This is a genomic window from Prochlorococcus marinus str. MIT 9313, assembly GCF_000011485.1.
Taxonomy (GTDB): Bacteria; Cyanobacteriota; Cyanobacteriia; order PCC-6307; family Cyanobiaceae; genus Prochlorococcus; species Prochlorococcus marinus_D.
In genome coordinates this window covers 2,254,075-2,368,492 of record NC_005071.1, presented here as the reverse complement: position 1 = coordinate 2,368,492, position 114,418 = coordinate 2,254,075, and the positions used below count along the sequence as shown (strand labels likewise).

The window sequence follows — 114,418 nt, the reverse complement described above, 5'->3', positions numbered from 1 at the left end:
TTCTTGCCACTTCGGCAATGCGGTTGCTGATGTCGACACCATCGCGTCGTTGCAGAATTCGAATGGTGCTTAACACCACTGGATCGCGTATGTCGTTGAGGAGGTCGTCAAGGAGGTTCAGCAGCTCGTCATCGCTGAGTTGGTATGCCTTGAAGTTCAACAACTCCAGACCAGCCATGCGCATTGCTTGGGAAGGTTCTCTGAAAATCCTTTTTATCAGCAAAGTTGGCACGATTGCTCCCCAGCAAGCCATTGCTTGTAGTACCTCGAGCTCCAGTTCTTCTTGATCACCAAGTTGTTGGATGAGCCAGTCTCGAGCCTCAGGTTGATGGCAGAGGCCCGCTGCATGGATGAGTTCAGACTGCTTACCATGTTGCTTAAGCAGGGTTTTTAATATTCCCCAGCCATCATTACCAAGCAAGCCCAGTCTTTCGGCTAAGGCTTTACGTAGATCAGCAGAAAGGCTGGGGCAGTAAACATTCCCCAGCCAGTCTGGTTCTAGAGGAGCCTTGCCTACTTTATTGAGACGTTCCCAGAGAACGGCTTCATCGAAGCTCATGAATGTTCTAGATCAGCGTGCGCCTAGTTCGGCGGCGAGTTCACGTTCCAGCTTCTCATCGTGAACCGTCGGCAGTACGTTGCTCATTTGGGTGCGATGGGTGCTGTAGAAGAGCATGCCGATAAACACCATCCCGCCAATGATGTTGCCGAGGGTGACTGGAATGAAGTTCCAAACGATTACCTGGCCAAAAGAAACTCCTGAACCAAGCATGGGTCCGGCGGTGTGCAGGAACATGTTCACCACGATGTGCTCCATTCCCATGGTTTGGAATGCTGTGATCGGCAGCCAGCAGGCCAGGATCTTTCCTGGAACGCTCTTGCTTACCAAGGCCATCGTGACCCCAAGACAAACCAGCCAGTTGGCAATCATGCCGCGTAGGAACGCGAGGAAGAAACCAGTGCTGCCTAGGTCTTGATATTTGGCCACGACATTGGCCTTATTGAGTGCCATGATCTTGGCGGCAATCACGGCCCAACCTTTGCCCCCATCGGCTGCCGCAAGTGGCTCAACTGTGCCTGCGCTGGTCAGGCTTGTGGCGAGTAATAGAGCCACCAATGCACAGCCGATGAAATTGCCAATCCAAACCCATATCCAGTTGCGGAAGGTTGCTTGCCATGTGCTTTTCCCTGCCCAGGTTGCCATTGGCAATAAGGCGAAGTTGCCTGTGACTAGCTCCATGCCGAAGAGCACGATGCTGGCAAACCCAAAGGGGAAGAGAACGGAGCCTAGAAATGGCATTCCAGACTGGACTCCTACGGTGATGGCTAAGCAGGTGGCTAGGCCAAGAATCGCTCCTGAATAGAAACCACGTACCAGCAGATTTTTAATGCTGACACTGGATTTTTTTCCGCCGGCAGTAATCATGCCGTCGACGAGTTCATTGGGCAGGACGTAGTCCATTTGGGATGTGTTCACATCCATGGCAGTTCTCGTTGGGGTGGGGTGTTGAAGGAAGGAATTAAGGGTTTCAGCCGCTGATTCGGTTCATCAGGCGTGAGAAGACATCTTGGCCACCTTCTTTTTGATTGATTGCAGGCTTGTCGTGACCGCTGTTGCTTAACCAGTTGACAAAGCGAGAGAAAAGATCACGTGCTTGGGAAGTCGATTGCATGGTGTGGCTTGATAGGTGATTGATCTAAGAACGGTGGTTTAGCGATCGCAGCTCAAGGGGATGGGCTGCTGTTTTCGCCTAAATTGCTGAACCAGTTCATGAAGTTTGAGAAAGGGTCGCTGTTTTGCTTCGGTTGGCTACGAGGTTGAGCACCGAAGCGTTCGATCAGTAATTCCCGCAGAACGTCTTTCAGTTCGCTGCCAGGAATGCCTTTGCGATGCAGTGTTCCGATTTGGGCATCCGGCCCTTGCCTGCCTTCAAGGCTGAGGTCATAGGCCTCAACCATGCCTTGGCCCCCGTTCGGTGCACGGGCTTTGGTTCCTGTGAGGCCGATTGCGCCCATGTAGGCCTGGCCACAGCTGTTGGGACAGCCAGTCCAATGGACTTTTATTTCCTCAGGGAGGATGAGTTCTGCATCCAGTTCATGTGCCATTGCCATGGCCTGATCTTTGGTGTTTGTAAGGGCGAAGCTGCAGTACGTATTTCCTGTGCAGGAGACAGTGCCGGCGGCAATGGAACCGGGCTCAAGTGGAAAACGCTGTAGCAGTGGATCAGCTTGAAATTTGTCGAGGTTGGTAGTTGATAGCCCCACCAAAATGATGTTCTGGTCTTCTGTAAGACGAATTTCACCACTGCCATAGTTAAGACTGGCGCTAGCAAGATCCTGAAGATCTTCTGCGTTTAATCGTCCAACCGGTACATGCATGCCGGCGTAGTGAAGCCCTGTTTGTTTCTGAGGGTGGATTCCGTAAAAAGAGCGTGGCTTGTCTTCAAATACAGAACCGGGATCAGGTGTTAGCGGTCCAAATTTTTCCACCACCATGGTGCGAAACGCTTCGATGCCCACGCTGTCGAGGTACATGCGAAACCTGCCCTTAGGGCGATTGTTGCGCTCACCGTTATCTCGCCATAACGTTAGAATAGTGCCGGTGAGCCGACAGATTTCATTGGGTTTAACCCAGGCATTTAAAGGCAGCGCATAGTCATTCATCTGCGAGGAGAGGATCCCTCCGAGCCAGACGCCGAAACCCATCACCCCATCGTGTTCCACTGGATGGAAGATGATGTCGTTATGGAGCAGGAAATTATCGCGGGCCCCTGCAACTGCCGTATTCCATTTGCGGGGAAGGTTGGAGAATTCATGGTTTCCCTTTCCTTGATTCGTCAGGAAATTTTGTAGTTCAGTTGTGTATGGGCGAGTATCAACAATTTCAAGAGGGTCAATCCCAGCCAGTGGATTTCCTGTGACATTGCGTGGGTTATCAAAACCTGATTGGATTGTGTTGAGACCTGCCTCTTCAAGACGTTTGAGGATTTCGGGAAGATCACTCAGTAAAACACCACGAAGCTGTAGGTTTTGGCGTGTTGTGATGTCGCAACTGCCGTCTTCTCCGTAGCGACCCACGATTGAGGCCACTACTTTTATTTGGTGGCTATTGAGAACACCATTGGGTATCCTTAGCCGTAGCATGAACTTGCCAGGGGTTTTGGGTCGCCAGAACATTCCATACCATTTCAGGCGCAGTTCGAGGTCTGTTTTATCGACCTGTTCCCAACCGAGCTGAGCAAAGTTTTCAAGTTCATCACCAACATCTAAGCCATCTTTAAAAGCTTTATTTTGCTCAATTTTGTTGAGCTTCTTTCCTTGTAGAAATTGTTTCGCAGGAGAGCTAATAACCATGAAATTTTGTTGAAATTAAACTTGAAAAGAAGTGATCATGTTGTTTAAATTTTATTCGCGCATTCGATAGCCATGGTTTTTAGGCCCTGCCATTATTGAAGCAAGGGTAAGTTGCGAATGGAGTCATTAAGCCTGATGGAAGAGGGTATTGGCGGTATCAGATTGAACAAAACTGAGCATTTGTGTGAAATTCAAGAATTGGTGTCTTTGTGTACATTCTGAACCCGGCTGATGTTGGCAACTAGAGGTGTTGAGGAGTGAGGCCAGGCTGCGAATGGAGTCATTAAGCCTGATGGAAGAGGGTATTGGCGGTATCAGATTGAACAAAACTGAGCATTTGTGTGAAATTCAAGAATTGGTGTCTTTGTGTACATTCTGAACCCGGCTGATGTTGGCAACTAGAGGTGTTGAGGAGTGAGGCCAGGCTGCGAATGGAGTCATTAAGCCTGATGGAAGAGGGTATTGGCGGTATCAGATTGAACAAAACTGAGCATTTGTGTGAAATTCAAAATTTGGTGTTTATCGATACATCTAGGTGCACAAGTTTTTTTCTTTATGGCTGCTGTGTATAAATTTTAAGTGATTTCAGTATTGGCGGCCTATCTCTCCCAACCAGCGGATTGTGCCTTGTCTGAGCATTTTCCACACACGGTTCATGGCAGCTAAATCCCTTTCGAAGTCACTGTTAAAGCGTTTTGAGCGGGTTGCACCCTGTCTGCCTTGGCGACCACTCGTCCTCAACCGAGTTTGCGACTGTGTTCGATAGCGACGGGATGTCATGGTTGCAGTCGACTATTAAGACTGGAATGACTTCACCAGTTTCGGATGTCTTAGATCCGTGGCCGTTGTTACGAAAGCATGAGGAGGTTGGTTGTAAGCGCGCTTTGCGTTTGATCGTGCATGGCCGTGCTGGTGGATATGTTCCTTCTTGTGTGCGTTCTTTTGCTCTGCAGGTCGCGCAACTTCGTGGCACACCTGTGCTGGTAGAGGCCTTAACGGCTACTGATCGCCATGAGCAGAGTGCAGATCCTATTTGGCTGGTTCCTTTGTTGCTGCTGCCTGGTTCTCATGTTCGAGAGGATGTGCCGTTGATTCGTCAGCGACTTCAGCAACAGGGTGTGAACACCAGGTTGGTGCCTTTCTTGGGTGCCTGGCCCTCTTGGTGGCGATTGTTACAGGAGTGGGTGCAGCATCATGATTGTCGTGATGGCTCTCTTGTTTTGGTTCACCATCCCCTTCGCCAGGGTGTTGCTCATCGCTATTTAAGTTTGCTGCAGCAGCGGCTGGCGTTGCCCATGTTGTCCTGGGACGATTGGCATGCTGATGTCGCTTCAGCGAAGGAGGCATCCACGCCTCTTTTTCTCGCCTTGGCGCCAATCCAGATTACGCAGACGCTGCGCGATTGTGGGGTGATGACTTCCCTACTTGAGATTGAGTTATTTCGATTGGGTTTGATTGATTTGCTGGCTGCATTGCCATGAGCTCTTTGGACTTTGGCACTGTGTATTTGGTGGGTGCAGGCCCTGGTGATCCTGATTTGCTCACACTGAAGGCTTATCGTCTGCTTCGCCAGTGCGGAGCCTTGGTTCACGATGCTCTGGTGCCTAAGGAAGTACTCGAGTTAGTGCCCGAGTCTTGTGAACGGCATTTTGTTGGTAAACGTCGAGAACGTCATTGGGTTCCACAGTCCAAGACAAATGAGTTGCTTGTTGAATTGGCTCAGAGTCATTCCTGTGTAGTACGCCTAAAAGGTGGTGATCCTTTTTTGTTTGGGCGGGGTGGTGAGGAGGCCGCCTATTTGCAGAGTCATGGGGTATCGGTGGAGGTGGTCCCTGGGATTACAGCGGGGATGGCTGCGCCGGCCTATGTGGGTATTCCTCTGACCCATCGTTGTGGTGGTAGTTCTGTCACCTTTGTGACAGGTCACGAGAAGATCGACAAACAGCGCCCTTCTGTGAATTGGAAGGATCTTGCTAGCGCAAGTGACAGCCTGGTGATTTATATGGGTTTGCATAACCTTGCTTATATCGTCGAAGAGTTGATTGCCGGTGGACTCGATCCAGCTACGTCCGCAGCAATCATTCAACAGGGCACTGTCGTAGGTCAGCGCTACCTCAAAGCTCCCTTGGAACAGTTGGTTCAAAGGGTGCAGAGCGAAGGGTTTGCAGCGCCGTCGATTGTGATTGTGGGTGCAGTAGTTGATGAACAGGTTGCAGAGTGTGCTCCTCAGCCGGCTGAGGTTGTGATGCCGATCAAGTCTTGATCTATTACTTAGCAACCTAAAGGTAGATGTTGAATTTAGCGTTTAAAGTAGGAGATATCGCTGGGCCATTGGCAGTTCTTCTGCGGGGTCGCATGTGAGTAAATCGCCGTCGGCGAACACCTCGTAAGTTTGTGGATCTACCTCTACTTTTGGTAGTGAATTGTTGTTGTGCATTTCTGCTTTGCCGATCGTGCGGGTGTTCAGAACGGGAATGCAGGCACGTTGCAGCCCCAGCTTGTTGGGAAGATCTGTTTCGATGGCCGCTTGGCTCAGGAAGGTGAGGCAGCTGGGGGCAAGGGCTTTGCCGAATGCTGCAAACATTGGTCTGCCATGGACTGGTCCAGGTGTTGGAATCGAGGCATTAGCATCGCCCATTTGCGCCCAGATGATTGACCCGCCCTTGATGACAAGTTCTGGCCGCACGCCGAAGAAGCCTGGCTTCCAGAGCACCAGGTCTGCCAGTTTGCCTACCTCTACTGAGCCAACATGGTTGTCAATGCCGTGGGCAATGGCGGGGTTGATCGTTACTTTGGCGATGTAGCGCTTTATGCGGTTGTTGTCGTTACGACTGCCACGTGGATTGGCAGCATCTTCTGGCAGAGGGCCTCTCTGAACTTTCATCTTGTGAGCGGTCTGGAATGTTCTGGTAATCACCTCTCCGACTCGTCCCATCGCTTGGGAATCACTGGCAATGATGCTGAAGGCACCGAGGTCGTGGAGAATATCTTCCGCAGCGATCGTTTCGCGACGGATGCGCGATTCGGCAAAGGCCACATCTTCAGGAATCGCTGGATCTAGGTGGTGGCAAACCATGAGCATGTCGAGGTGCTCTTCCAGGGTGTTGCGGGTGTAAGGCCGGGTTGGATTTGTGGAGCTGGGCAGCACGTTGCTTTCACCACAGATACGGATGATGTCTGGTGCATGGCCTCCACCGGCCCCTTCGGTATGGAAGGTGTGGATGGTGCGTCCGCCGATGGCTCGGATTGTGTCTTCTACAAAACCTGCTTCATTGAGCGTGTCTGTGTGGATGCAGACCTGGACATCAAAGCGATCGGCTACCGAAAGACAGCAGTCAATAGCTGCTGGAGTGGTACCCCAGTCTTCGTGGAGTTTGAGGCCGCAGGCACCGGCTAGTACTTGCTCCTCGAGAGCTTCAGCTGTACTGGCATTGCCTTTACCAAAGAAGCCAAGATTCATCGGCAAGCCTTCGGCTGCTTGCAGCATGCGGCTGATGTGAAAGGCGCCAGGTGTACAGGTAGTGGCATTGGTGCCTGTTGCCGGACCTGTACCACCACCGAGCATGGTGGTAACGCCGCTAGCCAGGGCAGTCTCGATTTGCTGTGGGCAAATGAAATGGATGTGGCTATCGATGGCGCCGGCGGTCACGATGTGACCCTCTCCAGCAATGGCTTCAGTGCCTGGGCCGATCACAATGTCAATCCCGTCAGTGATGTCGGGATTGCCAGCCTTGCCGATGGCAACGATCCGTCCGTCTCTTAGGCCGATATCTGCTTTGACGATCCCCCACCAGTCGAGGATCAGGGCATTGGTGATCACGGTGTCAACAGCACCATTGGCGCGGGATTGCTGGGATTGCCCCATGCCGTCGCGGATCACTTTCCCTCCACCGAATTTGACTTCTTCGCCGTAGGTGGTGAAATCGCGTTCCACCTCCAGGATCAACTCGGTGTCTGCTAGGCGTATGCGGTCACCTGTGGTGGGGCCGTAGGTTTCGGCGTAGGCCTGGCGATCGATCCGGTAGGCCATAGCAATGCAGCGAAAGGGACGAGGTGTAGAAGCAGTTCAGTCGAGGGGTCCGTTGACCAGACCGTTGAAACCAAAAACCTTGCGGTGACCAGCAAGGGCAACCAGGCGCACGTCACGTTCGTCGCCGGGTTCGAAGCGGATCGCTGTTCCAGCAGGGATGTCCAATCGGTGCCCCCGTGCAGCATCACGATCGAAGTGCAGAGCTGTATTGGTCTCGAAAAAGTGAAAGTGGGAGCCAACTTGGATCGGTCGATCGCCACTATTGGCCACGCGCAGGGTGAGGGTTGGCCGGTTGCTGTTGAGTTCAAGCGTGCCCGGTTCAGGAATCAGTTCACCGGGGATTAGCGGAGGCATGGGGATTTTTTAGCGGATGGGGTCGTGGAGGGTGACCAATTTGGTGCCGTCCTTAAAGACGGCTTCGATTTGCACCTCCGGGATCAGTTCGGGAACACCATCCATCACCTGATCGCGACGCAGCCAGGTGCTGCCTTCGGCCATCAGCTCCGCGACGGATTGGCCGTCACGAGCGCCTTCGATGACAAGGAAGCTGAGCCAGGCCACGGCTTCGGGGTGGTTGAGCCGCAGGCCGCGGTTGAGGCGTCGTTCTGCAAGCAGGGCAGCGGTGACGATCAGGAGTTTGTCTTTTTCCTGGGGGCTGAGGTGCATGGAAGCCAGGATTTCATTTCAGTGTGGCGAGGCAGAAGGCGATTGATGGTCCTTTGTGAACCTTTCGTTTGAGAACGTTCCCTCTTCTTGCAGGGGCCATTCTCGTGGAGGTTGAGGAGTGCTTAGCCGCCGTAGCTGGCGTGTGCGGGCCCAGAGGCGGGAAAACCATTGGCGCGCGGCTTGGCTTGATGGCCCTATATATCGGGCCACTAAGCCTTGATCGAGACCACCACAAGCCATGGACCCTTCTAGGTTTGCGCGATCTGTTCGACAGTTCCGCAGAAGTATCTCCATCACGTCGGCAGTCAGAGGATGCGGTGCGGCCCAAACAAAAGATCCGAACACGGGCTGTGTCCCCATGCCGTGCAAACTCTGCAGCACTTCGCTGTTGAGCTCGAGTTGATCGACTAGTTCCCATTGACGACCAATCGGGGTTTGTCGGCAGATCTCCAGGCTTGACCTCCAGGCGCCTTCGTTCAGTGTTTCTCCAGCAGCTGTGCGACCTAGGCGCACCACTTCGGCGCAGAGAAAACTGGCTTTTGGTTGCAGTTCGACTTGCATCCGTTGCTTGTAGAGGCCTCCTTGAAAAACCACGAGCTCTTGGGGTAACCATTCCAGATCAGCATTGGTTTCTAGTTCGAAGTGACACTCTTGACTTGCCCAGCGGCCTTTGGGGTGTTGTTTGGAGCGGCCTACGGAGCCATAGACCTTCTGGGCAGCCACACTCGTGACCAGGCCGCGGCTGTCTGCTCCAGCTTTGACATTCACACTGAGCTGATCTCCTCCGACCAAACCCCCTGCGGTGTGAAGTAAGGGCAGTTGACAGCGGCCGTCGTGATCAAGATTGGCACGCTGAATCTTGAATGGAGCCGTGCATTGGCTCTGATGCACGGTGAGCTGGGATTGAAGATCGTCTGTCGCAGTTTTGCTGATCAGTTGCAAGGAACATTGGCCGTGCCAGGGTCTATCGCCAGTCATCGGAGCACGCTGTGATCGAGCACGGTTTAACTCTTTAGCAATACTCACGGATGGAGCAGTTGCCGTTTGGCAGGCTTATGGTCATGAGCTTGGTCGATTTTCCTTCTCTCGATACTGTTCCGGTGCTCACCCGCAGGCTTGATGCTGTTGGGGTTGAGGCTTGTATGGAATTGCCTCTCACTGCTGAAGAACGCACACGTTTGCGAGGGCTGCGATGCACGGCTTGTGGTCAGTCCGTCTTATTGCTTATTGCAATTGCCGCGGCAGGGCCCATTGCAGCCTGGAGAAAGTTTGGCTGCGGCGGAAGGGCCTGTTTTGGTGAGGGTGGTCGCTGCTCCTGAGAAACTGTTGGTGGTTAGGGCTCCTTCAGAACTGGCTCTGCTTGAGGCGGCTTATCACTTGGGTAATCGTCACGTGGCACTAGAGCTACGCACGCAGCAGCTGCGTTTGCTAGATGATCCTGTCTTAGCCGATCTGCTGCGGGTGCGTGGCTTGGCTTTGGAGTCTCTGATGGAGCCATTTTATCCGGAGCCTGGGGCCTATCAAGGCGTCCATAGCCATGATCACCAGCCCATTGATGGGCAGCAACAACGTCATCACTAATGAGCAGTCTCGCTTTGCTTCAGCTTGTTAGCCCGGCTTTGCCGGTGGGTGCGTTCAGTTATTCGGAGGGTTTGGAACTGCTGGTGCAGCGAGATCAGCTTCAGGATCGAGCAACTTTGGCAAGTTGGTTGGAGGCGGAGCTCAGTCGCGGGCAGGTCATGATCGAAGCTGCTGCTTTGCGCCCGCTGCGTCATTCCCTCAGCCAATGGCAGGTGAGTGCTGAGCAGGGCAAAGTTGACCATGGCACTGACGTGCGCGATTGGGCTCAATGGTTGATTGCACTGCGAGATGCGGCTGAAGTAAGAGCGCAGCAACAGCAGATGGGTCGCTCTCTTTTGCAGTTATTAGCTGACCTGGGTTATCCTCTCCCTGATGGAGGAGTGGATTTTGGTTGGCCAGTGGCGTGGGCTTGGGCTGGTTTGTCTTGGGAGATAACGCCTTTGGAGGTTGTGCAGGGTTACTTGTTTGGCTGGGTGGCTAATCAGCTCAGTGCGGCCGTGCGTCTTGTTCCGCTTGGGCCAACTGAGGCACAACGGTTGCAGCGTCAGCTTCAGCCGCTGATTGAAATGCAGGCCCGTAGCTTGCTTGATGTGGATCCAAAGCAGCTTTGGTGCGGAGGAGTGGGTTCTGCTATTGCACAGCTCTCCCATGCTGAGCTGTATTCCCGATTATTCCGGAGCTGATGAGTAGCAAACTGCGTTTAGGTGTGGCTGGCCCGGTGGGTTCCGGTAAGACAGCACTAGTGGAGGCAATGTGTCGCCGTCTACGAGATCAGTTGCAATTGGCAGTTGTCACCAACGACATCTATACCCAGGAAGATGCAGAGTTCTTGACGCGTGTTGGAGCTCTTGAGCCAGAGCGTATTCGCGGAGTAGAAACAGGCGGTTGTCCTCATACTGCTATTCGTGAGGATTGTTCGATTAATCGCGCGGCCGTAGAAGATCTGGAGCGAAATTTTCCAGATCTTGATGTTGTGCTTGTTGAGAGTGGTGGCGATAATCTTGCCGCCAGCTTCAGTCCAGAATTGGTGGACCTTTGCATCTATGTGATTGATGTGGCGGCTGGCGACAAGATCCCTCGCAAGGGTGGCCCTGGGATTACACGCTCGGATTTATTGGTGATCAACAAGATTGATCTCGCTGTCCATGTCGGGGCCGATTTGGAAGTGATGAAGCGCGATACGACGCGGATGCGGGGAGAGCGCCCTTGGTGTTTCACCAACTTGCGGAGCGGCGATGGCTTGGAGAGCGTGCTGCACTTTTTGTTGCAACAGCTACCAAATCGCCCTTAGCAATGATCAGCGCAAAGGGCTTTGTATCATTCACTACAGAATCATGCCTGGCTGATCTTTACGTTCCCCAGGCCGCCCGAATAGGCGTGCTCCATATTCTGCCTATCTACGGTTTCAATGAACGTTTCATTCTCCAAGCGCCTTGTGGCTGGCTTCGCCGCAACCGCCGTTGGTGTCAGCATTACGGCTTGCGGTGGTGGTAGTGATAAAACCGCTAATACCGATTTCGACGACACGGTCACGGTTGGTATCCTCCATTCCTTAAGTGGCACCATGGCCATCTCGGAGTCCACCCTTGTGGACACAGAGAAAATGGCGATTGAAGAGATCAACGCTGCCGGTGGTGTTGAAGTTGATGGCAAGAAATACAAGATCGACTACATCGTTGAAGATGGCGCTTCTGATTGGCCAACCTTCGCTGAGAAGTCCAAGAAGTTGATCGATCAAGATAGTGTTCCTGTTGTCTTTGGTGGTTGGACTTCCGCAAGCCGTAAGGCGATGCTGCCGGTTTACGAATCGAAGAATGCATTCCTCTATTACCCGATTCAGTACGAAGGCCAGGAGTGTTCCAATAACATCTTCTACACAGGTGCGACTCCGAATCAGCAGTCGGAGCCTGCAACCAAGTTCATGTTCGAGAAGTCGCCCGCTGCTGGCAAGCCCTTCTTCCTTGTAGGTTCTGATTACGTTTTCCCTCGCACCTCCAATACCATCACTAAGGAGCAGGTCAAAGCTCTAGGTGGCAAAGTGGTTGGAGAGGATTATTTGCCCCTCGGCAACACTGAAGTGGCGCCGATCATTGCCAAGATCAAGAAGGCATTACCTGATGGTGGTGTGATCATCAACACCCTCAATGGTGACCAGAACGTTGCTTTCTTTAAGCAGATTCAGGATGCCGGACTTACTCCTGAAAATGGCTACTACGTGATGAGCTATTCCATCGCGGAAGAAGAGATCAGCACGATCGGGCCTGAGTTCCTTGAGGGACACTATGGGGCTTGGAATTACATGATGTCGATTGATACGCCTGCTTCGAAGAAGTTTGCATCTGACTTCAAGGCCAAATATGGCAATGACCGTCAGGTTGCTGACCCTCAGGAGTCGGCTTACAACATGGTGTATCTGTGGAAAGCTGCGGTCGAGAAGGCCAATAGCTTTGATGACGACAAGGTACGTGAAGCTTTGATCGGAATTGAGTTTGATGCGCCTCAGGGTCCTGTGAAAGTGATGCCAAACCATCACCTGTCCCAGACCGTACGTATCGGCAAGATCACCAAAGATGGTCAGTTCGAGATTCTCGAAGAGACCGATGGCCCTGTGGCTCCACAGGCTTGGAACCAGTTCGAGCCCAGTTCTAAGGGCTATGCTTGCGACTGGACTGATGCCAACAAAGGCGAAAAGTACAAGCTTTGATTGCCTCGCCAAGGCGTTTTTCCGCTTTGGCATTGTTTGGGAGGAGTCCGGAAACGGGCTCCTCCTTTCGTCGTTTTTCCGGTCTCTGATCTTCGCCCGTGCAACTGCTTCTTGAAAGTCTTTTCAATGGTGTGGCCATCGGCTCGGTGCTGCTGGTTGCTGCCCTCGGACTGGCGATAGTCTTCGGCCTGATGGGTGTCATTAACCTCGCCCATGGCGAGTTGATCATGCTCGGGGCCTACACCACTTATGTGGTACAGCTGATCTTCAAGCTGCCTGCTCTGCAGCCTTTCTACAACGCTTATGTGTTGGTGGCGATTCCTCTGGCCTTCATCGTTAGTGGTGTGGTTGGTATCTTGCTAGAACGCACCGTGATTCGTCGTCTCTACGGCAACCCGTTGGAGACATTGTTGGCGACATGGGGCGTTAGCCTGATTCTGCAGCAGTTTGTGCGCAGTTTTCCATTGGCTTATGCGGCTGGCTTGGTGCTGGCGTTAGTGCTTGGTTTCAGTCTGCCGATCATTCTTCCTGACAAGCTTTTGCAGGGGCCTCGGGCCCGCTTGGTGCGTGCTGGAAGCTGGCTTGTGTCGGCTCTGGCTGGGGTGTTACTGGCGGGTGGTTTGGCCTCTCAGATCAGTCGTATCGCTCGTGCGACCTCTCGCAATGTCGATGTCACGGCACCTAAGTGGATGCGTGGGGGGATTGAACTGTCGGGCATGACCTTCCCTGTACCACGCTTGGTGATCATTGTGATCACGATCCTCGCTGTACTCGGTATCACCTGGTTTTTGAATCGCAGTGTGTGGGGGATGCGCATCAGGGCAGTGACTCAGAATCGTTCCATGAGTGATTGCCTTGGAATCTCAACCGATACTGTGGATGTGCTTACCTTTGGTATCGGCTCCGGTTTGGCTGGCATCGCTGGGGTCGCGGTGTCTTTGTTGGGCTCCGTGGGACCCAACGTCGGCACTTCTTATATCGTTGGTTGCTTCATGGTGGTGGTGCTTGGAGGTGTGGGAAATCTGTTCGGTACCGTGTTGGCCTCCTTTGCTATTGGGGTGCTAACAGACCTGATCGGTGCTGGCCGTTTGCTCAGTATCTGGCCTTCGATGCCTGCGCCTTTGGCGAGTGTGGTTGATTTTTTTGCTACCACGAGCATGGCCCAGGTAATGGTGTTTGCGCTGATTGTGGTGTTCCTGCAGTTCCGACCTGCTGGTCTGTTTCCCCAGAGGGGACGCATGGTGGAGGCTTAAATCGATGTTGCAAGCGTTTCAACAACGCCGTTGGCCCCTGGTGATTGTCTGGGTCTTGATCATTGCTGCGATTGTGGCGGCGCCTGCAGTGGTGTCGGTATTTGGGCTCAACCTGCTCGGTCGTTTTCTCTCTCTCTCAATCGTGGCCCTCGGCATCGATTTGATTTGGGGTTTTACAGGCTTATTGAGCCTGGGTCAGGGCATCTTCTTTGCGCTCGGTGGTTACGCAGCCGCAATGTACCTTCAGCTCAACAGCTCGAGCGAACAACCCAACGGGATTCCAGAGTTCTTTGGCCTTTATGGGGTGGATCAACTGCCTGGATTTTGGCAGCCGTTTCATTCGCCTTGGTTCACGCTGATTGCCATCTGGTTGATCCCTGCACTGCTTGCCGCGCTGTTAGGCAACTTGGTGTTCCGCAACCGGATCAAGGGAGTTTATTTTTCGATTCTTACCCAGGCCGCCTTGCTGGTTTTCTTTAATTTCTTCAACGGACAGCAGAAACTGATCAATGGCACCAACGGTCTTAAGACCGATGTCACAGAGCTTTTTGGCCAGCAGGTGGGCTCTGCATTCATGCAGCGAGGCTTCTTCTGGTTAACGGCCGTGATGGTGATCCTGGCCTGGTTGGCTGTGCGCTGGGTGGTGCGTGGCCGTTTTGGGGAAGTGTTGATCGCCATTCGCGATGATGAGCCGCGTTTGCGTTTTGCTGGTTACAACCCCACCTTGTTTAAAACCATCGTGTTTGCGATGGCTGGTGGCTTGGCCGGCATCGGTGGTGCTCTTTACACCGTGCAGTCCGGCATCGTCTCGCCTCAATACATGACTGTTCCCTTCTCAATCGACATGGTGATTTGGGTGGCAGTGGGTGGACGCGGAACTTTGATTGGTGCCATTCTTGGCGCTCTAGTCATTAATTTGGCGAGGAGCCAAATCAGCACGGTTTGGCCAGAAGGCTGGCTATTTATCCTGGGAGGCTTGTTTATTCTCGTCGTTACGGCACTACCAGAAGGTGTTGTGGGCTGGTGGCAGGCGGGTGGGCCACGAAACCTGCTTACTCGCTTGGGTGTCGCGCGCAGGATCGGCACCTATCCACGCTTGGAAATGGATGGCAAGGAGGAGGTGAAGTCATGACAACCGCTTTGCTTGAGTTGAGTCAAATCAGTGTCAGCTTTGATGGCTTTATGGCACTGCGTGATCTCAATCTCAGCCTGCAGCCAGGAGAACTGCGTGCCGTGATTGGTCCCAACGGTGCAGGCAAGACCACCTTCCTTGACGTGATTACTGGCAAGCTTCGACCAACGGCAGGTGATGTTTTGTTTAAGGGCCAATCTCTTTTAAACAAGCCGGAACACAGGATTGCCCGGCTTGGGATTGGTAGGAAGTTTCAGAGCCCGAGAGTCTTCGAAAACCTCACTGTTGAGGAAAACCTCGCCTTGGCGGTCAGTCATCCAAAGCGCCCTTGGCCACTTTTAAGCTCAGGTCTTAATGCTGTTGAGCGCGATCGCATAGCCCATTTGATGGGTATCGTTTCCCTGCAGACACGTGCGCATCAAGTTGCTGGATCGTTGTCTCATGGGCAGAAGCAGTGGTTGGAGATCGCCATGCTTGTGGGTCAGTCACCCGACCTGTTATTGGTTGATGAGCCAGTTGCTGGTTTGACGGATGAGGAAACAGATCTCACCGCGGATCTGCTCAAGTCTCTCGTTGGTGATCACACTGTTTTGGTGATTGACCATGACATGGAGTTCATCCGGCGCCTGGAGAGTCAGGTTTCTGTTCTTCATCAGGGCCACGTTCTCTGCGAGGGCTCGATGGATCAGATTCAGTGTGATCCACGCGTGATCGAGGTGTATTTAGGTCGTAATGAGGAGGTTGCCTGATGCAGCGCTTTCTACCTATGCAGTTCATGATTCTCTGCAACCGATGACCATTCTTGAGATCCGTGGTCTAAACACCTACTACGGTGAGAGCCATATCCTTAGGGATGTCGACCTCACTGTGAAAGCTGGTGAGATGGTCTGCTTGATTGGCCGCAACGGTGTGGGCAAGACCACCTTGTTGAAATCATTGATCGGTCTGTTGCGTCCTCGTAGTGGAGAGATTCTGTTTAATGGTGAAGGCTTGGATCGCCATCCTCCGCATCAGCGGGCACGTGCTGGCATTGGTTATGTGCCTCAGGGGCGAGAAATTATTCCCCATCTGACGGTGGAGGAGAACCTGATGCTAGGGATGGAGGCATTGCCCGGCGGCTTGGCGCGAAACCACAGCATTGACCCGCTTGTTTATGAGTTGTTCCCGATCCTGCAGGAGTTTTTGCCGCGTAAGGGCGGAGACCTCAGTGGTGGGCAACAGCAGCAGCTTGCGATTGCTCGGGCTCTGCTTGGTAAGCCGAAATTGCTCCTGCTAGATGAACCGACAGAGGGTATTCAGCCCAATATCGTTCAAGACATTGAAAGGGCTGTTCGACGCATCATTGCCGAGACAGGGATTGGCGTTCTTTTGGTAGAGCAGCATCTGCACTTTGTTCGTCAAGCTGATCGCTACTACGCCATGCAACGAGGTGGCATTGTGGCCAGTGGTCCGACCAGCGATCTTAGTCAGGCAGTGGTGGATCAATTCCTCAGTGTATGAGTGCGTATGGAGATGTTTAGGGCTGGGGCATTAATCTGTATGTCTGGGAGAAGTGTCAGTGTTGTTGGCTTTTAAGAGGGAGTACCAAAGGCCTTCAGGATCCGACCATGCTCTGAGCAGATGATCATCGAGCTTCACGATGGGTTGGCAGCTGAGGCTATTAATCAGTAGCCATTGATCATCTTTTTCTGGTGTGGCTTCTAGTTGAGTTTCTTGCAGCCATCCTTGTTCGAGGCCCTGTTGTCGCATGACACCTGGTAGACAGCCACTAGCAAGCCGAGGTGTGAGCCAATGATTGTTTCGTCGCACGATGAGGTTGGCGGTACTGCCACAACAAAGTTCACCGCTTGTGCTTAGCAGGATGGCCTCATCGCAATTCGCTTTTTGTGCTTCGTGGCGGGCCTGTATCGCTTGACCGTAGGCGAAGGTTTTGCAACGACTCAAGCGACTATTGGCGTTGCGACGCTCATGGCAACTGATGATCGTGGTAAGTGGAGTAAAGCAGGGCTCCACTGCATTCAGCTCTAGCCAGAAGCGATGGGTTGTTGAACTCGGGTTGCTCTGGGGCAGGCTGATGCCTCGGCTTGACCTATCGCCACGGCTCCAGTTGAGGCGCAGGGCCCCATTGCCATTGTCCAAGTTGCATTGTTTCAGGCCCTCTTTGATCAGAGGTGTCAACCATTTCGCTGTAGGCGGGGGGGCCATCTCTAGTAGGCATGCGCTGGTCTGCCAGCGGCTGAGATGAGCATTGAGGAGTTGTGGATGTCCATCAAGGATCAGAATTGTCTCAAAGATGCCATCGGCAAGCTGCAGGCCTCGATCTCCTAGAGGAAGAGCGAGCTCCGCAGTGCTACCCCAGCTGCCATCGATCCAGGCAATCTGGTTTTTCATTGCAGTGCCTCCAGTAGTGGCAGCAGTTTCCAGTTCAGCTCATCAGCTTCGCAATAGGGGTCGGAACCGGTCACGATGCCGCAGCCGGCATGGGCTCGTAACGTGTTCCCCTCGAGCAACATCGAGCGAATCAGAATGCTGCTGTCGAGCTGCCCATCCCAGTTGAGATGCAACAACGATCCGCAATAGGGCCCGCGTGCTGTTGGTTCCAGTTCGTTCAGCCGCTGACAGGCGCGCAGCTTGGGGGCACCGCTGATGGAGCCTCCCGGCCAACAGGCTTGTAGTAGGTCTACCCAAGATTGGTCTGATCGAAGCCGTCCTTGCACTATTGAGGTGAGGTGATGCACATGGGGATAGCTCTCAAGGCCTACCAATTGAGGCACTGTGATGGAGCCGGGTTGACAGACTCGCCCTAGATCGTTGCGCAATAGATCGACGATCATCACGTTTTCAGCTCGGTCTTTGCTGCTGCAAACAAGATCAGCTGCCAGATCAGAGTCTTGGCTTTGATTGGGGTGGCGTGGTCGGGTCCCTTTGATTGGTCGAGTTTCAATTTCTCCTGTGGGGAGTGCTTTTAGGAAACGCTCTGGAGAGGCGGAGATCACGGCTTCACCGTTTGCAAGGCCTGCAGCTATCACTAGGCCGGCAAATGGAGCTGGGTTGTGGTGACGAAGTTTTAGGAAAAGGTCTACGGCGAAGCTTCCGGAAGGGATCGTGGTGGTACAGCAAGCGCTGAGATTGGCTTGGAAAATATCGCCGTTGGCAATCCAATGTCTGATCTGCTGCACATCACGTGCATAGTCAGCTCTAGTGGTGAGCCATTGCCATGCATTGACGGGAATATTGAGGTCTGTTGTTGCAAGTAACGACTCATCTTTGCTCCTTTTAGGTGCATCTTCAGGTGGGTTGGCTTCTAGCCAGCTTGCCAATTCTTGCAGTCGTTTGGGATGACATCCTTCAATCCAGAGTTGATGCTTTTGAAGGTCAAATCGCAGTACTGGGTCATGTTGCGCCATCCACAGAGTCGCCATGCAATCTGCTTTCCAGGGATTTTTGGGTTCTATCCATGCTGCTGCTTCGTAGCTAAGCCAGCCTGTCCAGTGTCCTGGTTCTAGATCACGTAGGGCTTCGAATGGGTTGCTGGCGCCTTTTTCGCCAGGGATGCCTCGGCAACAAATCTGATTAATGGGATCGACTGCCAGGGTCGCCCAACGACCTAGACCACTGCCGTCTCCATCCAGCCAGACAAGCCCAGCTTCTCCCCAAGTTTTGGTGAGTTGTTTTGCCAACTTCGCTGGTTCTTGCCAGCGGCAAAGTCGCCGCTCTAGAGAAGTCATGGTGTTGACTTGCTGCAGAGATCTGATCTGCCAGCCTCGCTCAAAGCTGCATCGCGGATGCGGCAGCTGTCGCATATACCGCAGGCATGATCGCCTCCGCTATAGCAGCTCCAGGTTTTATCGATCGGTACTCCGAGTCGAAGTGCTTCTTGCACAATTTGTTTCTTGTTCCAATCAATTAAAGGAGCCCAGAGTTTGATTCCATGTCCTTCACGGCCAGCTTTATTCGCCAGATCAGCCAAGCTCTGATAGGCCCTGAGATAGTCAGGTCTGCAGTCTGGATAGCCGGAGTAGTCCATTGCATTTATCCCTAACACCAGCTGATTGGCATTACGTGCTTCGGCAAGACTGAGGCCAATGGCAATGAAGACCGTGTTGCGTCCAGGTACGTAAGTGTTGGGGATCACTCCGTCAACGACTCCTTCACTGGGTACTGTTTGCGTTAGATCGGTGAGGGAGGAGCCTCCCCAACTGCCAAGGTTGACACTGATTACATGGTGTTCGCTTAGACCCATGTGGGCCGCCAGCGCGTCAGCGGCTTGCAGTTCTTTGCGATGTCGTTGCCCGTAATCGAACGAAAGTCCGATGACCTTTTGACCTGCTTCCACTGCCAAGGCAGCGGCAGTGGCGGAATCAAGACCTCCTGATAGCAGGGCAATGGTTGTTGAGTGGATCATGCTGGACATTCTCTAGCGCTTGTTGGTATGCAGGCATCAATTCAGAACAGAATCTTTTTCGGGCTGGTTGTTTTGTGGTCGACGACAGTGTTGGAACCCCTGCGGGCAATACCTCGAATGGATTTGAATGATTACCCGCAGCCGATTGCTGGACATCAACGCTGGGTGATTCAGCTCCCAGGGTTGCTAGCAAAAAGTTCTGATCCTGGCCTGTCCACTAATGCTGTGGATTGGCGGGTCCAGTTGATTGTGGGTCGAACGATCCAATTGGTCTGCAATCAGTATCACTTGGCTGGTCAAGGGCTGAGGATGGAGCGGTTTCAAGGAGCTGAGCAGCGGATGCTCTATAGCGTTGCAGGTGCAGTCAAGGTGATGTCCACCCGCATGGTTTGTCCTCCTGATGAGCCGAAGCGTGAGAGCTTTCTTGTTCTTGGCAGTAAGCCTTATTTGGTGCCCTATAACGCCTCCTTTCCGATAGTGGTTGATGTACCTGACGGCTTAGAGGTGCGTTGGCGGTTGTGGAAGGCTGAGATCACTCAGCGGGAGGCAATCAAGCTTTGAGGTTCAACGTATACCAAGCCACTTGTGGGTTTGCATGCTGAGCCTCCAGTGGGGATGACTTTGTACGTGCTCGAAAGCTAGTTGTTGACCTCTTGTTGTTTTCCAGCCAGGTTGCAGAAAGAGAAGTGGTTCCTTTGATGTGTTGCTGAGGCGTGATTGTGAGGCGTTGTCGTTCTTTCTCGCTTCTAAGGCAGCTTTGGCCATGTCTTCGGCGAAGTTCAGATCGTCTGTTTCATGAACTACAACTTTAAGCTCATGACAAGCTGCTAATAAGTCTGTGCGAGGTGGCGCATGGCGCTTTGGGGAGAGGGTGATCCATGTGGGAACACCGCTGAGCTGATTCACTCCGCTGGTTTCAAGATGGATTGCTAATGGCCCGCCGTGGTTTGTTTCTGTGGCCCTGTGTAGGGCTTCACATAGGGGAGCGATGTTGTGTTGCAATGGCTCACCCCCGGTCAACACCACAAAGGCCGCGCCATCTTTTGCTGCTGTTGCTGTTTCCTCTGCTAGTTGTTCAAGCGTGATTTGCGGATGGTTTCTCGAGTTCCAAGAGTGCTTGGTGTCGCACCATGAACAGCCGACATCACAGCCGGCGAGCCTGATGAAGAAGGCGCTGCGACCGACATGGGCTCCTTCTCCTTGTAGGGAATGGAAGGTTTCTACTACCGGCAGATTGCCGGTCATCCAATCCGGCTGGGTTGCTCCTGAGCGGAGATGTTGGTCTGGCTTTGTCGGCGTAGGGCTTCGTCAGGTGAGGCTGGTAGCCGTAGTTGAGCTGCCTCAATCAATCCCCGGAAGAGGGGATGGGGTTTTCCGGGTCGGGAGAGAAATTCAGGGTGGTATTGGCAGGCTGTGAAGAAGGGATGACCTTTCAGCTCGATCAGTTCTACGAGGCGTCCATCGGGTGAGCTACCGCTGATGGTGTAGCCGGATTCAATAAATAGGTTGCGGTAGGAGTTGTTGAATTCATAGCGATGGCGGTGGCGCTCGTAGACAACCTGTTCGCCATAAAGCTTCTGTGCCAACGTGTCTGGTGCGATGCGGCATGGATAGACACCAAGCCTCATTGTGCCGCCTAGATCGACTACGTCTTGTTGCTCTGGCAGGAGGTGGATAACAGGATGGTTGGTGTCGGGCTCCAGCTCGGAACTACTGGCTCCAGTGAGTCCTGCCTGGTTGCGTGCCCACTCGATCACAGCGCATTGCATGCCTAGACAAAGCCCTAGGAATGGCACTCGTTGTTCTCTCGCCCAGCGAATGGCAGCAACTTTGCCATCTACGCCGCGGTTACCGAAGCCTCCAGGAACTACAACAGCATCCATTCCTTTGAGTAGGTTTTCTGGACCATGCGTTTCGATCTGCTCGGCGCAGACCCAAGACAGCTCGAGGGAGGCGTCTTGGGTGAGGCAGGCATGGCGCAGGGCTTCTACTACTGAAAGGTAGGCGTCGTTGAGTTGCACATATTTTCCGACTAGGGCCACCTTCACAGCGGGACCTGGGTTGCGCAGCTTATGAACCAGCTCAACCCAGCTTTTCATGTCGCTGTCATGGTCAGTCAGGTTGAGTACATCCAGCATTTCTAGACAGAGGCCCTCTTCCTCTAGTGAGATGGGTACGGCATAAATGCTGTCGGCATCAAGAGCAGTGATGACAGCCCGGTTTGGTACCCCGCAGAAGCCTCCAATTTTGCTCTTTAGGTCTTCATTGATTGGGCGGTCGCTGCGGCAAACCAGTACATCTGGTTGTATGCCAATTGCGCGCAGTTCCTTGACGGAGTGCTGTGTGGGCTTGGTTTTGAGTTCACCGGATGTGCCGATGAACGGGAGTAGGGTCACATGGATGTAGGCGAGGTCGTTGCGTCCTACGTCACCACGGAATTCACGGATTGCTTCGAGGAAGGGCAGAGATTCGATGTCTCCGACAGTGCCGCCGATTTCTGTGATCACGACATCTGCGCCACTATTGGCTGCTACTCGGTGGATGCGTTCGCGAATCTCACCAGTGATGTGGGGGATCACTTGCACAGTGCCGCCGTTGTAGTCGCCGCGCCGTTCCTTATTGATGACTGCTTGATAGATTGAGCCAGTGGTTACGCTATTGAGGCGTGACATGGCTGTGTCAGTAAAGCGCTCGTAGTGGCCAAGATCCAAGTCGGTTTCGGCGCCGTCTTCGGTAACGAACACTTCACCATGTTGAAATGGACTCATGGTGCCTGGGTCCACATTGAGGTAGGGATCCAGCTTCAGGATCGAGACGCTGTAGCCACGCGATTTGAGTAGGCGACCAAGGCTCGCGGCCACAATTCCCTTGCCGATGCTTGATACGACTCCACCGGTAACAAAGACGAACTTGGCCATGAATTTCAGGCTGATTCTTTAAGTTAGCTCGGCTTTCTTATGCTTCCAGCAGGCTGCGCAGCATCCAGGCGGTTTTTTCGTGAATCTCAAGCCGCTGGGTTAATAGATCGGCGCTGGGTTGGTCATTGGCGGCTTCAGCCAGTTTGAAAATTTCCCGAGCGGTGCGTGCCACTTCTTCATGACCATCGACCAGCTCGCACAGCATCTCGAGGGTGGCGGGATGTTGCTCCGCTTCCTTGATCGAAGCGAGTTGTCCGAGGGTATTGCCGCCGAAGGGTGCCAGAAAACCAAGGGCACGAATGCGTTCGGCGATCACATCGAGGGCATTCCAGCGCTCGGTGTATTGATCCATAAACATCAGGTGGAGCGTGTGGAACATCGGGCTGGTTACGTTCCAGTGGAATCCGTGGGTTTTGCCGTAGAGCACATAGGTATTGGCGAGAACCCTTCCAAGGCCATCAGAGATTGCCTTTCGTTTGTCTGCTGGGATGCCGATTTCAATGAAGGAGGTCTGAGGTATTGAAATTCAGTGCGTTTGTGAAGTGTTAATCAGGAATCGAGATTTTGAATGTAGTCCCGTACCTTGCAGCGACGTTGCGGTTGACGCAATTTCAAGAGGGCATGGGTTTCAATCTGACGCACTCGTTCTCGCGATAGATGCATTGCCTCGCCGATTTGCGTCAGGGTTTGCGGAGTGTCGTCTTCAAGTCCAAAACGTCGTCTGATGACTGTCGCTTCGCGGTTGCTTAGTTCATCCAGCAAGATTTCAAGGTCGTTGTGCAATTGATTGCGGGTGAGTTTCTCCTCTGGGGTCGCGTTGCTGTCTTCCAGCAGATCGCCGAGTTGGGTGTCTTGTTCTTGGCCTATTCGAGTTTCCAGGGAGATCGAACGTGGAACCCTCATTAGGGTTAGGCGCACTGTTTCTTCACTAAGGCCAAGTGCCTTGGCGAGATCGGCAATCGAAGCTAATCGTCCTTGGCTGCTAGCAATCTCCTGTTGAACCCGTTTGATGCGGTTTAGTTTTTCGGTGATGTGCATCGGCAGTCGGATCGTCCGACTTTGCGTCGCAATGGCCCTGGTGATGCCCTGACGGATCCACCAGTAGGCGTAGGTGCTGAAGCGGAAACCTCTGGTGGGGTCGAACTTCTCTACTGCGCGTTCCAAGCCCAGGGTGCCTTCTTGCACCAGATCCAGCAGCTCTATGCCCCGTTGTTGATATTTCTTGGCTACAGCCACCACAAGTCGAAGATTGGCCTGGATCATCTGATCCTTGGCACGCCGACCAGCTCGCAAACTTCGCTTGAGTTCCAAAGGATCAAGACCAGTCAGGGCTCCCCAGGTTTTGTAACCAGTCTCGATTTTCTCTTGCAGCTCGGCCAGGGTGAGCCCAGCAGCCATCGCCCATTCCTGTTTGGTGGGCCAGTGGCATGAATGGTTCGCTTCTCGTTGCTGCAGCTCCTCCAGTCTTTGTAATTCTTTGATCGCTTCTTGGTTGGAGGCCAGCTTCCTTTCCTGTTTGAGTAGGGCTTCCCTGCGCTGCACAAGTCTCGCCAGGGTCACTTCCTCTTCATTGGTTAGTAGCTCTACGCGTCCAATGTCCTGCAAGTAGAGACGCACAGGATCTGTGCTGCCGCTTCTGCGGACTCGGGAAGTCTTGGTTTGCTGGGGGCTGCTCTTCAAGGGTTGCCCGCGAAGATATGCCTTCAGGGTTAATGAAGACGCCCCTTGTTGTCTGGAATGCGCTGAATCTATTCGGGATCGACCCAGGTGCTTTCTACATGCAGTTCCTCTAATTGATGGTTGGAGACACCTGCGGGGGCTTGGGTCATCAGGCAGCGAGCTTGTTGGGTTTTTGGGAAGGCAATCGTGTCGCGGATCGAGTCTTCTCCTGTGAGCAGCATGACGATCCGATCCATCCCGAATGCCAAGCCGCCATGGGGTGGGGCTCCCATCTCAAGGGCATCGATGAGGAAGCCGAATTGTTGCTTTGCTTCTTCTAGGGGCAGACCGATGGTTTGCAGCACTTGTCGTTGCAGTTCGGCATTGTGGATGCGTAGTGATCCGCCGCCAAGCTCCAGCCCATTCAAGACAAGGTCATAGGCCTGAGCACGGGCTTGAGGTAGGCGCTCCATCCAGGCGTCGGGATCGTCGCCTAGATCGTCTTTATTTGGTGCACAGAAGGGGTGATGGAGAGCCTCAAGGCGGTTTTCTTCTGCGTTCAACTCGAACATCGGGAAGTCCACGACCCAGAGGAACTGCCATAGCTTGTTGTCTTGGTCTGTGGGGATCAGGCCCAACTCGCGGCCCAGGAATTGCCGCACCCGGTCAAGGGCGCTGTTGACGGTGGCGGTCTTGCCTGCTCCGAACAAAATCAAGTCACCCGCTTTGGCTCCAGTCTGTTTCAGCAGGGCTGCCTTTTGTTTGCTGTTGAGGTTGTCTTTGATCGCACCGATGCTGTCGATCTCATCGGAATCGCGTACACGGATGAAAGCCAGGCCACCGGCCCCAGCTTTTTGGGCTTCGTTGAAAATGTCTCCACCGGGTTTGATGCGCACGTTGCTGATCAGGTCATTCCCGTTTGGCACAGTGATGCACTTCACAGAGCCTCCAGCGGCTATGGCCCCGGAGAAGACTTTGAAGCCCATGTCTTTGAGGATGTCGCTGACATCATTGAGCTCCATTCCATAGCGGGTATCGGGTCGGTCGGTGCCGTATCGGTCCATGGCCTCATGCCAGGTCAATCTTGGGAAGGGAAGTGGTAGGTCGATGCCCTTCACTGCTTTCCAGATGGCGGCGATCAGTCGTTCATTGAGCTTGAGGATCTGTTCTTGATCCATGAAACTCATTTCGATGTCCAGCTGGGTGAATTCCGGCTGCCTGTCGGCGCGTAGGTCTTCATCGCGGAAGCAGCGAGCGACTTGGTAGTAGCGCTCCAATCCGCCCACCATGAGTAATTGTTTGAACAGCTGGGGGGATTGAGGCAGAGCAAACCATTCACCGCTGCATACCCTTGAAGGCACTAGGTAGTCGCGGGCTCCTTCGGGAGTGGAGCGTGTGAGAACAGGAGTTTCCACTTCGATGAATCCTTCGTCTTCCAAAAAATGACGAGCCGTTTTAATGGTTGTGTGGCGTAGCTGGAGATTGCGGCTCATTCGTTCCCGGCGCAGATCCAGGTGGCGGTGACGCAGACGTAGCTCTTCTTTGACGGGTTCTTCGTCGTGGATCGAGACCGTAAAGGGCAGGTTGCCTGTGACGGGGTTGAGTACCTCGAGACCATTGGCTAGCACCTCAATCTCGCCGGTGCTGAGTTTGCTGTTGATTGCATCGGCCGGCCTGGGTCTGACCAGACCCGTGATTTGCAGGACGGTTTCATTACGCAGGCTCTCTGCGCTTGCGAAGAGCTCAGTACCTTGATCGGGATCCACGGTGATTTGTATGGTTCCACTGCGGTCTCGTAGATCGATGAAGATCACTCCGCCATGGTCTCGACAGCGATCAACCCAGCCACACAGTTTCACGTTGGAGGCGATGTGCTTACTGCGCAGTTCGCCGCAACCGTTGCTGCGCATGGGGAAGGCTTCAGGATGAAAAGCGAGTTTCCCACAGGGGCTTGTTGCCGCTTATTAGAACGACCGGTTTTGGCGATGGCCTTCAGCTAAGGGAAGGACGGCGATAAAAGGGGCGCTTCACCACCGTTGCCCGGTGGTGCTTGCCGCGGATCTCTACCTCCACTTCGTTACCGATGCGGGCTAGAGCTGTGGGTAGATAGCCCAGGGCTATCGCTTCTTCCAGACTGGGTGACCAGGTGCCGCTTGTGATTTCTCCCACTTTGTTGTTGTTGTGAAGCAGTGGGTATCCATGACGGGCTATGGCTCGTCCAGACAGCTTTAGACCGACCAAGCGGCGAATGGGGCCTTGCTCTGCTTGTTGCTCTAAGGCAGTTCGACCCATGAATGGAGCAGGCATTTCCAGGTGTACCAACCAGCCGAGACCAGCCTCGAAGGGTGTTGTATTGATGTCCATGTCCTGTCCATAGAGGTGCATTGCTGCCTCTAGACGCAGGGTGTCACGGGAACCGAGTCCGCATGGGATGACTCCTTCTGCGAGCAATTTGAGCCAGAGGGCTCGGCCGGCTTCTGCCTTCAGGAGCAGTTCAAATCCGTCTTCGCCGGTGTAGCCAGTTCGTGCAACGAAGACTGAAGAGGGATCTTTCGCTCCCAGGCCGTAAAACTGGACTTGGCGATGGCCGAAGCGGGGAAGGCTCGCTAGTGATTCGCCACTTAAGCGTTCCAACACCTTGGTCGCTTGGGGTCCTTGTAGTGCCAGTAAGACGCCATTGTTCTTGGCATCCGAGAGTGCGATGCCTGCGGGCTGCAAATGTTGCTTTAACCAGATGGTGTCGGTTTTGCTGCAGGCTGCATTAATCACAATCAGCAGGCTTTGGCTGTCTTGCTTATTGGTGCCAAGGTCATAAATGACTAGGTCATCGAGAATTCCGCCTGTTTCGTTGAGCAGCACCGTGTAGCAAGCCTCACCTGGACCGATGCGATTGAGGTCGGTTGGCACTAGTGCTTGCAAGTGGTCTTTGGGGTTGGTTCCTTCGAGACGCAGCACTCCCATATGAGAGATATCGAACATTCCCACCTGCTGACGCACTGCCTGATGTTCTTGGAGTAGGCCAGAGAACTGCACTGGCATGTCCCAGCCGGCAAAGGGCACCATCCGGCCGCCTGCATCTCGGCAGAGGTCATGGAGGGGTGTGTGTTGCAGATTCACGGGCTGGACGTTGCAGTGCCGAAATCCTATGGAGGGTGCTATTGGGTTTGCAGAAGCGGAAGGAAAGTCGCAGATTTGACGATTTCAGTCGTCCAATCCGTTAACAGTCCTTACCCTGAGCGTCATTCGGGGATTGAAAAATGTCCACGAGAGCCAGCTGCAAAACCTGTGAACACTGTGGTACCAGTCAGTTGGCGGATGCAGGTTGGTGTCGTCTTAGGCAAATCAGCGTGCATCCTGAGTTGGCGCACGTTGCTCTGTGTCATCACTGGACAGAACAAGCCCCATCACTGCCATTGTTGAAGGAGAAAGCGACTGAAACTCAGATGGATCGGCAGCTTGAGCTTGGTCGTACTTTGGTTGGTTGTCTGAGTGAGGATCTTTAATCAGGGGATACAGGAGCTGTTTTCAGACCTGGATGTTTTTCGAGCTGCTTTGAGTGTTCGAAGATCTAGCGTGAAACTCTGCTGAAGCAATGGAGTGATGCTGCTCACTTTTGCTCAGATCTTGTAGACAGGCTGAGCAGCATGAGCAGGCTGCGGGTCACCTTGGCACCGAGCACACTACTCATCCCTGAAGGATCAAGTTGGGGGGCGAGTTCCACCACGTCAGCGCCTACCAGTTGATGGTGTCGTAGTACATCCACGACGACGGCAAAATCGCGCCATAGAAAGCCGCCTGGTTCAGGTGTGCCCGTCCCCGGCAGTACGGATGGGTCGAACCAATCCAAATCCACGGTGAGATAGAGAGGTTTGCCTTGATGGGGTGCAAGGGCTTTAGCGAGCTCAGTCGCTGCTTGGCCGGGGTTGTGGTTCACCAGCCGTTGCTGATCGTGTAGTTCTTGAAATTCTGCGCGTGTGCCACTGCGGATTGCGAATTGCAGCAGCTGAGCGCTTGGCAGGACCTCGAGGCAACGGCGCATGGCACAGGCATGGCTGTGTCGCGCACCTAGATACTCTTGGCGGAGGTCTGCATGGGCATCCAGTTGCAACAGCACGAGATCTGAATGCAATTCAGTGATTGCAGCCACTGCTCCGGAGCTGATCGAGTGCTCGCCGCCTAGCATCAGCGGTCTGAGACCCATCTTCAGCACGTTTTGGGTGGCTTTTTTGACTGCTTCTACAACGGGCTTGGGGTCGCCGCAGGGAATTTCAAGGGCGCCAAGGTCAGTGAAGGCAAGATCTTCTAGATCCAGATCAAGCTGAGGGCAGTAGGTTTCTAGGCCATTGCTGACGTCGCGGATGGCTGTCGGACCGAAGCGGCTGCCTGGGCGGAATGAAGAGGTGCCGTCGTAAGGCACGCCAAAAAGTCCGACGTTGCATCCGGTAGGGTCGCGTCTTGCAGCCATGAAGATGGCACCTTCGCTGTCGAATCTTGTTGCAGTGGTTGTTGTGTTTTGGGGCATCAAGTCAGCTCCCTTTCAATAAAAGCTGGGATGGCTTCAAAGGCACCCTGTTGCCAGCGTGGGCTCCAGATTTCACAGCCTGCGGAGATGGCGGCTGCTCTTGCTGGGAGTGGGTTGCGATAACGAGGACCATCGATGGCGGCGAAGGTCCAGCTCCACCAGCCGCTTGGATACATCGGCACCCAGCCGTAGAGGGGATCTGCGTAGCCGAAAACTTGACGGATCAGGCGAACAGTGTCGATGTGAACCTGACGGAATGCTTCTGGTGACTCGCTTTGAGTAGCAAAAACTCCTCCGGGCCGCAGGATGCGTCGGCAATGCTCAAAGAAGGTTTGATTGAAGAGACCTTCTGCAGGCCCTGCAGGATCTGATCCGTCGATAAGAATCACGTCGTAGGAGGATTCAGTTGCATTGGCTACCCAGGCAATGCCGTTTTCCAGGTTGAGCTGTAAGCGCGGATCGCTCCAAGCATGGCTTCCAAGGCTGGGCAGATGCTTTTGGCTCAGTTCCACGACTCGGCGATCAATTTCCACCATGTCGAGGTGTTTGACGTCTTGGTAGCGCAGGCACTCCCTGGCTGTGCCGCCATCGCCGCCCCCAATCACCAACACCCGTTCAAGTTGGGCCGCGCTACACAGAGCTGGGTGGACCAAGGATTCGTGATAGTGGCGTTCCTGGTGTTCTGCGGTCATCCAGCAGCCGTCGAGCAACAGCCCTTTTCCGTAGCGGCTGCTATCGATCACCGTGATTCGCTGGTATGGGCTTGTTTCATCAACCAGCACACGGCCTTGCAGGCCATAGCGAACACCCTGGTGGTGTTCATCGATCCAGCCATTTGCTGTTGTTGAAGGGCTGTCCATGGCAAGGAGGCCTAAAACTTTCTTCCAGCTAAGCCCTCCATAGGGCTTTGATGCCAGCGTGGGTCTATGGTGCAAGACCTTTTGATTACGAATCGCTTGCAGATTCCTGCTGCTGAAATGCAGTGGCGATTTTCAAGGGCTTCTGGGCCTGGAGGGCAGGCGAGCAAAGGAATAGACCGAATTCAATTTTTTGAGCCCTTTTTGGTTGTTCTGTCCGAAGGATATTGTTTTGTACTTAGAAGTGCATCTTTCCATGAATAATTAACGCAATTCATGCTGACTGAATGCTAATTAGGCATTGAGTGAAGGTTTGGATTGTCGGGTGCGTTTTAATTCGCCGCGTAGTTTTTTGGCTTGAAGACGACGTTTCTTTGCTGCTTGACTGGGTTTGGTTGGTTTGCGTGTCTTGGGAACTGCTTCTAAGCCCATTCGTAAAAAATAAGCCAGTCTCGAAAGGGCTAACTGACGGTTTTGATATTGCGAACGTTCTTCCGCTGCAACCACACGTATACAACCAGCCACCAAGCGATGTTGAAGTTGACTTAATAAGCGTTTTTTTCGAAAAGGTCCTAGTGCAGAGGTTGCGTTGAGATCAAAGATCAGTTCAACTCGACTATTGGTCTTATTGACGTTTTGCCCACCAGGACCTGAAGCCCTTGAAAATCGCCATTGTAATTCAGCTGATGGGATGACTAATTGCGAATTAACTCTTAGATCGTCCATTGACTTTAGTCGCAGATCTTGGAAGTATTTTTTAGGAGTGTGACTCTATTAAAGTGGGCTTAGTGGCATGGCGCATGTTAATGATTAAAATACATGATTGTTGCAGGTCAAGATTTGACTAGGCCAGATTTAACTGGCCATGGCATTGGCGCTAACCCTTCTTTCTTGAAGGTTGAGATTGTTCATGCTTCTGCTTATGGAAACTTCGCAAGGCAAACTTAGAATCTTCTCCTAAGCTAATGACTGGATTTTGAGGTCGCATCGCTTTTTGGATGCTTTCAAAGCCAAACACTCCCAATGATCCATTCAATGAATAATTGGCGTCTAAGGGCTAAATTAATCAGCAGGTGATCATTCTTCTTTTTTTTGATTATTACGATTTCGGAATGCCCTCTCGCCTGTCCAAAATGCGATTGCAATTAATACGGCTGTAATCGTTAGGGGGAAATCGGTAATTGATACAGCGAACATTGGATAAATCATCTCTGGCTTTACCTGAAGTAGATGGCTTGAGTTTGAGGTTGTAAATTTAGGCTATAGAACTTGTTCTCATAAGCCTTCAATGTGTGTTAATTCGATATCTTTTTGTCGTCAGCCTCGTCTCGAATTGCTGCTTTGGCTTCTTGCCAAAGTTGTTCTAGTTTCGTCAGTGCTTGGCTGCTTAGTTGGCCCTCGAGTGCTGCTTCAACGCGAGAAAAGCGATCAAGAAAGCGTTGGTTTGTACCTGCAAGGCCTTCTTCTGGGTTTAGGCCGCACCAGCGAGCAACATTCACAAGAGTGAACAGCACATCACCAAGTTCTGTTTGTGCATGGGCTTGGTCTTCATGCTCTACCGCCTCTTTGAGTTCCTCGAACTCTTCTTGCACTTTTCCCCATACTCCATCGATGGTGTTCCATTCGAAGCCAACGTTTGCGACCTTTTTGGAGATGGCCATCGCTCCAGCCAGAGCTGGCTGACCCCTCACCTTGCTACGTAGACGATCGCTTAGTGAACTGTTCGAGGTTGGGCCGGGCTGCTCACTGGCTTTAATCGATTCCCAACTTTGCCGCACTGCTTCGCTGTCGATTGCGACTGCCTCTGCGAACACATGTGGGTGTCGGCGAATGAGCTTTTTGCTGATGCCTCGGGCGATGTCTTCGAGATTGAAGCGTCCTTCTTCTTTAGCGATCTGAGCATGTAGCACGACCTGCAGCAGAAGATCCCCTAGTTCTTCGCTGAGGTGGTTGTCATCGCCGTTGCGGATGGCGTCGGCCACTTCGTGGGCTTCTTCCAACATGCATGGAATCAAGGAGGCATGGGTCTGCTCCAGATCCCAAGGGCAACCTCCCTTTGGATCCCTGAGCTGGGCCACGATGCTGACCAGCTCCGCGATGGCTTCTGTTGGAGCCAGATGTTGTTCGGCGTCCATGGCCATTGGTTTGTATTGGCCTACCTTCTCATCGATGACGCCAGCGATGCCATTCGGCGGGTAGGGGATCGCCATCGAGAATCAGGTGTAGCCAAACACTGGCTTCCAGCCCGAGCAGCACTGCAAGGATTGGCTGGGGATTAAGTCTTAGCTGCTCATTCAATGCTTTGGCAAGGCTGAGCGGTGCAGGACATCCCAGCGGCTGTAAGAGCATCAGTAGTAGGCCAGTCCAACTCATCAGGTAGGCGAGCCTTAGACCGGTACCAATTAGTGGGCCGTGGGAGAAGAGGGAGCGATGGGGAATCAGTTTGCGGTAGGGCCACCAAAGACCTTGCAAGAGCCCCCAGCGCTTCAATGGCTTTGAATAAGTGTCGAGGTCTGGAGACAGCCACAGTCCGCCGACGACAAAGGCCAGCCCACCAATCAGACCACTGGGCAAGCCCATCACAAAGCTCAGGCCGAAGCCAAATGGCAGGCTCCAGAAGCAGGTAGCTTTGTCGTGGTCCTCGCCTGAGGCCATTGCTCTTCTATGGTGATCAAGTCCACCTTGACCTCTTGGGGCACAATTGTCTCTAGGGGCGATTAGCTCAGCGGTAGAGCGCCTGCCTTACAAGCAGGATGTCGCTGGTTCGATCCCAGCATCGCCCATTCATTGGCCTCAATGAATTTTTGGTTTGCCTAAAACTCATAAAAGCTGTTCACTCAATTCAATGAGCCTAAAATGAGATTGCTAACTGATGGTATTGGCAAGCCAATAAGCTGAATTCTGCACCTTGTCTTGTGTCAAGACATGCACCTGAAAAATGTTTCATTGTATCTTTAATTATGAATGCCTTTGAATCTGACTTTTGAGGCCATGAGTTAAGCCTTCGCGAACGGAAATCTTTAGTTGAGCATGCTTTTAATGTGCTCATCGGCTTATGGTCTTTGCAAAGCATATTGCTTGATGATGAGTGGTGATTAGGGCAACAAAGTCATGCTCCAATTTTTCCTGAGCCAGGTCGAGAGGAGTTGCTGGTAGGCAGTCGATGTTTCAATTGAGTAGCAATATAAATATTGCCCCAGTTCATCCATTCTCTCAAATCAATCTGCTTGCACTGTTTAGAACCCTCTGCTTGTTCTGCCCATTTAGGCAGGGCTTCATCATGATCCTTATCAATTCAGCATGAGGCGAGCGTCTGATGACAACTCCCTTCAGACCTATGAAGGCTGACCCGCATGATCAAGGCAGGATTTCAAAGTCCCAGGCCTGAAAGGGACCACTGCAGAGCTAGATTTCTTGAGAATGAAGAATTTCGCTAGGGATGCAATAGTGATGCATCGTTAATTCTTCGAGATGGAAAATGGTCCGCGCCTAGGGATTACGCCAACCGCCGCAGCTGAGTTGGTTCGACAGGCTGCTTTGGCCGGCAAGCCAGGCTTGATGCACCTTGATTTGATTAAGGCCACCTACGATGAGGGTTGGCTGTACATTCGACTCCAGCCTGGTGAATGTGGTGGTGTGCCTGTCGCTCGAGCAGATGGCATCACTCTTTTTGCACCGGTTGGCCAGTTTCATTTACTTTCCGGTCTCACCCTCAATTATTATGGAGATTTGAGTGGTGGCGGTTTCTTGATTAGTTTGCCTGAGGGAGCTGAAGCATCTGCTTGTGGTGGAGGTTTTCGTTTTATAGAAAAAGAACAGTAGTTATTTGTAGCAAGTGCTCTGGTCTATTTAACATGCCATGTGAATCGTGGCATGGCTAAATTGTTCAACTGTGATTTGATTTGCTGGTGATAGCTTTTTTTGTTGATCATTTTTATTGCTTTGATGTATGAGCTTTGCAGGAGGTTGGGCCGCTGCCTAAGCGTTTCTTCAGTGAGATTTCAGGTCAGGGTTTGATCCTTTTGGCAGCTCTCACAGTGACCAAAGAACTCAAGTGTGTGGAAGATCAGCTGAAAATTATGACTTTGCTCTTGCGGGATGTTGAGGTTGTGCAAAGGGCAATGCTCGATCGGCAGCGTTTTGCCGCAGTCCACGCATGTGAGGTGATGAAGGTCCCTTTCCACTGGCGCATAGAGGGTTTCACCTGTAGGTAGGTGTCGGCATCTCACCAGTCCTCGTTGTTGAAGCTGGCGTAAGTTTCTGTATACGGTCGCAAGTCCCATGGCATAGGGGCTGTCCTGCAAGGCGCGATACAGCTGCTGACCGCTCATTTCATCGCAACAGCAACGTAGTTCTTTCAAAAGTTGGTTCTGCCGCAGTGTGGGCTGACTTTGATCGACAGGCATGGATGAGCTCGTTCACTTGCTCTTTTAGCTCAGAGGAGCTGGCAAGAGGATTGCTTTTGACAAATTTTTTGAATAAATGATTCTAGAGAATCAACGAGCAAGACCATTGCACGAATTCAATTTCATGCAAACAGCAGATGTTTAAGCTGATCTCAAGAGAATATAGAATCTTTGATTGACAAACTCTTTGCCTCATTTTGAAATGACATTCGTCAGAGCTTTTGTTTGTGATTCAGTGTCAGCAGTTAACTCACTGATATGTCATTCATCGCGATTATTCAGAATCAATGGCTAGTTTTTATATTTTTATTGAAAATCAAGCCAGCCCTGCAAGATATTTAAGGTCGTTATTCTCAAGTGGTAGTAAATTCAGTGACCCTTACGTCGATCGCTAATCAAGTCAGCACCCTTTAAGGGTTGGAGGTGGCAACAAACGCGTGATTGTTCAAACTGTCACTGATTAATCAGAGCATACAATATTTATCAGACCAGGGAAGTTCTTTTGTTTTTTGCATGACAATAGGATCTGGAAGCGTCTTGATTAGAGTTCTCGCGCTTGCTTTTGCAGCACTCCCATGATAATCAAGTGGAAGAATATCCGCCAAGCTTTTGAACTCAAAAGGGCAATTAGCTTAGTCTGATTCTTAACGCGAGTCAGCCTCTGCTGTGGGTTATAAGTAGTTTTTAAGGTTGTTTTGGGTGCTCATGTCATTACATGATGAGCAGCGATCACTGGGCACAAGTGTTCAATCTGATCCATTCAATATCATGAAAAATTCTGCAAAAGAATTCCATTGCTGCAGAATCAGCCACATGCACAGTTGAGCTAGATGGATAGGCTCGCCACTGCCTGGGCGATATTTCAGGGCCTTCTGCTTGAAGCGATTCCCTTCCTGTTGCTGGGTGTCACCATTGCTGGCCTGGCCCGCTGGCTTGTACCCCAGAGTGCCTGGATCGGACGTCTCCCCCGGCATCCACTGCTAGCGCCGATCACGGGTGCCTTAATGGGTTTTGCCCTACCTGCTTGTGAATGTGGCAATGTTCCTGTCGCCCGCCGCTTGCTGGCCAGCGGTGCTCCTTTGGGCACAGCCTTTGGCTTTTTGTTTGCAGCGCCAGTCCTGAATCCGATTGTTCTCGCCAGCACCTGGGCCGCTTTCCCTGATCAGTCTTGGTTGCTGATTGCTAGACCACTGGGAGCCTTTCTCATCGCTTTGTTACTCAGTGCTCTTTTGGTGCAGCTACCAGAAGCGCAATTGATTGAATCGTCCCTACTGGCAGAACGGCGTCTTAGCCAGCCCTTGAGCAGCATCGGCCTATTAGAAAGAGGCGCTGGGCTGATCGGAGCCGCGCTACCCGATCCACAACCAACGAGAATCAAGCGACCTCAACTCAGTGAGGTGCTGGAACAAAGCAGCCGGGAATTTCTTGACCTGCTTGCTCTACTCGTACTCGGTTGTGTGATCGCCGCCCTTGTGCAGAGCTGGCTGCCACGCAGTTGGCTATTGGCGGTAGGCAGCGCGCCGACACTCTCGATTGTGGCGTTAATGCTGCTGGCGATTGTGGTCTCGGTGTGCTCAAGCGTGGATGCTTTTCTGGCCCTTGGCTTTGCTGCCCAGGTGACACCAGGAGCCCTGCTGGCGTTCCTGTTATTGGGTCCGGTTGTGGATCTGAAACTTGCAGGTTTGTTCACGGTGTTGCTCAGGCCAAAAGCGATTGGCATCACGGCAATCGTGGCCTGTTTAGGCGTGCTGCTCATCGGCCAGTGGGTCAATTTATGGCAACTTTGAACAGGAGAAAACGATGATGCGTGCCCTGCTTCTGCAGCTGTGGGGATGGATGGTGGTCTGGAGTGTTCATTCAGGTCGCCTCGACCTCCTTCTCGCTGGTGGCTTCCACAAACTTGTCAGTGCTTCAGGAGTGGCGCTGCTGATTGCGGGTGTGATGGTGGGACTTAAAAGCCGCAAGCGGAAAGAATCAGTCTCATGGCCCTGGCTGGCCAGTGCTGGGATGGCAGTCCTTGTATTAGCAGTGCCTCCTCAACCTTCCTTCAGCGATCTGGCAGCCTCGCGCCCGCAAGGCCTACTTGAACCGCCGGATCTTGCTTTCGTGCTGCCGCCTCAACAGCGCACGCTTACGGACTGGGTAAGGCTATTGCGCAGCCAGCCTGACCCGGATCTGGTGGATGGCAATCCTGTCAACATCAGTGGATTTGTGCTCAATAGAGGCGACCAGCCAGCCCAGATCGCACGCCTTACGGTGCGCTGCTGTCTGGCGGATGCCACCCCTCGCAGGTCTACCGGTGTCCTGGCCAGTGGACGCTAAACCCAAGGTCAATCAGTGGCTCAAGATTGAAGGGCATATGAAGGTGGAAACACGTCAGGGCCAGAGAGTCGCCGTTGTGGTTCCCGAGACAATCACCCCGATTCCAAGGCCGGAACGACCACTGGAACCATGAAGCAAAAGATGTGGGTGCTGCTAACAAGTTTCGCGGCTCTGGTACTGGTGCAACAGCAATTGCTGCTGAGCCGTCCACCCCGATTGCTGTCACGCACACCGCAGCCCCTTCAGTCAGGTAGTGCTGCCCTTGACCTTCGCTTCAGTCGGCCGATGCAACTGGGGAGCGTGGCGGCAGATAGTCAACTACAACCGGACCTAGTTCACCGTTGGCAGGGGGAGAACAATCTTCTGCGTTTGTTGATTGATGCCAATCAGAGAATCAAGGCTTCAATTCAGCTGACGGTTGCTGGACAGGATCATCGAGCCCAGGCTCTACCTCCCCAACACTGGTGGTGGGATCCGAGACCCTGGCTGTTAGTGAATCGCCAGGTGGATGGCGGAGACCAACTGCAAGTCCAGAGCCGCGATGGGCGTTGGATACCCCTGAGCCCCACGCTGAATCAGATTCAGAGAGTTGTTCCCCTTGGCAATGGCAAGGGAGCCGCCTTGATCGAAAGGGATAAGGACTGGAAGCAACGACTCTTTTTGCTGCCTTTGTTGCCACGCAATATCACGGCTCATCGCGATCAGCTCGCTGCTCCAAAGGCAGGGAAATTGATGCCATTAGTGCCAGGGCAATATCTTTTTGCTGATCTCAGCAGCAACCTGAACGGTGACCTGCTTGCGCAAACAGGAGGATTCACTCCAGGAAGTGGACGCACTGAACTGATCAAAGCGGATGGCCAGAGAAGAACCCTTGAGATCAAAGCCTCCGGTCCGATCCAGCTGCTGCCGGCCGGTGGTGGAGCGGTTGTGCCCACCTTCAACGGGCTGACACTGCGTCCATTGATTGAAAACTACAAGACCCCCCAACTCCTCCCCGGGGCAAGGGATCTCGGAGATTTCTGCCAAGCCACGGGCAGGGCAGTGCTCATCCGCCATTGGCCGGACTATCGCCGTTCCATTGAGTTGGTGATTCCAGGATTGTCCCCTAAGCAGCTCTGGCTTGGCGAAGAGTCAGTGCTGGCCTTGAGTTGTGATAACAGGGGCGAACGTGTTTGGGCGGTTCTTGGTCGCAGGCAGGATCGCCGCATGCAACATGAGCTTGTTCTACTGGATGGCGACGGCTTGGTACTGGGCCGCCGCCAACTAGCACCATGGACTTTTAAGCCACGTTCAATGCTGCAGTTTGACCCTGTGGGCGAACAGTTGTTGATGACCGTCACCAAGCCAGGATGGGATGCAGGTCGAGCGGCTCTGATGGATGCCACCACGCTTGAATGGCTCAAGGTATTGCCAATACGAATTAAGGAGGCACTTTGGTTGTCCGCAGGGTGATCTATCGCTGTTGGCTTAGAAGCTGAATGTGACGCCGGTGCCGATGTGGTGCTGCCAGCCTTCACCCCAGCCTGAGCCTCCTTCTGAACTGTAGGTGGGCTGCCAGTGGGCGAACAGAACAGTGTTGTTGCCCACTGGATATGCAACTTCCAGTTCGCCTGCGAAATCGGTGCGCTGTTCGAGTCCGGAGTAGATGCCCGGTACGTAGAAACGTGGTCCAGCGTTGAGGCTGATGTTCAATAGGTCGACATTGAAACCGACTCCAAGACGGGGATCGGTGTAGTTGCCCATCCATGTGCCATCCGATTCCCATCCCTGCCGATGCTCGATAGAGAGATAAACGCCATCGATCAGGTCTTCGAGGCGATCGCCGAGAGCAAAATTGACATCTCCATCACCCAGTGCCCAAACTAGTTTCGCTCCTAGTTCATTCTTCAGACCCTTAATGTCTTCGCCTTGATCCTTGGTGACGTAGTAGGGATTCCAAGAGACCGACAGGCTTAGGCGATCGTTAGGGGCATAGCGCGCCTGTAGGAAACCGCGGACATCGGAGCGCTTGTAGTCGGTGTCATGGGACCCATGGCCAGCATGCTCATCGTCATCGTCATGCTCGGCATGGTCGTCGTCATGCTCCTCGCCATGGTCGTCATGGTCATCGTCATGCTCGGCATGGTCGTCGTCATGCTCCTCGCCATGGTCGTCATGGTCATCGTCATGCTCGGCATGGTCATCGTCGCTATGGCTATCCGTCTCTTCGTCATGCTCATCAACATGAACCTTGCCGTAAAAGTGCTCTGCTTCACCCCACACCAGGGCTGGACCAATGGCGGCTTCAATCGCGAAGCTACCGTTATTGCCAAGACCCCACTCCATCACTACGCCAAACAAACCATCGATGGCGTAGTGCTCCGGGCTGCCATCGAGGTTGGTTTCGAACCCTCCATGGCCTTCGATGGTGAGAACGGGTGATGTACGAAATTCACCTGCCTCTAGCGCTTCTGCGCCACCGCCGCCATGGTTGCCACCTGCAAAGCTGGGGCGGCAGAAGGTGGCATCAAGCGTTGTTGGAGCAAGTAGGAGCGCTAGAAGTAAAAACTTGGGCCGATTGAAGAGACGATGAGACATTGGTTTGTGTAGGAATGAATTGAAAGGGATCCAACAAAGGTGAAATTGATTGTTCAACGAATCGCGGACCAACGCGCCATCAGTTCATCGGCAGCGGCCTGATCACACTGGCCTCCTTGGCCTTGGACCACAGTGCAAATGTTTAGCGTTGCCGTGCCAACTGTGGAGCGATCGGGAGCGAGGCCATCTGCGAACAGAGGTGAGCTATAAACGGGTAGTCCAGTGCTGCGGTTGATGCGGCGCAGGGTCTTGCTGACAGGTAGAGATTCAGGAAAAAGGGTTTGGGCGCCTGACCCCTCCACTTCAGCTGTGATCGTTCGAAGGCTAGAGGGGCGCAAAACGCCTCCGGTGGTAAAGGAATCGAGCATGGTGATTTGTCTCAGCCCATAGCGATTCGTGAGGTGGCTATAAGCCTTGTGTTCACTCACGAGAACGCGCTGATTCTCAGGAATCGTTGCGAACTGCTTGCCGCCCCAATCACCAACTGCATTGAGCACGTTAATCGCTTCTGCAGCCCGAGCAGCCAATGCAGACTGTTGCGTTGCAGGCAGGATAGGAGCCAGACGCTCAGCAATAACGGTCACCATCGCGGCCGAGTTGGCGGGATCGTGCCAGACATGGGGGTCTGAGCCGTCGTGGTCATGAGCACCATGCTCCGCATGGCCGTTGTCGTGGTTTGCGTGGTCCGTAGTGGGTATTGCTTTCTCCGCCACGGCAACAACCTTGGCTGAACCGCTGATTTTGTTTGCACTCGGGGTGAGGTTGTAGCCGTTGTGCAACACCAAACTTGCACTGCTCAGAGCTTGTCGATCACTGGGCTTGAGCCGGTAGTTGTGGGGATCGCTACCCGGTTGAATCAGGCAAACCACCTTGGCATCTGAGGCCACAAGCGTGCGAGTGAGATCACAGAGCACACCATCAATGGCGACCACGGTTGGCTGACTTGCCTGTGCAGAAACTGGATTAGCAGAGACTGTGGCTAGAACAAGTAGAGCGTGTATTGCTGAAGGTGTGATACGGCGCGCTGAAGCCAAAATGCTCTAAAATGAGAATGATTCCCATTTTTATGACTAGGCGGGGTTCTGTGCGTTCTCTTGTTTCAGTTCCAAGACAGGACCAAGCTCTTCATCAGTTGGATGTTGGCATTGCCTCGGCGATGCCAAGCCTCAGTGTGCGAGGGGTCTCCTATGACTATGACAACTGCCCTGCCATCAAGAGTGTTGATCTTGACCTTCACTCTGGGACGCTCACAGCCCTCGTCGGTCCTAATGGTGCTGGTAAGTCCACCCTGCTTCATTTGATTCAGGGTTGCCTTAGAGCGAATCAGGGCACGATTGAAAGCAACGGCAGTATTGCTTTGATGCCACAACGGGCGTCAATCGACTGGTCGTTTCCGATCACGGTGACGCAGATGGTGGAGTTGGGAAGACTGCGTACGCGCAATCGAGGGCAGCAGCTTTCTGCGCAGCAGCTACTCAATCAGGTTGGGCTGAATGGGCTCGGTGCTCGACGGCTCGACCGGCTTTCAGGAGGCCAGCAGCAGCGGGTGCTGCTGGCACGGGCACTGATGCAGCAGACCAGCATCTTGCTGCTCGATGAACCTTGCAGCGCCATCGACCCGCCGACGCGTGAACATCTACTCACAGTGATGCGCCAGCAAGCAGAATCGGGACAAACCCTACTCGTGAGTAGCCATGATTGGGGCAGTGCCCTCGACAGTTATGACCGAGTGGTGGTGCTCGACGGCACGGTCCTTGCCTGTGGCACACCCGACGAAGTTCGCCAGAACCTCACCGACATGACTTGCATGATGGGCAGTCACTGCTGTGGATGACTTTGGCGTTTGGTGGTTAACGCCACTGATCCTGGCTCTGATGGTTGGGGTGATCTGCCCGACGGCTGGTGCTCTGCTGATTACTCAGCGACGCATCCTTTTAGCCAATCTGATGGCCCATTCGGTCTTGCCAGGGCTGGTGCTTGCGCTGGCATTCGAGCTGGATCCCCTAATCGGTGGTTTGTTGAGCGGTCTGCTGGGTGCGTTGCTGGCAGAACAGCTCAACCATCGTTTCAAAGGCCGGGAGGAGGGCGCAATGAACACCGTGCTGGCGGGTTTCACTGCCCTGGGGGTGCTGCTGGTGCCCCTGCTGCAAGCGCGAATCGATCTGGAAGCCCTTCTTTTTGGAGACATGCTTGCTGGCAACGGTAGCGATGTGATCCGGACGATGATCGCTGCCGCTGCCTTGCTGCTGCTGTTGCTCAGTCGTTATCAGGATCTTGTGTTTCTCGGTGTGGATCAGGAGGGAGCGATCGCGGCGCGACGACCGGTCATGCAGATCCGTTTCATCACGATTCTGATCACCGCTTTGGTCGTGATCAGCGCAATCACTGCCGTTGGTGTTGTGCTTGTGATTGCCCTGCTTTGCGCTCCTGTGCTGGTGAATCTTGATCGCAGCGAGAGTCTGCGCGTCTTGATGCTGCGCTCTGCTGGCACTGGTGTGCTGCTGAGCAGTGGCGGATTAATGCTGGCGATTTTGCTGGATCTGCCGCCGGGGCCTTTGATTGGGGTGCTTTGTCTGGTGTTGTTGCTTTTTTGGCGCCGTTGACCAAGGTTCAGATTGACATCGCTACTGACGGCAAAAGTTGTTCGGAGCTGCCATCTCCTCGCTAATCGGGATTCTCCTTTTTAGATGTGCACTACCCAGCGGCTAGCCAGCGCCAAGACCAACAATGCTCCGCTAGCTGTTAACCAGGGTTGTCGCTGGCGGCTGATTAGACGCCGAAGTAACACCACACAACCAAGCCAACCAACCGCAATGGCCAAGCTCTGGCAGAAGCCAATCACTTTGGGATTGGCGCTCCATTGAGGCCAACCAATCGGCAACACAGTGCCGGCCTCTGCCATGCCAATCGGTAGATGACGCGCCAAGAGCACGCTCCATAACAGTGGTAAGGCGGTGTACAGCCAGCGACGCTCCACCCACAGACCTGCAGCTGCTGGCAGGCTTAGCGCTAGTGCAGCAAACACCAGCCGCGCAAAAAGGGGCCCCTCCTGGAGAGACTCTGGAGCCAGGGGCAACCAGCCCAGTAGTCGTTGCCAATGATGCAGGGTGATTCCACCGGCCAACACCAAGATCAATCCCTTCTCGCCTTTTGGACCATGCATGCTGCGTTGCAGATCTGCGGCTGGAGGCCGCAGTCGCAATTGCACGGAGTGGTGCGGGCATGCTTGTGCGCAGGTCAGACAAAGGACACAGTTGCGGTTGTCGCTGAGATGGGCTGGATGGGTGCCCAGGGGGCAACCTTCGCTAGCCATACCTTCGCCTTCAGCAGGACCTCCTTTGAAACAGGCGTAGGACGTGCAACTCCCTGAGCAAGTGCCCGATTGCGCACGTAATTCGAGGATCGAAAGCTTTGCGAATAGGCCATTCATGCCGCCAACTGGGCAGAGATAGCGGCACCAGAATCGCTTTTCGAAGACCAGTGAACACAGCACAGCTCCTGAGGTAATCAGTAGCAAGAGGTAACTGCTGAGTCGGGCTGTGTCTTCTAGGTTCCAGACCTCTTCCCAGATCAGGATCGCTGCGAACCCTATCGCCAAAACTGGTGCGCCCCAACTGTCGTGATCGCCATGGGGCCAGAGCCTTGGTTGCAACCAACCAGTAGGTAAACCCAAGGTTGAGATCAATTTTGCGAGAGCCTTTTTGCTGTTCTGAGCAATTTCGCCCCAGACCATGAATGGACAGACTGCACACCAAAGTCGCCCAACTAGCGGGTAAGTCAGCAGGATCAGAGGCCACCACCAGGCCCAGAAAAATTTGAGCATGCTGTTATGTGCCCTGTCTTGTGGGCCAAACCACAGCCACAGGTTCACTAGCACGAAGACCCAGCTCACCAGCCCAAAAAGCAAGCCGTTCCAGAGTTGGGGTGAGCGCATCAACTGACGTAGTTGAGGCTTCCAGCGCCAGATCTCAAAGCGCAGGTTGGGTTCCCGGCTGTTCACCCAGAACACGTCTTCCGGCAAAGCTGCGGGTAGGACCATGGTGATTGCAGCGCTTGCTTGCTCAGCCGCGGCCTGGCTGCGGGCTTGTTGCAGGGCCCGTTCCACCACGCTGTCCAATTCGCGGATGTTGTTCGGGAAATCGTGGCTTTGCAGTCGCCTGACAATTGCTTCGGGCAACTCGGGAGGGCGACTCCAGCCCAGACTGGGGCTGCGCTGGCGCAGGCTGTAACGGAGCCAATCGCCCAGATCGGATCGTCGCACTCTTAAGGGTGGCACTCTGATCTGAGTTGCTATCCCCTCTAGCTCTTTGAGGCTTGATTCGGCAGTCAACAAGATCCGCCCCGAGAAGGCAGGGTGGCCTTCAGTGGCAAGGGCAATCAGACGTGCTTGCAGTTGAGGCTCTGCAAGATCAATGCAGTCGATCAGAAGGTTGCCATTCCCTAGGCAATCGAGCAGAGACAGTTCATGAGAGCCTTCTCTGCCAAAAAGTTCAACGCCTTGGCCTCGTATGTTGCTGGCATCGAAGCGCATCAAAAGAAGGCGTCGATCGGCAGAGCCGAAATGCACCAGTCTGGCGATGTTGTCTTTTTCTAAGCCTGGTTCACCACTGATTAAGACTGGCTTGCGCTCTGGATCATTGGCTGCTTGGCGAATGGATTCCCGTAACTTGCAGGCATAACGGCTGCCTCCCACCACGCCGCGGCGTGGGCGACCGATTAGGTAGGGAGCCATCCGCATCATGCATTGATGGCTGGGGGTGGTGGACTCCATACCGATCAGACACGACGGACATCCAACTCATCCAAGCTGACAGCAAGCCATTGCGGCTCAAGCTCATCTTGACCAATTAATTCATGGGGCCAAGCGCTCGATGCGCCAGGTTTGCGCATGGTTGCTGTCTTGTTGGGGTCGGTAGCGAAATCGATCGTTTAGCCGGTTCTCGCGTCCCTGCCAGAATTCGAATTCAGTCGGAGCCACCCGAAAGCCACCCCAGAACTCAGGGAGGGGTACTTCACCATTGGCGAAGCGACGATTCATTTCTTGCCATTTCATTTCCAGGATCTGGCGCGAGCTGATTACTTGGCTTTGCTGCGATACCCAGACCCCAAGGCGACTCCCGAAGGGTCTTGAGCTGAAATAGGCCTGAGATTCAGCTCTGCTGATGCGCTCAGCAGGGCCCATGATTGCGACTTGCCGCTCAAGGTCATACCAGGGAAATAGCAGGCTCACATTCGGATGCGCAGAAATGTCTTCGGCTTTTCGGCTGCCGTAATTGGTGAAGAACACAAATCCGCGCTTGTCAAAGGCTTTGAGCAGCACTGTGCGGCTACTGGGGCGCTTGCCATCAAAGGTGCTGAGCACCATGGCTGTGGACTCTTGCAGATCAGCTGCGATGGCTTGCTGAAGCCAGCGACGGAATTGCTCCACTGGATCGGCCTCTAGGTCGACACTGCGCAGGCTTGCTCTTTGGTAATTCCGCCTAATCGCTGCTATGTCTTGATCAGGGGAGGGTGCACCCATGGGAGCGATGGGGTTAAGAGGATTCTTAGCCAATGCCGCTTGGGCCCGCTGCTTGATGTTCTATCTGTTTAGCAGGGTGTCTTACTGCTGAGGCTTAATCCTTTCAGTAGCGGTTTTGAAAGATCTGCATTGGCAGGGCTAATGAAGATCAGCATCAGCGCCTTGCCATGGGCTTAGCAATGGATTGATTGGTTTTGAGTTTTAAGGTTTTAGGCCTTTGGGTAGCAGGGCTCCTTCAAGGCGGGCGCCCTCCAGCTGGGCTCCTTCTAGCTTGCTGTTTCTCAGATCGCATCCACGTAGGTCCGCTTTGCGTAGATCGGCTTCGCTAAAGGATGTGCCGTAGAGGCAGCAGCCAAGCAGGTTGGCTCCGTGCAGATTGGCTCTCTGTAGCAGGGCATAACTAAGGTCTGCGTTGTTGAAATCTGCTTTGCCTAGGTCAGTGAGTTGATCGAGTCCTGAACGGAAATCTGCCTCGACTAGCCGGGTGTGATGCCATCTGCTGCTGGCAGCAATCACGCCTCTTAAGCAACAGCGATGCATGACAGCCTCGCTGAAGTCTGCTTTTTGCATACGGGATCCGGAGAGGTCAGCTTCGTGCCAAAACGATTGCTGAGCTTGAAGATTGGAAAGATCTGCCCCCCATAGCAAGGCTTCTTGAAAACAGCAGCCCTGGACGTTGGCATTACTTAGCTGGGCATGACCAAAGCGGGCTTCCTTGAAACAGCTGTCGGTGAGTTCGCAGCTTGATAGATCAAGACCATCGACTTGAATGAGGTGAAGGCCTGGAAAACAACGCTTGCCATCAGCAAGGGCTTGTCGTAATTGGTCGAGGTTTTGTGGGCTAAGGGAAGGGATCTCCTCCATCAAATGATGGAGGAGAGTTCGTCGAGCTGTTGGCGGCGGGCGGTCATGATCAGTTTTTGCGCCTGGCTAATCAGTTTGAAGACAGCCTTGTCCATCACCTCGTAGTACACGAGGGACCCTTCGGGGCGGCGATGCACCACTCCAGCGATGGTCAGCAGCTTCAGGTGTTTCGATACCAGGGCCTGGCTTAGGTCAGTTTTTTCAACAACGGCGGTTACGTTGAGAGGCCCGCTCCTGAGTGCTTCAAGAACTGCCAGGCGATTGGGCTCTGAGAACACTTTGAAGTACTCGGCGAGGAGCTCCATATCAACAACTTGTATAAAACAGAATAAACTTAGCGTGACCTGCTGAGACTTGATGAGGTATATTAACGCAATAGCGTTATATTAGCTTTAGCGTCCTTGCTGGATTGCTGTCTGGGCCGAAGCCCCTGCAGGCTTGTAGTTACAGGATTGCTGATCAGTCTTGAGGCCTCTAGATCTTGCGGGTTCTTGGGCGCGATTGGCTGTATCCAGGCTGCTTATGTTCCTGCGTTGTGATTTGGATACTCGGTGTATTTTGCGATTGCCTAAGGAAAAGGACGATTTTTAAAGCAAAGGCCTTATGATCACTTGCCAGTTAGAGCAAGGTGATGACGGCCACTACTGCTACTGCCCCTACCATGAGAGGAGGAGGGAGGAATGAACTACCACCACACCTTGATGACAACCTCCTGACTCCGCGTTTTTACACCACAGAATTCGATAAGGCAGCCAAAACTGATCTTGACATCGCCCGCAAAGATTTTGAGGCGATGTTTAAAGAGATGGAAGCAGACTACAATCTGAAACATTTTGATCGCAAGGCTTCTCTAGAGCGCCTTTCTGAACTCTCTCCTGAGGACAAGGCTATTTATGAGAGCTATTTGGTTCGCTCTGTTGTCTCAGAGTTTTCTGGATTTTTACTCTTTAAGGAGATCTCAAATAGATTCAAGAAAGCAGGTCGTCAGGAATTGGGGCAGTTTTTTACATTTTTAGCAAGGGATGAAGCTCGTCATGCAGGTTTTCTTGGTAGGGCATTAAAGGCAGAAGGAATTAATGTTGACTTGCCAAACTTAGGTAACAAAAGAGCGGCCACATTTTTTCCGCTCAGCTGGGTACTCTACTCCTTATATCTTTCTGAGAAGATTGGCTATTGGCGTTATATCTTGATTAACCGTCACTTGAATGATAATCCAGAGAAGGTATGTGCGCCTTTATTTGACTTTTTTGAGCCATGGTGTCAGGACGAAAATCGTCATGGTGATTGCATCAATCTGATGATGCGTTGCTGGCCAGGAATGACCAAAGGTTTCCGAGGCAAACTGCTAAGCCGCTTTTTCCTTTGGAGTGTTTTCCTTACTCACACACTCACTGTTTGCGAGCGGGGTGATTTCTACGGTCTTTTGGGTATCGACCCTGTCCTTTTTGATGAGGAGGTGATCATTCAAACCAATAACACTTCTCGCAATGCATTCCCTTGGGTTTACAACTTCGATGATGGCAAATTCCTTGAGATGCGTGTGCAGATCTTGAAGGCATTTCGTAATTGGAGGGAAAGCTCTGGCTTGGCTAAGCCGGTAGCTCTTAGTAAGTTTGTTTCACTGATTCTTAGGCAGTTCGCATTGCCAATGCAGAAAACAAATGCAGTTCGCTATGGATAAATTCGTCTGCTGAAGAAGACTTGATGAAATCCTTAGAGTTTTCGTCAGCGTACAGCACAAGTTATATTTCTGTAGGCTTTTTTGTTTTGCTTGAGTGTGTTTATAGATCAAAAGGGCTGCCTGCTTTAGATTTAATGCTCCCCAAATCTTTGCCGAACTGCATTTCGTAGACCTCATCCTCATCCTGAGTCTCAACTTCTAGATCTCCAGTTGCTCTTGCCACGCAAAGCAGCCCATATCCTTTGTCGCGCATTTCTTTTGAAAGGCCAATACCAGCCGTTTGATCCATCTCGCCAGATAAAATTCTTACGGCGCATGTTGTGCAACAGCCATTTCTGCATGAAAAAGGCAGCTGCTCTCCACGTGACTCGAAAGAGCGCAGAATATATTCCCCATCTGGCACATCAAAAGTAATTGTGCGGCCTGCTTGGCGGTGGTGGATTGTGATCTTGTGAAGGGATGTCATATGAGTAGCAAGAATGTGAAAGTGTTTTTTCAATGTAGTAAGGATAGGTATTTTTTTAATTCTTCGCTAGCAGATGTGTTTGTAGTGTTGGCTTGGTGTTGATTGATCACCCGTATCAACTGCCAGTGCAATTATTTATTGAACACTAAGATCCCTATTTGTTGGTGCCGGTGGTAATGAACTTGCATGTTCATGTAATTGATCAACATCTAGTTGAATGCTGCAACTCTCACCACCAAAGCGCATTTTCAGCCAATTGATTGCTGTGAGTTCGTTGGCAACCACTGCTTCCACCCCTGTTCCAGGCAGATTGAATTTCTGAACCAGTTCAGGAGAAAGATACCAAAAAGCTACATCGTCGCCATTGCGCTTCCGACGTTCGCGAATTGTTTCTCGTAATTGCCCATTGCCGGTCAGTTGGCCGGTAGGGGCCAATAGTACGTAGAGAGCTTGGGTCTCTGACATGGCGAAAAGTGCTTAGAGAAATCCTTTAAATCAATCTTATACGCCAAGTTGTTTTGTCTTTGCAGGATGGAGCTCAGCCTTTAGTGGCAATGCCAGGGCGGTGCTTTGATTGTTTTATAGGTTTTCGCCTTTGCCTTCTTCAGTTTGGTTGTGTGCTCTTCGTGGCTGATTGTTCAAGACGATTGCACTGATATTGCGCTTGAACGGAATCTGAAGCCATCAATCACACTGTTTTCAGCTTGTTAGTCGATCCTGTTAGCTCTACTTGCTAAGAGCAGCACCGCCAGGCAATGTCTTCATGTTGCCTACTTTTTCGCGCCAAATATTGAGGATTGATGCGGTTTGTTGTTGGGCCATTGTTCCTTTTTGCAAGAGTTGCCTTGGTTCTTGCCTAAACGTGGGTGATTGTGGCGGGTTTGCCAATCTTGGAAATCGCTCTGAGTTTTGTAGATGAGCTGTGATCACTGAGCGAACACCTCCCAACGATCCTTGCGATTGCTTGCGACCAGGCCGTTGTATCAGTCTTGATTTGTCCTGATTCGTTGCTGGACACTATTCCTAGAGCTCAAGTTTTGAGATCTGGTTTTTGAAAAGCTTCTCCTGAGATGTCCCCTTTGCTCTCAAGCGAGTGCGTCCAGTGTGTTCAGCCAGCCGATGCTGCCATACCTGAATGGTCCTGATCGAATGTGCTGACCTTGCCAGCTTCGTTGCCTTAACTTTGCCCATCTCATCATCTGCTCTATGGAGGTGCCAGCAAGTGCTATGTCTGCTTGGGGGATCTGGCATCCAGAGGAACCATGCCTCATCGATCAGTGAAGAAGATCTAAGGAATGCTTCCTAGGCAGCTCATGAGCAGCTCAGGGGATCAGCGATCAAGTTCAGTCTTCTGGGAAAAGCAGGTTGGCGAGTTCTTCTGCATCAACGTCATAGACGCGCGCCAGGCTGGTTTCAATGGCGCTGGTCACGTCTCCTGGAAGAAAGCGCATCGCATTGAGTGCATCTTCAGAGATCTCATCAGTGAGCAGCTGATCCTCAGAGTCGAGCTTTTCATCATTGATCACGGCCAATACCCACGTGATGTAGGCATCCACCAAATTCGAAAATTCGAGTTCGGGATCGTTCAGATCCAGGGTCATGGGCCCTGCCGGATTAGACACCTCATCAGTCTGCCTGCTGGAGGAGAGGATGTCTGCCATGGACGATTCCCAAGCAATTCTGTTTCAGGGCAAATTGGTTGATTTTGCTTTGGCTGAGCTGGTGCGGCAGCACCGGGATAGCTTTCAGCCCCTCTGGACGGTGGATAGTTGGGCCAAGTTGCTGATCTGGATGGCGCTCAACTGTGGGTTGTCGGGAGAGCGCGAGAGCCTTGAGTTATTTGCCGAGGCTCTGGGCCCAAGGTTGACGGGTCGCTTGCGCGGGTTGTTTTACGAACGAACCTTGGAGGATCTCGAATTGCAGCTGATGGCTGATCCAGCTGAGCCCCAAGTGCTGGTGATGCCTATAGCACCTGGGGCCGTAGTGACACCCCAGCAGGCTTCCAGGGCATTGGATCAGGTGGGGTTGCTGGAAAGGGTTGATTCCGACCGCAGTCGCTGGCAAAGGCTTGATGCGCTAGTCGCTATTCCTTGGAAAGTTTCTCAGTGATGCGGGTGATGGTTTCGAGCCGTTATGGATGCGCCGCGGCCTTTTGCGAGCATGGTTCGAATGCCGTCCACTTTCATCGTGACTGAGCTGAGCGCCGCAGACCCAGCCTTTGTTCAGGCGGCTGATGCCCTTGCTAAGACCTATGACCCAGCTGGTACGGAGAGTCGCTGGCAGTGCGCATGGGAGGAGAGTGGTGTTTTTCACCCTGACCCACAGGCTGCAGGCGAGCCTTTTTCGGTGGTGATCCCCCCCCCAAACGTGACCGGCAGTTTGCATATGGGGCATGCCTTCAATACGGCTCTGATCGACACAATCGTGCGTTTTCAGCGCTTGCAAGGAAAAAATGTGCTCTGTCTGCCTGGGACCGATCACGCATCGATTGCTGTGCAGACCATTCTTGAAAAGCAGCTAAAAGCTGAAGCGATCAGTCGTTATGACTTAGGCCGGGAGGCCTTTCTTGAACGTGCCTGGGCCTGGAAGGAGGAAAGCGGTGGGCGGATTGTTGATCAGCTTCGCCGCTTGGGTTACTCGGTTGACTGGCAGCGTCAGCGCTTCACTTTGGATGAAGGTCTCAGTGCGGCTGTTCGTGAAGCTTTTGTTCGCTTACATGAGCAGGGCTTGATCTATCGAGGTGAGTACCTCGTGAATTGGTGCCCGGCTTCCGGATCGGCAGTGAGCGATTTGGAGGTTGAGATGAAGGAAGTCGATGGTCATTTGTGGCACTTGCGCTATCCCCTAACGGGTGGCCCAGCCGCTGATGGCACTACGCATCTTGAAGTGGCCACAACTCGCCCTGAAACCATGCTTGGCGATGTGGCTGTTGCGGTGAATCCGGCCGACGAGCGTTATCGCCATTTGGTGGGTCAAACCCTCATATTGCCCCTGCTGGGGCGAGAGATTCCCGTGATTGCTGATGATCATGTGGATCAGGATTTTGGGACTGGTTGCGTCAAGGTGACACCCGCCCATGACCCCAACGATTTTGCGATTGGACGGCGGCACGACTTGCCTCAGATCACGGTGATGAACAAAAACGGAAGCATGAATGGTCATGCCGGTCGTTTTGAGGGGCTGGATCGCTTTGAGGCCCGCAAGGCAGTGGTGGCGGCCTTGCAGGAGGAGGGCCTATTGGTGAAAGTGGAGCCCCATCGCCATAGCGTTCCTTATTCCGACCGGGGCAAGGTGCCGGTGGAGCCTTTGCTTTCCACTCAGTGGTTTGTGCGTATGGAACCTCTAGCGGCCCGTTGCCATGAGTGTCTGGATCATGGAGCACCCCGCTTCGTACCCAATCGTTGGCAAAAGGTCTATCGCGATTGGCTCACTGAGATTCGTGATTGGTGCATCAGCCGGCAGCTGTGGTGGGGCCATCGCATTCCTGCCTGGTTTGTTGTCAGTGAGACTGACGATCAGTTGACCGATGCCACTCCTTATCTGGTGGCTCGCTCGGAGGAGGAGGCATGGCAGCAAGCTCGTGATCAGTTTGGAGAGGCTGTGGTCATCCAGCAGGATGAAGATGTTCTTGATACCTGGTTTTCCAGTGGTCTTTGGCCCTTCTCCACCATGGGCTGGCCTGATCAAGAGAGTGCAGACCTTGAATGTTGGTATCCCACCAGCACTTTGGTCACAGGCTTCGACATCATCTTTTTCTGGGTGGCGAGGATGACGATGATGGCTGGTGCTTTTACCGGTCGCATGCCGTTCGCAGACGTCTATATCCATGGCTTGGTGCGGGATGAGCAGAATCGCAAGATGAGCAAAAGCGCCGGCAATGGTATTGATCCGTTGTTGCTAATCGAGCGTTATGGCACCGATGCTTTGCGCTTTGCTCTGGTGCGTGAAGTTGCCGGAGCTGGTCAAGACATCCGCTTGGATTACGACCGTAAGAGCGACACCTCCGCGACAGTGGAGGCGGCCCGGAACTTCGCTAATAAGCTCTGGAATGCCACTCGTTTTGCCCTGATGAATCTGGGTGGAGAGACGCCGGCGTCGCTTGGTGAGCCTGATCCCGCGAGCTTGCAACTTGCGGATCGTTGGATTCTTTCTCGCCTAGCTCGCATGAATCGCGATGTTGTTGAGCGCTACGACAGTTATCGCCTTGGTGAGGCGGCTAAATGCCTTTATGAGTTCGCTTGGAACGATATTTGCGACTGGTATTTAGAGCTGAGTAAACGACGGCTACATCCGGGTGAAGATGCCAGTGGTGAAGTTCTGGCGGATCAGTGCACAGCTCGTCAGGTGTTGGCCAAGGTGCTTGCTGATCTATTGGTGATGCTTCACCCATTAATGCCTCATTTGAGCGAGGAACTTTGGCATGGGTTAACTGGTGCGCCCAAAGATACTTTTCTGGCTTTGCAAAGCTGGCCAGCAAGCAATAAATCATTTCTTGATGACGCTCTTGAGCTGTCGTTTACTGAGCTGATTGAGGCCATCCGGGTGGTGCGTAACTTGCGTGCAGTTGCTGGTCTGAAGCCAGCTCAAACGGTGCCGGTTCAATTCATTACAGGCCGCCCTGAGCTGGCGGCTTTGTTAGAGCAGGCGACTGCGGATATCACAGCTCTCACGCGTGCTGAGAGCGTGGTGGTGGCGACCAGTGCTGATCTGACGCAGCGCTGCTTAGCCGGTGTTAGTGGGGAGTTGCAAGTGCTGCTGCCCATCGATGGATTGGTGGATCTGGATGCTCTTAGGGGTCGCTTGGAGAAGGATTTAGCTAAGGCAGAGAAAGAGATTGCTGGTCTGGCGGGTCGCTTGGCCAATCCGAATTTCGCAATCAAAGCTCCGCCGAACGTCGTTGAGGAATGCCAATCCAACCTTGCTGAGGCTGAGGCTCAGGCTGAGCTTGCGCGTCAGCGGTTGTCCGATTTGGGCTGAGGTGGTGATTGAGGTAGAGCAGCTCAGTAAGACCTATCAAGTCGCGGATAAAAGTCCTGGTTTTGTTGGCACGCTCAACCATTTTTTTCGCCGCAAGACTCATGATGTTCAAGCGGTTCGTGATGTGAGCTTCAGCATCCAGCCAGGGGAAATGGTGGGCTTCCTTGGTGCCAACGGTGCGGGAAAAACCACCACCTTGAAAATGCTTTGCGGCTTAATTCATCCCAGCGCAGGAAGGGTGCATGTCGCTGGTTATGTGCCTCAGCGACGTCAGGCTGCTTTTCTCAAGCAGATCACTTTGGTGATGGGTCAGAAGCAGCAGCTGATCTGGGACTTGCCGCCACTCGATTCGCTCTCGGTCAATGCTGCGGTCTATGGCATTGGAGAGAAGGAGGCCCGATCCCGCATTAATGAGTTGGCGGAGATGTTGGAGATCGCAGAAGAGCTCACCCGCCCGGTGCGTAAGTTGTCCCTTGGACAGCGCATGAAGGCTGAGTTATTAGCGGCCCTATTGCATCGTCCCTCGGTGCTTTTTCTTGATGAACCGACCCTTGGCTTGGATGTGAATGCTCAGGCGAGGGTGCGTAGTTTCCTGGCCGAGTACAACCGTCAAACGGGCGCAACGGTGTTGCTGACAAGTCACTACATGGCCGACATCACTGCTTTGTGTTCGAGGGTGTTATTGATTCATCAAGGAGAGCTCATTCACGATGGTGGCCTTGATGCATTAGCCACGAGCCTGTCTCCCTTCCGTCAGGTTCGTCTTGAGCTCAATCGGTCAGCTTCCCCGGAAGACTTCGTCGGTTATGGCGAGTTGGAAGCACTGGATGATCGAGCCGTGCGTCTTCTGGTTTCACGCAGTGAGCTCACTGAGGTTGTGGCACGTCTGCTGGCCAATTTTGATGTTTTAGATCTTGAAGTTAATGATCCACCGATCGATGAATTGATTGGCAGCCTGTTCCGTAAGGGGAGGGTTGTATGAAGATTGCTGGCCTGTCTTGGCCGGTGGTGAGGGCCTTGTTGGCTTCTCAGCACGCCAACATGGTTCAGTATCGCGCTGAGATTGCTCTTTGGGCTCTCTCGGGTGTGCTGCCTTTCATCATGTTGAGCCTTTGGAGTCAAAGTGACGCTGGAGCGGCATTTGGCTTCAAGGGGGTGGGCTTGGCCCGTTATTACCTCAGCGTCTTCATGGTGCGTCAGTTTTCAGTGGTTTGGGTGGTTTTTGCCTTTGAGGAGGATGCCTTGCTCGGGCGTTTATCTCCCTTTTTGCTCCAGCCTCTGCATCCACTTTGGCGTTATGTGGCTGCTCATGTGGCTGAACGAGTCACTCGTTTTCCTTTTTCTATTGGCATTGCAGCCATTTTTTTCTTGCTTTATCCAACGTCTTTTTGGTTACCGTCGCTTGGCCAGTTCTTGTTGACTTGTCTGGCCATCTTGCTGGCTTTTAGTATCAATTTTTTGCTACAGAGTTTGATTGCCGCACTCTGTTTTTGGAGTGAGAAGGCTAGTGCTTTAGAGCGCTTGCTGTTGATTCCATATCTCTATTGCTCTGGTTGGTTGGTCCCTATTGCTGCCTTCCCAGATGTGGCGCGAACGGTTTGTTTCTGGACACCGTTTCCCTATCTGATTGATTTTCCGGCACGGGTTCTGGCGGGTTTGCCTGTTGATTTTGTTGCTGGCTTTGCGGCTCAGTTGTTTTGGTTGATGCTGTTGCTGCCGTTGGTGGTAATTGTTTGGCGCGCTGGGGTGCGTCGCTATACAGCGATGGGTGCTTGAGATGGGGCGCTACTTGCTCAGCTTGAAGCGTTTTTGGGGCACGGCATTGGCTGGGCAGTTGGAGTATCAGGCCAACATGCTGATCGATTTGCTGGCCATGGTCGGCAGTTTGGCTGGCAGCATCTTTGTGCTGTCTGTGTTCTTTGGACAGGGGCGAGATCTGGGTGGTTGGAGTTGGGAAGCTGCCCTTGTGGTTCAGGGCATTTACACCTTTTTGGATGGTGTTTCCAGCACCTGGCTACGACCAAACCTCGGTGCGATTGTCACCCACGTGCGTGAGGGCACTTTGGATTTTGTGCTGTTGAAGCCGATCGACAGCCAGTTTTGGGTCTCGCTACGCATCATGGCGCCGGCGGGCCTTCCGGAAATGGGGTTGGGGTTGGTTTTGATCGTCTGGGCTGCATCCCGGGCAGGCGCATCTTTCAGCCTTGGCACAGTATTGGTCGCTGTTTTGATGCTTTGTGTAGGCGGTGTGATTCTCTATGCCCTGTGGTTTGTGATTGCTGCCACGAGCATCTGGTTCGTGAAGACCTGGAATGCCACTGAAGTGCTACGGGCCGTGCTGGCTTCCGGTCGGTTCCCAGTGAGTGCTTATCCACCGACTCTGCGCTTGGTGTTCACGTTGGTGTTACCGGTTGCTTTTTTGACCACGGTTCCAGCAGAGGTCATTCTTGGTCGTGCGGCCATGCCGATGTTGGCTTTGGGAATGTTTTTGGCTGTGATTTTTTTTGTTGGAAGCCGGGCTTTTTGGTTGTTCGCTTTGCGCTATTACACATCAGCTTCGAGTTGATGTGTCTTGCTGGTGGGCATTGGTTTGAGGCTTGGATTTAGGTGTCGCTTCCGACCCCATGGTGTACTCGGAAAAGATTGGTTGGGTCGTAACGTCGCTTGATACCCAGAAGGCGCTCGTAGTTCGGGCCCCAGAACTCCTGCTTCCAGTTTGGTTCGAAGAAATTCCCTTCATTCACATAGGAGCTGCCGCCAGGGGTGGCGGCGCGAATGAAGGCCATGGCACGATCCACATCCTGTTGTTGCTTGAGGCTTTCTCTTGGGTTTGGCTGATGGCCGCTGATGCCCGGGTAGCGGTATTGCGTCCAATTTGCGAGTGTGACGTAGCCGGCATCATTGAGTACAGCCGGGTTCATTGACGTTTGTCGCTGACGGGATTCAGCTTCCGGAGAGATTCCAGCGAGGCCTTTGCTGGTCTGGAACAGTAAGAAACTGGTGCGGCTTGCGCTTACGAATGCTTTCGCTAATCGGTGTAGTGATTCGCCTTCTAGAGCACTCATGGGTACACCTCGGCCCTGGTAGCCACCCCAGTAAGCACCTACTTCATTTTGGTTTCCTTTCCACCAGAATTGTCCTGATGGTGCCCCATCTCGGCGATCCCAATGCACAGCATCTGCTTGAGGTCGCCATTTGTTCTCAAACGGCACGGCATGGAAATGGACTTGAACGTCGAAGGCATGTGGCTTGCTTTTCAATTGCTTTAGTAAGGGTGTCCAGATGGCTTCAGCTTCGTTGGCCTCGAGGTCGATAAATGACGTCATCATCTGTAGACGTCTTTGGCCTGGCTCAATCACGACACCTTCTCCCCAGTTGGGATTGATCAGGGACTTTTGAACCAGTTCTAGGTAATTCGTCAGTAACTCTTCAAGGGCGCCATCGTCGCTTGCTTCTATCCAGCCGGAGATCCAGCCATCGAGTCGAGGTATCGGATGGGCGAGCAAAGTTTGGCTGACTACGACTCCGTAGGTGCCACCACCTCCACCTTTTAGGGCCCAGCAGAGGTCTGGTTCTTGGAAGGCGTTGACGGTACGCAACTGACCATCGGCGGTCACGACCTCCATTTGCAGCACACCGGCAGCTCCACTGCCGAAGCGTTTGGAGTAGCTACCAAAGCCACCTCCTTGGCTAAAGCCTCCACATGCTCCTACGGTTGTGCACCCTCCGCCCTGCACATAGAGCCCGGCGGCAGTTGCTGCTTGATAGGCGTGGAGCCAGGCATTGCCAGCGCTGACGGTGAGGGCAGTGACTGGTGGCTGAGAAGCAGGAGCACCTTCTGGGGTGAAGCTTTGATGTGTTGTGATTGCGTTGAGGTCATGGGTCCAGATCAGCAGGGAGTTTGGCGGTCCGCTCGAGCGTCCGAAGTAATCGCCACCCATGCCTTTGATCACTAAGCGCAAGTTGTGGAGTCGGGCCACATCTACAGCAGTGGCAACGTCTGCTTTGCTGCCAACACGCACAGCGTTATGACTGGCTTGGGCGGTCCAGGCGCCCACCATGCCGGTTGATTGAGTGCCACCAGCTTGGCTGCTCAGTGCCCAGGGATTTTTGAGTTCCACGGGGACTGGGGTTTTCGCTAGTAGGTTTGCCCAGGGAAGTTTGGGCCTGATCAGTCGAGTGCCGAGGCGTCGTTGTAACTCCTTGATGGCTGCTGTTGTGTTTTTAGCTTTGGCTTGTCGCCAAAGTGCTGGTAGGCCTAGGGCGGAGAGAGTGGCCAACGAGGCTTGCTGCAGAAGTTTGCGCCGACGCATCGCCAACTCAGCATGAATCTTGAGTATGAGAGGTATTGGTGTTGCATGCAGATTGCTTGTGTTGATTGATCCAGGGACTTGGTTGGAGTCTTGGCTGCCTTTCTTGCAGACACCTATTGGTGCAGTTCTATTTGTGCCTCTCTATGCAGTTTGGGTCACCTTGTTGCTGCCAGGGGTCTGGGCCTCGATGCTTGCAGGTGCGCTCTTCGGGACTGGGTTAGGAAGTTTGCTGGTGTTTGTCGGAGCCTGCCTGGGTGCAGAGGTATCCTTTCTGCTTGGACGTTACTGGCTAAGGAATTGGGCTCGACGTCGCTTGGCAGTTGTGCCAAAACTGCAGGCTGTTGAGAAGGCCGTGAGTCGTGAGGGGCTCAAGTTGGTGCTCTTAACGCGCCTGTCTCCGGCGTTCCCTTTTAGTGTGCTCAACCTTGCATATGGCCTCAGTGAGGTGAGCCTGCGGGACTATTCGATCGGTTTGATCGGCATTCTTCCCGGCACTGTTTTGTTTTGTGGTTTTGGTGCACTGGCTGGAGATGTGGCGCGATTTGGCGATGTCCTCTCTGGCCAGGCTGACCCGGCCACCTGGACTCTCAGGATTGTTGGGGTGTTGGCCACGGTTGTGGTGGTATGGCTGGTAGGCCTTGCAGCCAAGCGAGCTCTTCAGGATTCAGAGCCATCCAGTTGATCTGGGTTGTCTAGCTGCCAGTCTTTGAGGGCGGCAAAGAACACGAACCAGCTCAGCCGGAGGCGTGCAAGCACCCCAGTGCGTTGAGCCAGATCTGCATATTTGGCACGTCCGCAGGCTGTTTTGATCCAGGTGTTGATGTTGGCTTGGCTCATGCTCTTATGCAGTGATTCAAAGCCTAGGGATGGAGAACTTCAGCTGGCCAAAAGTTTGAGCAGCTCCTCCTGGTTAAGGACCGTGACTTCAAGTTTTTCGGCCTTGTTCAGTTTGCTGCCCGCTGCAACTCCAGCCACCACATAACTGGTGTTTTTGCTGACAGAGTTATTGACTTTGCCACCGGAGGCTTCGATCAGGGCTTGGGCTTCGCTGCGGCTCAGGGTTGGCAGAGTGCCTGTTAATACAAAGGTTTGGCCCTCCAAGCTGACCGTTCTTTGGTTTTGATCTGTGTCGTGAGCGAGCTCGTCTTCATTGGCTTCCAGGGAGATACCTAGCTGTTTCAACTTGGCCAGAAGCTGTTGATTGGCGGGGGTGGCAAACCATTGTTGGAGTGACTGCGCAATTTCGTTGCCGACTCCGAACACTGACGTGATTTGTTCGGGTGCCTTGCAGGCGGCGGTGGCCAGTGTGGCGGCGCTGGGGAACTTTTTAGCTAGGGCTTTAGCATTGACTTCGCCGACATGGTGGATTCCTAGGCCGTAGAGCTGCTTATGCCAGGGTTTGCTTTTGGAGGCTTGCAGGGCGGTTATCAGGTTTGCTGTTGATTTACTGCCCATACGATCCATGCTTGCCAGAAGGCTTGCCTCGAGGGCATAGAGGTCAGCAATCGATTGCACTAGACCGCGGTTTACCAGCTGTTCGATCAGCTTGCTGCCGAGGCCATCTACATCCAGAGCTCCTTTACTGACCCAGTGACGTAATGTTCCGCGCAGGATCGCTGGGCAGCTGCTGTTGACACAGCGTGTTGCTGCTTCGTCTTCTTCCCGCACTAGGTCTGATCGGCATTCCGGACAGATATGAGGCAGCTTGAGTGTCTGTGCTCCTGCAGGTCGTAGTTCTCTCAACACACCTATCACTTCCGGGATGATTTCGCCGGCCTTGCGCACCACGATGGTGTCGCCGCTATGGAGATCGAGCTCGCTGACCCGATTGGCGTTGTGCAGTGTGGCGCGGCTCACACTTGTACCTGCTAGTGGTATCGCTTCGAATTCAGCCACAGGTGTTACGGCGCCTGTGCGTCCCACCTGGCAGGTGAGTCTTAGCAATTTGCTTGGGGCTTCTTCAGCGGCGTATTTGAGTGCAATCGCCCAACGTGGGGCCTTTTGAGTAAAGCCTGCAGTTTCTTGTAGTTGTAAGTCGTTGAGCTTTACGACTACTCCGTCGGTGGCGTATGGAAGTTGATGGCGATCCTCATCCCAGAGCTTGAAGAAGTTTTCTACCGCAGTTAAATCCGCAAGCAACGCGGTGTTTGGATTCACTTTGAAGCCGATGGCCTGGAGCCATTGCAATGCTGCCCATTGGTTCATGGGTCTGGCTGGATCATGAGCTTTCGCTTGCCAGTTGTCTGGTAGATGCAGGGTGTAGGCAAAGAAGTCCAGCTGACGTGAGGCCACCACCTTGGGATCTAGTTGACGCAACGTGCCGGCACAGGCATTGCGGGGGTTGGCAAAGGCTACGTCGCCCCGTTTTCCTCGGGCAGTGTTGATGTCTGCAAAGGTGCTATTCGGGATAAACGCTTCTCCTCGCACTTCCAGCCAGGCTGGAGGATGCACGAGTTGTAATCGCAGCGGAATGGAGGCAATGGTGCGGACGTTGGCTGTGATCTCCTCTCCATTAGCGCCATCACCGCGGGTGGCTGCGCGTATGAGTACGCCGTGTTCGTAGCTGAGGGCTAGCGCGTTGCCATCGATCTTCAGTTCGCCCACCATCGATAGATCAGGTTGAGGCGTTTTAGGGTTGGTTTGATGACCAAGCAGCTTGGCGAGTCGGACGTACCAGCCCGTTAGTTCGTCAACATTGAAAGCATTGTCGAGGCTGAGTAATGGGATGCGATGCTGAACACTTGCAAAGCCTTGAGCAGGGGCTCCACCAATCCTTTGGGTGGGGCTGTCTGGGGTGAGTAGCGATGAATCTTTAGCTTCTAGGTTCAGTAGCTCGCGATAGAGGCGGTCGTAGACGGCATCCTCCATCGTTGGTGTATCAAGTACGTAGTAAGAGTGGGCGGCCTGATTGAGTAGTTGGCGTAGTTCGGCTGCCCGCTTTGGGGGTGTTATCGACGTCGGGGTCACCGCAGCTGTCTTAAGAACGATTGGTCATCAATTGAGGGGCACAATGCGATCGACTCGCCATGAATCGTCAATCTTGCTGAATGTGAAATCCATTTTTAATTCATCTTTGCCATCAGATTTGAGTTTGATGGTGAGGATGACCTGACCTTCTTGGAGCCTAGGTCGACCGGATTTGAGGTTGCGATATCGGTTGAGTTTCAGACTGGCCAGGAAGCGGATGAATTGTTGTCTGTTGACGTGCTGCCGATAGGTCTTGGTGGTGAGTAGGTAGGCAGCATCAATCCGACCTGCAGCGACCTGAGTGAAGAACTGCTTGACCAAGGGGTTGATGCCCCTTGCACTGAAGACCAGCCTGACGGCCGTGATGGTCCAGTAGAGCAGTAGGGCTCCAGCGCCAGCTAGTAGGGCTTTGGTCCCAATGTCCCGTGCCAGGGCTAGATCCATCATCTTGATGCAATTGACAAGAGAGTCTGACTGACCGACTTCAGAAATATGGCTCTTCAGCGATTGTGTGAAGTGGGCAGACTGTCAAAGCTTGATTTAAGGGCCTACCCCACGCGCATTAATGCCTCTGGTGCCTCTGCTGCCGCTGTTTCATCGCTTCAATAGGGAATATTTCAATGGCGCCCTAGCGATTGGATCTCAGCCTCTTCTGTCTGTGCGGTGGAGTGATGGTCGATTGCGCAAGACAGCAGGTTTTTATCGTCGTGGCTTAAGGGTTGACGGCCGCAACAGCTGCGAGATTGTTCTTTCTCGTCCGTTGCTGGAGCTTCTGCCTCAGACCGCTACTGAAAGCACTCTTTGCCACGAAATGATCCATGCCTGGATTGATCTTGTACTGCAGGTTAAGGAGAGTCATGGCCCCAACTTTCATGCCCGGATGGCCGCCATTAACGCTGCCCAGAACCAGTTTCAGGTGAGTGTGCGCCATCAGTTTCCCGTGCCTCAAACGCCGCCGCGGTGGTGGGCGGTTTGCCCTCGCTGTGGTCTTCGTTCTCCTTATCAGCGACGTGTTCATCGCGCTGCTTGTCGGCAATGTTGCGACCGTCACTATGGGGGTAGCTGGCATGCCAGCTGTGTGTTCGTCTATGAACCTGCGTTACCGGAGGCCTGAGTGGACATGTTTTTCTGGGTGCTTCAGGTCAGTGGGGTCTCGATTGCCCTAATCGGTTGGCAACGGGAGCAGTGGTTGCACCGGCGGCGCCGGTAACGTCGATGCATGGATACACGTCGTCAACGTCGCCAAAGGTCCAGGGATCCCTTGGATCGTCGTTTGGATCAGTGGCTTGAGACAGGTCGTCAGTTGGTTGATGGTGTGGCCGGCACCCGCCCTGGACAGCGTGGATCTGGTCGTACAGACCGTCGTTCCGCTGCGAGCTTGGGAACGGTTGGTCGCTGGGTGGGTGACAAGCTTGAATGGTTGTTGGAAGAGGACGAGGACGATGGTTGGCTGGAGCCTTGGCAGTCTGAGCCTCAGTCCACTGAAATGCGAGTGAAGCGACCACTGGAAGCGATCTCTCGCCGTGTTCCCCCTTTGATTCAACCTGCGTCTTCTCGCAGTGAGGTTGTGCCTCATGAGGATGATTGGCCCGATGAGTCCACCTTCCAGGTTGATCGTTGGCAGCGTCGCCCATCAGAGCGGCTTAATCCTGAGGCCGCTTCAAACCGAAGCGCATCAGAATCATTGAAGCGACCGCTGGAGCGGAGACCTTTGCCGCGTTCCAGTCGTCGGCGAGATTGAGCCTGCGCGATTCAATCAGGCTGCAGCGCTCAAAGATGCTTGATGTGGTTTGTGCGCTACGCGAAAATGGCAGCCTCGCAGTGCGAGTTGATCATTGACGTCACCTACCAGTTCTTCAGGTAGATCTTCAGCCATTTGCTCTGCTGTTGCATTGATGGAGGGCGATCCCTCTTCAAGGGCCTCAAGTAGTTCGGCCCATTGCTCCACCTGAAGTGTTCGGTTGATGGGTTGGTAGCCGCTTTTCTCAAGCAAGCCTTTGCAGATTTTGGCGTTCCAGAGAGCTGTGCGTGGAGGGGTTTGTGGACCGTGCTTATGGGCTGCACCAGTCTCAAGGGCTCCTGGAGTTGGTCGTCCATGTCGATCGCGCAAGCCTTGCAGTTGTAGTGCTCGGCCGCAATTGATTGCTGAGATGCCGTAGATGCGTCCCAGATCAGTGAGGCTCAGCCAGCTTGGGGAGGGTGCCATGGAGAGGGGAACCGCTTGAATAATCTTCCCGAAAGCACAAGAGTTGGCAAGTTGTCAAGTTAAAAATCGACAAATCGAGAGCTCTGGTCATGAACAGAGTTGAAGCTCTTGTCGTGGAGTGGGTCCGAGCCATTTCTCGAGCTCAGGGCTGAAAACTTCTCGGATCACTGTTAGTTCACGCTCTTGGCGAAAGAAGCGATAATGACGGCTCCAAAATGGCCCTGTTTGGCCGAATGCGGATTCGAGCCAATCGGCAGCGACAAGGCCCAGTCCGTCGACTTCACGAAACAGTTCGGAACGGCCTTTTGTGAGACTGTCCCAGATGGGTTGATTGCGATTGTGGAGATGCTTTTCGGCTTCATCGAAATTCCACCAGCTTTCTGCCCAGGCCAGGGTATGGGAGTCGCAGATCAACCACACCTGGCGCCTTAGTAAAGGTGGTTTGAGTTCGCGAACTTCCTGCGGGGCTGTTGCATCAGGATTGGGTTCCGGTTGCATGGCAATGAGGTTGACTTGCACTTCATGGCCTGTGAGCAGTCTCAGGTGGCGGGTTGGGCTGCCATCCCCAAGCAGCATCAATCGCCAGGGTCCGGGAAGTTGCCAGGGGCCTTCACCAGAGAGCACTGCCTTGCTAGGGGCGTCCCAGACCCGTGCTGGTGAGATCAGTCCTGAGGGTGTCTGGTTCAGAAGGCGCCTCCAATGTTGAGCTGACGTTGCTGACCTTGATTTTTGATGACGGCACCATTGGCGTTGACAGAGTCCAAGCGCCAGTTACTGCTACCGATGTTTTCTCCGGGTTTTGCGGAGGCGGAGGTTTGCTTCAGCTGAAAGATTGCTGAGCTGCTGCCTTTAGGGCCATGTACGACACCTACAAGTACGGGGACTTCGCTTGCATTGTCCTGCAAGTGACTTGAGTGGCTGGAGAACGTTTCTTCGCGGATGGGAACGATGACAGGCTCCAAGCTTTGGACCCAATCAGGATCAAGCGGGGTTTGGGGAAGGACTGCCAGCTCAGAGTTTGTGTTTTGGGCGCTAATGCTTGAGCTGATGCTGGGTTCTTCGCTGGTCGTTCGAGATGCGGCGGGTAACTTTCTGAGCCGCTCCATGACTAGCAAATTTCGTTCTCGGTCAAGCTGGGCTTGGGAGGCTTGCCAATTGTGAGCTAGCCAGACACTGCTGATTAGCCCCGCAGTGGCAAGACCAGTAAGAGACAGAGTAAGAGTTTGCCACTGAGGTGGCTTCGCCTTGAGTGATTCGTGGACATGCACCCTGGCAGAGGTCAGATGATTGTCTTGCTCGTGGAAGACGCGGTCCATCACCTTTTCAGCTCGTAGGTTCCAGTAGGCCCGCGAGGTGGTGAGCTGAGAGGGCACCGTTCGTTTCCAATGACATCCAACGTTATCGATCGTGACCAGAGGCGGCGAGGGTTCGACGCTTCTGCAGTTCCAGCCAGACCAACAGGGCGGTGAGATCTGCCTTGCTAACACCGGGGATCTGGCTGGCCTGAGCGAAATTGAGTGGCCCTACAGCGGTTAGTTTTTCGCGGGCTTCCTTAGAGAGGGTGCTGATGTTGGCGTAGTCGAGATTTGCAGGTAGGCGTCTTTGGCTCTGCCGCTTCAATTGATCAATTTGTTGTTGCTGCCGTTGTAGGTAACCGCTGTACTTGATATCAATTTCTGCTCCTTCTCTTACGCCTAGGGCAAGCTCTGGATCGACTAGGCCATGCTCGATCAGATCAGCACTACGCACGCCAGGACGTCGGAGCAGATCGGCCAGAGTTATGGATCCTTTGATTGTTGCGCCTGTTTTGGCCTCGAGGGCCGGTGCGGCTGGATCGCTAGCTTTGAGTCGCTGCTTTTCGAGTCGTTGTTTTTCATCCTCTAGAGCGGTTTGTTTGCGTTGAAACAGCTGCCAACGGCGTGCATCAATCAGGCCTAGCTGATAGCCCAGAGGCGTGAGGCGTCGGTCTGCGTTGTCGCCCCGCAAAATCAGGCGGTATTCGCTTCGACTGGTGAGCACCCGGTACGGCTCGTGTAGATCCTTGCTGACAAGATCGTCAATCATTGTGCCGATATAGCTGCCCTCGCGCGGAAATTGCACTTGCTCTTGGCCTTGGACGAGACGGGCTGCATTGAGACCGGCAACCAGCCCTTGGGCGGCGGCTTCTTCATAGCCGGTTGTGCCATTCAGTTGCCCAGCAGTGAAAAGCCCTTTGACGCGTTTGGTTTGCAATGAAGGACTGAGCTGTGTGGCGGGAAGGTAGTCGTAATCGACTGCATAGGCAGGCCGCAGCATGACGCATTGTTCAAGCCCTGGCAGGGTGCGTAGCAAGTCGAGTTGCAACCGCTCAGGTAGTCCGGTGGAGAATCCCTGCACATAAATTTCTGGCGTGTCGCGACCTTCCGGTTCGAGAAAAATCTGGTGAGAGTCTTTGTCAGCAAAACGGACGATCTTGTCTTCGATTGATGGGCAGTAACGCGGCCCTTTGCTGTCGAGAAAGCCTCCATAGATAGGCGTTAGTTCGAGGTTCTCTTTGATCAGTTGATGGGTTGATGCGGTGGTGCGGGTGATGTGGCAGCTCATCTGTTCACCGCTAACCCAGGCGGTTGGGTCGAAGGAGAAGAAGCGATCAGCGGCATCGCTGGGTTGCTCTTCCAGTTGATCGAGAGCAATGCTGCGTCGATCGACTCTGGCCGGAGTGCCTGTCTTGAGGCGATTGGTTTGGAAGCCAAGTGACTCGAGGGCTTCGGTGAGCCCTTCTGCGGCTTGCTCGCCGGCACGACCTGCCGGCATGGATTGATTGCCAACCCAGATCTGACCACCAAGGAACGTGCCGGTGGTTAGCACGACGGCTTGGGCCCGATAAATACTGCCGAAATAGGTCCGTACGCCTGTGATTTGTGCTGCATGTCCTTGAGCTGGCTCCCAGTGCTCCCCGCCACCCGATGGATCACCTTTGACTTCGAGGCCAGTCACCATCGCTTCTCTTAGAGAGAGGTTGGCTGTTTGTTGAAGCAACTGCAGCATTTGGCGTGAATAGAGGCGTTTGTCGGTCTGGGCGCGTAAGGCCCAGACCGCAGGGCCGCGGCTTGCATTCAGCACACGTTTTTGCAGCGCCGTCGCATCGGCCAGGCGTCCGATGACCCCCCCAAGGGCATCGACTTCATGCACGAGTTGACTCTTGGCTGGCCCTCCCACTGCGGGATTACACGGTTGCCAGGCAATCCGATCGAGGTTGAGGGTGAATAAAGCTGTACTTAGGCCTAAGCGCGCTGCCGTAATCGCGGCTTCACAACCGGCGTGCCCACCGCCGACGATGATGACGTCGAAGTGTTCGGTTGGGGGAGCACTGAAGGGCATGGGGCCCGTGACGTTCTAGAGAACAGTAGAAATCATCAATGTATTGCTGCTTTAGGCCGCCAGGTTGCGGAACCGTGTGAATTGAGGCTCGAACAGTAGTTTTACTGTGCCGACAGGGCCGTTGCGGTGCTTGGTCACGATGACTTCGGTGATGCCGCGGTCGGGGGTTTCTGGGTTGTAGTACTCGTCGCGGTAGATCATCAGCACCAGGTCAGCGTCCTGTTCGATTGAGCCTGACTCGCGCAGGTCGCTGAGCATTGGGCGTTTGTTGGTGCGGGATTCCACCCCACGGCTGAGCTGTGATAAGGCAATCACAGGTACGTTCAGTTCCCTGGCCATGCCCTTAAGGCCGCGGGTAATCCGGGAGAGTTCCTGAACACGGTTATCAGGCGTGGAGCCCTCCATCAGTTGTAGGTAGTCGATCACGATGAGTCCGAGTTCTTTGCCTTGTTCGGCCATGAGCCGCCTGGAGAGAGAACGCATCTCCAGGACGCCTGAATTGGGTTTGTCATCGATGTAGATCGGTAGCTGGCCAAGGGTGTTGATGCCCTGGCCCAGAAGAGGCCACTCTTCCTGCCGTAAACGGCCTGTTCTCAGTCGACTGCTCTCAATGCCAACCTCCATTGAAAGGAGGCGATAGGTGAGTTGTTCCTTGCTCATCTCCAGGCTGAACAAGCACACAGGCAGGTTGTGGAGTTGAGCAACGTTTTTGGTCAGATTGAGCACCATGGAGGTTTTGCCCATGGCTGGGCGGCCAGCCACGATGATCAGGTCACTGCGCTGCAGACCCTGGGTCATGGCATCGAGGTCGTAGAAGTTCACAGGGATGCCTGCGACGGACGTACCTAGTGAGCGGCTTTCGATCTCGTTGAAGGTGCTGGTAAGGATTTCTGCTGTGGGGGTGAGACCTTTGGATGGCTTTTCCTGGCTGATCGCAAAAATTGTTTGTTCTGCTTTGTCGAGAACCTGTTCCATCGGTAGGCCCTGGTCAAAGCCGAGTTGAATCACTTCGTTGCCTGAGCGAATCAACTGTCGCCGTAGGAATTTGTCCATCACCAAACGGGCCACTTGCTCGATTGATGCAGTGGAGGCAACGCGCTCTACAAGTTCGATCAGACGGTTGCTGCCACCTACCTTCTCCAGGGACCCTGTGTCGGCCAACCAGGCGCTCATTGCTGTGAGGTCGGTGGGTTTGCCCTGGCTGTGAAGCATCAGGGCTGTGCGGAAGATCTCTCGATGGGCGTTGAGATAAAAAGCCTCAGGTTGGAGCACATCGACCACTCTGCCGATGGCATCAGGATCAAGAAGGATGCCTCCTAGAACAGCTTCCTCTGCCTCCAGATTTTGAGGAGGCACGGAGTCTGGCAGGGCTTCAAAGCTCGGTTCTCGAGATGTAGAAGAGGCTTTCCTGAAGGGACGGGACCCCTCTGCGGCGGTATCGCCGTTGTTTGGCAGGGGGGCGCTCACCATGGATGAGGAGCTGACGTTATAAGGAGACCTACTTTGGCTTGTTTTGTAAGCCTTGCCAGCAATCAGTAGCTGACGACTTCGAGGTTGATTTCGGCGTTGACTTCATTGTGCAGTTTCACTTGCACCTTGTAGCTACCGGTTCGGTGAATTTCCGGAACGATGATATTGCGTCGGTCGATCTCCTTCTTTGTGGCTGTTTCGATTGCTTCAGCGACATCACCATTGGTGACTGTGCCGAACAAGACGTCGTCTTCGCCGGTTTGCTTTTTAACGGTGAAACGCCCGATTGTGACCAGTGCGGTTTGGAAGTCCAGGGCTTCCTGCTTGATTGCCGCCTGATGCTCGGCCTGCTTGGCACGTCTGTGACCGACCTGTTTCATCACGGCTGGGGTCACAGGGACAGCCTTGCCGAAGGGAAGCAGGAAGTTGCGGGCATAACCAGGAGCAACCTCAACTAGGTCGCCGTCCTTGCCGAGGCTGAGGACGTCTTCGTTCAGGACGACTTGTACGCGCTTGGCCATGGCGATAAGAAGACGGACGACGACTGTTTAGCGATCGACAACCTTACGATGTGATCGGTAGCCGGATCTTGCGAGCCAAGCCTAGGGCTCGCATGAGGCGGATGTGCTGCCAGGTGAGGTCGATCTGACCGCGCTGGAGTCCATGAATGGCGGAGTGCGGGAAGGCGTGGTGGTTGTTGTGCCAACCTTCGCCAAAAGTAAGAGCTGCTACCCAAGGGTTGTTGCGGGAGTTGTCACCGCTGTCGAAGGCCACAGTCCCCCAGCAGTGACTGGCGGAATTGACCAGCCAGGTGATGTGATACACGATCGTTAGGCGCAAGGGGATACCCCACAGCACGAGGGCCAAACCACCGGCTCCACTGACGCTGCCGATCCAGAAGAGCAAACCGGCTAGCGGGAGCTGCAACAGTAGAAAGTACTTGTTAAGCCAGCGGTAATAGGGATCCGCTGCCAGGTCAACAGTGAGGCGTGGCACGACCCGCATGGCTGGAATGGGTTCAAACATCCAGCCCATGTGGCTCCACCAGAAGCCCTTATGACTGTTGTGGTGGTCGGGGTCAGTATCGGAAAACTTGTGATGGTGGCGATGGAGTCCTACCCAGTCGATTGGACCGTGTTGGCAGCTCAAGGTTCCGCAGGTGGCAAAGAAGCGCTCCAGCCAGTGGGGTACTCGGAAAGACCGGTGTGAGAGCAGACGGTGGTAGCCGATCGTCACGCCGAGGCAGGCCGTGACCCAGTAGAGGACGAGAAGGGTTGTGATCGCTTGCCAGCTCCAGAAACGGGGCAACAGGGCCAGGATGGATAGGGCATGAATGGCGATCATGAATCCGATCGTTCCCCAGCGTCTTGATTCTTTAGGTGGGCAAATGGCCTGGCTTGTGTAGGAGCGCTGAAGATTTGTAGAAAGGCTTGAGGCCTTATGCGAAGCTGCAGGCCTGCTTATCGTTGAAGGCGTAGGTATCACTCTGGAGGCCATGAGCGATCTATCGAATGTGCATAAACTATACACGATACGGATCCTTATCCAGTGACTAAGCCTGATGTTGAATCTGATTCGGCGACCAGGGGCTATCGCGAGCGCTTGGATGATGGGCGGCGGGCCATGGCTCATCTCATTCATGTCTGGCATGAGCGCAATGGTTGGTCACATAAGGTCTTGCCGGCTCTGGCTGAATGCCTTGATCTCGGCCGGGTGCACAATTCGCAGATCTCTAATCTGCGCAACGGCAAACTCGCTTCACCAGGCCCCGAAGTGTTTCTGGCATTGGGTCAAGCCAACGCCATCCTTCATGCCGGTCTAGAGCCGATTCGTGATCGCTTGGTTGAGGGTCATCCCGACTTACTCAAGGTGCTTTCGGAAAGTTCTCTTCCTCTGGAAGGAGCAGATGGTGAGCCACTCGGCGCTGGCGCTCTGTTTGAGATTTTTGTGGGTCTTGCTGCCTTACCTGCTGGCTTTGATTGGCGAATTGAAGAAGATGAGGCCGCAGCTCTTAGTGCTGCTTTGGCTGATTGTCTATGCAATGGAAAATCGTGGCGTCAATGCCGGGACAAGGTGATGGAGGCTTATCCAGTCACTAAGGCGCAGCGCAGAGAACGTTTTGCGGAGGTGATGGCTGGTTTGAGGGATTACAACTCTGAGGAGCTCGATGGCGAATTGCTTGATCTGCACGCAACTCAGGTGGCCTTGGGTGGAGTGAACAGACAGGGAGCAGAGGGGTTTTTGGATGATCTCAGGGCCCGCTCAGAGTTGTTGGTTGATCAGGAAGCCCCGGAAACATAGCGGGCTTGCTGGACTCGACGAGCCAGGCCAAGACGACGCAACGCCTTCACGTGTTGCCAGGTGATGTCGAATTCAAACCATCGCAGGCCATGACGGGCGCTGGAGGGATAAGCATGGTGATTGTTGTGCCAACCCTCGCCGAAGGACAGCACCGCCACCCACCAGCAGTTGCGAGAGAGGTCTGGGCTGTCGAAGTTGCGGTAGCCAAATGCATGGGTCGCCGAGTTCACAAACCAGGTCACGTGGTACACAACCACCAGTCGCAGGGGGATGGCCCAGAGCACCAGGCCAAGTCCTCCACCGTGCACCTGGGCGACTTCTCCGTACCAGTAGAGCCCAAGACCGAGAGGGATCTGTAGCAGCAGGAACCAGCGATCAAGCCATCGGAAGAAAGGGTCGGCTAGCAGATCTCCTGCAAAGCGGTCCATGTGATCCAGCGCTGGAATCTCATGCAGCATCCATTCACTGTGGGCCCACCAGAGGCCACGGCCGGCGTCGTGGTGGTCATTGGTTTGGTCGGAGTAGCGGTGATGGTGGCGATGCAGAGCCACCCATTCGATGGGGCCACTCTGGCAGGCAAGCGTGGCCATGATCACCAGAATCCTCTCCAGCCAAACGGGTACGACAAAGCTGCGATGAGCGACCAGTCGATGTAATCCCAAGGTCACCCCGAGCACCGTGGTCCAATAAAGAACGGCAAAAGCGACCAACCCTTGCCAGCTCCAAAAGCGTGGTAGCAGTGCGAAGGTTGCTGCTACATGCATGGCCAGCATGAAACTGGTGGTGCCCCATTTGAATCGACGTTGTTTTGCTGGTAGTGGCTCACGATGAGCCTTTACAGCAGCCCACAAACGTTGCTGACGGTTTGTGGCTGAAGAGACCGGAAGAGGGGAAACCAAGAGGTACTCCTTTGGATGGGTCGGCCGCTTGGCTTGTAAGGCGAGTGGAGCGGAAAGGGCCGAGACATGTTCAAATCTAAAGGAACTATGGAACCGTTTCCAGGGGCCATAGCTCAGCTGTGCATCTTCTTGATGCGTGCTGAGCTATGGCAGTTTTGCCAATGATTTGCGCTGACTTGGTTCGGTGAACTGTGATTTTGGCAATGTTGTGCTCTTGATCTTCACTTTCGATTTCGTTTGACGTTCAACGAGGATTCAGCATGGGGATGATTGATTCTGACCCCGGGTTGTTTTGAAGACATTCCCTGCAGCTGGCTTTGATGAACTGCTGGTGCAGGCGTGGGCCAGGCGGCACGTCGGTTTTGTCTCTAAGCGCCTTGAGGGGATCGCATGCGAGCGGACGGCTGCCGTGGCGGTTCGCCTTGCGAAGGTGTTGGAGGCTTTCAGCAGCGAACGAGTCGCCACGCAACACTTTGCTTCCATCACCGGTTATGGCCATGGAGATCAGGCTCGGGAGGTGGTTGATCGTGTATTTGCAAGGGTGCTTGGTGCTGAGAAAGCAGCTGTTCGACTCCAGTTTGTGAGTGGTACCCATGCAATTGCGACTGCGTTGTTTGGCGTTCTTCGGCCTGGTGACCGACTCGTGTCAGTGACCGGAGAGCCTTACGACACCCTTGAAGAAGTGATTGGTCTGCGTGGATCCGGCCAGGGGTCTTTAATCGAATTAGGGATCTCTTATGACCAGCTGCCCCTCACGGCCGAGGGATGTGTGGATGTTTCAGCCTTGGAACGCGCCTTGGAGGTGCCAACAAGGATGGTGTTGATACAGCGCAGCTGTGGCTACAGCTCGCGGTCATCTCTTTCGATCAAAGCCATTGGCGATTTGTGTCATCGCATCCATAACTCTCAGCCTGGATGTGTCTGTTTTGTCGACAATTGCTATGGCGAGCTTGTTGAGGATTTGGAGCCCCCAGCAGTTGGTGCTGATCTGATTGCGGGCTCTTTGATCAAAAATCTCGGTGGCACGATTGCTCCAACTGGTGGATATGTCGCCGGTCGGGCTGATTTGGTCGAGCAGGCTTGCTGTCGGCTCACTGCTCCAGGAATTGGTAGTCAGGGGGGCACTGGCTTTGATCTTTATCGGTTGGTGTTGCAGGGGCTGTTCTTGGCTCCACAAATGGTGGCAGAGGCATTGATCGGAGCTGATTTGGTCGCGGGTGTGTTCGACACTTTGGGCTTTGCAGTGAAGCCCTCGATGGGAGCCTTTCGTAGCGATTTAATTCAGGCGGTGCAGCTTGGAGACCCTGAGGTTTTGAAAGTTGTTTGCAGGGCCTTTCAGGCATGTTCACCTATTGGGGCCTATCTCGATCCTGTGCCGGCAGCGATGCCTGGGTATGCAAGCGATTTGGTGATGGCGGGCGGAACATTTATTGACGGCAGCACCAGTGAGTTTTCTGCAGATGCTCCCTTGCGCCCCCCTTACAACCTCTATGTGCAGGGAGGTACCCATCGCACTCATGTGGAATTGGCACTGATCCGAGCTTTGGTGGCTTTGGTTCGCGCCGGTTTGCTGGATGTACCCCAGACTGGGTGAGCTTTGCCTCGCCAGGCTCGATGGCTTTCCAATTCCCCGACCACTTTCGGTTTGCCGATACCCATGAATACGCCAGTTTGGATGGTGAATTGGTGCGGATAGGCATCAGTGCCTTTGCTGTTGATCAGTTGGGTGACATTGTGTTTGTGGATTTGCCGGAGGTGGGCGATCGGCTGAATCGGGGCACCACTTTCGGGTCCGTTGAGTCGGTGAAAGCTGTCGAGGATTTGCATGCTCCGATCAGCGGTGAGCTGGTGCGGATTAATGAGTCGGTGCTTTCCAGCCCGGATGAACTTCAAAATGATCCTCATGGTGAGGGGTGGTTGCTCGTCGTTCGCCCGGCGGACCCAGCTCAATTGCAGGATCTGATGGACGCAGCCACCTATGCCAACAAGGTGGCTATCGAATCAAGCAACTAAGCAGCTGATGAAGTGCGATGGTTCTGGGCCAAATTTTCTAAACTTCTGTCCATCTTGTTGATGAATGTCCCTTGACCCTGCTTGAACAGCGTGCAGTTGAGGCTTCAAGCATTCAGTCTTCACCTTTTTTGGTGAGGCACATTGGGCCCAGCTTGGAAGACCAGCAGCAAATGCTGCTGGAGCTTGGTCATCGTGATCTTCAGAGCTTTGTTGCTGCTGTAGTTCCTCCAGACATTCTCGAGACAACGGCACCCAGCAGTTCCCTTCCTGAGGGCTGTGGTGAAGTTCAGGCTATGGAGGAACTGCGTCTCATCGCGGCGGCGAATCGGGTGAGGCGTTCTTTAATTGGGCTTGGCTATTACGGCACAGCAACGCCTGCGTTGATTCAGCGACAGGTGCTTGAAAATCCTGCTTGGTATACCGCTTACACCCCTTATCAGGCTGAGATCTCTCAAGGACGGCTTGAGGCTCTGTTCAACTTTCAGACGCTGATCAGTGAGCTCACGGGGTTGCCGATCGCCAATGCTTCCTTGCTTGATGAGGGAACGGCAGCTGCTGAGGCGATGAGCCTCAGCTTTGCGATTTGCAAGCGCCCTGCGGCCCATCGTTTTCTCGTGGATGCGGAGGTTCTTCCCCAGACTCTTGCCGTGTTGAGAACTCGGGCTGAACCTCTGGGCATTGATCTCGAGGTGGCCGAGCCGATGACCTTTCAGTTTGATGCTGAGGTCTTTGGTGTTTTGCTTCAGTTGCCTGGACGTAGCGGCAGGCTCTGGGACCCCACGACCTCCATTCAGGCTGCTCATGAGGTAGGGGCCCTGGCAACTGTTGCCATTGATCCTCTTGCTCAGGTTTTGCTTGCTCCAGTGGCTGAATTTGGAGCTGATATTGCTGTTGGCAGTGTTCAACGGTTTGGGGTGCCAATGGGCTTTGGGGGACCTCACGCCGCCTTTTTTGCCACCCTTGAGATCTTCAAGCGCCAGGTCCCTGGACGTCTAGTCGGCCAGTCTGTGGATGCGGAGGGGCAACCGGCTTTGCGATTGGCGTTGCAGACCCGGGAGCAACACATCCGCCGAGACAAGGCCACCAGCAATATCTGCACGGCGCAGGTCTTATTGGCTGTGATGGCGTCGTTCTATGCAGTGCACCATGGACCCGATGGGCTCGCTGCAATCGCTAGACGAGTCCTGCGTTTACGGGCTCAACTGGAGAGGGGATTGCACCAGTTGGGCTATCCAGTCCAGTCGATAGCTCGCTTTGACACGATTGAGGTGATCTGTCGTGAAGCCCCTGCTGTTCATCAGGCAGCCGCTTTGGCGGGATTTAACCTACGGGTGTTGCCTTTGGGTGTTGCTCCAGAGGCAGCCCATGGATTTGGCATTAGTTTTGATGAGCTCAGCACCGATCAGGAGCTGAAGTCGATCCTCCAGATTTTGGCTGAGGCTGCAGGTCAGCCTGTGCCAGTTCTCGAAGACCCTGGAAACCCTCACCTTGAGGAGCTTGTTGGCTTGCCGTTGCGCCAGCGACCTTGGTTGCAGCAGCAGGTGTTCCATCGCTATCGCAGCGAAACCGAGCTGCTTCGTTACCTCCAGCGATTGGTGGGCCGCGATCTTTCATTGGTGCACGGGATGATCCCCCTGGGTAGTTGCACGATGAAGCTCAATGCTGCAGCTGAACTGATCCCCATTAGTTGGAGGGAGTTTGCGGCGCTGCATCCTTTTGCTCCTCAGGATCAGTGCCAGGGGTATCAGAGATTGGTTCAGGACCTGGAACATTGGTTTGCAGACATTACTGGCTTTGCCGGGGTGTCTTTGCAGCCGAATGCCGGCTCTCAGGGGGAATTAGCTGGCTTGTTAGTGATTCGCGCTTGGCATCATTCCCGCGGAGAGCAGCAGAGAGATGTTTGTCTGATTCCCACCAGTGCCCATGGCACCAATCCAGCCACATGCGTGATGGCGGGTTTGCGGGTGGTGCCTGTGGCTTGTGATGCAGACGGGAACGTGGATCTCAATGATTTGGCCAGCAAGGCAGAGGCCCATGCTCCTCAGCTGGCAGCCCTGATGGTCACCTATCCCTCAACCCATGGTGTCTTTGAACCGCAGATTCGTGAAATCTGTGAGCTCGTTCATGGTCACGGTGGTCAGGTGTATCTCGATGGCGCCAATCTCAATGCGCAGATCGGTTTTTGTCGTCCTGGGACTTATGGCGCTGATGTTTGTCATATCAATCTGCACAAAACATTTTGTATCCCCCATGGCGGTGGTGGACCAGGGGTTGGTCCGATCGCGGTGTCTGCTCATTTGATGCCCTTCCTTCCAGGTCATCCCCTCGCTGCCTGCGGCGGCGAGCAGGGAATCGGCGCAATTTCGGCTGCGCCATGGGGCAGTGCAGGCATCCTGCCGATCAGCTGGATGTACCTGCGCATGATGGGTGCGGAGGGATTACGGCAGGCCAGTGCTGTTGCACTGTTATCTGCTAATTACCTAGCCCATCGGTTGCATCCTCATTACCCGGTGCTGTTTCGGGGTCAAGCAGGGTTGGTTGCCCATGAATGCATCCTCGACCTGCGCCCCCTTAAGCGAAGTGCAGGCTTGGAGGTGGATGACATTGCAAAGCGGTTGATGGACTACGGCTTTCATGCCCCAACCGTGAGCTGGCCGGTGGCAGGGACTGTGATGGTGGAACCCACTGAGAGCGAGAGCTTGGAGGAGCTCAACCGCTTCTGCGACGCCATGATTGCCATACGGGAAGAAACGGCAGCGATTGAGTCAGGCCAGATCGATCCTCAGAACAACCCGCTGCGACGGGCGCCTCATACCTTGGCGGCCGTCACAGCAGAGGTTTGGGATCGTCCATACTCCCGCGCCGAAGCTGCTTTCCCATTGGCTGAGCAGCGCCAAAGCAAGTTTTGGCCTGCGGTTTCGCGAATTGATAATGCCTATGGCGATCGCAATTTGCTGTGTAGCTGCCCATCGGTTGAGGAGCTTGCTGATAACGCTGTTCTTAAACCTCCCCTGGTGTGAACAGATTAAAGGCAGTAACTTTTCACTGAAAACCGAATTTTTGGTTTTTAATTCAGCACATGTGGCAGTGTTTTGACCATACTGTCCCGCATCTGCACCATCGCTGGGGGGACAGCATGGATAGCGACACTTCATTGAACCAAGGAGATCAGTCCTCTAGGGGGGCTGGGGTAACTCTTCCTACCCTTCCAGATGGATTGGAATCAGCTCTGCTGCAGGGACATACCTTGGCGGTTGATGGAACCAATGTGGTGCGTGTCCCTTTTGGTGTCCGTCAGCCACGCCGTCAACGACCTGAGCGTCCAGAGCGATGGGCAACATTGGTGCTGCCATTTCAATCTCAAGGACACCCCACACCTCCTCCTCATGCTGCCTAATTGATCAGGCAGCATCAAGCAACTTTGATTGTTGAGAGAGACGCCAATCCAGCATCGACTTGACATCTGTCAAGGAACAGATTGGGGTGCGGAACGGCAACAAAAGCATTGGACTGCGTTCAGGCCTAACTAACCATGTTTGGTTGCTCTGTGGCAGGAGCAGAAAACCGCGGTATCGAACAGCAGCGTTTTGGCCAGGCTGAGATCCCATCGCGCCGAGGGCTGAATGCAATGACTTGTGCATTTCAAGCCACAATATCTAGCGTGCCAATCTTTTTTAGATTGTCTTTATGATTGGGATTGTGTCTGGCTTTTGTTGTTTCTAGACAGGGCAAGGCTTCTGGTAGATCAGGCTTTTGCTCTCATTCTTAAGTTAGCAAAACCAGATTTTTTGCGTTTAAAGCTGTAGAGAGTTTCTTTTGTAAGAATCCATATCTAGTGTTCACTAGATTTAGTTTGTTTCGCAGTTCTAGGCCTTCGAGCGGTCGGCGAGAAGATCCTGATCGAGGCTTGTGCAACAAGGTGATTGGTTCGGATGGATCAAAGCTTGAGAGGTTGCATCTGCATCAGCAGGTGAACTAAGTCTCGAATGGATTCGTCTTTGGCGGGTTTGGCGTGGTTACTCATCAGCTGCCGTCCAAGCACTTGAGCGCCGAGGTGGCTGAGTTGACTGCGCAGGCTCATCGACATGCCCATGCCGCCCCCGCCGGAAAAGCTTGCCATTGCGATTGGCCTGCCGTTGAACAAACTGCGGAAGTCATCTCCTTGTACGGAGAGCCAGGCGACGGCACTTGTGAATGCAGGTGGAATCGAGCCGTTGTATTCAGGCGCGCAGATCACCCAGTGCGAGGCCGCCATCAGCTGTTGATGGAGTGGGGTGACACCGTTTGGCATTCCAGCTTCCTTTGCCACAGGCGTGAACAGTGGCAGGCCCAAGCTTGTGAGATCGAGAATCTTGGCTCTGTGTCCCTGGTGTTCAGCTTGAGCGGCGATGCGACGAGCTAGCTTTAGGTTCTCGCCATTGCTAGCGGCGATGACAAGCAGATCGGGGGGGGGTGATAAAGCCATAAACCTGGTCTAACTCAAGAGATGCTTTGCTCACGCAACAAATTTGTACACGGTTTTGCAGCACCTCAGCCAATCTCAGGCCGCTTCTTTGAGTTCGGCTTCTCGGTAAGGCACGAAGTTGGCTTTTCGGGTGCCGCAGATGGGGCAGACCCAATCTTCTGGGATTGCTTCAAATGCGGTTCCTGCTGAGATGCCTGACTCGGGATCGCCGATGGCCGGGTCATAGATCATCGAGCACACTTTGCAGATCCATTTACCAGTTACGGGTTGATCCGCTTCGCTTACGACGCCCTTGCCTTCCAGTGCTTTGAGGGCAACGCCGTAACGCTCAGCATGATGTTGCTCGATTGGCACTAAAAAGCCGAAGTTGCTGGCTGCACGACGAAAAAGGTTCGCGTGTTGCTGAGACTCTTCGATCTGTTCGTTGAATTCTGCTTCTGCAGTGCTGTCTCTGTCCTGGCGGGCCTGAGTAGCGAACTCTGGGTACATGGTGGTGTATTCATAGGTTTCACCTTCAATGGCCAGCTCGAGGCAGCGGGTGAGCATCTTCTGCTTGTCAGCAGCGTTGAGTGCGGCAGGATCTTCGATTAATAGCTCAGGATGGAGCAAGCGGAAGTGAGCGAAGGCGTGTTCGGTTTCCTGCGCCGCAGTGTCGCGGAAAAGCTTTGCTAATTCATTGTTGCCAAGTGTCTGGGCAACGTCGGCAAAGAAGAGGTATTTACGGTTGGCCATGCTCTCGCCGCCAAAGGCCGCTTCAAGATTGGCGTTGGTGGTGAGATTCATGAATGGAGGGATGCGCAACAATTGGCAGCCTAACTCATAATCAGTATGAGTTAGGAGGAGTGTATGGGGCCTGTCTGCGCGAGTTTCTCGCAAGGCTGCTTCTTCAGTAGTTCGCCCCGCTGCGGCGCTGATGCACAGCCGTCGTGCCTTCTCGCTCAAGTAGGGCACCATGGCTGATCTCGGCATATAGCAGCCAGTGGTCTCCACATTCCATGCGTTGCTGTACGCATCCTTCAAGCCATGCCAGAGCATTTTTAAGCAGCGGTTGACCTGCGGGACTGGCGTCAAGGTCTAGCCCTGCGAACCGGTCTGAACCAGCTGGGAATGGTTGCAGGAAATGTTTCATCAGTTCGTGTTGCCTTCCTGCTGCCAACACATTGAGAGCGAAGTGGTCGCCCCGATGCAGCAACGCTTCAACGGCTCGGTCTTTGGCGACGGCCACGCTCAGCCCTGGCGGTGAAAAGCTGGCTTGGCTAACCCAGCTTGCGACCATTGCGCCGCTAAGCGCTGTATTCCCTTCCCCTTTACGAGCCGTCAAGATGCATAGTGAGCCCACTACCCGACCAAGGGCAAGCACGGCTGGATCGCTACGGCTTGCACTCATGCCACTGCTTGCTCGTGGTTGCTGACGCCGCTGTTTTTTGAGCAGGTTTCGCCCAAACAGTGTTCCTGTCTCTTCCAGGGTTTTCACCATGGCAGCATCGGGACTGAACTTCACTTTGATTGGCTCGAATCCAAAGGAGAAACCACCATCACGTAGCTTCTTTTCGAGAAGTTCCAATGCCTCTCCACTCCAGCCATAGCTGCCGAATATGCCTACCTTTTTGTTGCGGTCACCTTCGGCCAGCAAGGTTCCTAGGGCCGATACGATTGGTGTTGGTGCATGCCCTCCAAGGGTTGGCGATCCAATCAAGTAGGCATCGGCTTGTTGGATTGCATTCACCAATTCATTCGCAGGTGTGAATTCGCAGTTGAGGCTTTCTACTTGAATACCAGTACTGGAGACTCCTTTTGCGAGTGCGTCAGCAATCGCCGCTGTGTTGCCGTAGGCGCTGGCGAAAAGAAGAACGACCTTTAAAGGGGCTTGTTGTTGGCTTTCACCCCAGCGGCGGTAGTCATTCAAGAGGCTCCGCCAGCTCGTTTCTATGGCTGGCCCATGGCATGGGGCGATCGTGCGGATGTCTAGCTCTTCAAGCCGCTCTACTAAGGTATCTACCTGGCTGGCCATGGGAGCCATCAGGCAGTCGTAGAAATGCCTACGCTCCTCTTCGGTGCTGATGCGATTGGCTTCTGCCCATTCGCTTGTGCAGAGGTGGGCGGCGAATAGTTTGTCGCTCATCAACAAGCCAAGGCTTTCTTCGAAGGCCAGTAGGCCGCCTGGCCAGCGAGCTGTTGGCGCTGGTAGCAGCCACAATGCGTGTTCGTTGCTGAGGGAGAGCTTCTGTTCTTGTCGAACAATCTCAATGGATGGAAGAGACGGAAGGGATGACTCTTCTTGTTCATTGTTGTTGGGTGTTGCTGGTTTGCGTTGCTCCCAAAGCTCTCTGAGCAATTTGGCGCCGGGATTGGAACTGATTAATTTCAGCTTGGGGTAGGTGCTGGCTAGCTTTTTGAGTAGCGCAACTCGGTTGGGGTTGATGTGACCAACGACCACCTTCAACGTCGTGGTATCTGAAGGTAGAGCCTTGGCGAGTGCCGGCATGAAAACCTCCGCATAGGCGTCGCCAGGGGGGTGTACCAGGACAGCCGCTTGAGGTTGCCCATATGAGTCGTCCCCGGCAGAGAAAAGAAAGCTATTGGCGGTACTGCCTCGCTCCAGGGCATATTCCAGCTCAAAGCGCAGACGTTGTGGACTAAGGCCGCGCAAGCTGATCAGGCCCTTTTCGATTGGGAGTGTGATCACCGTTCGCTGCGCTGCTGCAGCAGGCTCGTGGATGGAGGACATCGACATCAGTAGTGGTTCCCTACTTTGCGGTGATGTACTGCTGTTTTAGCTTCAGCATCCGCCACATTGCCTTGTTCCACCAGGGCGTAGATGATCCAGTGATCGGGGGTTTCTAGTCGCTGTTTGACGAGGCAATCCAAGAAGGCCAGCGCATCCACGAGGACGGGGCCTCCTTTAGCAACATTGTTGAGTACATTCACTCCTTCGAAACGATCGGCTCCGGGGGGGAAGCGTTTGAGGAATTGCCTTAGTAAGGGTTGATAGTTGTCTTCTCTTAATACGTTGATCACGAAACGATCCCCTACTTGCATCAGGGTTTCTATGGCTCTGTCTTTGGCTACTGCGACGGTTAGCCCTGGCGGTGTGAAACTTGCTTGACTTACCCAGCTTGCGATCATGGCGCCACGTCGTTGGCTGGACTCTTCATCTTGGCTGGCGGTGACGACATAAAGGCCGCCACTAAGGGTACCCATGGCCTTGTCAAGTTCAGTATCTAGGCTTTTCATTGCCGCAATATTTTGCTTTTGGTTGAGCAGTTGTCCAAGGTCGGTACCAGCTTCTTCGAAGCGTTGGTAGACATTCCCGTCAGGAGCTTGCCGCACCCTTAAAGGTTCGAAAGCTTCTTTTTGCCCAAGGCTACGCAGCTGCGCTGCTACTGCATCAATTGGCTCATCATTGCCGCCATAGGCATCGTAAACGGCAACCCATTGCTTTTGATTCAAAGCTGCCAATAGGGTGCCAATTGAACTCTGCAGTTCTGCATCTGGTTGGGATGGCCAGGTTGGTACTACTACAGCCTTTGCTTCACCAATTAATGCGCTCAGTTCTTGCGCATCAGTGGCGCGAAGATCGACTAGTTGTACCTCGCCTTTGGCTTTGCCGATGCCGTGGGCAATGGCTTGGCTGAGCCGGTCGCAAAAGCCGTAATAACTGAGATAACAGATGGCTGCATAGCTTTCTCCTTGGTTTCGTTGGCTGCTCCAGTCGCGATAGTCTTCGACCCAAAGCTTGAGATGGTGGCGGAGTAGCGGGCCGTGACCAACGGCAATTGTGGTGATCTCTGGCAGCTGATCCATGCGCTTCAAAGCCTGGACAACACTGCGCGCATTGGGCCCCATCAAGCAGTCGTAATAGAAGCGGAAGTCTGGGGCCAGTGCGGAGGGGTCCTGGTCGAAGAGTTCTTCTGAGCAATAGTGCAGACCAAATGCATCACAGGTGTAAAGAATCCCTGTGGCGTGGTCGAAAGAGAAGATTGTGTCTGGCCAGTGCAGGTTGGGCGCACTCAGAAATTCGAAGCGGTGAGCGATACCGCTTGTTGAGTTAGTGCCTAGATCCAGTTCTTCGCCGCTTTTGACTTCTCGCGAGCGGAAGGGGCGATGCACCTGATCTTCTAGGAACTTGATGGCGACCTTCGAAGCAACGATTTCGATCTCGGGATTGAGATCGATGATCTGGCCCACTAGCCCGGAATGGTCGGGTTCGGTGTGGCTGATGATGAGATAGTCGATCGCTTTTGGATCGATTTGCTGCTTAAGCATCGGTAGCCAGGTGTCCTCAAACTTGAGGTGGTTGGTATCGATCAGTGCTGTCTTGGCACCTCTCACCAGGAAGCTGTTGTAGGTGGTGCCGTTACGGAGGCCGAACTCGATATCAAAGCGGCTGCGGTCCCAATCGAGGGCACGGATCGTGGTGGTGTCGCTAGCGATAGCTGCGCATTGCAGTGACAACCTTGGAGCAGTGCTGGCCGTTGTCACCGTGGTGTCTTTGCTCGCAACGTTCATGGACCCTTTACACCAATGCCAAAACTCTACGGAGGGTGTTCGGAGAACTGTGCTTTCTTTCAGGAGGCGGCAAGGTTGGGCAGCCAATCCACTAGGGGTGGGGCTGCAATGATCAGCACCAAGACAGCGATTTGCAGGCCCACGAAGGGCAGTGCACCCTTATAGATTTCTTGTGTGGTAATGGTTTTAGGGGCTACTCCGCGTAGATAAAAGAGTGCGAAGCCGAAAGGTGGAGTGAGGAAGGAGGTTTGCAAATTGGCGCCGATGACCACACCTAGCCAGATCAAGGCCTCGGGTCCAAGGATTTGGCGAGCTGCGGGCAGTAAGAGCGGAACGGCAATAAAGGCGATTTCAAAGAAGTCGATGAAAAAGCCGAGGCCGAAGATCGTGAGCATGCTCACGGCCATAAAACCAACCTTGCCGCCGGGCAGGTTCAGCAAAAGATCGGCAATGAGTTGATCGCCGCCTACTCCGCGAAAGACAAGGCTAAAAGCTGTTGAGCCCAGTAAAATCGCCATCACCATGGCGGTGGTTCGTAGGGTTTCATCGCATACTTTTGAGAGGCTGCTACGGCTGAACCCTCCATTGAGCGCTGCTAGGACCATGGCGCCAGTGGCACCAAGAACGCCAGCTTCGGTGGGTGTTGCGATTCCAAAGAAGATGCTGCCTAGCACTAAGAGGATCAGGCCTAGGGGCGGGATGATCACACGCAGCAGTTGGCCAGGTTGCATGGGGATCAGGTCTGCTGGATTCAGTTGGGGGGCGAGATGAGGTTTGAGGTGGCTGATCACGAGCACATAAGTGGCAAATGCACCAGCCATGAGCACCCCTGGAATCAGTGAGCCAAGGAACAGATCTCCTACTGAGACACCCAACTGGTCGCCGAGAACCACCAAGACAATGCTGGGTGGGATGATCTGGCCAAGGGTTCCTGAGGCAGCAATGACCCCCGTGGCAAGTGAGCGGTCGTAGCCCGCTCTCAGCATGGCCGGTAGAGAGATCAGCCCCATAGTGGTGACTGTCGCTGCTACGACTCCGGTGGTGGCAGCGAGCAGTGAGCCGACTAGCACGACCGCCAGGGCTAGGCCACCGCGCAGTTTGCCGAGTAGACGTCCCATGCTCTCGAGCAGTCGCTCTGCAATACCTGATGTCTCGAGCATGGCGCCCATGAACACAAACGCCGGAATGGCCAACAAGGTGAAGTTGGCCATGATCCCCAGGATTCGCTGCGGCAGAGCGGTAACGAACAGTGGATCGATCACACCAAGAGCCATGCCCAGCAACGCGAAGATCACGGCAATGCCACCGAGGCAGAAGGCAACTGGATAGCCGCTCAATAGGGCGAAGACCAGGGCTATAAACATCCCAGGCCCAAGTGTGGTGGCGGGATCGAAACTGATCACATGGTCGAGTAGTTCAATCTCAATCAAGGCGATCTCCGCCCTGTTCCGCTTCAGGGTTGAATGGCATCAATGTTTGGGCTTTTAGCTTTGCCCAGGCTCGAATGGCTTCGGCGACGCCTTGTAGGGCCAAGAGTAGGAAGCCCAAGGGGATGAGGGATTTAACCCAGTAGCGCGGCAGGCCGTTGGGGTCGGGTGAGGCTTCGCCGATTCTCCAAGACTGCAGGGCGGGTTCGAGCGAGATCAGCATTACTCCCAGGGCAAATGGCAACAGGAAGACCAGGGTGCCAAGCAGCTCCATACGTGTTTGGTGCTTTTCTCCCCAGCGGCTTTGAAGTACATCAACCCGCACATGCCCATGGCGTTGGAGGGTCCAGCCCAGTCCCAGTAGGAACACCAGATCAAAGAGGTACCACTGCCCTTCGATGAGACCGTTGGAGCTGAGATTGTGGCCGATGGACACACCCAGATAGCGCCCCACAACGTTCCAGAGCCCTAATCCCAACATCATCAACACCGACCAGCGTGCAATGACTGCAAAGGCCTTGTTTAAGGCGTCAAGGCGTTCTGCTAGGTCTAGCCAGCGTCTCATCAAGTTCCTTGCAGCTGGTCGTAACTGAAGCGAGCGAATGAGAACTCATTGACGTTGTTCCAGGCGTAAACCTGCTTACGGAAGCCTTGCCATTGCTGAAGCAGGCTGCGGAAGCTGGCATCTTTTGCGGCGGTATCGCTATAGAGCTGGAAGGCTGCTTCCTGGGCAGCTTTAAGGATGCTTTGGTCATAGGGAACCAGCTCGGTGTTGCCCTTTAAAAGCCTTTGCAGAGCAGCCCCGTTGAGGTTGTCGTATCGGCTGAGCATGGTGAGGTTGGCTTCGTAACAGGCGGTGTTGAACATCGCTTGATATTCGCTCGGCAGCTTGCTCCAGGCTTGTTGGTTGACCAGAGCGGCAAGGGTGGGGCCGGGTTCCCACCAACCTGGGTAGTAGTAGAAGCGTGCGGCTTTGGCTAGGCCAAGCTTTTCGTCATCGTATGGGCCGGTCCATTCAGCGGCGTCGATCGCGCCACGCTCTAGAGCCAGGTAGATCTCTCCACCAGGCAAAACCTGGACGTTCACACCCAGCTGGGCAAGCACCTTGCCGCCCAGGCCAGGGATACGCATTTTGAGTCCCTGTAGAGAACTCAGACCCTCGAGTTTGCGCTTGAACCATCCGCCCATTTGTGCACCGGTGTTGCCAGCGGGGAAGCTGATCACTCCGAAATCGGCATAGAGGTTGTTGATGGCGTCGTTACCGCCTGCTTCGTAGAGCCAAGCGTTCTGTTGTTGTGCGGTAAGGCCAAACGGTACGGAAGTGCCGAAGGCAAAGCCGGGATTTTTGCCAATGTAGTAGTAACTGGCGGTATGACCGCACTCGACGGAGCCCGCCTGAACCGCATCAAGGACTTCTAGGCCTGGTACGAGCTCGCCGGCCGCATAGGGCTTGATTTGGAAGTTGCCTCCGCTTAGTTCATTCACCCTTCTGCTGATTGTTTCGGCCCCGCCGTAAATCGTGTCTAGTGAGGGGGGCCAGCTGGTGGCCATTCGCCAGCGGATCTTGGGCTGGCTGCTGTTACTGCCGCTTTCTTCCTCTCTACGGATTGTGCAGGCACTGAGAATGCCTGCGCCGACGGCTGCTGAGACAGCCGTAGCACCAGACCCGAGTAGTTTTCGACGTTGCATACAGTTCTCTGGGTCGCTGCGATTTTACGGCGCCTCTACAAGTTCAGAGCAACGATGTCAGTTGAAGAATGAAGCTTGGAGTTGCTTTTCGGGCTAGGGCTGTTCTCAAAGAGTACGCCTCCACAACATTGAGCCATGCTTAAAGGGTCTTGTTGGTATCTCACGTCGTTCTTCAGCTGAACCGTGTTGGCGATGTGATGCTTGGTTTTTGGCGACGCTGATCTCGAGAATCGCACTGCGCTAGGCCACTTTTGTCTGTTCGCGCTCTCGCCCTTAGGGCCAGTGGCAGTGATGATGCAAGACCACATAGCAGAATGTTTTGAGCCGTTCATGGTTCAAAACTTTGACAGCAGGATCAGAGACTCTTTGTTGTTATTGGTCAGCGAAGTGTTTTTATCTTTGTTGCGCCCTTAAGCATTGAATATCAGGGTCAGCTTGGTAGTTTTTTAAACTTATGGCGGCTTGGCCTAAATCCGACCGGTTAACTGAAATTGTGTAACTTTCATTTCTGTTTGCACAATATCAGTTGTGGTAATGGGCTGGGATGTGTCGAGTGGTTGTTTCAGGCGTTTGAATAACGCAAAGGAAGATTGGCTTTTGATCAGAATTCTTGGATTCTCAAAATAGAAAATATTCAAGGCTTAAGTGATTAAGCCAAAGTTGACATGCGTATTTTGCCTAAATTTCATGTATCAAAATTCATGTATCAAAAAAATGGACTATGCCTATCGGCTGATGATCTCCTTAATTTTTTGCATGAACTTGGTTGCAAGGTAGCGTCAATTTTTGATTGTTAATGGGCTGGTGTGCACTCATAACCAATACCAGCTGCCGATTGCAGCAGCTTGGCCGATGCGTAGACCTTCTTGATTCCATAGGGTCCATATGCGTGCGTTCTTGATTAGAAACCTTCGCCCTTCATGGTTAATACGGATCCCTTGATAGTCCTTGATTGCATCCTGTTGGAGCGCTTTGTCTAAGGCATTGGCGCGTGCATCTTGTTCGCTGGTTGGTGCTGTCAAGCGGGAAGGCATGCCGACCATCTCTGCCCAGCGCCGTCCCCACAGCTGAAGTGCTGCAGCATTGGCATAGTTGAGATTTGGATCGTGCCCGTCACTATGGGCCAGTACGGGCTGTCTTGATGCAAACAGTTCCTGGCTGGCAAGACGTTGTGAAGGCTGCCGCCGCTCACATGCCAGAAGTGGGTAATTGAAAGCTTGTTGGTGAGAGATTAAAAGCAGGTTGACTAGCTCCTGCTTCTCAGAAGATAGCCAGGGGGCTTCAGCCACCGGTCGCCATTGCCTGAAGCATGGCTTGCTGGGATAGGGCTTGTCCCTGCTCCCTGAGATGATTCAGAAAAGTCTGACGGGCTTTTGGGAAGCGGGGTTCTTCGGCCAGGGGTAGATCTCCTGCTGCATCGAGCCCTGTGTCGCCTTCCAGGGCTGGAGTAATCACCACCAGATCGGCATCGAGGCTGGAGTCGTAGCGCCACCATAAGCTCGGGTCCACAACGGCGGGATGGGGTGGTACAGGCAGGTCGTCGCTGCTGGATGGCTCAGCAGGAACCTCATTCTTTGCGGCAGCTGTTTCTGCCAGTTTTGCGAGTGCATCGCGCCGTTGTTCGGCTAGATCCGCAAGCAATTTGTTGCGGGTGCGACCGCGTAGCTGAAACAGTACAAAGGGATCTTCGCTGAAGCGATCCCCCATCAGGAAATAGATGGCGCTGATGTGTTTGCAGGGATTGGCTTTATCTGGGCAGCTGCATTCACTGCGGACTTCCTGCAGCTTGAAGGGAAAAAGACGTCGACCACTGGCTGCAAATGCCCGCTCGATGTCTGCCGGCATGATCCCTGCTAGCAACTGGGCAGACCAGCGCGCTTTCTGGGTAAGGGCTTCAAGTACATACCCCCAGTCTTCGTCGTTGAGGACATCAAGCCAGAGTTTCACCTTGTAGGGGTCTTCACCGGTGCCCTGGACGCGGGCGTGTACTCGGCGACCCTCGAAGCGTATTGAGGTGACATTGCCTTCTCTGGCGTAGGTCCAGGCACGCTCAAGTCGCTTTTTGAAGCGGTAGGAATTAATCAATTCCATCCATTGCTCCACCCACCAAGGCTGTTGCCCTAGCCCCTCTTCCCCTAGGGCGGTTGTGATGCTGGTGTTGTTGGTGCTGCTTGTCATGACGTCATCTTTGAATCAGCTGTCTTCTAGGGCCACTAGTTCGCGCAATTGACTGACGCCTAAGCCACCTAACCAGTCTTCTCCAGAGCCAATGATGTCTTCGGCAAGTCGAGATTTTTCACGAATCATGCGATCAATTTTCTCTTCAACTGAGCCGCTGGTGATGAATTTGTGCACCATCACCCGACTGGTTTGCCCGATCCTGTAAGCGCGATCAGTGGCCTGGTTTTCTACGGCAGGATTCCACCAGCGATCAACATGAAACACATGGCTAGCCCGCGTCAGGTTGAGGCCTACACCACCGGCTTTGAGTGACAGCAGGAACAGTTGGGGTCCACGTGGATCCTCCTGGAAGCGATCAACCATGGCCTGACGTTCAGTTTTGCTTGTGCTGCCGTGCAGGAAGGGAACTTCAAAGCGCCAGCGTTGTTGCAGGTAGGCCTTAAGGAGATGACCCCATTCTGCGAATTGGGTGAATAACAGAGCGCGATCTCCTGCCTCGATTACTTCTTCGAGAATTTCTTCCAAACGCAGCAGCTTGGCGGAGCGGTCCATGAACCCTTTTGCAACGGTTTGTTCTTTGAGGGCTAGGGCGGGATGGTTGCAGATTTGCTTCAGTCTGGTAAGCAATCCGAGCACCTTGCCATGGCGTTGACCCCTGGGTGCGCGGGCAATGGCCTCCAGTGTTTCATCCACTGTGTTGCGATAGAGGGCTGCCTGTTCTTTGCTCAGCCCCACCCATTCGCTCAGCTCTACTTTTTCGGGTAGGTCGGAGATGATTGCCTTGTCGGTTTTGAGTCGTCTCAGGATGAAGGGACCAACACGGCCCTTGAGGTCTCGCAGGGAAGACATGTCGCCATAGCGCTCAATCGGCAGCCGGTAGCGCTGGCGGAAGAAGTCTTCTTCACCGAGAACCCTTGGGTTAAGGAAGTCCATTAGTGCCCAAAGTTCACTTACTCGGTTTTCGACGGGTGTGCCGGTAAGAGCAATCCTGAAGCGATTGTTTTTGTCTGGGCGGCCCATATCGCGTGCTGCTTGGCTCTGTTTGGCGTTGGGGTTCTTAATGGCTTGGGCTTCATCGATGACCACGCCTTGCCAGTCGACCGTTTCCAGGAGCTCACTATCTCGCTGCAGGAGCCCATAACTGGTGAGAACGAGGTCTAAGCCTTTGAGTGCTTTCTTTAAGGCGGCGGGGGTAGAGGGCCGACGCGGCCCATAGTGTTCGCGGACGTTTAACTCTGGTGTGAAGGCCAACGCCTCTCTCTTCCAGTTGGTGAGTACGGACGTGGGAGCGATAAGCAATACCGGCCGTTTGAGTTCCTGTTCCGCCTTGAGATGTTGCAGGAATGCCAGTAGCTGGATCGTTTTGCCAAGGCCCATGTCGTCGGCCAGGCATGCCCCTTGATCGAAGCGATGCAGGAAGGCCAGCCAACCCAGACCCCTTTCCTGATAAGGCCTTAGCTGACCGCAGAAGCCTTCGGGAGCAGGTAGGGGGTCTGGTGCTTTTTGCTGGTGGTACTGCTCCAACACCGCCTGTAGTCGTGGACCGGCCTCAAAGCGGTGAACGGGCAGTCTCATCAGCGTGTCGCCATCTGTTGCGGTAAGGCGCAAGGCATCGTCGAGGCTGATGCCTGGATTGACGCTGCAGAAGTGTTCCGCATGTTTGAGATCGTTGGGGCGTAATTCGATCCAGGCGCCCTTGTGGTTGACAAGCGGGCTGCGCTTGCTTGCTAGTCGCTCCAGTTCGCGAAGCGTCAGGGTGACGCCACCGATCATGAGCTCCCAACTCCAGTCGAGGGTTTCGCCCAGAGTGAAACCTCTAGATCTCTCCGATAGCTCCGCCTTGATCGCTAGGCCTAGGCGACTGGCCAGCCCTCCCGAGAGGCTGGCAGGCAATTCCACGCCAACGCCAACATCACGCAGTTGGGTCGCTGCAGTGCGCACCAATACAAAGGCTTCAGCAGGGGTGAGCTGCATTGCTTCTGGTGTGGCGCTGTCGAGGCCTCGTTCGATCGGTGCAAACACCGTGAGGGCTCGCCCCATGCCTTCCAGTAGCACCTCGCCTGGATGTTCCACACGGATTTCGCCTAGTTGCAACACCTTGGGACCAGCTGCCCAGGCTGCTGCGGCCGGTACTTTGATTGTGGGATCAGCCTCAGCCTGTAAGGAGAAGCGCAGCTCCCAGAGGTCTTCCCCTTCTCCGGGAGTGAAGAGTTCTAAGCAGGCTCTGGCTGGTGCGACGTTGCCAGCCACGCCTTCACGCCAATGGTTGCTTGCTGTAGCTAGACGTTCGGCTTCCTCATCGGGGAGGTTGATCACGCCGCTGTCGGACCCCAGTGCTTCCTGCCAGGCTGTGAGCAATGGGTCTAGGCCTTGCTCACTCGCTTCAAATCCGGTGCGCAGTTGGGCATCCAAGAGTTCTTCCAGCAAGCTGGCTACGCGAAGGCGACCGCTGCGGGGTCGGCATGAAGCCACAGGGTTAGCGGCTCGCATCGCCTCTGGTCTTAGGCGGGTCATTCGGTTGCTACGCCTTCCGGTGGGCTCCCGCCAGGGGAGGGCGCAGGTGGCCACTAAGGGAAGCTGAGCGGCAAGGTCTTCGAGGCGGCGGCGATCATCTTCACGGTTGAGTAGCGGTGTCCAGCGTGCTCGGTGGGGATAGCCCTCTCCCTTGCTGAGTTCCACCTGGGGTAGCCAACGTCCGCGAGCAATCATGCTCAGGGCCCAGCGCTGTAGATGGCTCCACCAGCGCAATTCATCGGCCAGATCAGGATGATTTCCTGAAAGAGGCAGTTTCGAAAGCCAGGCCGTTGCGGCAGCAGGTTCCACTGCCAGGCCTTGCACCTGCCAGGGCCACCATTCTGTTTGTTTGGGAATGGGTTCGCCTGCTTGTAAGGGCAGTCCTGTCCAACTTGTTTTGTTGTCTTTGGCTTCGTCGGATTCAGTGGATACGTTCTTGGTTTTGTTGCGCGGTTTGACTGTTCGGCTAGGCAGGGTCAGACATGCTGTGGCGTCGATGATTTCATCAGGCAGTAGATCGCGCTCAATGAGCCAGGCACGTAGATCGTCTGGGCTGAGGGTGAAGGGGTGGAGTGCGGGAGTTGCTGCTGGTCCTGCTGGGGTAGCGACTCGCCAGGTATCTGCCCACACAAGGAGCGCAGGGCGACCGGAGCTGGTCGGAGTACGGATGGCTGGAAGCCAGGTGGCGTGCAGCAGGCTCATGGCCGCGACGCAAAAAGTATGTGTTGGGTTTCTTGGAGCAGGAGTGCACTGCCGATCAACGGCAACCATCCACGCAGGAGTTCCACAACCAATCATGCCAGGGTGCCGGTCCCCTAGCTATGGCCAGCTGCTTTCGAGGGGGTGCGGCTGTGGATTGCGCAAGCTAAAGCTGCCATAGAGCAAGCCCAAGCCTTAGGAGCGCAAGTCCATTGCCAGTTTGAAGGCCAGGTTTAACAGGGCTGCATGCATGCCTGAAGTTGGCATTGCCCAAGCGAATGCAAATAAATCTGGGCCCTAACCATTGGGTTGGTTGCGGTGGCGGGCAACGTCATAGGGAGGTCCAAAGGCGATCATGGCTGGTGGATCCTTGTTCCACGTCCGAATTCTTCATGGCCGTTGCAAGATCATTGCGTTCTGGTGATTCGCGACCTCGCACTGGGTCAGAGATCCGCACTGCTTTTCTGACATTTTTTGCTGAGCGTGCGCATCAGGTGATTCCTAGTGCTTCGTTGGTTCCTGAAGATCCCACGGTGCTACTAACCATTGCTGGCATGCTGCCGTTTAAGCCCGTTTTCATGGGTCAGGCTGAACGCCCTGCGCCGCGGGCCACCAGTAGCCAGAAATGTATTCGCACGAATGACATCGAGAACGTGGGTCGCACAGCGCGGCATCACACGTTTTTTGAGATGCTTGGCAACTTCTCTTTTGGCGATTACTTCAAGCAACAAGCGATTGAGTGGGCCTGGGAGCTCACGACAGAGGTGTTTGGACTTGATCCGAAGAATTTGGTGGTGAGCGTCTTTCGTGAGGACGATGAGGCTGAGACCATCTGGCGAGATGTGGTGGGGGTGAATCCCAAGCGCATCATGCGTATGGATGAGGCTGATAATTTTTGGGCTTCAGGGCCGACTGGCCCCTGTGGACCTTGTTCGGAGATCTATTACGACTTCAAGCCGGATCTGGGCAACGACGACATTGATCTGGAAGACGACGGTCGTTTTGTTGAGTTCTACAACCTGGTTTTTATGCAATACAACCGAGATGGGGAGGGCAATCTCACCCCACTCGCGAACCGCAATATTGATACCGGCATGGGCTTGGAGCGGATGGCTCAGATTTTGCAGGGCGTCCCTAATAACTATGAAACTGACATTATTTACCCATTGATCGAGACGGCTGCTGGGCTCGCGGGTCTCGATTATCAAAAGCTTGATGAGAAGGGGAAGACCAGCTTCAAGGTGATCGGCGATCACTGCCGCGCGATTACGCATTTGATCTGTGATGGGGTTACTGCTAGCAACCTTGGTCGCGGCTACATCATGCGGCGTTTGCTTCGCAGGGTGGTGCGTCATGGGCGACTGGTCGGGATCGAGAAGCCTTTCTTGCAGGCCATGGGGGAAGCGGCGATTGCCTTAATGGTGGAGGCTTACCCCCAGCTTGAGGAGCGCCGAAAGCTGATTTTGGCGGAACTCAATCGCGAGGAGGCCCGCTTCTTGGAAACGTTGGAGCGTGGTGAGAAGGTGCTGGCTGATGTGTTGGTTGCTAATCCCCAGATGATTTCAGGGGGCCAGGCCTTTGAGTTGTACGACACCTATGGCTTTCCTTTGGAACTCACCCAGGAGATTGCTGAAGAGCATGGTTTGACTGTGGATCTCCAAGGATTTGAGCAAGCGATGGATCAGCAACGTCAGCGGGCCAAGGCCGCTGCAGTGAGCATTGATCTCACGCTGCAAGGGGCTATCGAGCAAATGGCAGCTGAGTTGGAGGCCACTCGCTTCCAGGGTTATGAGGTCTTGGAGCAGCCTTGCTGTGTCTTGGCCCTAGTCGTGAATGGGGAGTCGGCCGAACGAGCCAGCGCTGGTGACAGTGTGCAGATCGTGCTCGATACCACGCCCTTCTACGGTGAAAGTGGCGGCCAGGTGGGTGATCACGGTGTGCTTTCGGGTGAAGGCTCCGGCGGCAATGGTGTGATCGTGACTGTTGACGATGTGAGTCGTCATCGAAACGTATTTGTGCATTTTGGTCGTATTGAGCGCGGCACGTTGGCTCTGGGCGACCTGGTTAACGCTCAGGTTGATCGAGCCTGTCGGCGCCGTGCCCAGGCCAATCACACTGCAACTCACCTCTTGCAGGCGGCGCTCAAGCAGGTCGTTGATTCGGGGATCGGTCAGGCAGGTTCTCTGGTGGACTTCGATCGCTTGCGCTTCGACTTCCACTGTGCGCGAGCTGTTACGGCCAAGGAACTTGAGCAGATTGAGGCTTTGATTAACGGTTGGATCATGGAATCCCATGATCTGATTGTTGAGGAGATGTCGATCCAAGAGGCCAAGGCTGCCGGCGCTGTAGCGATGTTCGGAGAGAAGTACGCCGATGTGGTGCGCGTGGTGGATGTGCCAGGTGTGTCGATGGAACTTTGCGGCGGAACCCATGTGGCCAATACAGCTGAGATTGGCTTGTTCAAGATCGTTGCTGAGAGCAGTGTTGCTGCAGGAATTCGGCGGATTGAGGCGGTGGCTGGTCCGGCGGTGCTGGCGTATCTCAATGAGCGCGATGAGGTGGTGAAGAAACTTTTGGAGCGCTTGAAGGTGCAGCCCAGCGAAATCGTCGAACGGGTGACATCGCTGCAGGAGGAGCTAAAGAGCAGCCAAAAAGCGTTGACTGCAGCACGGGCTGAATTAGCGGTCGCGAAGTCAGCGGCCTTGGCAACCCAGGCAGTAGCTGTTGGTGAGTACCAGTTGTTGGTGGCCCGTCTTGATGGTGTGGAGGGTGCGGGCTTACAAAACGCAGCTCAGGGTTTATTGGATCAATTGGGGGATGGTGCTGCTGTTGTGTTGGGAGGTTTGCCTGATCCGAGCGACGAAGGCAAGGTGATTTTGGTAGCGGCCTTTGGCAAGCAGTTGATCGCTCAGGGTCAGCAAGCGGGTAAGTTCATTGGCTCGATCGCTAAGCGTTGCGGCGGCGGCGGCGGCGGTCGCCCCAATCTGGCTCAGGCGGGCGGACGCGATGGCGCGGCTTTGGATGGAGCATTGGAAGCGGCAAAGGTTGATCTGCAGCAAGCCTTGGGCTGAGTTTTTAATTGCAGGGAGACGTCTTAACTAAGAGCTTGAGTGTTGAGATATCAAGTAATTGTATGAGCTTGCCGTATTAGTTTTCTTATTGAGTTCATTCAACGATATTTGCTACGACTTTAGGGCAGGAGTTTTGAAAGATATGCTTCTAGGCGCTTGCTTATGGCTAATCATTTCAGCTAGGATTTACAGCATGTGCAGCAAAATCAGATGATATTTATTGGGCCAATATATTCTAATAGCTTAGGTTGAATCAAAAAAGAAATTTCACAAGGCTCTGGATTGCAATCACCGCCTAAGCTTGTTGATTCAATCAGCTTAGTAGTTAATTAATGGTAGGCCTGCAGGTGGCGGATTTAGAGCTCTTTTGACTTCCTGCTGCACTGATAATTTAAATTTTGACCACTGGGGACTGCGGATAATCTGTTGAGCAGCGGCCTTGCCGAGTCGGTGACCTGCTTCTACGTCGCTGGGGTAGTGCAAGCCGCAAAACGGACGGGCATAGATCCCCTGGCGCCCTGTTAGCAAGAGGGGCTCACGCCGTTGCGGGAACAGATCGGCTAGCAGGTAACTCGCTGTGGTGTACCAGCTTGCATGGCCACTGGGATAACTCTTGCTATCTTCCAATGGTAGGCAGGGTTTGATGGTGGAATAGGCGACGAAGGGGCGATCACGACTGATTTCTTTCTTGAAAGTGTCTTTCACGTTGTTGACTAGCTTGATGAATTGCGGAAGCTTTTTTTGATCTTTGGAGCTGTTTTGGAGAAATCAGAACCCAAGGCAGGTTCGAAAACTGTCAAAACTTTGTCCAGATAGGTCCAAGCATTCCTAACTCCGCTAGGGCTTCTGCTGTTTTGAAGCCAGAAGAGAATATCGAGATCACGTTGTAATGACTTGCTACCTATTTCTGGAGGATCACCGATTACTTTGCGCAGGGCAGGGATATCTAGAACGAATCCCTTCGCTGGATTGCTTGATTCGGCATAAACAGATGGTGACACTAAGCCAGTGAAAGCAAAACTTAGAAGAAGACTGCGGACTGAAATGTTTTTCATGGAAATTACTTGTAGCTGATTGATGATTGCTAGTGGCAATAAGTAAAGGAATATTGCTTGGATAGGTTTCTTTAGGGCTGGACTGTCATCGATCGGTTAACAGGTAAACATTGATCGATCCGTCTGATGGCTCTAGCTTTGCTGGATAGGATTAATGTCTTGATAATGGTTCTCTAGTCCGTTGATGAGGATTTCTCTAGCCTAACCTAGAAAATCTTTTTCTTTGGGAGTCAAGTTGCTATTTATCAAGATGGGTTCTCTTTGGTTGATTTTGAGTAGACCTGACGAGCTGCTCTATTAATACTTGAAAGCCATTATGAACAAGATGCCATTTGTTAATGACTGATTTCTTTGGTTATTCATTTTTCCTATAGTGGTGTTTCAGTTGTTCGGCAGTTTGTGAAACGAACTGGTTCAGACTTTTTAAGTCTTGGAGTGCTTTGTCCAACAAGATATCATCTCTTTTGCAGGCTCCGTTAATTCCATCAAGTAGCAATGTGATTATCTTATTGGTATTGCGGACACGCTCACTCATCAGAGCAAGCAGTTCGATCAGCAGTTCGGAGTCATAGATCAGTGCTTTGAGTAGATCGTTACCGTTGATTTGGAGTAGTTCCGCAGGTCCATCAACCACCCGGACATCAGCAGAGTGGGTGCCATCGCCGAATAGGCCCATCTCCCCCAATAATGCTTCGGCTTCTATCACTGTCAGCGTGTGAGGAGATTGACCTTGTTGTTGGATCTCAATCGCCACCTTTCCTTGAGTCAGTAGAAGCAGGTGCTTGGCTGGCGCGTCTTGCTTGAGGAGCAGCTCTCCTGGCTTGGCATACAAGGTTTTGGGATGGAGTGCATTGGCGTGGGTCGACAGCAGTAACTTCAGTCGCTCGCGGACTCGCTGAAGTTGAGGCTCTTGTCCCCACATGGCTGCTGTGGATGGCTTTCATTATCTTGGTATGACTGGCAACATCGTGCAGAACCAATGCAAACGGTTGCTTGATGGGGGGAAACTTTTTTTACCTTTATGGGGACGGTCTGATGTTGTTGTTGTTGTTGTTGTTGTTGTTCCTATTTCCACCTGTGCCTGTATTTGTGGCTTGATTGTGAGTATCATCACTTGATGTACTGGATGTGGAGCTATTGCCCGAATCATTACTAGAAGTATCTGTAGATGTTTCACCTGAGTTATTCGCAGAGCTATCGTCTGCATTATTGGTAGAGGTATCGTCTGAGTCATTCGTAGAACTATCTGTTGAAGTATTGTCTGAATCATCGCTAGAATTATTTGTAGATGCTTGATCTGAATCTTCATTTTCGTTGCTTTCGCTAGACTGATCCTTATTGGTGTTCTTGTTTTCTTTGGACTCATTCAACTCAGTTTGTATTGTGTTGCTCGTTTCAATGAGTTGATTTATATCACCAAATGGTTGTTCGTCTTTAGAGCCTAAAACACTATTACCATTGATAATGGGTGTGCCGTTTTCGTTGGTTCCCAGCGTTAAGTAGATACCTCTATCATATTGATGGCTTCCTTTGTTTTGGTCTGAATCGTTATCGCCGGGTTCACCTTCTAGTGAGGCTATGGGGTTCATCGAAAGTTTTCTAGTAGGAGCAGGAGTTGGTGTATTGCTCAGTAGCTTATTAAATGTTTTTGCTATGACAGTGCTTTCTGGGGGGGGGGTTTGCCCTTTGAGATGTTTAATGACGAGCTGGCTGTAATACTTAGGAGTCATTTTCGTGCGACTTAGGATATTTCCGTCTGGGTCTATTCTCACTTGCTCACCAGCTTTGATGATATAAGCATCATTTTGGTCACTTGTAGCATTAGAGCCAAAGCCCTTGTCTAAAGTGTATGTTTGGATTTTCTTCTCGAGGTATTCAAGCGCTTTCTTTTCAACTAGATTATTATCCTTCATCCACATTCCTCGTGCTGGAACTGAATCTTGGATGGCAGATGATTCGTATGCTTGGACATTATCAACAGCTTGTTCGACAATCAGCGACTTGACGGGTTCTGATTCGTGCGGGGGCGCAATTTGTCCGATGGATGCAAATCGCAATTTTGTATTTTTAGATTGCTTACTTTGGGAGACTTCAGTACTTAAGACTTCATCATCTTTAGAAATGGCTGGGGCTTCTACAAAGCTTCCGCCAGTGGGGAATCGATAGGATATCTTGCCTCCTATGGTTGTCTCCGCAATACCATCGTAGGAACCATAGGTAAATAAATTAAATCTTGGACCGATGGGTATATTCAATCCTATGCGCCCACCAGCATAGTTTTTGCCGATCCCTGCAAGTAGATATGGCGATAAAGATAGGGTGATGGGCTCTTGATCAATTTCAGCCATAGGCATTCCTACCGTTGCACTGGCAAAGGAGAATTGGCTCTCGCAGTTGTCTACTGGAACACCACCAGCAGCTGCAAACTTCCAACGATTTCTTGCTGTCTCTACTCCTAAGGAAAGCTGTGAGCGAGAACAACTATCTTTAATTTGACCCTGCCAATGGGTGTACCCCGCCATGACTCCATTGCTTCTTTGGTTATTGGGATCAAACCAGCGATATCCGAATTCTTGGCTTACTCCCCATGCCTTGTCGAAGTTAGAGGATGAGGATGTAAGGCTATAGAGAACTGAACTCCCGCTGTTTTGACTGAGAGGTTGAAAGTATGCTAAGTCACCTAAAATAAGCCCCTCAAAATCACTGTTATTGGAATTATTTCCCCAGATGGTTCCACCGATTCCAATCACTGGATTGAGTCGTGGATAGAGGGTGAGAATGTCCGGGTCTGGCTCGTTGAGCAAGGCGGCTTCAGATTTGCTGCTGATTTGAGCTTCTCCAGTGAGTACAGCGAGGTCATAACTACCTTCTTCGTTGATGCTTAAGACATAGGTCGTACCACGAATTCCAAGAACCTTGCTACCGATGCAGCTACGCTGGTTGCCGTTGATCAGGACAGACCCATTGCTTAAACTGAAGCAGTCTTCACCAAGGTTGATCAAGCTGTTTTTGCCGAGATACCCAAGAGCACGACGATCAAAAAGCAATTCAGTTCTGCTGCTGCCTGTGCTTATTTGTTGTCCCTCTTTGGCCGATTGCTTGACGCGTGCTTGACTTTTATCGATATACACTTCGTTGCCATCAACAATGCGTTGAATGGTTGCTTGCTTAAGGGATGAGGCGAAAGCAGGGCTAAACAAACCTTGTAATACGATCAACCACAAGAAACGTTTCCCTAACTTCATCATCAACTCTTTTAGTATTTTTTATTCTTTACTTGATTCATTCAGGAATTTGACTTTGCTATGGACGCTTTTAATCGCGTACACGTGCTGTGCTTTCTGGCCTCGTATCTCATATAGTCCTAAGTTTTGTAGGGTCCATTGGTCGCCGAGGAGTTGAGCTACTTCCTCGCTCATAACCACTGTTTGATTGCTTTGTTTGGCTATTTTTTCGAGCCGGCTAGCAGTGTTGACAGCATCGCCTATCACCGTGTAATCCATCCGGCTGCGGGAGCCAATGTTGCCGCTGATCACAGTGCCAAAACTAAGCACAACCACCTGTTCCCAGGATTTTTCACCTTTATTGTTCCAGTGTTGATTGAGCTTTGCTAGCCGTTTCTCGATATCTAAAGCTGCTTCGATGGCGGCTTTTGCATCCACCTGACTGCTTCGCTTGATTGGTGCTCCAAAAACAGCCAAGGCGGCATCGCCAATGAATTTATCCACCGTGCCTCCCCGTTGATGGATGGCTTCTACAACTTCCGAGAAATAGAGGTTTAGCCTTTCAACCAGTCGGGGTACTTGACCACTTTCTGACATGGATTGGGTGAAGCTGGTGAAGCTGCGAATATCGGTCATTAACACCACGACTTCCGTGAGTCGTCCACCCAGGATGTCATCTGCTTCCTCAGGTTGATTGGCGATCTCCGCGGCTACGGCTGGTGATAAGTAGCGCCCTAGGCTTTGTCGTAGGCGTCGTTTTTGCCATTGGAGTTTCAATGTGGCACCAGCACTACTGATGACTCCTGCTGCGAGTGCTCCAGCAGACAGGCTCACCAAACCAACCTCAAGGCCAAGTAGGGCAATGAATAGGAGGCTTAGTAGCAGTAGGCCTGCAGCAATCGCCGTCAGCAATCCCAGGCGAGTAAGAGGACGTTCCCAGCGCTGAGAGGCCAAAGCCATCAGTACCACCATCACTCCTAGCAACAGCGACCATCCAGGCGATTTGTGGGGGAACAGCAGGGCGCGGCCTTCTATTTGATTGGCGATTTCCGTCGCGTGGACTTCCACGCCAGGCATGCCTGCACCTCTTGCAAATGCTGTTTGGTGTAAGTCTTGTAGTGATGTAGCCGTTGGACCGATTAGGACGAGTTGATCGCGCAGTTGCCCAGACTCTTTCAATGCGGCATAGCTGTTTGGCTCAAGCAGCTGCCAGATGGAAAGTGTCGGAATCGTGCGCGGTGGGCCGTAGGGATCGAGGAGTGGCAACCAACCATCCCATTTCACATGATGCTCCACTGGTAGTTCTGCAGCTTGTAAGAGCGCAACCCCAAGGCTAAGAGGAGTGTTTTTGCCAAGACTCTTGCTGACCGTGGTGGCGTAGGTATTCGGGCGTTGGCGGATCACACCATCAGCATCTTGGAATCCATTGAGTAGTCCGTGTTGGTTTGTTCCCAATGCAGCGCTAAGTGCAGGGGTGGCACGTAGAAGGCTTAGGCCTCCTACAGCACCACGGCTTTCGAGCACTTGTGCTGCCAATACTACTTTGGGTTGGAAGCGCTTTAAGCTGACGGCTAAGACCTGATCGTCATTTGGGCCATAGATACTTGGGCTATCGAAGAGCAGGTCAACAGCAACAGCCTTCACTCCACAGGCAAACAGGCGATCCAAAACCGTTGCGTAGATTTTTCGCGGCCATGGCCAATGCTGCAAACTACGTAAATCTCTTCTCTCACTGAGATCTGTATTGGATGCTTGTTGCAGGCTGAAGTCGTCAATGGCCACGATCGTGATGCCATCAGGAACCCGACGTGGGCCACGAAGCTCTTGGGCAGCATCGACAAATGCCAGTTCAAGAAGCTCTATTTGGCTGGGATAGAGCAATCCAATGCCGCCAATCACCACTCCAAGGCTTAAGACAGCCGCTTGGCGCTTGATCCACTTGCCCTTTGTTACCATCCATGCTCAAGACTGCTAATAACCATCGTGATGCGAGTCGTTCTGAACAGCCAGCTCTTGTTGCATTAGGCAGGAACAGCTTTGTCTTGAGATCGAAAGCTGTTATCAGGAATAGTGCATGCTTAGTGTGTGAGTGAAGGTTGACTAATGTGCAAATAATTGATTCATATTGAAGAGTGATTTAGGGGTTGCATTATTGTTCAATAACTAAAAATAATGAAACATGGCTGTTTTTAGCGTTCAGCAGTTGCAGGCTGTGCAATTTTTTTCGGCTTTAACAACGGATGATTGTGAGCAATTATTGGATCGCCATCTTGAGTCCAGTCACGGTGCTGACCAGGTTTTCGTGATGGAGCAAGACTGGGGTGAATCGGTTTTTCTGTTGTGCTCAGGCATGGCCAAAGTTCGCAGTTATACGGCTGATGGCGATGAAGTTGTGATGTCAGTGTTGGGGGAGGGGGACCTGTTTGGTGAGATGGCTGTTCTTGATGCCGCACCCAGGTCTGCTGATGTTGTGGCCTTAACGCCAGTGAAACTTTTGAAGATGAGAGCGTCGCCTTTTGTGACTTTGCTGCGCAAGGAAGTGGGCTTTGCGATTGCCCTTGCTCAGCTTGAGGCATCTCGCTTGCGGGATCTCAATCAGCGTTTTGCAATCCAGACCAGTGATGCCACGACGCGCTTACTCAATGCATTGGCTTACTTGGCTCGCAAGAGTTCTTCTGCTGATGATCCCAAAGTGGCGATTCCGCCGTTAGCTCAAAGGGAGTTGGGTCTCATGGCAGGTTTGTCCAGGGAGACTGCCTCCCGGACATTGAGCAAGCTGCGCAGTCGTGGAACACTGGAGGAGGTCGAAGGCTGCCTGCGTTTGGTGGATCTGCAGCCGCTCGTTAAACGAGGCCTGTTGCCGCTTGGCGCTTAGAGCTTTTGAGCACGGTTACGGGTTGAATTGACCAGCCAGAATCGTCTTGGATTTAGGAGTCTTTGGACAGCTTTCAGAAAAACAAGTTGCTGATCTCGAGGGATGCGACTCTTCAGCACTCAATGAGTTGCTGTGATCAAAGTTGCTCATGTCGCCGATATGGGAATGATGTTAAGTCCTAGCCTTGAAGGTACGTGGTCTGACGCAGGCTCGCTTCTAGATGGTCCATCAGCCGGCGCACATCGTTGATCTTTAGCTCACCTCGTTGAATCGCAAGTTCACTAGCCAAGCGCAGCCTCTCTAGCAGGAGCTCAGGGTTGTGCTCCATGGCTTCGAGCACCTCGGAATTGGTGTTGCCTCGCACAACGTGGTCCACCTGGTAGCCACCAGCAGTTGTTAAACGGATGTGCACTGCATTGGTACTGCCGAACAGGTTGTGCAGATTGCCCATCACTTCCTGGTAAGCACCGGCGAGAAACATGCCAATCATGTAAGCCTCGTTTTGGCGCAGGTTGTGAAGCTCCAGCAGAGTTTTGGTTTGCCCATTCCCGATGAAGCGGTCCAGTTTGCCGTCGGAGTCGCAGGTGAGGTCAGCGAAGTGACCTAGCTGAGTTGGCTCTTCATTCAATCGATGAATCGGCATGAGCGGGAAGAGTTGTTCGATGGCCCAGGTGTCTGGGGCTGAACGAAATATTGAAAGGTTGGCGTAGTAGGTGCTAGCGAGAACAGCTCTTAAACTTTGTAAGTCGTCGGGAATTGTTTCGTTGCAAGGCAATTGGCCCATAATTGCTTCGGCGCAAGCCCCTGTAAGTTGTTCTGCCAGAGCCCGCTCTGGCAGGCTGATGTAACCCAAGCGGAAGGCGGCGAGGGCATCTTCTTTGAATTTGATCGCGTCGTTCCATGCTTCCTGTAGGCGCGATATTTCAGATACAGCACCCTTTTGAGTTGCCATAACTCCTGAGAGCGTCTCCCTAAGGTTGTGAATGGTGAGGGGTTCCTCTACTGTTTGCTTGGGGATAGCTCCTGGGACAGTTCCTGTACCCAGTACATCGAACACGAGTATTGAGAAATGACTAGCGATCGCGCGTCCGCTTTCGCTCACAAGGATAGGCAAAGTGATGCCATGGGGTTTACAGCATTCGCGCACCGTTGCGACTACATCATTGGCGTAGTTTTGTAGGGAGTAGTTGGTCGATGCTGCGCTAGCGCTGCGGCTGCCGTCGTAGTCGACACCCAGACCACCCCCAACATCCAAATACCCCATGGGGGCTCCCAGCTTGGTCAGCTCTACGTAAATTTGCGCTGCCTCTTGAAGCGCGTCTTTGAGTACAGCGATGTCGTTGATTTGGCTCCCGATGTGGAAGTGCAGTAGGCGCAGATCGCTAAGTAGATCAGCTTGTCTTAAGGCTTCCACTGTGGCTAGCAGATCCGGCACTGAGAGACCGAACTTGGCTTTCTCGCCTACTGAGCTACTCCAGTGGCCCGTACTGCGTGTCGTTAGCTTTGCTCGTACACCGAGGAAGGGTGCTGCGCCAAGTTCTTGGCTGGAGCGGATAATCCGTTCCACTTCATCGGGTTGTTCAATCACTACCACAGGTTGGCGACCAAGCCTGCGGGCCAGGATCGCGGTTTCGATGTAGCGCTGATCTTTGTAGCCGTTACAGATCAGTAGTGCCTCTGGGTCGTTGACGAGTGAAAGAGCAATCAGCAGCTCAGCCTTGCTGCCAGCCTCTAGGCCAAAGTGCCATTGGCGACCACTTTCTACCAGTTGTTCTACGACGTGGCGCTGTTGGTTGCACTTCACCGGGAATACGCCTTGATATCGACCGGCGTATCCGTATTTGCTAATAGCTTCTTCGAAGGCGCTGTGCAGCCTCTCTAGCCGGTCTTCGAGGATGTCATCAAAGCGGATCAGCAGAGGCAAGTTGAGGTTACGGCTTTTGAGCTCCTCTACCAGTTCCACCAGATCCAGGCAGCTGCCTTGATCGCCGCGTGGCTGGACCTGCACGTGGCCGTTAGCGTTGGCTGAGAAGTAAGGGTGTCCCCAGTGATCGAGGCCATAGAGAGCTGCACTGTCTGCAACGGTCCATGACTTGTTGTCCTGGATGGGGTCGGCTGCCGACATAACGCACGCAGATGGATCGCGGAGGGAATGACAAGGAAATCTAGGTGTGCTTTGGCATTCGATTCTTCTTGGTATCAGGATCCCTCCCGCTCAATAGTGGTTGCAGTCTTTTGAGGTTTACTTTTGCCCCTCTTCAGAGAGTCGGAGTTTCTTGGGGCGGTATCGCAAATGGGATTTGTCTCATTGATCAGAGCAGCGTCATGCTGCCCAAGGCTTGCCCTTGACTGAGATTCTGCTAGTCGCCGCGTATCACCTTGTAGAGCCTATGCATCGAGCGGATCAGCCTTCTTTGGCTATGCAGTTTGCTGGAATGACTTTGCTGCTGATTTAGTGACCCGATTTCCATTTGGCGGAGATGTACCAATCGGGCCAGTTTCTCGACCAACCCCTGGTCTTGATCGATCAGGGGTTGTAGGTCTCGGCGCTCCACTTCTAGGAGTACCGATTCTTCAAGTGCGCGAACTGTGGAGTTGCGAGGTTGTTTCGTGCACAGTGCCATTTCGCCGAAGATCTCATGCTGGCCAAGTTTTTGAAAGGTTATTTTTTGTCCTTGTGAATTTGTTTGCGACACCTCAACCGTGCCGGTGATCATCTGGTATAAGCAATCTCCGCTTTCACCCTGCCGGATGATTGTTTCCCCTTTTGCGAAGCGTACGCAGCGTGTTGATGGGGCTAGGGCATCAAGTTGGGCTTGACTTAGATCTGTAAAAAGTGCATTGCTAGTGAGCCATTGGACCTTGCGTTGAGTGTCAGCGCACATTGGATCGTCTGCAGCCAAGGTCTGTGGTTTGGGGCTCCCTAAACGGACTCGGAATGGAATGCTTTGACCGATTCGCTCGAGGGCATACCAAATTTGTTCCATCAGTTCACCACGGATGCTCAACCGTTTGACGTCACTGATATCTTTATGCCACACCTGGATGCCATAGCAGATGTAACTGTCTTCGAAGCTGGCTACCCATGCTTTTGGGGCTGGTTTGGTCAGTACAGAAGCGTGGCGATTGACTACACCCAGCAGCAGGCTGAGAGCTTGTGATGGAGGGAAGCCGTAATCCAGGCCAACTTCAAAACAATTGCCATAGGGAGTGCCTAGGTGGACTCGTCGGATCGTCGCTTGAGCAACCGTGTCGTTTGGGATAATCAGGGTGCACCCATCCATACCAGTGCGTAGATAGGTGTTCATTAGGGTCAGCATGATGACTTGACCGCAGTCCTCTCCTATTTGGATCCAATCGCCTTCTTTAAACGGTTGATCTAATTGAAGACTCAGCCCTCCGAAAATGTCTTTAAGTGGTTCTTGTGCGGCGAAGGCGACGACGCCTGTGAGCAAGGCAGATGTCGTGATCAAGCCAGCGAGATTGACCCCTGCCTGCTGCAGGATGATTAATGTCAGGATGGCTGCCAGGATGAGTCCGCTCAGTTGGCGCAGAATTTTGGCGGGTGGATGCCACCAGCCCAGTGCACCTGGAATCTCCAGGAGCAACCATCCCCCCAGACTGAGTGTTGCGTAGAGCAGTGCTAGTTGTCCGATTGTGGTGAGGCTGGCCTGCTTGGAGATGATCTTTTCTAAGAACGGCAGCGCAGTCCCTACCCAGAGCAGTAATGCCAGCACGGGTAGGCGAACCGGTGGTTTTGGCCAGCGTGAGCTAAGCAGGTTGCGTTGATGGCTAACCGTTAACAGCAGGGTGATCAAAATCGTGGTGATTAGGCGCAGGCCAAACGTCATCAGATTTGGGCATTCGTAGTAGGAGAATTGATTGCATGGGTTGGGCAGTCATGCCATGGACCCAGCATGTTGAAGCAACTTCAAGTGATTGAATTCTGATCGATGTGTCGTCTGCGAGGCCATCAATGCCCGCATTTTCTTGTTGTGCTTTGGCTTTGCTTGCCATAAGGGTCTAAGCCAATGCTGCTGAAGCCTGTGTTCGTCAAGGGATCGGTGGCATGACCGAGCTGTTGGCTGTCAATTGGCCCGCAGAGGTAATCGCTGTTCGATTCACTGATGGAGATCATTGTGATTGGATTTTCCTCTTTGGAGCGGGTCGGACCTGCCTCACTCAAAAGGGTGTAGATGATTAGACCGAATGATTGGGCTAGTTTGTTATTCCAAAAAGTGCCAGGGCTGAATAGAATGATTACCTAGGGAACAAGATGTCTTCACAGTGCATCATTTAGGACCTTGTCAGTTTTCTGGCGATAGCAGTTGGTGCGATGGTAATAGCGGGGATAACTGTTAGGTTAAATGATTTAGTTATCCTCTCTGCAACAGGCTTTGCTGCGATATCACGAGCCCAATGCTCTGCTGTGTATGTGGATCGTGTGCCATTTCTAGTTGGATTTCTCTGTTGAAAGGTCTCTATAGGAGAGCAGTGTAGTTGAGGGTTAGGGCATTGCTGCTTGTCTGATTCAGATCTAGGGCCATTGGTTGGCTTGCCAAGCGGTAACTCCAACACGGACGATGGCCGCAACAACGACTGATCAGCATGGCCATGGAACGCACCTTTGTTGCCATCAAGCCCGATGGCGTCCAGCGTGGTCTGGTGGGAGAAATTCTGGGTCGATTTGAGCGCAAGGGCTTCAAGCTCGTGGGACTTAAACAGGTCACCCCCAGTCGTGATTTGGCTGGTGAGCATTACGGTGTGCACCGTGAGCGCCCTTTCTTTGCTGGGCTTGTTGATTTCATTACCTCCGGCCCGGTGATTGCAATGGTCTGGGAAGGTGATGGTGTGATTGCGAGTGCCCGCAAGTTGATCGGCGCCACCAAGCCTCTTGATGCTGAGCCGGGCACCATCCGCGGTGATTTAGCTGTGAACATCGGTCGTAATGTGATCCACGGCTCAGATGGTCCAGACACCGCTCAGTTTGAGATCAACCTCTGGTTCTCTGCTGAAGAGCTCAACGCATGGACTCCTTCAGATCAAAGCTGGCGTATTGAAAGCTGAGGTTGAAAGATTTCGCGTGCCTGATTGGGGCAAAATGATTGCGCTGTTGATCAGGCTTTTGTGATGATTGGGACTGACATCACGACCCTGAAGCCAGTGGGTCTCTTCACTGGCTTCAGTTTGATGGCCATGATGCTTTCGAGCTCGGTTCAAGCTGCAGAGACCGCAATGGTGCAGGAGATCCTCGATGGCAATCAGTTGTACATCGATTCTCAACGGGCGAAAGTGAATCAAAAGGCTACTGAGCCACAGCAAGTCCGCACGGGCGATAGTCGTGGCCAGCTTTTGTTCAATTCCGGAGCATCTGGTCGCCTGAATCGGTTTTCCAGAATGCAATTAGGTAGTAGTTGCTATCAACTTACCCAGGGGCAGATTTTGGTCTCCGGGAAGCAAGATGGCTGTACCCGTTCAGCCCGACTGAGTGTTCGAGGCACGAATTACGTTTTGCAGGTTTCGGACGATGGGGCTACTGAGGTGTCTGTTTTGGAGGGTGAGGTGGAATATCGTTCTGTGGAGCCTCAAGCTCAAGCTCAAGCTCAAGCTGGTCAATCTCCCAGGATGGATCAAGCTCAGGATCAACAACCTTTGAGTGATGAGCCGGTCATCATTAGATCTGGAGAATCGCTTCGGGTGACCCCTGATGGCATGATCTCAGCATTGAGAAAGCTAACGGCTGGCGATTACAGCAGCATCTTTGCAGGCCCTTTGTTTGAGGGCTTCCAGACTGAGATCCCTGCTTTGCCTTCACTCCAATCTTATGTGCGATCTCAGTTCCCATCAGTGAGAATTCCGTCAATTCCTACGATCGTGCCTTCCTCTACCCCTCGGATCCCTGGTGGTGGATTTTTTCGGTTTTGATTCAATGAGCCCTGGAAGATCTGAGTGATCTTCATACTGATTGGGTGAGCAAGGTGATCCCCAGGTCAGGCACCGATGCGCATTCCTAGAAATGCTCCAGTGCTTCTTGTGGCTGGTGTCCTGACGCTGGCAGCTGCCCTATTGGCATCTTGTTCGGCATCGCTTTGTCGACCTTGGTGGGCATTGGAACGCAATCTTGAGGGTCAGCTCGTCAGGATTCGTGGGCCTCGGCTGGCCTCGCCAGAGATCGTGCAGGTGGTGATCGACGACGCAACCCTCGCGGAGGGTCTCTGGTTTGAGCAGCAGGAGCAGATACCATTCTGGGCCGTGGGAATGGGAAGCCTGCCCTGGCCAAGAGCGCGCTACGGCGACCTTTTGGAGCCTTTGATAGCGGCTGGTGCTGATGTGGTGGTCTTGAATGTGGTCTTCGCTGGAGAGAGTGTCTTCGGGCCAGCAGACGACAAGGCTTTTATCGCAGCCCTCGAGCCGCATCAGCAGCACCTTGTACTGGCGGCAGAAATGGTTGAGGCAGAAGATCAACTCGGCGCCGGTGCAATTTCGCTCTTGCGTCCTGATGCTGTGGACGCCGCTGAACTCGACAAACTCTCGCTGGGCTTGAGCAATCTCTTTCCCCCTGAGCATGGAGCTCGGTTTTTGCAACCAGAGTTTTATGCCACCACGTTGGAACAACCGCTCGGTCATGAGGCGTTGCATTCTTTGCCAGTTGCTGCATTGGAGCAGGCAGGCCGCTCGCTCGAGTTGGACCTTGATGGCCAGACTCTTAACTTCTATGGCCCTGAGCCCGAGCCCATCGGGATGGATGGATCCTGCTCAACCCTTGGTCACGGGTTTTTGCGAATGTCGGCAAAGAATGTGATCAATCCGCGGCAATGGGCGGTGCATCCCTGTCGTGAGCGGGTTGATGGGGCTGTCGTTTTGGTGGGTGTTGTTGTCTCTGGTGGTGGAAGCGCGTTAAGCGATTTGCCATCACCCTTCGGTGATCTTTCGGGAATGGAGTTGCTTGCCACCTCCACTGGCAATGCTTTGACAGGCGATGGACTGCGGGCCTGGCCCCAGTCACTTCCGCAGAGAGGTGCTTTTGTTGGCCTTGTTGTTCTACTCACACTTTTACTGGCTTTTTATCGCACCGATTTGGGTTGGCGACTTGGCGTGCTTTTTGCATGCGCAGGTCTGTGGTTTGTCCTTGGCTATGGGCTGATGCAGCATCGTCATGTCTGGATTCCCGTGCTTACACCTCCTGTCGCATTGGTGGTTGGTGCTTTGCTCTATGGAGGTGAGGCTTATCGACGTATGTCGATCAAACGGCGCTTGACGCGTCGCTGGCTGGAACGTTGTGTGGACCCCTCCGTTGTAGGCCCCATGCTCAGCGACCCGAGTGATATGGAGGCTTTGTTTGATGGCCAGCTCAAATCTGTCAGTGTGTTGTTTGCGGATCTGCAAGGGTTCACTGCTCTGACTAGACAGCGCAGTGAGCAGGGTCGAGTTCGTGTTCATCTTGAGCAGCTCAATCATTATCTTGATGAGATGCGTTCGGTGGTATGGGACCACCATGGATTCCTCGACAAGTTTATTGGCGATGCCGTGATGGCCGTGTTTGGTTTGCCCGATGGTCGTGGGGAATCGACGGAAGCGCAATCCGCTATTTGTTGTGCTATGGCGATGCGTGAGAGGCTTGTTCACATGAATCGTCTCTGGCAGTCGGAGGGAGTGGAGCCTCTGGTTAATGGGATTGGTATCGCTAGCGGCATCGTCTTGGCTGGTGGTATTGGTGGTCGCAAGCTTGGGGGGCTTTCCGTGATCGGAGACACCGTCAACCTTGCTAGCCGCCTAGAGGGATTGACCCGCAGCCTGGATCAATCTATTCTTTTCGACCAGCGCACCTCAGAATTGGCGGGAGAGGGTTTTGCTATCCGATCTTTGGGGATGCAAGAGCTAAAGGGGATTGGGCGCCTTGAGGTTTATAGCCTTTCTGAGAGAGGGTGATGGGTTGTCAAATCATTGATTAGGCCACTTCCGCTAACAGCTTCTGGTAGGGAGAATTAGTGACGGTAGCCATGTCTTCATGGCGACCTTGTTGGACCACTTGACCATGCTCGAGCACTAAGATTAGGTCAGCATCACGGATGGTACTGAGGCGGTGGGCCACGATGATTTGGGTGCATCCACGACGTCGGAAGGCCTCGTCCACCAAGCGCTCTGTTTCGCTATCGAGTGCTGAGGTGGCTTCATCGAGGATCAGGATGCTGGGGTTTTGAACCAGGGCACGAGCAATGTCGAGCCGTTGTCGTTGACCGCCTGAAAGGTTGCGACCTCCTTCGCTAAGTACGGTTTCAAAGCCATCAGGCAGGCCGAGAACGGTGTCGAGTATTTGGGCATCTGCACATGCCTGCCTAAGGTCTTTGTCTGGAAGGCTGTGATTCCAGAGATTGAGGTTCTCACGAACATTGCATCCATAGAGTTGTACATCTTGTTGAACCATCGCAAGTGAGCTGACGCTGATGGCTCGTGGTATTTCGTTCAGCGGAATACCGTCGTAGAGGATTTGTCCTGAGGAAGGTTGATAGAGACCGGCAAGCAGTTTGGCGATTGTGCTTTTACCAGAGCCACTGCCTCCGACAAAAGCAATCTTTTGGCCGTGTTGGATGGATAGACGTAGTCCATTGATGAGAGGGGGGTTAAGCGGCATGTAGCCGAAGTAGAGGTCTTGAATTTCGATGGCACCTGATAGGCGTTCCCTGTCGCTATTCCAGTCCTGAATTTTTGGTGCGTCGATTAGTAATGGGTCTCGAGGTTGTTCAAGAACATCTTCCAGGCGAAGTACTTCAGCTTCCAAGTCGGGCAGGCTCTGCACGAAGCCAATCACGTTTTCGATTTCCGCTTTTAGGTTGCTGGCAATGGTTTGGGCTGCCAGGAGCATTCCTAGAGTGAGCTGGCCTTGAATCACCAGGAAAAATCCAACTAACAAAATTGCGACCTCGTTCAAGGTGGTCATGGCGCTGGGGATCACCCTGATCCGTGCGTTGAGAAGTTGGAGCTTTTGCACAGTGTTGAGGAGTCGGCTCTGGTAACCCGCGTAGCGTCTAAAGATGTCGCTTTCTACGGCTGCTGCTTTTACGGTGTCGATATTTTGCAAGGCGCTGACCACGACTGCGCCAGCTTTGGCCCCATCTTTTTGGAGCTGTTGACTAGAGTCTTGTTGTACTCGAAGGTTGATGGCTACAACGAGGGCGTTGATCCCAGTAGTCACGCCTACTAGCAGTCCTAGAATTGGGCTGTAGAGCAAAGTCAAGACCAGATAAAACACCAGCAGAACAATGCCGGTGAGCATGGGGATCAGTTCTCCGCCGATGAATTCAGCAATTCGGGCATTACTAGAAACCCTGCTGGCTATATCTGATGCATAGCGTTGGGCGTAATAACGCTCTGGTAAGGCCAGAACCTGGTGCTCAAATTGTGCAGCAAAGCGTCGGGTTAGTCGCCTCTCCAGGGCGCGTGTTCCGATGAGCTGAAGATGCTGCAGCACCACTTGCAGGCTGATGGTGAGGGCCATGCCCCACAACATTGGCTTTAACCACGTTTGGATTTGATTGCCGATAATCTCATCCATATAGATCTGGGCAAAGATCGGCATCACCAGCTGGGGCAGGATCAGCAGCAGACCAGCTAGCAGAATGAAAAGGGCTCCTTTGGGTTCAAGGCTTAAGCGCCGCCAAACCACTGGCCAGACTGATGGTGCCTTTCCGCCTTTTTGAAAGTTTGGACCTGGCTCCAGCGTTAGGACAATGCCGGTGTAACTGGTATCGAATTCTTCGCGACTGACAGTTCGAGGACCGAGAGCTGGATCATTGAGGGCCACCCGATTACCAATGAAACCTTCGAGGATGAGGAAATGGTTGAATTCCCAAAACACGATGACTGGTGGCTGGATTTGTTCTAAAGCCAGCAATCCTTTTTTGAATCCTTTTGCTTTGAGGCCTAGGCTTTCGGCCGCAAGTAATAAATTGGCCGCATCACTGCCGTCGCGTGAGACGCCACAAAGTTCGCGCAGTTGGGTCAGCGGTACATAACGGCCGTAGTACTGGAGGATGATGCTGAGGGAGGCTGCCCCGCATTCCGTGTTTTCCAATTGCAGCAATGTTGGGGTACGTACCCACTGCTTGCTGAGACGAGCTTGGATGCGGATCCAGAGTTGACGACAGAAAGGCTGCAGGTTCATGTCTTATATCCCTCAGTAGATCCCACTGAGATTTCTCAATAGAGGGATCACATAGCTGATTGGTCGCCTTTGCTCTACAAGCACTCTCAGCGTTGTTGGTGTGCCTGCTGTGAGCTGTAGGTCTGGTCCTTTGCTGCCGCCCCAGTCATAACCGCTAGGTGTTGTTGGGTCTTTGGCTAAGGACGTGGCGACTTCGATCAGTGGACCTTCGTCTTCGGTATTTATGGCCTTGAACAGTGATTCTTTGTTGTAGAGCCGATTGATGACGGCCTCTTTGCTGACTGGTAAACGACGCACTTTGAGGATTTCAGCTTCGATGCCACCATGGCGTTGTGCTTTGGTCGTTGTTGGTGTCACGCGAACTGGTTGACCGATACGAAGGCGTTTACCATCTTTTGCTGGGAAGAAGGCCAGGCTTTGAAGCGTATTGGCGTCTTTGTCTCGCTCAAGTTCAAACAGTGTGACGCCTGGTTGCACCACTTGCCCTAATTGGACATGGCGGTCGGTGACACAGCCTGCTTGAGGTGCTTTCACGGTTGCTGTTCGTGCAATTTGTTGTTCTAGGGCAACAATTTCGCTTTGTTTCTGAATAATTAATTGTTCACGTTGGTTGTTACTTGTCTCTAGGTTGTATAACAGCTCAGAGAGTCGTTGGACTCTTTGATCCCATTCGACTTGACTCACCGCATTCTTTTGAAATGCCAATTTCCAGCGTGCTGTGCTTTTCCTGAGCTCATCTTCCCGTTGGATAGCAATGAGGTCTAAACTTGCATCATTGGCGATTAGAATCTCAAGCTGGTTGTTTGCTTTTTGTTGTTCTAGCTCTAATTGCACTGGGTCAATGACGGCAAGAGGTGTTCCTTGCTTGATGCAATCCCCCACATTAACCTTGAATTCTTTGAGGCGGCCATTAATTTCGCTTTGAACCCACTGTAAGTTTTCTGTTCTAACTAAGACGCCACGTCCTTCGATTCTTACGGGTAAACGGCCAAATATTGACCACAGCAGAATGCTCAGACTGAACCCCAATAGTGAGATCAGTAAAAGCCAGTAACTTGGTCTGAGCAATTCAAGAGGCTGGTCTAGTTGTTCAGGGCTGGATAATGCATCTAGAGCATTTTTTCGAAACAGGCTCATGCAACCTGCCTCTCCATTAAGCGGGCAAATAGCCCAGCTTCATTCATCAGACTTTCGAATGTGCCTTGTTGCTGGACTTGACCTTTCTCCAGCACAATAATGCGATCGGCGTGGCGAATTGTGCTCAGTCGATGGGCGATGACCAAACGTGTGATGCTTAGTGTTTCAAGGCTGCGACTCACAATTCCTTGGGTGTGATTGTCCAGGGCGCTTGTGGCTTCATCAAAGATTAGAATTTGAGGTTTCCGCACCAAGGCTCGGGCGATCGCAATTCGTTGGCGTTGGCCACCTGAGAGGGTCCCCCCTCCCTCAGAAACAATGGTTTGTAGTCCCATTGGCATTTCGCGGATGTCGTCTGCCAGGCCTGCCATCTCAGCAGCAGCCCAGGCGTCCTCTTGATTGATCAGGCATCCTCCGGCGATAGCCTCCATCAGGCTGCCGCTGAATAGGCTATTGCTTTGTAGCACTGTGCCAATTTGACGCCGCAAGCTTTCGATGCGTAAGCCATTAAGCGGCTGATTGTCATATCTGATTTCTCCGTTTTCAGGCTTGCCAAATCCCAGCAGCATGCGCACGATTGTTGATTTGCCTGATCCTGAAGGACCTACCAGAGCGATGAATTCCCCTGGGTTTGCATTCAGGCTTACGTTATCTAGAACCAGGGGCAGATCTGGGGCATAGCGATAACTCACGCGGTCGAGCTTGATGGCTCCACGCAGCTCTGCTGGTTCGATGGCTTCATCGAAAACTTCTGGTGTGGTTGTCAGTAAAGGCTTTGCTCGTTCATAGAGGACAGGCATATCGAAGGCTGCAACTGCAAGCCCAGCGAAGCTGGCCATGCCTCCCACAAATGTTCCGAAGGCTGAGAAAAACCCAAGTAACTGGCCAGCGTTGGGTGCATTGAGTGCAGGGGTCATCGCGGCATCAGCAATCAGTTTTGTGATCACGATGTAAAGCAGCAGGTTGCCAAGGTTTGGCATCACACCCTGCAGGAGTGCGGCAGTTGCTTCTTTGATATCCAGAGCATTTTCTAGAACCACGACGCGTTGGAAGTGTTCTCCCCACCAGCGGGCGGCCGCAGCTTCAGCTCCTGCTAGACGCAGTTTCGATACGGAGCTGATGAGCTCAAGATTGCGACTTTGGGCTTGGCCTTCGATCTCCTCCTGTTGGCGTTTTAGAGGGCGAGTTTGCAGACCGATCAATGCTGTCGGCAGAAGCACCATCATGGAGATGACTAGCGCCAGCAATGTCAACTTGACGCTGATCCTCAACATGAACAGCACATAAATACTGGTGAGCACTACCTTGATCAGCCCCCCTTCCAAGAGGTTTTGGATTTGGCTGCGCAATTGCTCTAGTGCATTAAAGCGGAGTTGAAGGTCGCCGATGTTGTATTGACGGAAGAAATCCGTCGGCAGACTTAGCAAGTGCTTAATACTGGCCAGCTGGAACTTTGTCCCCCCTTTTTGTTGGGTGATTTGGAAAGACCTGCTTTGGATCCATTCCAATGCCACTCGTGTGATACCAGCAGCGATAAGAATTAGGCCTATTTGCAGCAATAGAAGAAGGTCTCTGTCGGGCAACGCCGAGTTTGTAATCACGGTGTTGAACGTGGGGGTCAGCAAGCTCAGAAGAGTTGCCAAAAACATCACGCCAACGCCGATACGGAAGCCGCCGGTGAGTAGTCCGAGGCATGCCCCAGCTGCCAATCCGGTGACCCCCATTCCGAAGATCCAGCGAGCAGCACCGACCTCTCGCCCAATAGCGAGTAAGAAACCTAATGTGATTCCCAAGAGCAGACCAGTGATTACAAATCTGGCGAGATTGTTTGGTTGTCCATAGGTAAAACGCAAAAGCCCCAAGGTGGTTAGATCCTTGGTTTGGAATTTGGGGCTGATGGCCATCACCCTTGGATTTAGTTCTTCAAGTAGTTGGCTTGCTTGGGAGAGTGGTATCGGCTTTGCCATTCGCTCGGGAGCCCAGACGCGATAGCCGTTGGCAGTGGAATGAAGGACAATTGGGCTTGTAGGCGTCTGCTCGAGAAAACCGATGAGGTCCCCGCAATCTTTCTCCAGCAGGTTGTCGTTGAGCAGTACATCCCGTCCGATTAAACCTGCCGATTCCAGAATCAGCAGTAACCTTGAGCGCGGGTCAGGCGTGTTTCGAATTGGTGCCTTCGCTGATGTTGAGCCTTGTTGGGCCAGGGTCGCGACGCAGGCCAGAAGAGGATCTTGACGAACAGTTTCTTGTAGGTGCTGCTGTGGCTGGCTCTGGCTAGCTTGACTAGCTGCCTCAAGACTGCGGAATAGATGCTCTTCGCTTTGTTGGCTCAGGGGCTCATGACTGTGTTGTCTTAAGTGGTGTTGCTCCCAGGCTTGTTGATGGTGGGCTGCCAGAAGTTTGCTAGAGCAACTTTGCTGGAGTTTGTTTTCTCAGGACGATGGTTAAGTTTCTCCCATAGCAACGCTTGCAGAATTTCCAGTCCTTCTTGTTGTTCTGGATCAGAGCTGTTCAGCGACGTCAACACACTGGTAGTGATTGCTTTGATGCGAAGTTGGCTGGTGCTATTGAGACCATCAATAGGTAAGCCAGGCAGGATTGCGCCTTCATTCAGGCTCAGCAGGCCAAGTCTTGAGTGAAGGGATCCTTCCTTAGAGCGTTGCTCAAGGATCAGTCTTATCTCTCCCTCAGTAACCTTCAAAGGGTTAGAGGGCCATGGTTGCTCTTCACCGGGTAGCAGTTTCAAGACATCAGCCCTCCTTGTCCTGAAATTGTCTGCACAGCCAGTCAAAACGCAACCCGGCTGAACTGATGGCCGATAGTTGATCAAGACCAAGCTGTTCGTTGTCGATGAGTTCCTCGGCTATGCGGCTTGCTTCAGCAAATCCACGGCTGAGGAGTTGATCACGGCTGCGTTGGGAGAGCATGCGTGCGATGCCTTTGTAGAAACGCTTAGCCAGCCTTGGATCTGCGTTGAGGGTCATGCTGAGTTCCTCTTTGTCGAGCACCAGTAGCTCTAGGCCTGTGACTGTGTCCACATTGGCGGTGGCTCCGGCTGCTTGAGGGTTGAGCATTGTGAGCTCACCGAGTAGTTCACCGCGTCGAGAGCTGCCTACCGATTGCCAGCTTCCGTTTTCAGTGATACTGATCCTGGCCTCTCCAGCGAGCAGCAGATAGAGGCCAGGCACATTATCTCCCTCTTGAAGGAGAACGTCTCCAGCGACAAGACGTTTGAATTTACCGGACCTGGCGATCCAGGCCACATCCTTCTCTTCGAGTTCTGCGAATAGCACCAGAACTTTGCGGAGGGGTTCCTGGTCAGTCCCGGCAATACGATGAACCCATATGTTTTGGCCTTGCACTTGGAGGGCCAGTTTTTCAGCGATGAGGCGATAGAGGAGATGGCAAATGAAAGCCTCAGATTGATTGATTGACTCCAGAGCCTCTCTAGGGATTTGGAGCAGACGACTTCCTGGACCAGCATCAATGCTTGCCACTGCTGGACGTTCTTCCAGCCAGCTCATCTCTCCCACCAGGTTGCCTACTTTTAGGCTGGCGAGTGACAAGCTTCCACCATCAGCTTGCTTGGTGCAAACCGTGATTGCTCCTGACTCAACTACAAACAAGCCGTCCGGAGTGCTGCCTTCTTCGATCAGACGACAGGAGGTTGTGATTTCCCTTACGACAGAGACATCACGAATCCAGGCCAGCAGCTTGGAATCTGCCTTTTCAAAGATGTTAAATGGCAAGACATTTCCAGTCACAATTTCATTGTGCATTTGATTGGACCTTGTTTTGCCTGAAGGTGAGATTCAGATACTTTGCTTAAACTTTTGTCAAGCTCACAGCTCTTTTTGTGGCAAGTCAATGCTGCAAGTAGAAGCCTGAGAGGGGTAGTAGATTTTCAGAGCAGATAGTTTTCATTAACTGCTTCAGATGGGATGAGGTTAATGGTATTTTATCGCTCAATAAACTCTGCCCTGGTT

General features: G+C 53.2%; 105 protein-coding genes, 1 tRNA gene and 2 pseudogenes (1 of these 108 cut by a window edge). 40 read left to right on the top strand and 68 right to left on the bottom strand.

Annotation, left to right across the window (positions count from 1 at the left end):
• The 4 genes from AKG35_RS11950 to AKG35_RS11935 all read right to left on the bottom strand — a co-directional run.
• Positions 1-559, bottom strand: partial view of a hypothetical protein gene (locus AKG35_RS11950; RefSeq protein WP_011131605.1) — the 5' portion only. Its footprint begins 164 nt before the window's first position; the window shows 559 of its 723 coding nt (coding positions 1-559); it begins with the start codon at positions 557-559; the stop codon falls past the left edge of the window.
• A 12-nt stretch (positions 560-571) separates the two neighbouring features.
• Positions 572-1,462, bottom strand: a complete 891-nt coding sequence (locus tag AKG35_RS11945) for a formate/nitrite transporter family protein (protein WP_011131604.1) — start codon at positions 1,460-1,462, stop codon at positions 572-574.
• A gap of 67 nt (positions 1,463-1,529) precedes the next feature.
• On the bottom strand, positions 1,530-1,673 hold the full coding sequence (locus AKG35_RS11940) for a hypothetical protein (protein ID WP_041384806.1): 144 nt from the start codon (positions 1,671-1,673) through the stop codon (positions 1,530-1,532).
• A gap of 52 nt (positions 1,674-1,725) precedes the next feature.
• The gene (locus AKG35_RS11935) at positions 1,726-3,354 is read right to left on the bottom strand and encodes a ferredoxin--nitrite reductase (RefSeq protein ID WP_011131603.1); all 1,629 of its coding nucleotides are present in this window, start codon (positions 3,352-3,354) and stop codon (positions 1,726-1,728) included.
• A 695-nt stretch (positions 3,355-4,049) separates the two neighbouring features.
• On the opposite strand from AKG35_RS11935, the gene AKG35_RS11930 reads away from it, so the two are divergent.
• Both AKG35_RS11930 and cobA read left to right on the top strand, forming a co-directional pair.
• Positions 4,050-4,835 (top strand): CbiX/SirB N-terminal domain-containing protein, encoded by a 786-nt coding sequence (locus AKG35_RS11930; RefSeq protein ID WP_236069600.1) that lies wholly within the window; start codon positions 4,050-4,052, stop codon positions 4,833-4,835.
• Positions 4,832-5,617 carry a uroporphyrinogen-III C-methyltransferase gene (gene cobA, locus AKG35_RS11925; RefSeq protein ID WP_011131601.1) on the top strand — a complete coding sequence of 262 codons (786 nt, stop codon included), beginning with the start codon at positions 4,832-4,834 and terminating at the stop codon, positions 5,615-5,617. The genes AKG35_RS11930 and cobA overlap by 4 nt, the downstream gene beginning before the upstream one ends.
• A 42-nt stretch (positions 5,618-5,659) precedes the next feature.
• Here cobA and ureC read toward each other — a convergent pair whose 3' ends face one another.
• The 4 genes from ureC to AKG35_RS11905 are packed head-to-tail and all read right to left on the bottom strand — an operon-like array spanning position 5,660 to position 9,028.
• Positions 5,660-7,384, bottom strand: coding sequence for an urease subunit alpha (ureC, locus tag AKG35_RS11920; RefSeq protein ID WP_011131600.1), 1,725 nt, complete (start codon positions 7,382-7,384; stop codon positions 5,660-5,662).
• A gap of 36 nt (positions 7,385-7,420) precedes the next feature.
• On the bottom strand, positions 7,421-7,738 hold the full coding sequence (locus tag AKG35_RS11915; RefSeq protein WP_011131599.1) for an urease subunit beta: 318 nt from the start codon (positions 7,736-7,738) through the stop codon (positions 7,421-7,423).
• 9 nt (positions 7,739-7,747) lie between these two features.
• Complete coding sequence (locus AKG35_RS11910) at positions 7,748-8,050, bottom strand: urease subunit gamma (protein WP_011131598.1); 303 nt, start codon at positions 8,048-8,050, stop codon at positions 7,748-7,750.
• Between the two features lie 18 nt (positions 8,051-8,068).
• Positions 8,069-9,028 (bottom strand): urease accessory protein UreD, encoded by a 960-nt coding sequence (locus AKG35_RS11905; RefSeq protein WP_011131597.1) that lies wholly within the window; start codon positions 9,026-9,028, stop codon positions 8,069-8,071.
• A 50-nt stretch (positions 9,029-9,078) separates the two neighbouring features.
• Between AKG35_RS11905 and ureE the strand changes: the two are divergent.
• The 8 genes and pseudogenes from ureE to urtE all read left to right on the top strand — a co-directional run bounded on the left by ureE (position 9,079) and on the right by urtE (position 16,220).
• Positions 9,079-9,631, top strand: a pseudogene (gene ureE, locus AKG35_RS11900) (urease accessory protein UreE).
• Entirely contained in the window at positions 9,631-10,314 is a 684-nt protein-coding gene (locus tag AKG35_RS11895) for an urease accessory protein UreF (protein WP_011131595.1), read from the top strand. The pseudogene ureE and the gene AKG35_RS11895 overlap by 1 nt, the downstream one beginning before the upstream one ends.
• On the top strand, positions 10,314-10,922 hold the full coding sequence (ureG, locus tag AKG35_RS11890) for an urease accessory protein UreG (protein WP_011131594.1): 609 nt from the start codon (positions 10,314-10,316) through the stop codon (positions 10,920-10,922). The genes AKG35_RS11895 and ureG overlap by 1 nt, the downstream gene beginning before the upstream one ends.
• A 117-nt stretch (positions 10,923-11,039) precedes the next feature.
• Complete coding sequence (gene urtA / locus AKG35_RS11885) at positions 11,040-12,335, top strand: urea ABC transporter substrate-binding protein (protein ID WP_011131593.1); 1,296 nt, start codon at positions 11,040-11,042, stop codon at positions 12,333-12,335.
• 98 nt (positions 12,336-12,433) lie between these two features.
• Positions 12,434-13,588 carry an ABC transporter permease subunit gene (locus AKG35_RS11880; RefSeq protein ID WP_011131592.1) on the top strand — a complete coding sequence of 385 codons (1,155 nt, stop codon included), beginning with the start codon at positions 12,434-12,436 and terminating at the stop codon, positions 13,586-13,588.
• A 4-nt stretch (positions 13,589-13,592) separates the two neighbouring features.
• The gene (urtC, locus tag AKG35_RS11875; RefSeq protein WP_011131591.1) at positions 13,593-14,720 is read left to right on the top strand and encodes an urea ABC transporter permease subunit UrtC; all 1,128 of its coding nucleotides are present in this window, start codon (positions 13,593-13,595) and stop codon (positions 14,718-14,720) included.
• Positions 14,717-15,469, top strand: coding sequence for an urea ABC transporter ATP-binding protein UrtD (gene urtD / locus AKG35_RS11870; protein ID WP_011131590.1), 753 nt, complete (start codon positions 14,717-14,719; stop codon positions 15,467-15,469). Before urtC ends, urtD begins: the two co-directional genes overlap by 4 nt.
• A 43-nt stretch (positions 15,470-15,512) precedes the next feature.
• A complete protein-coding gene (gene urtE, locus AKG35_RS11865; RefSeq protein WP_011131589.1) occupies positions 15,513-16,220 on the top strand; it encodes an urea ABC transporter ATP-binding subunit UrtE in 708 nt (235 codons plus the stop codon).
• Between the two features lie 30 nt (positions 16,221-16,250).
• On the opposite strand, the gene AKG35_RS11860 is transcribed toward urtE, so the two are convergent.
• From AKG35_RS11860 to queC, 3 genes are read right to left on the bottom strand one after another with little or no spacing between them, the layout of a single operon-like run.
• Positions 16,251-17,111, bottom strand: coding sequence for an aminotransferase class IV (locus AKG35_RS11860; RefSeq protein WP_011131588.1), 861 nt, complete (start codon positions 17,109-17,111; stop codon positions 16,251-16,253).
• Entirely contained in the window at positions 17,108-18,448 is a 1,341-nt protein-coding gene (locus AKG35_RS11855; protein ID WP_011131587.1) for an anthranilate synthase component I family protein, read from the bottom strand. The genes AKG35_RS11860 and AKG35_RS11855 overlap by 4 nt, the downstream gene beginning before the upstream one ends.
• Positions 18,445-19,125, bottom strand: coding sequence for a 7-cyano-7-deazaguanine synthase QueC (queC, locus tag AKG35_RS11850; RefSeq protein WP_041385301.1), 681 nt, complete (start codon positions 19,123-19,125; stop codon positions 18,445-18,447). Before queC ends, AKG35_RS11855 begins: the two co-directional genes overlap by 4 nt.
• 27 nt (positions 19,126-19,152) lie before the next feature.
• Between queC and AKG35_RS11845 the strand changes: the two genes are divergently transcribed.
• Positions 19,153-19,686 carry an ecotin gene (locus AKG35_RS11845; RefSeq protein WP_011131585.1) on the top strand — a complete coding sequence of 178 codons (534 nt, stop codon included), beginning with the start codon at positions 19,153-19,155 and terminating at the stop codon, positions 19,684-19,686.
• Between the two features lie 3 nt (positions 19,687-19,689).
• Here AKG35_RS11845 and AKG35_RS11840 read toward each other — a convergent pair whose 3' ends face one another.
• The 6 genes from AKG35_RS11840 to gcvT all read right to left on the bottom strand — a co-directional run bounded on the left by AKG35_RS11840 (position 19,690) and on the right by gcvT (position 26,819).
• Positions 19,690-20,370 carry a 7-carboxy-7-deazaguanine synthase QueE gene (locus tag AKG35_RS11840; protein ID WP_011131584.1) on the bottom strand — a complete coding sequence of 227 codons (681 nt, stop codon included), beginning with the start codon at positions 20,368-20,370 and terminating at the stop codon, positions 19,690-19,692.
• Positions 20,367-22,043, bottom strand: a complete 1,677-nt coding sequence (locus AKG35_RS11835) for a CTP synthase (RefSeq protein ID WP_011131583.1) — start codon at positions 22,041-22,043, stop codon at positions 20,367-20,369. The genes AKG35_RS11840 and AKG35_RS11835 overlap by 4 nt, the downstream gene beginning before the upstream one ends.
• A 37-nt stretch (positions 22,044-22,080) precedes the next feature.
• Positions 22,081-22,563, bottom strand: a complete 483-nt coding sequence (locus tag AKG35_RS11830) for a Dps family protein (protein ID WP_041384802.1) — start codon at positions 22,561-22,563, stop codon at positions 22,081-22,083.
• A 29-nt stretch (positions 22,564-22,592) separates the two neighbouring features.
• Positions 22,593-23,723, bottom strand: a complete 1,131-nt coding sequence (locus AKG35_RS11825; protein WP_011131581.1) for an RNA polymerase sigma factor, RpoD/SigA family — start codon at positions 23,721-23,723, stop codon at positions 22,593-22,595.
• A gap of 68 nt (positions 23,724-23,791) precedes the next feature.
• Positions 23,792-25,612 carry an aspartate--tRNA ligase gene (gene aspS, locus AKG35_RS11820; RefSeq protein ID WP_011131580.1) on the bottom strand — a complete coding sequence of 607 codons (1,821 nt, stop codon included), beginning with the start codon at positions 25,610-25,612 and terminating at the stop codon, positions 23,792-23,794.
• Between the two features lie 82 nt (positions 25,613-25,694).
• Positions 25,695-26,819, bottom strand: a complete 1,125-nt coding sequence (gcvT, locus tag AKG35_RS11815) for a glycine cleavage system aminomethyltransferase GcvT (RefSeq protein WP_011131579.1) — start codon at positions 26,817-26,819, stop codon at positions 25,695-25,697.
• Between the two features lie 140 nt (positions 26,820-26,959).
• Between gcvT and AKG35_RS11810 the strand changes: the two genes are divergently transcribed.
• Positions 26,960-27,205: a hypothetical protein gene (locus tag AKG35_RS11810; RefSeq protein ID WP_041384799.1), complete on the top strand. Its 246-nt coding sequence runs from the start codon at positions 26,960-26,962 to the stop codon at positions 27,203-27,205.
• A gap of 104 nt (positions 27,206-27,309) precedes the next feature.
• Here the strand turns inward: AKG35_RS11810 and speB are convergent, their stop codons facing one another.
• The 5 genes from speB to AKG35_RS11780 form a co-directional block, all read right to left on the bottom strand.
• Positions 27,310-28,224 carry an agmatinase gene (gene speB, locus AKG35_RS11805; RefSeq protein ID WP_011131578.1) on the bottom strand — a complete coding sequence of 305 codons (915 nt, stop codon included), beginning with the start codon at positions 28,222-28,224 and terminating at the stop codon, positions 27,310-27,312.
• Complete coding sequence (speE, locus tag AKG35_RS11800) at positions 28,224-29,084, bottom strand: polyamine aminopropyltransferase (RefSeq protein ID WP_011131577.1); 861 nt, start codon at positions 29,082-29,084, stop codon at positions 28,224-28,226. Before speE ends, speB begins: the two co-directional genes overlap by 1 nt.
• A gap of 291 nt (positions 29,085-29,375) precedes the next feature.
• Positions 29,376-29,807, bottom strand: coding sequence for an alternative ribosome rescue aminoacyl-tRNA hydrolase ArfB (gene arfB, locus AKG35_RS11790; protein WP_011131576.1), 432 nt, complete (start codon positions 29,805-29,807; stop codon positions 29,376-29,378).
• 569 nt (positions 29,808-30,376) lie between these two features.
• Positions 30,377-31,291 (bottom strand): nucleoside triphosphate pyrophosphohydrolase, encoded by a 915-nt coding sequence (gene mazG, locus AKG35_RS11785; protein ID WP_011131575.1) that lies wholly within the window; start codon positions 31,289-31,291, stop codon positions 30,377-30,379.
• Positions 31,245-31,736 carry a metal-binding protein gene (locus tag AKG35_RS11780; protein ID WP_011131574.1) on the bottom strand — a complete coding sequence of 164 codons (492 nt, stop codon included), beginning with the start codon at positions 31,734-31,736 and terminating at the stop codon, positions 31,245-31,247. Before AKG35_RS11780 ends, mazG begins: the two co-directional genes overlap by 47 nt.
• 56 nt (positions 31,737-31,792) lie before the next feature.
• Between AKG35_RS11780 and AKG35_RS11775 the strand changes: the two genes are divergently transcribed.
• Together AKG35_RS11775 and AKG35_RS11770 are read left to right on the top strand one after the other, a co-directional pair.
• Positions 31,793-31,864, top strand: a tRNA-Val gene (locus AKG35_RS11775).
• Positions 31,865-32,552: 688 nt separating this feature from the next.
• Positions 32,553-32,903 (top strand): hypothetical protein, encoded by a 351-nt coding sequence (locus AKG35_RS11770; protein WP_011131573.1) that lies wholly within the window; start codon positions 32,553-32,555, stop codon positions 32,901-32,903.
• 179 nt (positions 32,904-33,082) lie between these two features.
• On the opposite strand, the gene AKG35_RS11765 is transcribed toward AKG35_RS11770, so the two are convergent.
• Positions 33,083-33,487, bottom strand: coding sequence for a Fur family transcriptional regulator (locus AKG35_RS11765; protein WP_011131572.1), 405 nt, complete (start codon positions 33,485-33,487; stop codon positions 33,083-33,085).
• An 830-nt stretch (positions 33,488-34,317) separates the two neighbouring features.
• On the opposite strand from AKG35_RS11765, the gene AKG35_RS11760 reads away from it, so the two are divergent.
• The 3 genes and pseudogenes from AKG35_RS11760 to AKG35_RS11750 all read left to right on the top strand — a co-directional run bounded on the left by AKG35_RS11760 (position 34,318) and on the right by AKG35_RS11750 (position 37,261).
• Positions 34,318-35,274: a permease gene (locus tag AKG35_RS11760; protein WP_011131571.1), complete on the top strand. Its 957-nt coding sequence runs from the start codon at positions 34,318-34,320 to the stop codon at positions 35,272-35,274.
• 13 nt (positions 35,275-35,287) lie between these two features.
• Positions 35,288-35,942 (top strand): annotated as a pseudogene (locus tag AKG35_RS11755) (TIGR03943 family putative permease subunit).
• Positions 35,939-37,261 carry a hypothetical protein gene (locus tag AKG35_RS11750; RefSeq protein WP_011131569.1) on the top strand — a complete coding sequence of 441 codons (1,323 nt, stop codon included), beginning with the start codon at positions 35,939-35,941 and terminating at the stop codon, positions 37,259-37,261. Before AKG35_RS11755 ends, AKG35_RS11750 begins: the two are co-directional and overlap by 4 nt.
• A gap of 15 nt (positions 37,262-37,276) precedes the next feature.
• Here the strand turns inward: AKG35_RS11750 and AKG35_RS11745 are convergent, their stop codons facing one another.
• Positions 37,277-38,386: a hypothetical protein gene (locus tag AKG35_RS11745; RefSeq protein ID WP_011131568.1), complete on the bottom strand. Its 1,110-nt coding sequence runs from the start codon at positions 38,384-38,386 to the stop codon at positions 37,277-37,279.
• A gap of 53 nt (positions 38,387-38,439) precedes the next feature.
• Positions 38,440-39,420: a metal ABC transporter substrate-binding protein gene (locus AKG35_RS11740; protein ID WP_011131567.1), complete on the bottom strand. Its 981-nt coding sequence runs from the start codon at positions 39,418-39,420 to the stop codon at positions 38,440-38,442.
• Between the two features lie 122 nt (positions 39,421-39,542).
• On the opposite strand from AKG35_RS11740, the gene AKG35_RS11735 reads away from it, so the two are divergent.
• Together AKG35_RS11735 and AKG35_RS11730 are read left to right on the top strand one after the other, a co-directional pair.
• Positions 39,543-40,220: a metal ABC transporter ATP-binding protein gene (locus AKG35_RS11735; RefSeq protein ID WP_011131566.1), complete on the top strand. Its 678-nt coding sequence runs from the start codon at positions 39,543-39,545 to the stop codon at positions 40,218-40,220.
• Positions 40,213-40,989, top strand: a complete 777-nt coding sequence (locus AKG35_RS11730; RefSeq protein ID WP_011131565.1) for a metal ABC transporter permease — start codon at positions 40,213-40,215, stop codon at positions 40,987-40,989. Before AKG35_RS11735 ends, AKG35_RS11730 begins: the two co-directional genes overlap by 8 nt.
• Positions 40,990-41,069: 80 nt before the next feature.
• Here the strand turns inward: AKG35_RS11730 and AKG35_RS11725 are convergent, their stop codons facing one another.
• The 4 genes from AKG35_RS11725 to AKG35_RS11710 form a co-directional block, all read right to left on the bottom strand.
• Positions 41,070-43,157: a 4Fe-4S binding protein gene (locus tag AKG35_RS11725; protein WP_011131564.1), complete on the bottom strand. Its 2,088-nt coding sequence runs from the start codon at positions 43,155-43,157 to the stop codon at positions 41,070-41,072.
• A gap of 81 nt (positions 43,158-43,238) precedes the next feature.
• Entirely contained in the window at positions 43,239-43,907 is a 669-nt protein-coding gene (gene pdxH / locus AKG35_RS11720; RefSeq protein WP_011131563.1) for a pyridoxamine 5'-phosphate oxidase, read from the bottom strand.
• 201 nt (positions 43,908-44,108) lie between these two features.
• A complete protein-coding gene (locus AKG35_RS11715; protein ID WP_041384793.1) occupies positions 44,109-44,771 on the bottom strand; it encodes a pentapeptide repeat-containing protein in 663 nt (220 codons plus the stop codon).
• Positions 44,771-45,076: an ArsR/SmtB family transcription factor gene (locus AKG35_RS11710; RefSeq protein ID WP_011131561.1), complete on the bottom strand. Its 306-nt coding sequence runs from the start codon at positions 45,074-45,076 to the stop codon at positions 44,771-44,773. Before AKG35_RS11710 ends, AKG35_RS11715 begins: the two co-directional genes overlap by 1 nt.
• Positions 45,077-45,402: 326 nt before the next feature.
• Here AKG35_RS11710 and acsF point away from each other — a divergent pair, with 326 nt between their 5' ends.
• Positions 45,403-46,452, top strand: coding sequence for a magnesium-protoporphyrin IX monomethyl ester (oxidative) cyclase (gene acsF / locus AKG35_RS11705; RefSeq protein ID WP_011131560.1), 1,050 nt, complete (start codon positions 45,403-45,405; stop codon positions 46,450-46,452).
• Positions 46,453-46,552: 100 nt separating this feature from the next.
• On the opposite strand, the gene AKG35_RS11700 is transcribed toward acsF, so the two are convergent.
• The 3 genes from AKG35_RS11700 to AKG35_RS11680 form a co-directional block, all read right to left on the bottom strand.
• Positions 46,553-46,918, bottom strand: coding sequence for a 2Fe-2S iron-sulfur cluster-binding protein (locus tag AKG35_RS11700; RefSeq protein ID WP_011131559.1), 366 nt, complete (start codon positions 46,916-46,918; stop codon positions 46,553-46,555).
• Between the two features lie 135 nt (positions 46,919-47,053).
• Complete coding sequence (locus tag AKG35_RS11695) at positions 47,054-47,383, bottom strand: hypothetical protein (RefSeq protein ID WP_011131558.1); 330 nt, start codon at positions 47,381-47,383, stop codon at positions 47,054-47,056.
• A gap of 878 nt (positions 47,384-48,261) precedes the next feature.
• Positions 48,262-48,519 carry a hypothetical protein gene (locus tag AKG35_RS11680; RefSeq protein WP_041384786.1) on the bottom strand — a complete coding sequence of 86 codons (258 nt, stop codon included), beginning with the start codon at positions 48,517-48,519 and terminating at the stop codon, positions 48,262-48,264.
• A gap of 58 nt (positions 48,520-48,577) precedes the next feature.
• On the opposite strand from AKG35_RS11680, the gene AKG35_RS11675 reads away from it, so the two are divergent.
• Genes AKG35_RS11675 through AKG35_RS11655 form a run of 5 tightly spaced genes read left to right on the top strand, consistent with a single transcriptional unit; the run spans position 48,578 to position 54,461 of the window.
• Complete coding sequence (locus AKG35_RS11675; protein WP_011131556.1) at positions 48,578-49,027, top strand: hypothetical protein; 450 nt, start codon at positions 48,578-48,580, stop codon at positions 49,025-49,027.
• 60 nt (positions 49,028-49,087) lie between these two features.
• On the top strand, positions 49,088-51,895 hold the full coding sequence (locus tag AKG35_RS11670) for a valine--tRNA ligase (RefSeq protein ID WP_419177146.1): 2,808 nt from the start codon (positions 49,088-49,090) through the stop codon (positions 51,893-51,895).
• A 4-nt stretch (positions 51,896-51,899) separates the two neighbouring features.
• Complete coding sequence (locus AKG35_RS11665) at positions 51,900-52,877, top strand: ABC transporter ATP-binding protein (RefSeq protein WP_011131554.1); 978 nt, start codon at positions 51,900-51,902, stop codon at positions 52,875-52,877.
• Complete coding sequence (locus AKG35_RS11660) at positions 52,874-53,671, top strand: ABC transporter permease (RefSeq protein ID WP_011131553.1); 798 nt, start codon at positions 52,874-52,876, stop codon at positions 53,669-53,671. Before AKG35_RS11665 ends, AKG35_RS11660 begins: the two co-directional genes overlap by 4 nt.
• 1 nt (position 53,672) lies before the next feature.
• Positions 53,673-54,461 (top strand): ABC transporter permease, encoded by a 789-nt coding sequence (locus AKG35_RS11655; RefSeq protein ID WP_011131552.1) that lies wholly within the window; start codon positions 53,673-53,675, stop codon positions 54,459-54,461.
• A gap of 37 nt (positions 54,462-54,498) precedes the next feature.
• Here the strand turns inward: AKG35_RS11655 and AKG35_RS11650 are convergent, their stop codons facing one another.
• Positions 54,499-56,208, bottom strand: coding sequence for a BBE domain-containing protein (locus AKG35_RS11650; protein WP_052646205.1), 1,710 nt, complete (start codon positions 56,206-56,208; stop codon positions 54,499-54,501).
• 25 nt (positions 56,209-56,233) lie between these two features.
• Here AKG35_RS11650 and AKG35_RS11645 point away from each other — a divergent pair, with 25 nt between their 5' ends.
• On the top strand, positions 56,234-56,890 hold the full coding sequence (locus AKG35_RS11645) for a TVP38/TMEM64 family protein (RefSeq protein ID WP_011131550.1): 657 nt from the start codon (positions 56,234-56,236) through the stop codon (positions 56,888-56,890).
• Here the strand turns inward: AKG35_RS11645 and AKG35_RS11640 are convergent.
• From AKG35_RS11640 to AKG35_RS11630, 3 genes are read right to left on the bottom strand one after another with little or no spacing between them, the layout of a single operon-like run.
• Positions 56,866-57,045 carry a hypothetical protein gene (locus tag AKG35_RS11640; RefSeq protein WP_011131549.1) on the bottom strand — a complete coding sequence of 60 codons (180 nt, stop codon included), beginning with the start codon at positions 57,043-57,045 and terminating at the stop codon, positions 56,866-56,868. The two genes, AKG35_RS11645 and AKG35_RS11640, sit on opposite strands and share 25 nt — an antisense overlap.
• A gap of 39 nt (positions 57,046-57,084) precedes the next feature.
• The gene (gene ligA, locus AKG35_RS11635; RefSeq protein ID WP_011131548.1) at positions 57,085-59,175 is read right to left on the bottom strand and encodes an NAD-dependent DNA ligase LigA; all 2,091 of its coding nucleotides are present in this window, start codon (positions 59,173-59,175) and stop codon (positions 57,085-57,087) included.
• Between the two features lie 27 nt (positions 59,176-59,202).
• Positions 59,203-59,619: a hypothetical protein gene (locus AKG35_RS11630; protein WP_041384783.1), complete on the bottom strand. Its 417-nt coding sequence runs from the start codon at positions 59,617-59,619 to the stop codon at positions 59,203-59,205.
• Positions 59,620-59,740: 121 nt separating this feature from the next.
• On the opposite strand from AKG35_RS11630, the gene AKG35_RS11625 reads away from it, so the two are divergent.
• Positions 59,741-60,289, top strand: a complete 549-nt coding sequence (locus AKG35_RS11625; RefSeq protein WP_011131546.1) for a SprT family zinc-dependent metalloprotease — start codon at positions 59,741-59,743, stop codon at positions 60,287-60,289.
• A gap of 105 nt (positions 60,290-60,394) precedes the next feature.
• Positions 60,395-60,916, top strand: coding sequence for a hypothetical protein (locus AKG35_RS11620; protein ID WP_011131545.1), 522 nt, complete (start codon positions 60,395-60,397; stop codon positions 60,914-60,916).
• Between the two features lie 15 nt (positions 60,917-60,931).
• Here the strand turns inward: AKG35_RS11620 and AKG35_RS11615 are convergent, their stop codons facing one another.
• The 7 genes from AKG35_RS11615 to AKG35_RS11585 form a co-directional block, all read right to left on the bottom strand.
• A complete protein-coding gene (locus AKG35_RS11615) occupies positions 60,932-61,381 on the bottom strand; it encodes a hypothetical protein (protein ID WP_011131544.1) in 450 nt (149 codons plus the stop codon).
• Between the two features lie 87 nt (positions 61,382-61,468).
• Positions 61,469-62,047: a chorismate lyase gene (locus AKG35_RS11610; RefSeq protein WP_169190004.1), complete on the bottom strand. Its 579-nt coding sequence runs from the start codon at positions 62,045-62,047 to the stop codon at positions 61,469-61,471.
• 17 nt (positions 62,048-62,064) lie between these two features.
• Positions 62,065-62,754 (bottom strand): pilus assembly protein PilZ, encoded by a 690-nt coding sequence (locus AKG35_RS11605; RefSeq protein ID WP_041384780.1) that lies wholly within the window; start codon positions 62,752-62,754, stop codon positions 62,065-62,067.
• Positions 62,755-62,779: 25 nt separating this feature from the next.
• Positions 62,780-64,741, bottom strand: a complete 1,962-nt coding sequence (mnmG, locus tag AKG35_RS11600) for a tRNA uridine-5-carboxymethylaminomethyl(34) synthesis enzyme MnmG (RefSeq protein ID WP_011131541.1) — start codon at positions 64,739-64,741, stop codon at positions 62,780-62,782.
• A 51-nt stretch (positions 64,742-64,792) separates the two neighbouring features.
• Entirely contained in the window at positions 64,793-66,211 is a 1,419-nt protein-coding gene (dnaB, locus tag AKG35_RS11595) for a replicative DNA helicase (protein ID WP_011131540.1), read from the bottom strand.
• A gap of 62 nt (positions 66,212-66,273) precedes the next feature.
• The gene (rplI, locus tag AKG35_RS11590; RefSeq protein ID WP_011131539.1) at positions 66,274-66,732 is read right to left on the bottom strand and encodes a 50S ribosomal protein L9; all 459 of its coding nucleotides are present in this window, start codon (positions 66,730-66,732) and stop codon (positions 66,274-66,276) included.
• Positions 66,733-66,775: 43 nt separating this feature from the next.
• Positions 66,776-67,708 (bottom strand): acyl-CoA desaturase, encoded by a 933-nt coding sequence (locus tag AKG35_RS11585; protein WP_041384778.1) that lies wholly within the window; start codon positions 67,706-67,708, stop codon positions 66,776-66,778.
• Between the two features lie 51 nt (positions 67,709-67,759).
• Between AKG35_RS11585 and AKG35_RS11580 the strand changes: the two genes are divergently transcribed.
• Positions 67,760-68,512 (top strand): hypothetical protein, encoded by a 753-nt coding sequence (locus AKG35_RS11580; protein ID WP_011131537.1) that lies wholly within the window; start codon positions 67,760-67,762, stop codon positions 68,510-68,512.
• On the opposite strand, the gene AKG35_RS11575 is transcribed toward AKG35_RS11580, so the two are convergent.
• Positions 68,491-69,411 carry an acyl-CoA desaturase gene (locus AKG35_RS11575; protein WP_011131536.1) on the bottom strand — a complete coding sequence of 307 codons (921 nt, stop codon included), beginning with the start codon at positions 69,409-69,411 and terminating at the stop codon, positions 68,491-68,493. The genes AKG35_RS11580 and AKG35_RS11575 overlap by 22 nt on opposite strands.
• A 292-nt stretch (positions 69,412-69,703) precedes the next feature.
• Between AKG35_RS11575 and AKG35_RS11570 the strand changes: the two genes are divergently transcribed.
• From AKG35_RS11570 to AKG35_RS11555, 4 genes are all read left to right on the top strand, one after another.
• Positions 69,704-71,005 (top strand): aminotransferase class I/II-fold pyridoxal phosphate-dependent enzyme, encoded by a 1,302-nt coding sequence (locus tag AKG35_RS11570; protein ID WP_011131535.1) that lies wholly within the window; start codon positions 69,704-69,706, stop codon positions 71,003-71,005.
• Positions 71,006-71,025: 20 nt separating this feature from the next.
• Positions 71,026-71,424, top strand: coding sequence for a glycine cleavage system protein GcvH (gcvH, locus tag AKG35_RS11565; protein WP_011131534.1), 399 nt, complete (start codon positions 71,026-71,028; stop codon positions 71,422-71,424).
• A 71-nt stretch (positions 71,425-71,495) separates the two neighbouring features.
• Positions 71,496-74,444, top strand: coding sequence for an aminomethyl-transferring glycine dehydrogenase (gcvP, locus tag AKG35_RS11560; RefSeq protein ID WP_041384776.1), 2,949 nt, complete (start codon positions 71,496-71,498; stop codon positions 74,442-74,444).
• A gap of 116 nt (positions 74,445-74,560) precedes the next feature.
• Positions 74,561-74,821 (top strand): hypothetical protein, encoded by a 261-nt coding sequence (locus tag AKG35_RS11555; protein ID WP_041385294.1) that lies wholly within the window; start codon positions 74,561-74,563, stop codon positions 74,819-74,821.
• A gap of 4 nt (positions 74,822-74,825) precedes the next feature.
• Here AKG35_RS11555 and AKG35_RS11550 read toward each other — a convergent pair whose 3' ends face one another.
• The 11 genes from AKG35_RS11550 to AKG35_RS11495 all read right to left on the bottom strand — a co-directional run bounded on the left by AKG35_RS11550 (position 74,826) and on the right by AKG35_RS11495 (position 88,911).
• Positions 74,826-75,032 (bottom strand): hypothetical protein, encoded by a 207-nt coding sequence (locus AKG35_RS11550; protein ID WP_041385292.1) that lies wholly within the window; start codon positions 75,030-75,032, stop codon positions 74,826-74,828.
• Positions 75,033-75,361: 329 nt separating this feature from the next.
• A complete protein-coding gene (locus AKG35_RS11545) occupies positions 75,362-75,889 on the bottom strand; it encodes an NADPH-dependent FMN reductase (RefSeq protein ID WP_011131531.1) in 528 nt (175 codons plus the stop codon).
• 75 nt (positions 75,890-75,964) lie between these two features.
• Positions 75,965-76,672 carry a rubrerythrin family protein gene (locus AKG35_RS13720; RefSeq protein WP_041385290.1) on the bottom strand — a complete coding sequence of 236 codons (708 nt, stop codon included), beginning with the start codon at positions 76,670-76,672 and terminating at the stop codon, positions 75,965-75,967.
• Between the two features lie 103 nt (positions 76,673-76,775).
• Positions 76,776-78,623, bottom strand: coding sequence for a diflavin flavoprotein (locus AKG35_RS11535; protein ID WP_011131529.1), 1,848 nt, complete (start codon positions 78,621-78,623; stop codon positions 76,776-76,778).
• A complete protein-coding gene (locus tag AKG35_RS11530) occupies positions 78,623-80,398 on the bottom strand; it encodes a diflavin flavoprotein (protein ID WP_011131528.1) in 1,776 nt (591 codons plus the stop codon). The genes AKG35_RS11535 and AKG35_RS11530 overlap by 1 nt, the downstream gene beginning before the upstream one ends.
• A gap of 59 nt (positions 80,399-80,457) precedes the next feature.
• Entirely contained in the window at positions 80,458-81,828 is a 1,371-nt protein-coding gene (locus AKG35_RS11525) for a TRAP transporter large permease (RefSeq protein ID WP_011131527.1), read from the bottom strand.
• Positions 81,821-82,390 carry a TRAP transporter small permease subunit gene (locus AKG35_RS11520; protein WP_011131526.1) on the bottom strand — a complete coding sequence of 190 codons (570 nt, stop codon included), beginning with the start codon at positions 82,388-82,390 and terminating at the stop codon, positions 81,821-81,823. Before AKG35_RS11520 ends, AKG35_RS11525 begins: the two co-directional genes overlap by 8 nt.
• Complete coding sequence (locus AKG35_RS11515; RefSeq protein WP_011131525.1) at positions 82,390-83,514, bottom strand: TRAP transporter substrate-binding protein; 1,125 nt, start codon at positions 83,512-83,514, stop codon at positions 82,390-82,392. The genes AKG35_RS11520 and AKG35_RS11515 overlap by 1 nt, the downstream gene beginning before the upstream one ends.
• Before the next feature lie 812 nt (positions 83,515-84,326).
• A complete protein-coding gene (locus AKG35_RS11505; RefSeq protein WP_011131524.1) occupies positions 84,327-84,803 on the bottom strand; it encodes an MEKHLA domain-containing protein in 477 nt (158 codons plus the stop codon).
• Positions 84,796-85,692, bottom strand: a complete 897-nt coding sequence (locus AKG35_RS11500; RefSeq protein WP_041384771.1) for an SWIM zinc finger family protein — start codon at positions 85,690-85,692, stop codon at positions 84,796-84,798. The genes AKG35_RS11505 and AKG35_RS11500 overlap by 8 nt, the downstream gene beginning before the upstream one ends.
• A gap of 15 nt (positions 85,693-85,707) precedes the next feature.
• Positions 85,708-88,911, bottom strand: coding sequence for a DEAD/DEAH box helicase (locus AKG35_RS11495; RefSeq protein WP_041384769.1), 3,204 nt, complete (start codon positions 88,909-88,911; stop codon positions 85,708-85,710).
• 23 nt (positions 88,912-88,934) lie between these two features.
• Here AKG35_RS11495 and AKG35_RS13265 point away from each other — a divergent pair, with 23 nt between their 5' ends.
• Together AKG35_RS13265 and alaS are read left to right on the top strand one after the other, a co-directional pair.
• Complete coding sequence (locus AKG35_RS13265) at positions 88,935-89,078, top strand: hypothetical protein (RefSeq protein ID WP_162009620.1); 144 nt, start codon at positions 88,935-88,937, stop codon at positions 89,076-89,078.
• Positions 89,079-89,300: 222 nt separating this feature from the next.
• A complete protein-coding gene (gene alaS / locus AKG35_RS11490; RefSeq protein WP_011131521.1) occupies positions 89,301-91,979 on the top strand; it encodes an alanine--tRNA ligase in 2,679 nt (892 codons plus the stop codon).
• A gap of 318 nt (positions 91,980-92,297) precedes the next feature.
• On the opposite strand, the gene AKG35_RS13125 is transcribed toward alaS, so the two are convergent.
• The 5 genes from AKG35_RS13125 to AKG35_RS11465 form a co-directional block, all read right to left on the bottom strand.
• A complete protein-coding gene (locus AKG35_RS13125) occupies positions 92,298-92,684 on the bottom strand; it encodes a phosphatase PAP2 family protein (RefSeq protein ID WP_011131520.1) in 387 nt (128 codons plus the stop codon).
• 8 nt (positions 92,685-92,692) lie between these two features.
• Positions 92,693-93,034, bottom strand: a complete 342-nt coding sequence (locus AKG35_RS13120) for a hypothetical protein (RefSeq protein WP_011131519.1) — start codon at positions 93,032-93,034, stop codon at positions 92,693-92,695.
• Positions 93,035-93,389: 355 nt separating this feature from the next.
• Positions 93,390-93,956 (bottom strand): cyclic nucleotide-binding domain-containing protein, encoded by a 567-nt coding sequence (locus AKG35_RS11475; RefSeq protein ID WP_011131518.1) that lies wholly within the window; start codon positions 93,954-93,956, stop codon positions 93,390-93,392.
• Between the two features lie 97 nt (positions 93,957-94,053).
• Entirely contained in the window at positions 94,054-96,282 is a 2,229-nt protein-coding gene (locus AKG35_RS11470; protein WP_011131517.1) for a hypothetical protein, read from the bottom strand.
• An 18-nt stretch (positions 96,283-96,300) separates the two neighbouring features.
• Positions 96,301-98,214, bottom strand: coding sequence for a CHASE2 domain-containing protein (locus AKG35_RS11465; RefSeq protein WP_011131516.1), 1,914 nt, complete (start codon positions 98,212-98,214; stop codon positions 96,301-96,303).
• 223 nt (positions 98,215-98,437) lie between these two features.
• On the opposite strand from AKG35_RS11465, the gene AKG35_RS11460 reads away from it, so the two are divergent.
• Positions 98,438-99,133 carry a Crp/Fnr family transcriptional regulator gene (locus AKG35_RS11460; RefSeq protein ID WP_011131515.1) on the top strand — a complete coding sequence of 232 codons (696 nt, stop codon included), beginning with the start codon at positions 98,438-98,440 and terminating at the stop codon, positions 99,131-99,133.
• A 178-nt stretch (positions 99,134-99,311) separates the two neighbouring features.
• Here AKG35_RS11460 and speA read toward each other — a convergent pair whose 3' ends face one another.
• From speA to AKG35_RS13675, 3 genes are all read right to left on the bottom strand, one after another.
• Positions 99,312-101,258: a biosynthetic arginine decarboxylase gene (gene speA / locus AKG35_RS11455; protein WP_011131514.1), complete on the bottom strand. Its 1,947-nt coding sequence runs from the start codon at positions 101,256-101,258 to the stop codon at positions 99,312-99,314.
• 235 nt (positions 101,259-101,493) lie between these two features.
• Positions 101,494-102,984 (bottom strand): mechanosensitive ion channel family protein, encoded by a 1,491-nt coding sequence (locus tag AKG35_RS11450; RefSeq protein ID WP_011131513.1) that lies wholly within the window; start codon positions 102,982-102,984, stop codon positions 101,494-101,496.
• 630 nt (positions 102,985-103,614) lie between these two features.
• Positions 103,615-103,749, bottom strand: coding sequence for a hypothetical protein (locus tag AKG35_RS13675; RefSeq protein ID WP_268869574.1), 135 nt, complete (start codon positions 103,747-103,749; stop codon positions 103,615-103,617).
• Between AKG35_RS13675 and ndk the strand changes: the two genes are divergently transcribed.
• The 3 genes from ndk (at position 103,742) to AKG35_RS11430 (ending at position 107,062) form a co-directional block, all read left to right on the top strand.
• Entirely contained in the window at positions 103,742-104,200 is a 459-nt protein-coding gene (ndk, locus tag AKG35_RS11440) for a nucleoside-diphosphate kinase (protein ID WP_011131512.1), read from the top strand. The two genes, AKG35_RS13675 and ndk, sit on opposite strands and share 8 nt — an antisense overlap.
• 63 nt (positions 104,201-104,263) lie before the next feature.
• Positions 104,264-105,058 (top strand): FecR domain-containing protein, encoded by a 795-nt coding sequence (locus AKG35_RS11435; RefSeq protein WP_011131511.1) that lies wholly within the window; start codon positions 104,264-104,266, stop codon positions 105,056-105,058.
• 75 nt (positions 105,059-105,133) lie between these two features.
• Positions 105,134-107,062 (top strand): adenylate/guanylate cyclase domain-containing protein, encoded by a 1,929-nt coding sequence (locus tag AKG35_RS11430; protein ID WP_011131510.1) that lies wholly within the window; start codon positions 105,134-105,136, stop codon positions 107,060-107,062.
• A 19-nt stretch (positions 107,063-107,081) separates the two neighbouring features.
• On the opposite strand, the gene AKG35_RS11425 is transcribed toward AKG35_RS11430, so the two are convergent.
• Genes AKG35_RS11425 through AKG35_RS11415 form a run of 3 tightly spaced genes read right to left on the bottom strand, consistent with a single transcriptional unit; the run spans position 107,082 to position 112,399 of the window.
• On the bottom strand, positions 107,082-109,295 hold the full coding sequence (locus AKG35_RS11425; RefSeq protein WP_011131509.1) for an NHLP family bacteriocin export ABC transporter peptidase/permease/ATPase subunit: 2,214 nt from the start codon (positions 109,293-109,295) through the stop codon (positions 107,082-107,084).
• A gap of 12 nt (positions 109,296-109,307) precedes the next feature.
• Positions 109,308-110,432: a biotin/lipoyl-binding protein gene (locus tag AKG35_RS11420; protein ID WP_011131508.1), complete on the bottom strand. Its 1,125-nt coding sequence runs from the start codon at positions 110,430-110,432 to the stop codon at positions 109,308-109,310.
• Complete coding sequence (locus tag AKG35_RS11415) at positions 110,429-112,399, bottom strand: ATP-binding cassette domain-containing protein (RefSeq protein WP_011131507.1); 1,971 nt, start codon at positions 112,397-112,399, stop codon at positions 110,429-110,431. The genes AKG35_RS11420 and AKG35_RS11415 overlap by 4 nt, the downstream gene beginning before the upstream one ends.
• A 173-nt stretch (positions 112,400-112,572) precedes the next feature.
• Between AKG35_RS11415 and AKG35_RS13590 the strand changes: the two genes are divergently transcribed.
• Entirely contained in the window at positions 112,573-112,710 is a 138-nt protein-coding gene (locus tag AKG35_RS13590; RefSeq protein WP_236069598.1) for a hypothetical protein, read from the top strand.
• 75 nt (positions 112,711-112,785) lie between these two features.
• Here the strand turns inward: AKG35_RS13590 and AKG35_RS11410 are convergent, their stop codons facing one another.
• Both AKG35_RS11410 and AKG35_RS11405 read right to left on the bottom strand, forming a co-directional pair.
• Complete coding sequence (locus AKG35_RS11410) at positions 112,786-113,178, bottom strand: hypothetical protein (protein ID WP_011131506.1); 393 nt, start codon at positions 113,176-113,178, stop codon at positions 112,786-112,788.
• A 4-nt stretch (positions 113,179-113,182) separates the two neighbouring features.
• Positions 113,183-114,211: a cyclic nucleotide-binding domain-containing protein gene (locus tag AKG35_RS11405; RefSeq protein WP_011131505.1), complete on the bottom strand. Its 1,029-nt coding sequence runs from the start codon at positions 114,209-114,211 to the stop codon at positions 113,183-113,185.
• Positions 114,212-114,418: the final 207 nt, after the last annotated feature.

Bases quoted from the DNA above. Each gene is read 5' to 3' on its own strand.
- AKG35_RS11645 (WP_011131550.1), top strand. From the start codon at position 56,234: ATGAGAGGTATTGGTGTTGCATGCAGATTGCTTGTGTTGATTGATCCA.
- AKG35_RS11855 (WP_011131587.1), bottom strand. From the start codon at position 18,448: ATGACTTCTCTAGAGCGGCGACTTTGCCGCTGGCAAGAACCAGCGAAG.
- AKG35_RS11535 (WP_011131529.1), bottom strand. From the start codon at position 78,623: ATGTCGATGTCCTCCATCCACGAGCCTGCTGCAGCAGCGCAGCGAACG.
- AKG35_RS11555 (WP_041385294.1), top strand. From the start codon at position 74,561: ATGGATAGCGACACTTCATTGAACCAAGGAGATCAGTCCTCTAGGGGG.
- AKG35_RS13120 (WP_011131519.1), bottom strand. From the start codon at position 93,034: ATGAAAAACATTTCAGTCCGCAGTCTTCTTCTAAGTTTTGCTTTCACT.
- ureG (WP_011131594.1), top strand. From the start codon at position 10,314: ATGAGTAGCAAACTGCGTTTAGGTGTGGCTGGCCCGGTGGGTTCCGGT.
- AKG35_RS11710 (WP_011131561.1), bottom strand. From the start codon at position 45,076: ATGGAGCTCCTCGCCGAGTACTTCAAAGTGTTCTCAGAGCCCAATCGC.
- AKG35_RS11915 (WP_011131599.1), bottom strand. From the start codon at position 7,738: ATGCCTCCGCTAATCCCCGGTGAACTGATTCCTGAACCGGGCACGCTT.
- AKG35_RS11620 (WP_011131545.1), top strand. From the start codon at position 60,395: ATGGATACACGTCGTCAACGTCGCCAAAGGTCCAGGGATCCCTTGGAT.
- AKG35_RS11780 (WP_011131574.1), bottom strand. From the start codon at position 31,736: ATGGCCTCAGGCGAGGACCACGACAAAGCTACCTGCTTCTGGAGCCTG.
- AKG35_RS11945 (WP_011131604.1), bottom strand. From the start codon at position 1,462: ATGGACTACGTCCTGCCCAATGAACTCGTCGACGGCATGATTACTGCC.
- AKG35_RS11860 (WP_011131588.1), bottom strand. From the start codon at position 17,111: ATGAAAAACCAGATTGCCTGGATCGATGGCAGCTGGGGTAGCACTGCG.
- rplI (WP_011131539.1), bottom strand. From the start codon at position 66,732: ATGGCCAAGCGCGTACAAGTCGTCCTGAACGAAGACGTCCTCAGCCTC.
- acsF (WP_011131560.1), top strand. From the start codon at position 45,403: ATGACGGCCACTACTGCTACTGCCCCTACCATGAGAGGAGGAGGGAGG.
- speA (WP_011131514.1), bottom strand. From the start codon at position 101,258: ATGTCGGCAGCCGACCCCATCCAGGACAACAAGTCATGGACCGTTGCA.
- AKG35_RS11695 (WP_011131558.1), bottom strand. From the start codon at position 47,383: ATGTCAGAGACCCAAGCTCTCTACGTACTATTGGCCCCTACCGGCCAA.
- AKG35_RS11450 (WP_011131513.1), bottom strand. From the start codon at position 102,984: ATGACGTTTGGCCTGCGCCTAATCACCACGATTTTGATCACCCTGCTG.
- AKG35_RS11660 (WP_011131553.1), top strand. From the start codon at position 52,874: ATGAAGATTGCTGGCCTGTCTTGGCCGGTGGTGAGGGCCTTGTTGGCT.
- urtC (WP_011131591.1), top strand. From the start codon at position 13,593: ATGTTGCAAGCGTTTCAACAACGCCGTTGGCCCCTGGTGATTGTCTGG.
- AKG35_RS11675 (WP_011131556.1), top strand. From the start codon at position 48,578: ATGGACGATTCCCAAGCAATTCTGTTTCAGGGCAAATTGGTTGATTTT.
- AKG35_RS11515 (WP_011131525.1), bottom strand. From the start codon at position 83,514: ATGCAACGTCGAAAACTACTCGGGTCTGGTGCTACGGCTGTCTCAGCA.
- AKG35_RS11935 (WP_011131603.1), bottom strand. From the start codon at position 3,354: ATGGTTATTAGCTCTCCTGCGAAACAATTTCTACAAGGAAAGAAGCTC.
- AKG35_RS11680 (WP_041384786.1), bottom strand. From the start codon at position 48,519: ATGACCCTGGATCTGAACGATCCCGAACTCGAATTTTCGAATTTGGTG.
- AKG35_RS11845 (WP_011131585.1), top strand. From the start codon at position 19,153: ATGCAGGCATCAATTCAGAACAGAATCTTTTTCGGGCTGGTTGTTTTG.
- AKG35_RS11700 (WP_011131559.1), bottom strand. From the start codon at position 46,918: ATGACATCCCTTCACAAGATCACAATCCACCACCGCCAAGCAGGCCGC.
- AKG35_RS11520 (WP_011131526.1), bottom strand. From the start codon at position 82,390: ATGAGACGCTGGCTAGACCTAGCAGAACGCCTTGACGCCTTAAACAAG.
- mazG (WP_011131575.1), bottom strand. From the start codon at position 31,291: ATGGCGATCCCCTACCCGCCGAATGGCATCGCTGGCGTCATCGATGAG.
- AKG35_RS11670 (WP_419177146.1), top strand. From the start codon at position 49,088: ATGCCGTCCACTTTCATCGTGACTGAGCTGAGCGCCGCAGACCCAGCC.
- AKG35_RS11765 (WP_011131572.1), bottom strand. From the start codon at position 33,487: ATGCCTGTCGATCAAAGTCAGCCCACACTGCGGCAGAACCAACTTTTG.
- urtA (WP_011131593.1), top strand. From the start codon at position 11,040: ATGAACGTTTCATTCTCCAAGCGCCTTGTGGCTGGCTTCGCCGCAACC.
- AKG35_RS11905 (WP_011131597.1), bottom strand. From the start codon at position 9,028: ATGACTGGCGATAGACCCTGGCACGGCCAATGTTCCTTGCAACTGATC.
- gcvH (WP_011131534.1), top strand. From the start codon at position 71,026: ATGGCTTTCCAATTCCCCGACCACTTTCGGTTTGCCGATACCCATGAA.
- aspS (WP_011131580.1), bottom strand. From the start codon at position 25,612: ATGCGCAGCAACGGTTGCGGCGAACTGCGCAGTAAGCACATCGCCTCC.
- AKG35_RS11475 (WP_011131518.1), bottom strand. From the start codon at position 93,956: ATGTGGGGACAAGAGCCTCAACTTCAGCGAGTCCGCGAGCGACTGAAG.
- AKG35_RS11835 (WP_011131583.1), bottom strand. From the start codon at position 22,043: ATGGCCAAGTTCGTCTTTGTTACCGGTGGAGTCGTATCAAGCATCGGC.
- AKG35_RS11750 (WP_011131569.1), top strand. From the start codon at position 35,939: ATGAAGCAAAAGATGTGGGTGCTGCTAACAAGTTTCGCGGCTCTGGTA.
- AKG35_RS11545 (WP_011131531.1), bottom strand. From the start codon at position 75,889: ATGGCTTTATCACCCCCCCCCGATCTGCTTGTCATCGCCGCTAGCAAT.
- AKG35_RS11910 (WP_011131598.1), bottom strand. From the start codon at position 8,050: ATGCACCTCAGCCCCCAGGAAAAAGACAAACTCCTGATCGTCACCGCT.
- AKG35_RS11430 (WP_011131510.1), top strand. From the start codon at position 105,134: ATGCGCATTCCTAGAAATGCTCCAGTGCTTCTTGTGGCTGGTGTCCTG.
- AKG35_RS11630 (WP_041384783.1), bottom strand. From the start codon at position 59,619: ATGGATCTAGCCCTGGCACGGGACATTGGGACCAAAGCCCTACTAGCT.
- AKG35_RS11420 (WP_011131508.1), bottom strand. From the start codon at position 110,432: ATGAGCCTGTTTCGAAAAAATGCTCTAGATGCATTATCCAGCCCTGAA.
- AKG35_RS11770 (WP_011131573.1), top strand. From the start codon at position 32,553: ATGGAAAATGGTCCGCGCCTAGGGATTACGCCAACCGCCGCAGCTGAG.
- AKG35_RS13720 (WP_041385290.1), bottom strand. From the start codon at position 76,672: ATGAATCTCACCACCAACGCCAATCTTGAAGCGGCCTTTGGCGGCGAG.
- urtE (WP_011131589.1), top strand. From the start codon at position 15,513: ATGACCATTCTTGAGATCCGTGGTCTAAACACCTACTACGGTGAGAGC.
- AKG35_RS11465 (WP_011131516.1), bottom strand. From the start codon at position 98,214: ATGGTAACAAAGGGCAAGTGGATCAAGCGCCAAGCGGCTGTCTTAAGC.
- AKG35_RS11760 (WP_011131571.1), top strand. From the start codon at position 34,318: ATGGATAGGCTCGCCACTGCCTGGGCGATATTTCAGGGCCTTCTGCTT.
- AKG35_RS11725 (WP_011131564.1), bottom strand. From the start codon at position 43,157: ATGGAGTCCACCACCCCCAGCCATCAATGCATGATGCGGATGGCTCCC.
- mnmG (WP_011131541.1), bottom strand. From the start codon at position 64,741: ATGCCCTTCAGTGCTCCCCCAACCGAACACTTCGACGTCATCATCGTC.
- AKG35_RS11745 (WP_011131568.1), bottom strand. From the start codon at position 38,386: ATGTCTCATCGTCTCTTCAATCGGCCCAAGTTTTTACTTCTAGCGCTC.
- pdxH (WP_011131563.1), bottom strand. From the start codon at position 43,907: ATGGGTGCACCCTCCCCTGATCAAGACATAGCAGCGATTAGGCGGAAT.
- arfB (WP_011131576.1), bottom strand. From the start codon at position 29,807: ATGGACGATCTAAGAGTTAATTCGCAATTAGTCATCCCATCAGCTGAA.
- AKG35_RS11550 (WP_041385292.1), bottom strand. From the start codon at position 75,032: ATGGGATCTCAGCCTGGCCAAAACGCTGCTGTTCGATACCGCGGTTTT.
- AKG35_RS11940 (WP_041384806.1), bottom strand. From the start codon at position 1,673: ATGCAATCGACTTCCCAAGCACGTGATCTTTTCTCTCGCTTTGTCAAC.
- AKG35_RS11460 (WP_011131515.1), top strand. From the start codon at position 98,438: ATGGCTGTTTTTAGCGTTCAGCAGTTGCAGGCTGTGCAATTTTTTTCG.
- AKG35_RS11735 (WP_011131566.1), top strand. From the start codon at position 39,543: ATGCCAAGCCTCAGTGTGCGAGGGGTCTCCTATGACTATGACAACTGC.
- AKG35_RS11585 (WP_041384778.1), bottom strand. From the start codon at position 67,708: ATGGCCTCCAGAGTGATACCTACGCCTTCAACGATAAGCAGGCCTGCA.
- AKG35_RS11650 (WP_052646205.1), bottom strand. From the start codon at position 56,208: ATGCGTCGGCGCAAACTTCTGCAGCAAGCCTCGTTGGCCACTCTCTCC.
- AKG35_RS11495 (WP_041384769.1), bottom strand. From the start codon at position 88,911: ATGAGCCTGCTGCACGCCACCTGGCTTCCAGCCATCCGTACTCCGACC.
- AKG35_RS11655 (WP_011131552.1), top strand. From the start codon at position 53,673: ATGGGGCGCTACTTGCTCAGCTTGAAGCGTTTTTGGGGCACGGCATTG.
- AKG35_RS11895 (WP_011131595.1), top strand. From the start codon at position 9,631: ATGAGCAGTCTCGCTTTGCTTCAGCTTGTTAGCCCGGCTTTGCCGGTG.
- AKG35_RS11530 (WP_011131528.1), bottom strand. From the start codon at position 80,398: ATGAACGTTGCGAGCAAAGACACCACGGTGACAACGGCCAGCACTGCT.
- AKG35_RS11640 (WP_011131549.1), bottom strand. From the start codon at position 57,045: ATGAGCCAAGCCAACATCAACACCTGGATCAAAACAGCCTGCGGACGT.
- AKG35_RS11615 (WP_011131544.1), bottom strand. From the start codon at position 61,381: ATGGCACCCTCCCCAAGCTGGCTGAGCCTCACTGATCTGGGACGCATC.
- AKG35_RS11425 (WP_011131509.1), bottom strand. From the start codon at position 109,295: ATGAACCTGCAGCCTTTCTGTCGTCAACTCTGGATCCGCATCCAAGCT.
- AKG35_RS11470 (WP_011131517.1), bottom strand. From the start codon at position 96,282: ATGATGAAGTTAGGGAAACGTTTCTTGTGGTTGATCGTATTACAAGGT.
- urtD (WP_011131590.1), top strand. From the start codon at position 14,717: ATGACAACCGCTTTGCTTGAGTTGAGTCAAATCAGTGTCAGCTTTGAT.
- AKG35_RS11715 (WP_041384793.1), bottom strand. From the start codon at position 44,771: ATGGAGGAGATCCCTTCCCTTAGCCCACAAAACCTCGACCAATTACGA.
- AKG35_RS11500 (WP_041384771.1), bottom strand. From the start codon at position 85,692: ATGACAAGCAGCACCAACAACACCAGCATCACAACCGCCCTAGGGGAA.
- alaS (WP_011131521.1), top strand. From the start codon at position 89,301: ATGGCCGTTGCAAGATCATTGCGTTCTGGTGATTCGCGACCTCGCACT.
- ndk (WP_011131512.1), top strand. From the start codon at position 103,742: ATGGCCATGGAACGCACCTTTGTTGCCATCAAGCCCGATGGCGTCCAG.
- AKG35_RS11625 (WP_011131546.1), top strand. From the start codon at position 59,741: ATGCCTCTGGTGCCTCTGCTGCCGCTGTTTCATCGCTTCAATAGGGAA.
- AKG35_RS11415 (WP_011131507.1), bottom strand. From the start codon at position 112,399: ATGGCAAAGCCGATACCACTCTCCCAAGCAAGCCAACTACTTGAAGAA.
- cobA (WP_011131601.1), top strand. From the start codon at position 4,832: ATGAGCTCTTTGGACTTTGGCACTGTGTATTTGGTGGGTGCAGGCCCT.
- dnaB (WP_011131540.1), bottom strand. From the start codon at position 66,211: ATGGTGAGCGCCCCCCTGCCAAACAACGGCGATACCGCCGCAGAGGGG.
- speB (WP_011131578.1), bottom strand. From the start codon at position 28,224: ATGCCCCAAAACACAACAACCACTGCAACAAGATTCGACAGCGAAGGT.
- queC (WP_041385301.1), bottom strand. From the start codon at position 19,125: ATGATCCACTCAACAACCATTGCCCTGCTATCAGGAGGTCTTGATTCC.
- speE (WP_011131577.1), bottom strand. From the start codon at position 29,084: ATGGACAGCCCTTCAACAACAGCAAATGGCTGGATCGATGAACACCAC.
- AKG35_RS11810 (WP_041384799.1), top strand. From the start codon at position 26,960: ATGTCCACGAGAGCCAGCTGCAAAACCTGTGAACACTGTGGTACCAGT.
- AKG35_RS11435 (WP_011131511.1), top strand. From the start codon at position 104,264: ATGATTGGGACTGACATCACGACCCTGAAGCCAGTGGGTCTCTTCACT.
- AKG35_RS11840 (WP_011131584.1), bottom strand. From the start codon at position 20,370: ATGACCGGCAATCTGCCGGTAGTAGAAACCTTCCATTCCCTACAAGGA.
- AKG35_RS13675 (WP_268869574.1), bottom strand. From the start codon at position 103,749: ATGGCCATGCTGATCAGTCGTTGTTGCGGCCATCGTCCGTGTTGGAGT.
- ureC (WP_011131600.1), bottom strand. From the start codon at position 7,384: ATGGCCTACCGGATCGATCGCCAGGCCTACGCCGAAACCTACGGCCCC.
- AKG35_RS11405 (WP_011131505.1), bottom strand. From the start codon at position 114,211: ATGCACAATGAAATTGTGACTGGAAATGTCTTGCCATTTAACATCTTT.